Annotated in this window: 89 protein-coding genes and 16 pseudogenes (2 of these 105 only partly in view); 55 read left to right on the plus strand and 50 right to left on the minus strand. The window is 69.6% G+C overall.

The genetic code is table 11. From position 1 onward, the window contains the following. From OG520_RS01105 to OG520_RS01140, 8 genes and pseudogenes are all read left to right on the plus strand, one after another. Window positions 1–193: the 3' end of a carbohydrate ABC transporter permease gene (locus tag OG520_RS01105; protein WP_406011815.1), read on the plus strand. The gene continues 686 nt to the left of window position 1, outside the view; 193 of the gene's 879 nt are visible here — the last part of the coding sequence; its start codon lies beyond the left edge, outside the window; it ends in the stop codon at window positions 191–193. 103 nt (window positions 194–296) lie between these two features. Further along, window positions 297–2588 (plus strand): hypothetical protein, encoded by a 2292-nt coding sequence (locus OG520_RS01110; protein ID WP_406011816.1) that lies wholly within the window; start codon window positions 297–299, stop codon window positions 2586–2588. A gap of 12 nt (window positions 2589–2600) precedes the next feature. Beyond that, window positions 2601–4823: an FAD-dependent oxidoreductase gene (locus tag OG520_RS01115; protein WP_406011817.1), complete on the plus strand. Its 2223-nt coding sequence runs from the start codon at window positions 2601–2603 to the stop codon at window positions 4821–4823. Window positions 4824–4848: 25 nt separating this feature from the next. Next, window positions 4849–5715 carry an NAD-dependent epimerase/dehydratase family protein gene (locus OG520_RS01120; protein ID WP_399330640.1) on the plus strand — a complete coding sequence of 289 codons (867 nt, stop codon included), beginning with the start codon at window positions 4849–4851 and terminating at the stop codon, window positions 5713–5715. A gap of 280 nt (window positions 5716–5995) precedes the next feature. After that, window positions 5996–6158, plus strand: a pseudogene (locus OG520_RS01125) (IS5/IS1182 family transposase); the annotation flags it as partial. Between the two features lie 376 nt (window positions 6159–6534). Continuing rightward, complete coding sequence (locus OG520_RS01130) at window positions 6535–7278, plus strand: helix-turn-helix domain-containing protein (RefSeq protein ID WP_406011818.1); 744 nt, start codon at window positions 6535–6537, stop codon at window positions 7276–7278. A gap of 301 nt (window positions 7279–7579) precedes the next feature. Continuing rightward, window positions 7580–7936: a hypothetical protein gene (locus OG520_RS01135; protein ID WP_406011819.1), complete on the plus strand. Its 357-nt coding sequence runs from the start codon at window positions 7580–7582 to the stop codon at window positions 7934–7936. A 191-nt stretch (window positions 7937–8127) separates the two neighbouring features. Next, window positions 8128–8415, plus strand: a complete 288-nt coding sequence (locus tag OG520_RS01140; protein WP_406011820.1) for a hypothetical protein — start codon at window positions 8128–8130, stop codon at window positions 8413–8415. A gap of 584 nt (window positions 8416–8999) precedes the next feature. On the opposite strand, the gene OG520_RS01145 is transcribed toward OG520_RS01140, so the two are convergent. The 3 genes from OG520_RS01145 to OG520_RS01155 form a co-directional block, all read right to left on the minus strand. After that, on the minus strand, window positions 9000–9365 hold the full coding sequence (locus OG520_RS01145) for a hypothetical protein (protein ID WP_406011821.1): 366 nt from the start codon (window positions 9363–9365) through the stop codon (window positions 9000–9002). A 78-nt stretch (window positions 9366–9443) separates the two neighbouring features. Next, a complete protein-coding gene (locus tag OG520_RS01150; RefSeq protein ID WP_399330650.1) occupies window positions 9444–10166 on the minus strand; it encodes a restriction endonuclease in 723 nt (240 codons plus the stop codon). Next, complete coding sequence (locus tag OG520_RS01155) at window positions 10163–10372, minus strand: hypothetical protein (RefSeq protein ID WP_406011822.1); 210 nt, start codon at window positions 10370–10372, stop codon at window positions 10163–10165. The genes OG520_RS01150 and OG520_RS01155 overlap by 4 nt, the downstream gene beginning before the upstream one ends. A gap of 284 nt (window positions 10373–10656) precedes the next feature. On the opposite strand from OG520_RS01155, the gene OG520_RS01160 reads away from it, so the two are divergent. The 3 genes and pseudogenes from OG520_RS01160 to OG520_RS01170 all read left to right on the plus strand — a co-directional run. Then, window positions 10657–12195 (plus strand): hypothetical protein, encoded by a 1539-nt coding sequence (locus OG520_RS01160; RefSeq protein ID WP_406011823.1) that lies wholly within the window; start codon window positions 10657–10659, stop codon window positions 12193–12195. Between the two features lie 106 nt (window positions 12196–12301). Next, on the plus strand, window positions 12302–12691 hold the full coding sequence (locus tag OG520_RS01165; protein ID WP_406011824.1) for a hypothetical protein: 390 nt from the start codon (window positions 12302–12304) through the stop codon (window positions 12689–12691). Between the two features lie 111 nt (window positions 12692–12802). After that, window positions 12803–12940, plus strand: a pseudogene (locus OG520_RS01170) (hypothetical protein); the annotation flags it as partial. A 195-nt stretch (window positions 12941–13135) separates the two neighbouring features. On the opposite strand, the gene OG520_RS01175 reads toward OG520_RS01170, so the two are convergent. The 5 genes from OG520_RS01175 to OG520_RS01195 all read right to left on the minus strand — a co-directional run bounded on the left by OG520_RS01175 (window position 13136) and on the right by OG520_RS01195 (window position 17567). Continuing rightward, window positions 13136–13924: a phosphatase PAP2 family protein gene (locus OG520_RS01175; protein WP_406011825.1), complete on the minus strand. Its 789-nt coding sequence runs from the start codon at window positions 13922–13924 to the stop codon at window positions 13136–13138. Between the two features lie 223 nt (window positions 13925–14147). Beyond that, the gene (locus OG520_RS01180; protein WP_406011826.1) at window positions 14148–15107 is read right to left on the minus strand and encodes a hypothetical protein; all 960 of its coding nucleotides are present in this window, start codon (window positions 15105–15107) and stop codon (window positions 14148–14150) included. Next, window positions 15104–15445 (minus strand): PadR family transcriptional regulator, encoded by a 342-nt coding sequence (locus OG520_RS01185; protein ID WP_093895425.1) that lies wholly within the window; start codon window positions 15443–15445, stop codon window positions 15104–15106. Before OG520_RS01185 ends, OG520_RS01180 begins: the two co-directional genes overlap by 4 nt. Window positions 15446–15770: 325 nt before the next feature. Beyond that, window positions 15771–16343 carry a hypothetical protein gene (locus OG520_RS01190; RefSeq protein WP_406016678.1) on the minus strand — a complete coding sequence of 191 codons (573 nt, stop codon included), beginning with the start codon at window positions 16341–16343 and terminating at the stop codon, window positions 15771–15773. 273 nt (window positions 16344–16616) lie between these two features. After that, entirely contained in the window at window positions 16617–17567 is a 951-nt protein-coding gene (locus OG520_RS01195; protein ID WP_399330660.1) for an SDR family NAD(P)-dependent oxidoreductase, read from the minus strand. 698 nt (window positions 17568–18265) lie between these two features. On the opposite strand from OG520_RS01195, the gene OG520_RS01200 reads away from it, so the two are divergent. Next, entirely contained in the window at window positions 18266–18445 is a 180-nt protein-coding gene (locus OG520_RS01200; RefSeq protein WP_399330662.1) for a hypothetical protein, read from the plus strand. Between the two features lie 369 nt (window positions 18446–18814). On the opposite strand, the gene OG520_RS01205 is transcribed toward OG520_RS01200, so the two are convergent. Further along, on the minus strand, window positions 18815–19324 hold the full coding sequence (locus OG520_RS01205; RefSeq protein WP_406011827.1) for a MarR family winged helix-turn-helix transcriptional regulator: 510 nt from the start codon (window positions 19322–19324) through the stop codon (window positions 18815–18817). 171 nt (window positions 19325–19495) lie between these two features. On the opposite strand from OG520_RS01205, the gene OG520_RS01210 reads away from it, so the two are divergent. Continuing rightward, the gene (locus OG520_RS01210) at window positions 19496–20719 is read left to right on the plus strand and encodes an FAD-dependent monooxygenase (RefSeq protein ID WP_406011828.1); all 1224 of its coding nucleotides are present in this window, start codon (window positions 19496–19498) and stop codon (window positions 20717–20719) included. 33 nt (window positions 20720–20752) lie between these two features. Here OG520_RS01210 and OG520_RS01215 read toward each other — a convergent pair. The 3 genes and pseudogenes from OG520_RS01215 to OG520_RS01225 form a co-directional block, all read right to left on the minus strand. Continuing rightward, window positions 20753–21917: pseudogene (locus tag OG520_RS01215) on the minus strand (IS3 family transposase). A gap of 518 nt (window positions 21918–22435) precedes the next feature. Continuing rightward, the gene (locus tag OG520_RS01220; protein WP_406011829.1) at window positions 22436–23059 is read right to left on the minus strand and encodes a histidine phosphatase family protein; all 624 of its coding nucleotides are present in this window, start codon (window positions 23057–23059) and stop codon (window positions 22436–22438) included. A 549-nt stretch (window positions 23060–23608) separates the two neighbouring features. Next, window positions 23609–24269, minus strand: a pseudogene (locus tag OG520_RS01225) (transcriptional regulator). Window positions 24270–24586: 317 nt separating this feature from the next. Here OG520_RS01225 and OG520_RS01230 point away from each other — a divergent pair. Next, window positions 24587–25125, plus strand: a pseudogene (locus OG520_RS01230) (SDR family NAD(P)-dependent oxidoreductase). A 174-nt stretch (window positions 25126–25299) separates the two neighbouring features. Here OG520_RS01230 and OG520_RS01235 read toward each other — a convergent pair. After that, window positions 25300–26749 (minus strand): annotated as a pseudogene (locus OG520_RS01235) (amidase). 126 nt (window positions 26750–26875) lie between these two features. Here OG520_RS01235 and OG520_RS01240 point away from each other — a divergent pair. Next, a complete protein-coding gene (locus OG520_RS01240) occupies window positions 26876–27502 on the plus strand; it encodes a TetR/AcrR family transcriptional regulator (protein WP_406011830.1) in 627 nt (208 codons plus the stop codon). Between the two features lie 96 nt (window positions 27503–27598). Here OG520_RS01240 and OG520_RS01245 read toward each other — a convergent pair whose 3' ends face one another. From OG520_RS01245 to OG520_RS01255, 3 genes are all read right to left on the minus strand, one after another. Beyond that, window positions 27599–27907 (minus strand): hypothetical protein, encoded by a 309-nt coding sequence (locus OG520_RS01245; protein ID WP_406011831.1) that lies wholly within the window; start codon window positions 27905–27907, stop codon window positions 27599–27601. 148 nt (window positions 27908–28055) lie between these two features. Next, window positions 28056–28421 (minus strand): DUF4440 domain-containing protein, encoded by a 366-nt coding sequence (locus OG520_RS01250; protein ID WP_406011832.1) that lies wholly within the window; start codon window positions 28419–28421, stop codon window positions 28056–28058. Window positions 28422–28654: 233 nt separating this feature from the next. Next, window positions 28655–29602: an NAD(P)-dependent oxidoreductase gene (locus OG520_RS01255; RefSeq protein WP_399330682.1), complete on the minus strand. Its 948-nt coding sequence runs from the start codon at window positions 29600–29602 to the stop codon at window positions 28655–28657. Between the two features lie 588 nt (window positions 29603–30190). Here OG520_RS01255 and OG520_RS01260 point away from each other — a divergent pair. From OG520_RS01260 to OG520_RS01270, 3 genes are read left to right on the plus strand one after another with little or no spacing between them, the layout of a single operon-like run. Continuing rightward, complete coding sequence (locus OG520_RS01260) at window positions 30191–30844, plus strand: hypothetical protein (RefSeq protein ID WP_406011833.1); 654 nt, start codon at window positions 30191–30193, stop codon at window positions 30842–30844. A 25-nt stretch (window positions 30845–30869) separates the two neighbouring features. Then, window positions 30870–31628, plus strand: coding sequence for a site-specific integrase (locus OG520_RS01265; RefSeq protein WP_406011834.1), 759 nt, complete (start codon window positions 30870–30872; stop codon window positions 31626–31628). Window positions 31629–31664: 36 nt separating this feature from the next. Further along, a complete protein-coding gene (locus tag OG520_RS01270; RefSeq protein WP_406016391.1) occupies window positions 31665–31856 on the plus strand; it encodes an alpha-L-fucosidase in 192 nt (63 codons plus the stop codon). A gap of 184 nt (window positions 31857–32040) precedes the next feature. Here the strand turns inward: OG520_RS01270 and OG520_RS01275 are convergent, their stop codons facing one another. Beyond that, on the minus strand, window positions 32041–33321 hold the full coding sequence (locus OG520_RS01275) for a hypothetical protein (RefSeq protein WP_406011835.1): 1281 nt from the start codon (window positions 33319–33321) through the stop codon (window positions 32041–32043). A gap of 15 nt (window positions 33322–33336) precedes the next feature. Beyond that, window positions 33337–36702, minus strand: coding sequence for a PQQ-binding-like beta-propeller repeat protein (locus OG520_RS01280; protein ID WP_406011836.1), 3366 nt, complete (start codon window positions 36700–36702; stop codon window positions 33337–33339). 527 nt (window positions 36703–37229) lie between these two features. Between OG520_RS01280 and OG520_RS01285 the strand changes: the two genes are divergently transcribed. Then, window positions 37230–37661, plus strand: coding sequence for a hypothetical protein (locus OG520_RS01285; protein WP_406011837.1), 432 nt, complete (start codon window positions 37230–37232; stop codon window positions 37659–37661). On the opposite strand, the gene OG520_RS01290 is transcribed toward OG520_RS01285, so the two are convergent. Genes OG520_RS01290 through OG520_RS01305 form a run of 4 tightly spaced genes read right to left on the minus strand, consistent with a single transcriptional unit; the run spans window position 37631 to window position 40553 of the window. Further along, window positions 37631–38089: a hypothetical protein gene (locus OG520_RS01290; RefSeq protein ID WP_406011838.1), complete on the minus strand. Its 459-nt coding sequence runs from the start codon at window positions 38087–38089 to the stop codon at window positions 37631–37633. The genes OG520_RS01285 and OG520_RS01290 overlap by 31 nt on opposite strands. Before the next feature lie 24 nt (window positions 38090–38113). After that, a complete protein-coding gene (locus OG520_RS01295) occupies window positions 38114–38890 on the minus strand; it encodes an ABC transporter permease (RefSeq protein WP_406011839.1) in 777 nt (258 codons plus the stop codon). Beyond that, window positions 38887–39855, minus strand: coding sequence for an ATP-binding cassette domain-containing protein (locus tag OG520_RS01300; RefSeq protein ID WP_406011840.1), 969 nt, complete (start codon window positions 39853–39855; stop codon window positions 38887–38889). Before OG520_RS01300 ends, OG520_RS01295 begins: the two co-directional genes overlap by 4 nt. 29 nt (window positions 39856–39884) lie before the next feature. Continuing rightward, window positions 39885–40553, minus strand: a complete 669-nt coding sequence (locus tag OG520_RS01305) for a DUF4097 family beta strand repeat-containing protein (protein WP_406011841.1) — start codon at window positions 40551–40553, stop codon at window positions 39885–39887. Between the two features lie 262 nt (window positions 40554–40815). On the opposite strand from OG520_RS01305, the gene OG520_RS01310 reads away from it, so the two are divergent. Continuing rightward, on the plus strand, window positions 40816–41550 hold the full coding sequence (locus OG520_RS01310; protein ID WP_399330870.1) for a helix-turn-helix domain-containing protein: 735 nt from the start codon (window positions 40816–40818) through the stop codon (window positions 41548–41550). Between the two features lie 486 nt (window positions 41551–42036). Next, window positions 42037–42933, plus strand: a complete 897-nt coding sequence (locus OG520_RS01315) for an aminoglycoside phosphotransferase family protein (protein ID WP_399330704.1) — start codon at window positions 42037–42039, stop codon at window positions 42931–42933. Window positions 42934–43091: 158 nt separating this feature from the next. On the opposite strand, the pseudogene OG520_RS01320 reads toward OG520_RS01315, so the two are convergent. Further along, window positions 43092–43913 (minus strand): annotated as a pseudogene (locus tag OG520_RS01320) (transposase); the annotation flags it as partial. A 431-nt stretch (window positions 43914–44344) separates the two neighbouring features. Between OG520_RS01320 and OG520_RS01325 the strand changes: the two are divergent. Continuing rightward, window positions 44345–44905 (plus strand): cysteine hydrolase family protein, encoded by a 561-nt coding sequence (locus OG520_RS01325; protein ID WP_406016392.1) that lies wholly within the window; start codon window positions 44345–44347, stop codon window positions 44903–44905. A gap of 59 nt (window positions 44906–44964) precedes the next feature. Then, a pseudogene (locus OG520_RS01330) lies at window positions 44965–45210 on the plus strand (transposase); the annotation flags it as partial. 40 nt (window positions 45211–45250) lie between these two features. Here the strand turns inward: OG520_RS01330 and OG520_RS01335 are convergent. Next, a complete protein-coding gene (locus tag OG520_RS01335; RefSeq protein WP_406011842.1) occupies window positions 45251–45670 on the minus strand; it encodes a hypothetical protein in 420 nt (139 codons plus the stop codon). A 1011-nt stretch (window positions 45671–46681) separates the two neighbouring features. On the opposite strand from OG520_RS01335, the gene OG520_RS01340 reads away from it, so the two are divergent. From OG520_RS01340 to OG520_RS01350, 3 genes are all read left to right on the plus strand, one after another. After that, window positions 46682–47926 (plus strand): hypothetical protein, encoded by a 1245-nt coding sequence (locus OG520_RS01340; RefSeq protein ID WP_406011843.1) that lies wholly within the window; start codon window positions 46682–46684, stop codon window positions 47924–47926. A gap of 243 nt (window positions 47927–48169) precedes the next feature. Continuing rightward, window positions 48170–49399, plus strand: a complete 1230-nt coding sequence (locus tag OG520_RS01345; RefSeq protein WP_406011844.1) for an acetyl-CoA carboxylase biotin carboxylase subunit family protein — start codon at window positions 48170–48172, stop codon at window positions 49397–49399. Between the two features lie 296 nt (window positions 49400–49695). Next, window positions 49696–49983 (plus strand): hypothetical protein, encoded by a 288-nt coding sequence (locus tag OG520_RS01350; RefSeq protein WP_406011845.1) that lies wholly within the window; start codon window positions 49696–49698, stop codon window positions 49981–49983. A 305-nt stretch (window positions 49984–50288) separates the two neighbouring features. On the opposite strand, the gene OG520_RS01355 is transcribed toward OG520_RS01350, so the two are convergent. Next, a complete protein-coding gene (locus OG520_RS01355) occupies window positions 50289–50888 on the minus strand; it encodes a cupin domain-containing protein (RefSeq protein WP_266431254.1) in 600 nt (199 codons plus the stop codon). 9 nt (window positions 50889–50897) lie between these two features. Continuing rightward, window positions 50898–51965 (minus strand): response regulator transcription factor, encoded by a 1068-nt coding sequence (locus tag OG520_RS01360; protein WP_406011846.1) that lies wholly within the window; start codon window positions 51963–51965, stop codon window positions 50898–50900. Between the two features lie 321 nt (window positions 51966–52286). Here OG520_RS01360 and OG520_RS01365 point away from each other — a divergent pair, with 321 nt between their 5' ends. Then, complete coding sequence (locus OG520_RS01365) at window positions 52287–53210, plus strand: DMT family transporter (RefSeq protein WP_406011847.1); 924 nt, start codon at window positions 52287–52289, stop codon at window positions 53208–53210. A gap of 1970 nt (window positions 53211–55180) precedes the next feature. Here OG520_RS01365 and OG520_RS01370 read toward each other — a convergent pair. Further along, window positions 55181–55687: pseudogene (locus OG520_RS01370) on the minus strand (AAA family ATPase); the annotation flags it as partial. Window positions 55688–55814: 127 nt separating this feature from the next. Continuing rightward, window positions 55815–56738: a helix-turn-helix domain-containing protein gene (locus OG520_RS01375; protein WP_406011848.1), complete on the minus strand. Its 924-nt coding sequence runs from the start codon at window positions 56736–56738 to the stop codon at window positions 55815–55817. A 137-nt stretch (window positions 56739–56875) separates the two neighbouring features. Between OG520_RS01375 and OG520_RS01380 the strand changes: the two genes are divergently transcribed. From OG520_RS01380 to OG520_RS01390, 3 genes and pseudogenes are all read left to right on the plus strand, one after another. Next, window positions 56876–57793, plus strand: coding sequence for an MBL fold metallo-hydrolase (locus tag OG520_RS01380; protein WP_406011849.1), 918 nt, complete (start codon window positions 56876–56878; stop codon window positions 57791–57793). A gap of 29 nt (window positions 57794–57822) precedes the next feature. Next, the gene (locus OG520_RS01385) at window positions 57823–59262 is read left to right on the plus strand and encodes a carboxylesterase/lipase family protein (RefSeq protein ID WP_406011850.1); all 1440 of its coding nucleotides are present in this window, start codon (window positions 57823–57825) and stop codon (window positions 59260–59262) included. Window positions 59263–59525: 263 nt separating this feature from the next. Next, window positions 59526–59954: pseudogene (locus OG520_RS01390) on the plus strand (alpha/beta fold hydrolase); the annotation flags it as partial. 123 nt (window positions 59955–60077) lie between these two features. Here the strand turns inward: OG520_RS01390 and OG520_RS01395 are convergent. Beyond that, window positions 60078–60767, minus strand: coding sequence for a hypothetical protein (locus tag OG520_RS01395; protein WP_406011851.1), 690 nt, complete (start codon window positions 60765–60767; stop codon window positions 60078–60080). 609 nt (window positions 60768–61376) lie between these two features. Between OG520_RS01395 and OG520_RS01400 the strand changes: the two genes are divergently transcribed. Together OG520_RS01400 and OG520_RS01405 are read left to right on the plus strand one after the other, a co-directional pair. Next, a complete protein-coding gene (locus OG520_RS01400; protein ID WP_406011852.1) occupies window positions 61377–69788 on the plus strand; it encodes a type I polyketide synthase in 8412 nt (2803 codons plus the stop codon). A gap of 659 nt (window positions 69789–70447) precedes the next feature. Next, window positions 70448–70738, plus strand: a pseudogene (locus OG520_RS01405) (IS630 family transposase); the annotation flags it as partial. Between the two features lie 285 nt (window positions 70739–71023). On the opposite strand, the gene OG520_RS01410 reads toward OG520_RS01405, so the two are convergent. Then, a complete protein-coding gene (locus OG520_RS01410) occupies window positions 71024–71803 on the minus strand; it encodes a TetR family transcriptional regulator (RefSeq protein WP_406011853.1) in 780 nt (259 codons plus the stop codon). 119 nt (window positions 71804–71922) lie between these two features. On the opposite strand from OG520_RS01410, the gene OG520_RS01415 reads away from it, so the two are divergent. After that, window positions 71923–72807: an SDR family NAD(P)-dependent oxidoreductase gene (locus tag OG520_RS01415; protein ID WP_406011854.1), complete on the plus strand. Its 885-nt coding sequence runs from the start codon at window positions 71923–71925 to the stop codon at window positions 72805–72807. Window positions 72808–72977: 170 nt separating this feature from the next. Here OG520_RS01415 and OG520_RS01420 read toward each other — a convergent pair whose 3' ends face one another. Continuing rightward, entirely contained in the window at window positions 72978–73568 is a 591-nt protein-coding gene (locus OG520_RS01420; RefSeq protein WP_406011855.1) for an isochorismatase family protein, read from the minus strand. A gap of 970 nt (window positions 73569–74538) precedes the next feature. Between OG520_RS01420 and OG520_RS01425 the strand changes: the two genes are divergently transcribed. Both OG520_RS01425 and OG520_RS01430 read left to right on the plus strand, forming a co-directional pair. Further along, on the plus strand, window positions 74539–74841 hold the full coding sequence (locus OG520_RS01425; protein WP_406011856.1) for a hypothetical protein: 303 nt from the start codon (window positions 74539–74541) through the stop codon (window positions 74839–74841). Continuing rightward, window positions 74774–75247, plus strand: coding sequence for a GNAT family N-acetyltransferase (locus OG520_RS01430; protein ID WP_406011857.1), 474 nt, complete (start codon window positions 74774–74776; stop codon window positions 75245–75247). The genes OG520_RS01425 and OG520_RS01430 overlap by 68 nt, the downstream gene beginning before the upstream one ends. A 567-nt stretch (window positions 75248–75814) precedes the next feature. Here OG520_RS01430 and OG520_RS01435 read toward each other — a convergent pair. Next, a complete protein-coding gene (locus tag OG520_RS01435; protein ID WP_406011858.1) occupies window positions 75815–76033 on the minus strand; it encodes a transposase in 219 nt (72 codons plus the stop codon). Between the two features lie 359 nt (window positions 76034–76392). Here OG520_RS01435 and OG520_RS01440 point away from each other — a divergent pair, with 359 nt between their 5' ends. Together OG520_RS01440 and OG520_RS01445 are read left to right on the plus strand one after the other, a co-directional pair. Further along, complete coding sequence (locus OG520_RS01440; protein ID WP_406016393.1) at window positions 76393–77934, plus strand: SDR family oxidoreductase; 1542 nt, start codon at window positions 76393–76395, stop codon at window positions 77932–77934. Between the two features lie 204 nt (window positions 77935–78138). After that, window positions 78139–79512, plus strand: coding sequence for a cryptochrome/photolyase family protein (locus OG520_RS01445; RefSeq protein WP_406011859.1), 1374 nt, complete (start codon window positions 78139–78141; stop codon window positions 79510–79512). Between the two features lie 295 nt (window positions 79513–79807). Here OG520_RS01445 and OG520_RS01450 read toward each other — a convergent pair. Continuing rightward, a pseudogene (locus OG520_RS01450) lies at window positions 79808–80377 on the minus strand (oleate hydratase). A gap of 131 nt (window positions 80378–80508) precedes the next feature. After that, window positions 80509–81024 carry a hypothetical protein gene (locus OG520_RS01455; protein ID WP_406011860.1) on the minus strand — a complete coding sequence of 172 codons (516 nt, stop codon included), beginning with the start codon at window positions 81022–81024 and terminating at the stop codon, window positions 80509–80511. 561 nt (window positions 81025–81585) lie between these two features. Between OG520_RS01455 and OG520_RS01460 the strand changes: the two genes are divergently transcribed. From OG520_RS01460 to OG520_RS01470, 3 genes are all read left to right on the plus strand, one after another. After that, entirely contained in the window at window positions 81586–83028 is a 1443-nt protein-coding gene (locus OG520_RS01460) for a basic amino acid/polyamine antiporter (RefSeq protein WP_406011861.1), read from the plus strand. Between the two features lie 55 nt (window positions 83029–83083). Then, window positions 83084–84346 carry an arginine deiminase gene (locus tag OG520_RS01465; protein WP_406011862.1) on the plus strand — a complete coding sequence of 421 codons (1263 nt, stop codon included), beginning with the start codon at window positions 83084–83086 and terminating at the stop codon, window positions 84344–84346. A 603-nt stretch (window positions 84347–84949) separates the two neighbouring features. Further along, complete coding sequence (locus tag OG520_RS01470) at window positions 84950–85240, plus strand: hypothetical protein (protein WP_385335421.1); 291 nt, start codon at window positions 84950–84952, stop codon at window positions 85238–85240. Window positions 85241–85295: 55 nt separating this feature from the next. On the opposite strand, the gene OG520_RS01475 is transcribed toward OG520_RS01470, so the two are convergent. The 3 genes and pseudogenes from OG520_RS01475 to OG520_RS01485 all read right to left on the minus strand — a co-directional run. Beyond that, entirely contained in the window at window positions 85296–85499 is a 204-nt protein-coding gene (locus OG520_RS01475) for a hypothetical protein (protein ID WP_406011863.1), read from the minus strand. A 532-nt stretch (window positions 85500–86031) separates the two neighbouring features. Then, window positions 86032–88248 carry a WD40 repeat domain-containing protein gene (locus tag OG520_RS01480; protein WP_406011864.1) on the minus strand — a complete coding sequence of 739 codons (2217 nt, stop codon included), beginning with the start codon at window positions 88246–88248 and terminating at the stop codon, window positions 86032–86034. Between the two features lie 466 nt (window positions 88249–88714). Beyond that, window positions 88715–88879: pseudogene (locus tag OG520_RS01485) on the minus strand (kinase); the annotation flags it as partial. Window positions 88880–89165: 286 nt separating this feature from the next. Here OG520_RS01485 and OG520_RS01490 point away from each other — a divergent pair. From OG520_RS01490 to OG520_RS01510, 5 genes and pseudogenes are all read left to right on the plus strand, one after another. Continuing rightward, window positions 89166–89468, plus strand: a complete 303-nt coding sequence (locus tag OG520_RS01490) for an ArsR/SmtB family transcription factor (protein WP_406011865.1) — start codon at window positions 89166–89168, stop codon at window positions 89466–89468. Then, window positions 89465–89857 (plus strand): VOC family protein, encoded by a 393-nt coding sequence (locus OG520_RS01495; RefSeq protein ID WP_406011866.1) that lies wholly within the window; start codon window positions 89465–89467, stop codon window positions 89855–89857. Before OG520_RS01490 ends, OG520_RS01495 begins: the two co-directional genes overlap by 4 nt. Window positions 89858–89894: 37 nt before the next feature. After that, window positions 89895–90306 (plus strand): annotated as a pseudogene (locus tag OG520_RS01500) (transposase); the annotation flags it as partial. Between the two features lie 200 nt (window positions 90307–90506). After that, the gene (locus tag OG520_RS01505; RefSeq protein WP_406016394.1) at window positions 90507–90950 is read left to right on the plus strand and encodes a hypothetical protein; all 444 of its coding nucleotides are present in this window, start codon (window positions 90507–90509) and stop codon (window positions 90948–90950) included. Window positions 90951–91014: 64 nt separating this feature from the next. Next, window positions 91015–91302 (plus strand): hypothetical protein, encoded by a 288-nt coding sequence (locus tag OG520_RS01510; protein WP_406011867.1) that lies wholly within the window; start codon window positions 91015–91017, stop codon window positions 91300–91302. 94 nt (window positions 91303–91396) lie between these two features. Here the strand turns inward: OG520_RS01510 and OG520_RS01515 are convergent, their stop codons facing one another. Then, window positions 91397–92131 carry a GNAT family N-acetyltransferase gene (locus tag OG520_RS01515; protein WP_406011868.1) on the minus strand — a complete coding sequence of 245 codons (735 nt, stop codon included), beginning with the start codon at window positions 92129–92131 and terminating at the stop codon, window positions 91397–91399. Between the two features lie 286 nt (window positions 92132–92417). Beyond that, the gene (locus OG520_RS01520; protein ID WP_406011869.1) at window positions 92418–93128 is read right to left on the minus strand and encodes a lysophospholipid acyltransferase family protein; all 711 of its coding nucleotides are present in this window, start codon (window positions 93126–93128) and stop codon (window positions 92418–92420) included. A gap of 20 nt (window positions 93129–93148) precedes the next feature. Here OG520_RS01520 and OG520_RS01525 point away from each other — a divergent pair, with 20 nt between their 5' ends. The 3 genes from OG520_RS01525 (at window position 93149) to OG520_RS01535 (ending at window position 97443) form a co-directional block, all read left to right on the plus strand. Further along, window positions 93149–94729, plus strand: a complete 1581-nt coding sequence (locus OG520_RS01525) for an alpha/beta hydrolase (RefSeq protein ID WP_406011870.1) — start codon at window positions 93149–93151, stop codon at window positions 94727–94729. Between the two features lie 463 nt (window positions 94730–95192). After that, window positions 95193–96398 carry an NAD(P)/FAD-dependent oxidoreductase gene (locus OG520_RS01530; protein ID WP_406011871.1) on the plus strand — a complete coding sequence of 402 codons (1206 nt, stop codon included), beginning with the start codon at window positions 95193–95195 and terminating at the stop codon, window positions 96396–96398. A gap of 148 nt (window positions 96399–96546) precedes the next feature. Then, on the plus strand, window positions 96547–97443 hold the full coding sequence (locus tag OG520_RS01535; RefSeq protein WP_399330780.1) for an RNA polymerase sigma-70 factor: 897 nt from the start codon (window positions 96547–96549) through the stop codon (window positions 97441–97443). 137 nt (window positions 97444–97580) lie between these two features. On the opposite strand, the gene OG520_RS01540 is transcribed toward OG520_RS01535, so the two are convergent. Then, complete coding sequence (locus OG520_RS01540) at window positions 97581–97817, minus strand: hypothetical protein (protein ID WP_406011872.1); 237 nt, start codon at window positions 97815–97817, stop codon at window positions 97581–97583. After that, window positions 97814–98218 (minus strand): DUF6221 family protein, encoded by a 405-nt coding sequence (locus tag OG520_RS01545; RefSeq protein ID WP_406011873.1) that lies wholly within the window; start codon window positions 98216–98218, stop codon window positions 97814–97816. Before OG520_RS01545 ends, OG520_RS01540 begins: the two co-directional genes overlap by 4 nt. Before the next feature lie 84 nt (window positions 98219–98302). Between OG520_RS01545 and OG520_RS01550 the strand changes: the two are divergent. Beyond that, window positions 98303–98824, plus strand: a pseudogene (locus tag OG520_RS01550) (DUF6596 domain-containing protein); the annotation flags it as partial. Between the two features lie 211 nt (window positions 98825–99035). Here the strand turns inward: OG520_RS01550 and OG520_RS01555 are convergent. The 3 genes from OG520_RS01555 to OG520_RS01565 form a co-directional block, all read right to left on the minus strand. Beyond that, a complete protein-coding gene (locus tag OG520_RS01555) occupies window positions 99036–99566 on the minus strand; it encodes a DoxX family protein (RefSeq protein ID WP_406016395.1) in 531 nt (176 codons plus the stop codon). 486 nt (window positions 99567–100052) lie between these two features. Continuing rightward, window positions 100053–100907 carry an ABC transporter permease subunit gene (locus tag OG520_RS01560; protein WP_406011874.1) on the minus strand — a complete coding sequence of 285 codons (855 nt, stop codon included), beginning with the start codon at window positions 100905–100907 and terminating at the stop codon, window positions 100053–100055. Beyond that, window positions 100904–101824 (minus strand): ATP-binding cassette domain-containing protein, encoded by a 921-nt coding sequence (locus OG520_RS01565; protein WP_406011875.1) that lies wholly within the window; start codon window positions 101822–101824, stop codon window positions 100904–100906. The genes OG520_RS01560 and OG520_RS01565 overlap by 4 nt, the downstream gene beginning before the upstream one ends. Before the next feature lie 225 nt (window positions 101825–102049). Here OG520_RS01565 and OG520_RS01570 point away from each other — a divergent pair, with 225 nt between their 5' ends. Beyond that, the gene (locus OG520_RS01570; protein WP_406011876.1) at window positions 102050–103207 is read left to right on the plus strand and encodes a sensor histidine kinase; all 1158 of its coding nucleotides are present in this window, start codon (window positions 102050–102052) and stop codon (window positions 103205–103207) included. Then, entirely contained in the window at window positions 103204–103866 is a 663-nt protein-coding gene (locus tag OG520_RS01575; protein ID WP_406011877.1) for a response regulator, read from the plus strand. Before OG520_RS01570 ends, OG520_RS01575 begins: the two co-directional genes overlap by 4 nt. A 266-nt stretch (window positions 103867–104132) precedes the next feature. Here the strand turns inward: OG520_RS01575 and OG520_RS01580 are convergent, their stop codons facing one another. Next, entirely contained in the window at window positions 104133–105683 is a 1551-nt protein-coding gene (locus tag OG520_RS01580) for a hypothetical protein (RefSeq protein ID WP_406011878.1), read from the minus strand. A 50-nt stretch (window positions 105684–105733) separates the two neighbouring features. Further along, window positions 105734–107653 (minus strand): hypothetical protein, encoded by a 1920-nt coding sequence (locus OG520_RS01585; protein WP_406011879.1) that lies wholly within the window; start codon window positions 107651–107653, stop codon window positions 105734–105736. 285 nt (window positions 107654–107938) lie between these two features. Here OG520_RS01585 and OG520_RS01590 point away from each other — a divergent pair, with 285 nt between their 5' ends. Continuing rightward, complete coding sequence (locus OG520_RS01590; RefSeq protein ID WP_406011880.1) at window positions 107939–108742, plus strand: methyltransferase domain-containing protein; 804 nt, start codon at window positions 107939–107941, stop codon at window positions 108740–108742. Window positions 108743–109013: 271 nt separating this feature from the next. Here OG520_RS01590 and OG520_RS01595 read toward each other — a convergent pair whose 3' ends face one another. After that, the gene (locus OG520_RS01595; RefSeq protein ID WP_406016396.1) at window positions 109014–109769 is read right to left on the minus strand and encodes a TioE family transcriptional regulator; all 756 of its coding nucleotides are present in this window, start codon (window positions 109767–109769) and stop codon (window positions 109014–109016) included. 58 nt (window positions 109770–109827) lie between these two features. Between OG520_RS01595 and OG520_RS01600 the strand changes: the two genes are divergently transcribed. Then, window positions 109828–111030, plus strand: coding sequence for an erythromycin esterase family protein (locus OG520_RS01600; protein WP_406011881.1), 1203 nt, complete (start codon window positions 109828–109830; stop codon window positions 111028–111030). 165 nt (window positions 111031–111195) lie between these two features. Here OG520_RS01600 and OG520_RS01605 read toward each other — a convergent pair. The 3 genes and pseudogenes from OG520_RS01605 to OG520_RS01615 form a co-directional block, all read right to left on the minus strand. Next, a pseudogene (locus OG520_RS01605) lies at window positions 111196–111349 on the minus strand (GNAT family N-acetyltransferase); the annotation flags it as partial. Between the two features lie 114 nt (window positions 111350–111463). After that, window positions 111464–112282, minus strand: a complete 819-nt coding sequence (locus OG520_RS01610; protein ID WP_406011882.1) for an isocitrate lyase/phosphoenolpyruvate mutase family protein — start codon at window positions 112280–112282, stop codon at window positions 111464–111466. Window positions 112283–112590: 308 nt separating this feature from the next. After that, window positions 112591–113793 (minus strand): MFS transporter, encoded by a 1203-nt coding sequence (locus tag OG520_RS01615; RefSeq protein ID WP_406011883.1) that lies wholly within the window; start codon window positions 113791–113793, stop codon window positions 112591–112593. Between the two features lie 38 nt (window positions 113794–113831). Between OG520_RS01615 and OG520_RS01620 the strand changes: the two genes are divergently transcribed. Both OG520_RS01620 and OG520_RS01625 read left to right on the plus strand, forming a co-directional pair. Continuing rightward, the gene (locus OG520_RS01620) at window positions 113832–114428 is read left to right on the plus strand and encodes a CGNR zinc finger domain-containing protein (RefSeq protein WP_406011884.1); all 597 of its coding nucleotides are present in this window, start codon (window positions 113832–113834) and stop codon (window positions 114426–114428) included. Between the two features lie 277 nt (window positions 114429–114705). Then, window positions 114706–115343, plus strand: partial view of an alpha/beta hydrolase gene (locus OG520_RS01625; protein ID WP_406011885.1) — the 5' portion only. It continues 214 nt past the right edge of the window; 638 of the gene's 852 nt are visible here — the first part of the coding sequence; the start codon lies at window positions 114706–114708; its stop codon lies beyond the right edge, outside the window.

Here is a 115343-nt window from a genome sequence, read left to right on the forward strand (position 1 = left end):
CTGGCCGCTGGTGGCCATCACCGACCCCGAGAAGCAGCCGATCAGCGTCGCTCTCGCCCAGCTCGCCACGCAGGCGCCGCAGGACCAGCTGATCGCCGCGATGGTGCTCGCCGTCGCCCCGCCGGTGCTCGTCTTCGTCGTCTGCCAGAAGTACATCGTCGCCGGGCTCGGCTTCACCGGAGTCAAGGGCTGAGTCCCACCGGAGCCGACGGCCGAGCCCCGGCTCCCCCACCGCACGTTCCGCTTCGGAACATGCGCAGCATCCGGAACACCCCGAACAAGAGAAGGGCACCTCCATGTCAGTCGCCCGCCGCAGATTCATCCAGGGCACGGCCGTCGCCACCGGCGCCGCGCTGCTGCCGACCGTTCCCGCGTACGCCGCGGACCCGGTCACCATCGAGGCCGACGGCATCACCCTGGTCGGCCGGAGCGACGGCAGCGTCCTCGTGCAGGACGGTGCGGGCGCCGACCGCATCCTGCTCAGCCACTTCATGATCAAGGACACCGCGCTCGGCCAGCAGCGCACCTTCGGCGGTACGCCCGCCCGGATCACGCTCCCCGACGGGCGGCCCGCGATTCAGGTCACGTACACGATGGCGACCGGCACGTCCGGAGTCACGGTGCGCGGCACCTTCGACGTCACCCCTCGCAAGGCACACATGAAGTGGGAGGTCGGCGGCTCCAGCACGCTCACACCGGCCGGCTTCATGTTCTCCCGCACGGTGTACGGAGCGAGCGCGGCGGAGTCGTACGAAGCGCTGACCGTCTGGGAGCGGGACGCCCGAGGCGGCATTCCGTACGAGGTGAACGCGGGCGGCGCGTACGTGGAGACGTGGGCGGGATCGAAGGGCTTCTTCTGCCTCTCGTCGACCAACCCCGCGAGCACGAACGCCACGTGGGTCCATTCCCCCGGTACCTCGACCGGCGCGAGCACCGCGGTCACCGAGGCCGATCTGGTCCTCGGCGATCTGCGGCCGCGCGGGGCGGGAGCGCTCGCTGCCAAGAGGCCCCTCGGCGTGGAGGTGTGGACCGACCAGCCGTTCAACCTCTACAAGGCGGCCGGGCAGACGATGACGCTCAAGGCGCAGGTCGTCAACGGCTCCGCCGCGGCCAGGAAGGTGACCCTGACGTGGTGGGCGCGTGACTTCGGCGGCAAGAAGATCGCCGGTGGAAGGCTCTGCAGGAGCCTCGCGGCGGGCGCCGCCTGGAATGCCTCCTTTCCCGTGACCTCGCCGTCGCAGAACATCGTGTTCACCCAGGTGGAGGCGGTCAGCGGCAGTGACAAGGCGCTGGCCCGCACGAATCTGAGCGTGCTCCCGGAGTTCACGTACAAGGCGGGCAAGGAGTCGATGTTCGGCCTCGCCAACTACCCCTGGCTGCTCAAGCCCGGCAAGGACGCCGTACTCGGGCTGGTCAGGACACTCGGCATCAAGTGGATCCGCATCGCCTACGCGGGTGCCCCGGGCATCGACATCGCGACTCTGGACGCGAACGGCATCGGGCACAACGTGGAGCTGAGCGGTATCCCCGTGGGCGGTAGTCCGGAACAGATCGCGGCCTGGGCCGACACGAATGTCGCCAAGGCCCTGGACGCCGAGGCCGCATACTTCGAGGTGAGTAACGAGGTCAACCAGCCCTGGATGTCGGGCCGCGGCGCCGACGCCTACGTCCGGGACGGTCTGCGCCAGGTCACCACGCGCCTCGACGCGGCGGGCTCGCGGATGAAGGTCATGAACGCCGGCCTCGGCGGCATGGACTACGTATGGACCAAGAACTTCCATGACGCGGGCGGCTGGGACCTCATCGACGCCTTCGCCTTCCACCCCGGTCGCGGGAACTTCACCCCCGACTTCGCGCCGCCGCCCGAGGAGTGGACGCAGGGGCCGTCCGGCTCGTACTGGAACTTCCTCGGCGCACTGCGCAAGGCGAACCAGGTCCTGGAAGAGTACGGCGGCGACAAGGAGCTCTGGCTCACCGAGGCGTACGCACCGACCCGGCCCAACGCGTGGTGGAGCGACACCTACCGGCACGCCGCCGAGAACACGCTGCTCACGCTGGCTCTCGCCAAGTCCGAGAAGGTGCGCGCCGTCAACTGGTACCAGCTGCACGACTCGGTGCTCTACCACCCGCAGGAGGCCGACCCGGCCAACCCCGAGTACCACTACGGCCTGATGAACCGCGACACCAGCGCCAAGCCCTCGCTCCTCGCCTTCGCGACCGCAGCCCGGGTCCTGGACGAGGCCGAGTTCGTCCGGCACCTCGCCTTCGCGGACCAGGACATCAAGGGCCTCCTCTTCACCACGCCCGGCGGACCGGTGTCGATCCTCTGGAGCCGCAAGGACGGATACATCCTCAACCCCGAACACGGCGAGGATCCCTGGTACGCATCGCCGGAGCCCTGGATCGACACCTGGACGACCAGGACCGCGGTCGTCGCCCACTCGGGGACGTTCGACGGCACGGTGCGGGAGCTGAACTGCATCGGCCAGGAACGCACTCTGAAAGCCTCCGGCGGCAAGGTCGCCCTCACCCTCGACGGTGCCCCGCGCATCTACTACGGTCTCGCCGCCAATCCCGACTGGAAGTAAGTGACGTACGACATGAGGAATGAAACCGCAACTCACGACATCACCGTCGTCGGCGGCGGCCTGGCCGGGGTCTGCGCGGCGATCGCCGCGGCCCGGCTCGGCCGGAGCGTAGCGCTGATCAACAACAGGCCGGTGCTCGGCGGCAACGCGAGCAGCGAGGTCCGGGTCTGGGTGTGCGGCGCGACCGGCCACGGCAAGAATCACCATGCCCGTGAGGGCGGCATCATGGGCGAGTTGCTCGTGGAGAACCAGTTCCGCAACCCGGACGGGAACCCCTACTACTGGGACGCCGTGGTCCTGGACGCCGTACGCGCCGAGCCCGGCATCACGCTCTATCTCAACACCGACGTGCGCGAGGTCGACGCCGAAGGCCCGGACGAGGCCCGGCGGATCACCTCGGTGACCGGCTGGATGATGGGCTCGGAGCGACGGATACGTTTCGAGAGCTCCCTCTTCCTCGACTGCACAGGAGACGGCCTGATCGGCCACCTGGCGGGCGCCCACCACCGCATCGGCCGGGAATCGCGCACCGAGTACGACGAGGCATGGGCTCCGGAGACGGCCGACGACATCACCCTGGGCTCCACTCTCCTCTTCTATACGAAGGATGCCGGTCACCCGGTCAAGTTCGTGCCGCCGAACTTCGCCAAGGACATCACCCGGACCTCCATCCCGCAGCGCCGCATCATCAAGGCGGGCGACAACGGCTGCGCGTACTGGTGGATCGAGTTCGGCGGCGAGCTCGACACCGTCCACGACAACGAACGCATCCGCGACGAACTGTGGTCGGTGATCCACGGCATCTGGGACCACATCAAGAACTCCGGCGAGTTCGACGCGGCGAACATGACCCTGGAGTGGGTGGGCTCGGTCCCCGGCAAACGGGAGTACCGGCGCTTCCTCGGCGACTACGTCCTGCACCAGGGCGACATCCTCGGCCAGACCGAGTTCGCCGACCGGGTCGCTTTCGGCGGCTGGTCGATCGACCTGCATCCGCCGCAGGGCATGTACGCCACCGAGGCAGGTGCCAGACAGCTCTACGCGGACGGCATTTACCACATTCCGTACCGCAGCCTCTACTCGGTGAACACCGAGAACCTGCTCTTCGCCGGGCGCAACATCTCCGCCAGCCATGTCGCCTTCGGCTCGACCCGCGTCATGGCGACCTGCGCCACGATCGGCCAGGCGGCCGGCACGGCGGCGGCGCTCTGTGCCACCGGGGATGTCACCCCGCGCGAACTCCCCGTACCCGAGCTGCACCGGGCGCTGCTGAGCCAGGACGCCTCGCTCATCGGCCTCGCCTCGACGGACCCGGAGGACCTGGCCCTGCGGGCGACGGCCACGGCATCGTCCACCCTGAGCAGCCTGGCAGTCGAGGACTCCGACGAGCTATGGCCGCTCGCGGCGGACGCCGGACTCGTCCTCCCCGCGGACCCGGGCCTCTCCGGGGTGGAGCTGCTCGTCGACGCCGACCGCGACACCGAGATCGTGATCGATCTGTACGACCCCGAACTCGGCCAGAACTACGTCCCGCGGCGCCTCGTCACCTCCACCACCCTGCCCGTCGCCGCCGGGGCCCGGCAGTGGCTCAAAACGGGCCTGGACTGGTCTCCCGAAACCCCGCGCAACGCCTTCCTGGTCGTCCGCGCCAACGACGCCCTCGCCCTGCACCGCTCCGACCGCCCGGCCCCCGGCGTCCTGTGCTTCACACGAGTCCCGCTGCGCCCGACGGACGAATCGCCGCAGCCGCTGCGCGAGTGGACGGACACGGGCCTGCTGCGCCGCACCTTCTGCTTCCGTACGGGAGAGAACGCGGCCTACTCCCCCGCCAAGGCCATCGACGGCTATGCCCGCCCGTACGCGGGACCGCACATGTGGGTCTCCGCGCCACTGGCGGACGCCCCTTCCCCCTGGCTCGAGTTGGCCTGGCCCGAACCTGTCGCTCTGGGCCGGATCGAGGTCATCGCCGACGACGACGTCAACGAGGACCTGATCAACCTGCACCACCACCGCACGCCCTTCGACACCCTCCCCACCCTCCTTCGCGACTACCGCGTCGAGGCACTGGATACTGACGGCACCTGGCGCGTCATCGCCTGTGCGGCGCAGAATCGGCGGCGACGCGAGACGCACACGCCGGCGGAGCCGGTCACCACATCGGCGATCCGGGTCGTCGTCGAAGCCACCAACGGGGCGGCGTCGGCGCACGTCGTCGCCGTGCGCGCCTACGAGTAGAAGCACGACGCAGGAGAGTGACTGGATGGTCGGAAGAGCGATGGTCACCGGGGCCGCCGGGCGGATCGGGCGAGCGGTCCTCACGCTGCTGGCCGAGCGCGGGATCGAGGCGAACGCCCTGGTCCTCGATGATCCCGGTGATCTCGCGGCGCGCCTGGTCGTGACCGGTGACGCCGCCGATGCGAAGACCGTGCGGGCGGCTCTGGAGGGCGCCGACGCGGTCATCCACCTGGCGGCGATCCCGACTCCCGCGCGCAACACCGCATTCGAGGTCTTCGCGGGCAACAGCCTCTCGACCTTCACCGTCCTGGAGGAGGCCGGCCGGGCCGGGATCCGGCACGCGGCGGTGGCGAGCTCCTGGGGTGTCACGGGCCTGCCCTGGACGGACGCCGAGGATCCTCATCCACCGTACGCACCGGTCGATGAGGCGATGGCCTCCCAGGTGGCCGACCCCTACGGCCTGTCCAAACAGGTCGACGAGCTGACAGCGCAGATGATGGCGCGGCGGCACGGGATGAGCGTGGTGTGCCTGCGCTATCCGTACGTGGGCGGATTCGAGGAACGGCTGCACGCGCACGCCGCCCGGCTCACGGCCGACCCGGCCGCGGGGGCAAGGGACCTGTGGACGTACCTCGAGGTCCATGACGCGGCGAGGGCCGCGTTGCTGGCCTTGGACGTACCCGGCCGTGCGGCGCACACGGTACACCTCTGCGCCCCCGAGATCATCGTGCCGTACCCGACGGAGGAACTGCTGCGCCGCTACCACCCCAGCACCGTGCTGCGGCGCCCGCTGCCGGGTCGCACGGCGCCGGTCGACACCTCGGCCGCGCGCAGGCTGCTCGGGTTCACGGCACGGAATCTCCTCAGTCGCGGGGCGGTTACCCCGCAGTGAGATCACGACGGCCGCCGAACCGCCGCAGAACGGGAGAGAACAGGACGTGCCCCCGATCACGCGTGACGACCGCGCAGCCCCTCGGCTCACTTGGGGAGCACCGGCGTCTACCAACGTCGAGGCCCCATCCGGCGCCCCGCACGCCAGGACCACGCTCCGCCACCGCCCGTTCCTGCACCTCGGCCCCGCCCAGTGAACCCTGGAGACGGTCGAGGGTCCCTCTCCAGGGCTACTGGGGCTACTGGGGCTACGACATACCTGAACTGCGGAAATGGCTCCGCGGAAATGGCTCCGCGGACAACGTATCGGCGTACGCATCGCCCGCAAAAGGCGTCGAATCCAGCGAACGGCTCGGACGCCACGGATGGGTCATCGAGCGCACCATGCGTCGTGGCTCACTGGGCTACCGCAGACTCGACCACCGCTACGAACGCCACCCCCGAGCGGGCCGTCTCCGGCAACGGCTCGGCCATATTGCCCATGCGCATTGCATCGCGGTGATCTCGCTGGCCATGCTGGGCCGGCAAACGCGGGCTGTCCAGGTGGGGGTTCAATGGTGTTCACCGAGTTCAACACGGCGGTGCTACCGAGGGAGCAGCGCTTCGACTGGTGGTGCGAGGTGGTCGGCCGGAGTGTGGCTCCCACCCGGATCACCAGTGACGAGGCCTCGGACTTCACGGGGAGTATGGGGTCCCTTGGCTTCGGGCGGCTTCAGCTGACGACCATGGCCTTCCCCGCGTTGCGGTCGGAACGTACTGCGGAGCTCGTCCGCCGTGGGACCCGGAGACCTATGAGCTGACCTTGATCCTGGGTGGGGCCATGGAAGTGTCCCAAGACCGCAACGACACTGCTCTGTTCGCCGGCGACTTCGCCCTCTGGACGTCCTCGCGGCCCTATCGTGGCCGGACCGTGAGTGCGGCGGGGACCGGCGCCGCGCGGGCGATCATCCTGCATCTGCCGAGGACGCTGGTCCCCGTGCCCGAAGCCAAACTGGACCGGTTGTTCGCCTGCGCCCTGCCTGCCAGGTCCGGGATGGGTCGGATCCTCGCCGACCACCTGGTCTCGGTCGCCCGGGAGGCACCCGGATTGGACGAGCTGGAGAGCGAGCGGATCGGCCTGGCCAGTCTGGACCTGGCCACGGGGCTGCTCGCTGCCCGGGCCAACGTACAGGACCGCCTTCCCCCGGAGACCCGACACCAGGTGCTGCTTGCCCGTATCGACATCTTCATCCAGGACCACCTGGCCGATCCTCAACTCGGCCCCGGCGTCATCGCAGCCCACCATCACATCTCCGTGAGGCTCCTGCACCAACTCTTTCGCAACAGGGGTGAGACGGTGTCGGCCGCGATCCGCCGACGTCGCCTGGAACGCTGCCACGGGGACCTCACCAATCCGCGTCTGCTGACCGTCCCAGTGCACGCAATCGGCGCACGGTGGGGTCTGACCAGCCCCGACCGATTCAGCCGCTCGTTCCGCGCCGCCTACGGCGTTCCGCCCGGCGAGCATCGCCGTACAGCACTTGGCACACGTCGTGGGGAGCCCATGCATCCGTCCGCCGACTGACATCGGGCTTCCCGCTCATGCACTCAGGAACAAGTCTTCCTGCGTCGCAGGCCAATGACGAATGCACCAGTCGGCGGACAGACTCGTCGAGTGCGTGACGGGCCGGAAGCGCTCGTCGCCAACACGTCAGCAGCGGGGCTGCCGGAGAGGGAAAGGACTGTGGACAGTCCGCGGCGGTGATCCGCTGCGTCCGAGGCGTTCCCGCCGACTCTCCTTGAACCCGATGGGCACTCGTCCCGAGGAGTTGACGGTGCGCCACGTTCGGAAGCTTTATCACGACACGCTCACAAAGAGGGGAATCATGAATAAGAGCATCAGGTTCCGGACATTCGCCGCAGCGACGGTGATCGCTTTCTGTTCTCTCGGCCTGGTATCGGCCCCTTCCGCCCAGGCGTCCACGGCAGGGATATCCACCTGTCGGAACATCGAGGCGCCCCGCGTCGCCGAAGGGTACGGCAATGGCCGGGTGTGCGACGGGAACATCACAGGCACGGTGCACGACACCAAGGCCGACGGCCGCTGCCCCTACGTCCGTGTGTACTTCACCGACGGCTGGTGGGACTCTCCGTGGGCCGGGGGAAGTGGCAAGGCCGTCGACTTCAGCGGGTTCCACACGGGCGACTACACGGGGGCGGAGATGAAGTACATCTCCTGCTGAGAATGCGAGCTGCATCGTTTGTCTCTTCGTCGCGGCCTGCCGCCGCCTGGAGGCAACCACCTCCCGTACTGCGGGGCGACGCAAATGTTGCCCTCCGTCAGCAGGTGAAAGGGATATGAATGAAGAAGAAAATGATCGCGGTAGCTGGTGTGCTGGGGGCTCTCTGTTCCCTCGGCCTGACATCGGCCCCCATGGCTCAGGCGTCTACTGACGGAGTGCTCGGCTGCAAGGTTTTCGACACGGGCGGTCCGGGGTCACGCCCGGAGGGGTACGGCGACGGCCGGGTGTGCGACGGGAACATCACAGGCACGGTCCACGACACCAAGGCCGACGGCCGCTGCCCCTATGTGCGCATCTTCTTCACCGGCGGTGGTTGGTGGGAGTCGCCGTGGGCCGGGGGAAGTGGCAAGGCCGTCGACTTCAGCGGATTCCATGCCGGTGAACCGACGTCGGCAGTGCTCGACTACATCTCCTGCTAATAGCGCGGCCTGCAGTCCTGTTCCGCTCCTCCAGATCGGCTCGGGCCGAGCCTCCGCAGCCTCTTCGTAGGGACGACGTGAGCGGGCGCTCTGGTCATACCGGTTCAACGAGCGCCGCCCGGCCGGGCTGTACCTCCGGCGCCGGCCTCCGGCGCTGCACGGGCGCTGCCGGAGCGGCCGGTGCCGGGGGCAAAGGGTTCCGGTGCTGCATTCTTGATGGTGTGGTGCCGTGCAGGGTCTGGAACTTCCCTGCACGGCTTCGGGTACATGGCCAGTGTCGCGGGGCGACCGAGGATGGGCTACAGGTTGTTCTCGATCCACCAGAAGGCGAGGCCGGCGAAGGCGAGGGCGGCGAAGCCGTTTCCGGCGCCGTAACAGGAGCCGCGCAGGAGGCTGGTGGCCATGATGCGGCGCCACGTGAACCACTCCTGCACGGGGCGGGGTCGCGTCTTCTGGTGCGGTCGTGGGCGTTGCGCTTACTCCTCATGGGAGGTGTTCCTTTCTCGGAGGGGGACATCACGAGGAGCCCGCTGTCGACCTGTTGGCATAGGAACCGGGGTCGCCAGAGGGCTCCTTGCTGTTGGTCAGGTCCGGCCGGCGAGTTCGTGGAGGCGTTCGGCCAGCCGCTGGTCGGGGCGGCAGACGAGACCTCCGTCGTGGCCGGTGACGACCAGGCGCTCGATCTCGGCTTCGAGACCGCCGGTGGGGACGCCGGTGGTCGATCCGCGGCGGGCGACGTATCCCGCGAAGCGTTCCAGAGCCTTCACGAACTCGTCCGAGGGACCGTCGGGGCTGCGCTGCAGCTGGTGCAGCCTGTGCGCGGCTTCGTCGGGTTCGCCGAGGCTGAGGTGGTGCAGGCAGAGGCAGTAGGCGGCAGCCTGGTGTCCGGCGCCGGCGGCGAGCTGCCACCAGAACATGGCGCCTTCCGGGTGGTCGGCGAGGTAGAGCATGCAGGCGAACGCCTGGGCGCCGTCGACGTATCGAACGGTCAGGAAGGGCAGGGCGCACGAGGGCGCCGGCGCGCGGCTTCAGGAGAGCGAGGTCGGTTTGCGGGGCGGTGGGACGGCCCGGAGCAGTTCCCACAAAGGGCGTGAGCCGGCCGCCCACACACCGAGGGTGTGGCGGTCGACGACATGGAGGCGCTGCTGCTTGGCGAAGGCGACGGCCGGCGCCGTGACGCGGCCGTTGGTGACGATCACCGCGACGTCGGCGCCGTGAACCTGGCGGGCGGTGCCGTTGAGTACCTGAAGATCCGGGCTGCCCACGGCGGAGCCGGCGAGGCCATTGCGGCGGTGTTTGCACTGGATGACCCAGCGCCGTCCGTAGGGGTCGGTGGCCTTCACGTCGGCGCCCAGGTCGCCGCCGCCTCCGACCCGGACCGCGTCCTGGCAGCCGTCACGGTGCATCAGCTCCCGCACCGCGTCCTCGAACCGGGCGTGGTGCAGGTCATCCAGCTGCGTCAGCCCGTAGCGCAGGCCCTGCGTACGGACCGCTTCCCACCGGGCTCGCTGCTGCTTCTGGTGGAGCCAGACGCCGCCGGCCAGCACCGCAAGGACACCGATGGCAACCAGGACCCACCAGTGAACCAGCAGCCAGTTGACCACGGCCACCACCAGGGCGACGGCCAGAACCGCGGCCACGAGGAGCCCGACCAGCCGGTCATTTGCACGCTGCCGCCCGCCGCGCCCGCGGGTACGCCGCCGCGCCGCCGTGCGCCTGGTGGCCGCGGGCCCACGCCTGCGGGGGCTCACCGGCTGGCCTGTGTCACGCCGCTCGCGACCTGTCCCAGGAAGTTCAGGACGCTCTGGCCCACCGGGGTGGGAGCCAGGAGGATCCCGAGCGCCAGGACGATGACGACGGTCATCTTCTCGTCGAAGCGGCTGCGGGCCTCCGTACGCCGACGCAGCCGGAAGAAGACGACGACGGCAAGCAGCACAGCTACGTTGATAGTCAGCAACCGCCAGACCTCCCGCACGACCGGCCTACACACAGATGAGGCCGCTACGTGCCACCCCGCCTTCTTGTGTAGTCGGACCTCAGCGATGTTGGAGGCGGGTTGCCGACGAATGGCACAAAGCCATCGGACCTGGCCGAATACCACGCGCCGGATCAGTCATCGACATGCACGTCGCGGGCGCCCCTGACTGCTCGCTGAGCCGCATACGCTAGGCCCGCCGCGCGCCATCAACCATGGCAGGCAGCGGGTGGCAGTCGGGGACACGGAACGAGGAGGAACAACGGATGACACAGGCCGCGGGGAGCGAGCTGGACGAGCGGGTGCCGGGACGCCGGTGGACAGTGCGTCTGGACGCCGCCGGCCGGGGCAGTGCGGCGGTGCGCATCTCGTGCAGCCGCCCCGCATGTGCCGAGCAGCGTCTGCCGTCCGCGGCCGCCGGCCGTGCTGCCGCGGTCGCCCACCTCAAGGCCCACCTGCGCGCCGCCCCCGCCCCCAGGACTGGGGCGCACTGCGCGTGCAGGGCCGAGGGCTGCCAGACCCATCTGCCCGACACCGGCCGACATGCGCGTGCCGAACCCTGGCGGTGCGGCGGACCGGTCGTCCTGGCCGTGGTCGCCGACCGGGGAGGACGCTGGTGGCAGGCCATGGAGTGTTGCTCGCGGTGTGCGGCCGCCACACCCGGAGCGAGGACCGCGGCCACCTCCCAGGCCCCCGGGCCCCAGCTCTCCGAACGCCCGGACCCCGCAGCCCCGGGCGCGGGCACGCCACAGTTCTCCGACCACCAGGTCGCGGCCGGGACGGGGGTGCCGGCTCCGCGCTCCGCGCCCGTGCGGCGCCGCCCACCGCAGGTGAAGATCGCCCAGCGCGTCATCCCGCACAGTCTGCGCCCCGTCGCCCTGCGGGACGAACTCATGGAACTCGGTGGCCTCTTCCGCGCCTACCAACAGCGCGACCAACCCGACCTGGCTCTCCTGGCCGACCTCCACACCCGCAAGGCGAGCGCCTTCGCGGCCTGGGCCGAGGCCACCGGTGACACCCGCCTGAGACTGGACGCCCAGCGTGCCGAGCAGGCTGCCACCGCCGCCCGCTTCCAGCACCAGCAGCGCACCGGCGTGGCCACGAGCAGCACCGACCCAGACAGCAACACCGCGGCCGTGGCCCGCCTGTTGTCCGGCCCCGCCCAGTGGGCCCACGCACGGTCCGTCCTGGCCCACGTCACCGACACCTCCCCGCTGCCCGGCCCGGAGGCACGGCTGCTGGTGGTGATGCTGACTCTGCGCACCGCGCGCACCGGCACGGGCAACCTCGTCGGCCAGGACGTCACCGGCCTGGGCCTGAGCGAGCCGGAAGACCTGGTCGCACAGCTGGCCGACTCCGGCTGGCTGCGCCTTCCCGGTACCCCCGGTGACCTGCTCACTTCCCGGCCCGAGAACCCCACCCCCATCACCGTCCCCTCCCTGGTTCCTGACGACAAGCCGGGCCCGTTCACGTTCGGCAAGAAACTGCGGCCCAAGCTCTCCGGGTGGGCCCAGAAAGTCGTCTCGGACAAGAAACTCCGCAAGACCAAAACAGGCGCCGGCCCCCGGCTGCTCGCCCTGGTCCTGGCCACCCACAGCTCCCCTGACGGACGGCTGGGACCCGGCGGCCAGGGCATCGACCTGGACCACCTCGCCTCCTGGTGCGCCGTCGACCCCGGCGAACTGACTCCTCTGGCCGACCGGCTGGCCGCAGCAGACTGGCTCACCGAACCCGCCCTCACCACCACCCATCTCACTGGCCGGCTGACCGAACGGGTCCTCCCGCTCACCTGCCCCCTCACCTAGGGCCTGTCCGGCGGATCATGGCCGGGGCAGGCCAAGGCTCGAGATACAACACTCGTTCGAGTGAATCCGCGACGATGTCGTCCGTCTTGGCCCGCGGGTCCGCTGGATGTGGGAGTCCCGCAAACTCCGCTACTGGGCCGAGTGCAGCGGGCAGTCCCGCCGCGCCGGCCTTCGAACCAGCCACCCGGCACCCGCGGCCTTGTCGGCGCAGACGCGGCTGGAGAGTCGGGTCCTCGAGCAACCGGGCACCTCTCCGGATCTGTGCGCGCACCCCTTCGGCATCGCCTCACCGACCAGCTCCGGCACGTCCCTCGCCCTGCATCTCGACGCCTGCATGGGCCAGGAACAGCCCTCCTCTCCCGAGCACTGTCTGAGTCGCCTGTTGCCCGCGGCTCCCGCGCCGGGCAACGGTGACGATCTGCCCGGGACCCCCGCCCCGGCCTGCGGGTCAGCGGCATCGAGGCCCGCGGCCGACAGCTGCACCCGCACCTGGTGAAAAACCCTGCGCAAGAGACCTCCTTGCACCCGATCCGCCTGATCTCGTTCGGCTACCTGCACCGGCCCGCACGGCTCCTCCGTCCCGCCAGCCGCCGACCGCATCGAGGACATACGCGACCGGCTCCGCGACCCGGCCGCCGCCCGCGACATCCTTGACCTGGACGGTTTCCGCCCCCGCGTCCAGGACGTCGTCCTCAACACCCCCGGCGCCCGCGAACTGCTCGCCAACCTCGCCGACTATGCGGCTCTGCCCGCCGGACCCCGCAGCATCGCCGTCGGATGCACAGGCGGTCGACACAGGCCTGTTGACCGGACTGCGGGAGGACACGCCGGGCAGGAGCGCATCCCCGCTCGGGCGTCGACGGCTTCTACGACTGGGCGGTGGCGTCGGACCGCCGCTTCGCCAGGATGCGCCGGTTCCCGCCGGGAGCCGGCCGGGTGGTCACCCCAGTGCGGGGCGTGTGCGGCGTGCGGTGTGTGCGGGCCCCTCCGCTGTGGTGAACCAGAACAGGGCCGCGCACAGGAAGGCCGCTGCTGCGAAGACCAGCGATTGTGTGACGGAGTCGTCCCGCGCGCCGGCGACGAGCGCTCCGGCCGCTGACAGTGCCAGGGCGACCGCCGACAGCGCGCGAGGGCGCCGCGTGACGTCTGGTGCGGCGGCGGGTGGCAGCAGCCGGGCCGCGAGGCTGTAGCAGGCGCAGGCCAGCAGTGTGGAGCCCAGTACGTCGCTGGGCCGGTGGTGGTAGGTGGCCTGGACGGCACCGGCGGTGACGGCGAGCCACAGCATGCCGGCCGCGGTGGCGTAGGGGCGGATGCGGGGGGCAGCGATGAGGGCGGCGCCGAGGGCCAGCCCGGCGGGGATGGCCACGTGCCCACTGGGGAAGCTCGGCTCGATGAGGCTGACGTGCGCGCCAACCAGGTCGGGGCGGGGCAGGATCACCTTGCTGAGTGCCTCTGTGCCCCCGAGCGTGGCCATGACGACTCCGGCCGCCGCGCAGCCTTGCCACCAGCATCTCCGGACCAGGGTGACGGCCACGATGACCGCCATGCCCACGACCAGGGTGGGCATGGCAGCGTCGTCCAGCGGCGGCAGGGCCGGCGAATCGTAAGCCGTCCCCGACCAGTCGTAGATCCATGCCGGGTTGGCGCCGCTACTGTTGAACAGGGCATTCTCCGCCCGTTGCCCGAACGGTGTGCAGACGGCGATCAGGTAGACCGCCAGGAACCCCACGAGGCACAGCAGAGCTGAGATCCGTGGCCGTATCGTCCGCGAAGGGCTGCGTTCAGCCGTGGCTCCCGGGACCTGGCCGGGGGTGTCCGGGTGCGTGGACAGGGTCGAGGGGTCTTGCTGAGTCATCGTTTTCTCTCTATGTCCGTCGGCAGCAGTTCGGTCACGTGCCTCCTCTGGCACGCAATGGGCCGACAGGCTCGGCCGGCCCACCGGGGATCTGCTCCTATTCGAGGAGCGCCTGGCCCTGCCGGCGCTGGGCGGTGATCGCCAGGGCCGGGAGGGGCGCGATCAGGAGGAGGAGGACGACCAGGTCCGGCAGGGACTGCATGAACCAGTTCGGCTGGATGACGATCGCCTGCGTGCGGATGAACGCGAACGCCGCGACGGGGATCAGCCACCGGTAATCCCCGGTTGCGGCCGTCGCCGCCCACGCGGCGATCAGCGCAGCGACTTCGAGTGCGAACAGGCCGCGTTGGAACGCCGGACTGATGGAGATGATGTGCAGGCCCCCGGCCACGAACATGGCGAGCACGACGGGCACCAGCCAGCGGTACGAGTGGCGTCGCAGCCGGCCAGGACGACAGACCGCCAGCACGGCGCACGCGGTGCACAGTGTCCCCGACAGCACCAGGTCACGGGCCGATATCGGGGCGCCCAGCCCGTAGTAGCCCAGGCCCACCTTGCCCTCGTCGCCGAAGAGCGTATTGCTGTTGAGCGTGGCACCGACGTAGATCATCGCTGCTGCGGCCGGCAGTGCGATCCACGGCTTGCCGCGCAGCAGGGCGATCAGGCAGACCAGCGGAAGCAGCCCGTAGGGCAGAAGCCGTGTCCGCGTGCCGGGACCTTGCGCCCACGGGTACCAGCCGGAGAAGTGGAAGGCGATGGCGTGCCGGCCGGGATCGATGTGCAGCGCCCAGTGCCAAACATCCTGCAGGTACGGCACCAGCGCCAGCGCGGCAAGGACGAGAGCGGTCAGATGGATGCCGTCCAGCCACCATGGCCGGGCCGTGTCGTCGACGACGGCACGGGCGCGGGCCTGCGCCCCGGCACGCGCCAAGGCGACGACCTCCCGCGGCGGGGGCCAGGAACGGCCGGGATACGCCTCGGCCAGACAGGCCAGCAACTCCTCACCCTGCCGGGAACGGTAGGGCTCGGGATAGGCCGCAAGCAGCAAACGGTTCATGCCGGGGCCGCTCCGACATCCCGCGAGCGTCCGATGACGACGGCCGCTGCCTGCTGCATCCGCAGCGCCTCCCGGCCGAGCGCCTCGGTGCCGTCCTCCGTGAGCCGGTAGTAGCGCCGCGCCCGCCCGTCCACGATCTCCTCATGGCCGGCGGCCACCAGTCCGGCCCGCTCCAACCGCTCCAGCGCGCCATAGAGAGTGCCGACAGCGATCCGGAGCCGCCCGTCGGTGGCCTGTTCGGCAGCCTTGATGATGCCGTAACCGTGCAACGGTCCGTCCATGAGCGCAGCAAGGATGAAGTACTGCGGTTCCGTCAAGGACGGGTTCTGTCTTGTCATGCGTCGAGCATATATCGAGCTACGAAGTATAGCCGCCAGCCCTGGGTGATCACGGCAGCGCCTCCACGCCCGCAGCGAGCGTCACCTTCTCGCGACCGGCGGGCGTGACGGCGGTCTCCTCGACGCACCCGCGCGGCATTGGCGGATGCTCACCGCGACCTGGTCCGGGCCGAGCAGAACGTCATTCCACCGTGTCCGCCGGCCCCGTCTTGTTGGGCGACAGTGAAAATGCCTACGGTGCGGCACTGAGGATGTCGACGAACGAGGACGAGATGCCCCGCTGGCAGTGGTCCGCCGAGGTCGGCCATCATGGCGGGATCGCACCTCATCCTGACGTATGCATCGACGTCGCCAAATTGGACGTTGCGCAATTGCACTGGCTTCTCCTCGGCTCCCTTGACTCCTCAAATGATCCGACATGACGACCATCGGCGGTCTCGTGTCTCCTTTGCGCGGTCTGAAGCGGTCTTTCGCCGACTCCGCAACCAATCCGCCTGCAGAACCCGCGGTTCAGTCGAGGATCTCGGTGACGGCGGACTGAGCCGCTTCTGTCGTCGACGATGGACTTCCCGGTGGCGAATGTGGCGACCAGGGCTTGCAGGCAGAGGTTGTTGACCGCGCGGGGAAAGCCGCGGGCGGTGGTATGGCCGAGCGTGATGGCGTCCTCGGTGAACAGCTGGTCGGTCCGGCCGGCAAGTCCGAGGTGGTGCTTGATGCAGCTGGCGTGGGTCCAGGCGGTCGGCTGGCCGGCGAAGGCGCCGGGGAAGAGCCAGGGCGAGTCGGCGGACGTGTCGATCGTGGTGTGTCCGCGGCGCCGCGCGAGGAGCTTCCGGGTGAGTTTGTCCAGAGGATCAAGTTCCTCGTGGTCACCAACACCACCGCCCCCCAGTAGCCCCACCCCCGCAGCTCCGCGCGTGCCCCTCCCGGCCCGGCGCGGAGCTCCGCGCGTGCCCGCCTTTCACCACCGAGTAGGAGGCTCCTTCGCCCCCGATCCGTCTGATCTCCTTCGGCTACCTGCACTTGTCCACCGGCCCGGACGGCTCCCCCGTCCCGCCCGCCGCCGATCGGATCGAGGACGTCCGCGACCGGCTCCGTGACCGGCCGCCGCCCGCGACATCCTCGGCCCCAGGAACTGCTCGACAACCTGTTGGCCAACGCGCGCGTGCCTGAGCTATCCGGAGATGGTGCTGAGGTCGGCGCCGGTCAGATCACAGCTTGCGTCCCACAACCGTGCCGCGACGGAGGGGGCGGCGAGGTGGCTCCACACCGGTTCACGTCGGGGCTCGCCGCGCAGGCCGAAGACGCGCGGTCCCCACAATTGGCCTCCACGCACGGCCGGGTCGAGCACCGCCCGGACCGCGGGCCATGCGCCGGCGTGCTTGCCCTGGACTAGGAGGGCCGCAGGTGCCGCGCTCAGCCGTGCGCCGGTGGTTCGTACATGGACCGGTGGCCGTGACGGGGTGAGGGAGGCCAGCGCGCCGCCGGGATGGACCACCACGCTCGCCACCGTGCTGCCGGCAGCGCGCAGGCGGCGGTCGAGTTCGACGCCGAAGTACATCTGGGCCAACTTGGAGCGTCCGTAGGTGCGCTTGGACTGGTAGTCCTTCCGGGACTGCAGGTCGTCGAGGTCGAGCCGCTCGGACTTTGCCGCGAAGCTGCCCATGGTCACGACGCGGGCCGCCGGCGCAGCCGACAGCAGCGGCATCAGCCACTGGGTCAGGACGAAGTGCCCGAGGTGGTTCGTGCCGAACATGAGCTCGTGGCCGTCCCCGGTCTCCTTGCGCGGCGGGTCATCAAGTGCGACGCCAGCGTTGTGGACTACCGCGTCGAGGCGTTCCACCTCCAGTGATTCCACCGCTGTTTCGAGTGACGAGAGGTCGGCGAGGTCCAGCCGTACGGCCCGCACCCGTGCCCCGGGGACACTCGCACGTATCGAGGCCGTGGCGGCTTCGGCCTTGGCGGGATTCCGGCTGCCGAGTACGACGGTGGCTCCGGTTGACGACAACTGCTCCGCGACGAAGTACCCGATGCCGGCGTTGCCGCCGGTGACCAGGAAGACGCGGCCATCGGCCCCGGGCAGTCGTTGGACATTCCAGGGCGGGGTCGAGGATGTGGACGACATGGCGACAGGGGGTCCCTTACTGTTGGGGCGGCTGCGGCTGCTCCCTTGGGCAACTCGACACCCACGGTTCCAGCGGCCACCGATACATCGCCTACGGATCACCGACAGTCCCGCCGGACGGCCGACACCCCGGGGAAGCGGTGCTGGACCATCGCCGCCTCGCGCCGCTGAGTGTCACGTCGGCCAACCGGAGCGCGCAATGGCCGGCTGAGGCGCTCAGGCACAACGGGCCCTCACTCTTGATCAATTCCTTGGCTTGTTCTTCATCCTCGGGCTTTCGTGGTCCACCGTTGAGTTCGGATGGGCGCTTGTGTCCGGGCTCATCCTGTTGGGTAGTACCGATCCGTCCATGGCCGTTGATCAGGGATTCGTGGACGCCGCGATCGAGCTGGCATGTACCCGTTTCCCCGGACAGGACTGGTCCTGAGCCGCTGCGCTGCGTCTCGACGACGGCGTAATCCTCACAAGTACTGCCCCGGACCCGCCGAACAGCGCTGTCGGCCCTTGCCACGAGACGGTCGCCTTCTGTCAGGCCTTCAAGCGGGAACGGCGCATGGTGGCGTCGGTATGTGTGACCGCCGCCGATGAGGATCGGGGGTACTGGATCTTGGCGCCCTGCGGCGTCTGTCAGGAGCGGCTCTTCGCCTACGGCCCGACGTCGAGGTCGCGGTCCCGGAACCTGCCGACCCACGCCGCTGGTGGACTCCGACGATGCACCCTTCGACGTCGTCATCCACAACCAAGGTGTCAGCGTCTGGGTGAACACCGGCTACGAGGCAATCGCCTACGACCAGTCCGGCTCCGAAGTGGACTGCGGACACCAGCGCCCCCTCGAAGTCCTACCGAGGTGGACCGAGGCAGCCCGAAGGCGCAGGTGACTGATAGCGGCGGGACTGTCCATGACAGCAGTGCGGTATCCGGGGTCTTCCGTGTCGCTCCTCTTGCCGGGGAGACGACGACGTCGCTGATCGACCGCATCGTGGTCCGATGCCGTGCTGCTCGACGGACACCCGTACGTGCGCTGCGGCCAGGAGGGCGATGACCAGTGGCTGACCGAGATCGGCCGAGGGCGCTGCCGGGCTGCTCGGCAGCGCCCCTTACCGCCCCGAGTTCCGCATGCTCTCGCTCGACGGGAACGTCCTGTGCTTCGCGACGACAGGGAGCACGACATCAGCACTTCCGTGCCGACAGTGCCGCATCGTTCGCAAGTCTTGCCGAATGGGTGGCGAGCCGGTGGCAGCGGGTGCTCAGTTCTCCTCGTCGTCGAGTAGGGCGAGTCGGGTCGTCACGTCGTCGGCGAAGCGGGCGAGGAGGCGGACGAGGTCGTCGCGGTCCTGGCGGGGCCAGTCGGCGAGGGCGTCGGTGAACCAGCCGAACAGGAAGGCGAGATAGCGGCTGACGGCCTCGGTGCCGGCGTCGGTGGGTTCAATGAGGCGGGCCCGGCCGTCGTGCGGGTCGGGGATACGGCGGACGAGTTCGCGCTTCTCCAGGATCTGGACCTGGCGGGTGATGTGCGGGCCCACGACCTGCATGCGGTCGGCGATCTCGCCGATTCGCAAGGGATTGCCGGCTGTGCGCAGGGTGACGAGCACGCCCACTGCGGAGCGGTCACGTCCCAGGCCCGCTTCCTCGGCGGCGCGTTCGACAAGGCGGCCGCGGGTGATGGCGGCGCTGAGCCGGGTGATCCGGGGCAGCGTGGCGAGGAAGTCGGGGCGCGGATCCTCCGGTTCGCGGGCCTCGGGGAACTCGGCGGGCATGGCACCTCCATTTGCATACCTGAGTTAGGTATCTGTACCGTAAGGGGCGGCCGCCGCCCGCGAGGGCGACGCACAAGCTTTGCAAAGATACCTGAGGTACGTATCTTTTTGCTCGTCCGGTGCGTACCGCCGACGTGCCGGCGGGAATGCCCGCCGGGGAAGTGAGAGGCCATGAACACCGTGTCACGCCCCGCCCGTCGCGTACTGGTCTCCGGAGCGAGCATCGCGGGCCCCGCGCTCGCGTACTGGCTCGACCGGTACAGCTTCGAGGTGACCGTCGTCGAGAAGGGTGCCGCCGTGCGCGGAGGCGGCTACGCCATCGACATCCGCGGCAACGCCCGCACGGTCGTGGAGCGCATGGGGCTGCTGCCGCGCCTGCGCGACGCCCACGTCGACACCCGGCGGATCACCTTCGTCGACCGCGTCGGGCGGACCATCGGCTCGCTGCGCCCGGAGCAGATGACCGGCGGCGAGGCCGGTCTCGACCTGGAGGTCCAGCGTGGCGATCTGGCCGATGCCCTCCAGGCGCCGCTGCGCGACCGGGTCGAGTTCCTCTTCAAGGACTCCATCGCCGCGCTGGACGACGCCGGGGACACCGTCCACGTGGTGCTCGAAAGCGGCGCCCACCGCAGCTTCGACCTCGTGGTCGGCGCGGACGGGCTGCACTCGAACACGCGCCGGTTGGCCCTCGGCCCCGAGGAGCCCTTCCACCGCTATCTCGGGCACGTCTTCGCCGGCTTCACCCTCCCGAACGGGTTCGGCCTCGCCCACGAGGGCGTGATCTGGAACGACATCGGGCGCGGCGCGGTCCTCTATGCGCACGAGCCCGCCGATCGCGTCCACGGCTTCCTCACCTTCACCCGCGATGTCCCGCCCTTCGAGGCCTTCCGCGATCCACGGGCCCAGCGCGAGCTGGTCGCCGCGCGCTTCCCGGAGCGGGTCTGGCACGTGCCGCGTCTGGTGGAGGCGATGCGGGACGCCGACGACCTCTTCTTCGACATCGTCAGCCAGATCCATCTGCCGACCTGGTCGCGCGGACGCGTGGTGCTCGCGGGCGACGCCGCGCACGCCACCTCGTTCCTGTCGGGTCAGGGGTCGAGCGTGGCTCTGGTCGGCGCGTACGTCCTGGCCGGCGAGCTGGCCGCGCACTCCGACCACACCGCCGCCTTCGCGGCCTACGAGCGCCGGATGCGTCCCTTCGCCGAGCGCAACCAGGCGCTGGCCACCAGTGGCGGCACCGTGGTGACACCGACGACGCGGGAGCAACTGGAGTTCCGCAACGCCCTGTTGCGCAATCCGGGGTCCGTCGCGAAGGAGATGGCGACGGCGGGCGCCCAGGCGGGCCGGGCCGCGCATTCGGACCTGCTGCTGCCGGACTACGCCGGGGCGCTGTGACTGAGGTGACCCCCGGAGTGTGGACACAGGGGTTCATGCTGCGAGTGAGAGTTTAGCTGTCTTGTGGTGGTGCTGTTCGAATTCCATCGGGGAGAGGTAGGAGAGCGCGCTGTGTCGGCGTCGGGCGTTGTAGTAGGTGAGCCACCGGAATATCTCGGGCCTCGCCTGAGACATCGTCACGAACACTCTCCTGTGCATCGTTTCTCGCTTCAGTCCCTGCCAGAAACTCTCGGCCAGGGCGTTGTCGTAGCTGGAGCCGACCCTGCCCATGCTTCTGCGGATGCCGTGCAGGTCGCAGACCTGGGCGAACGCGGCCGAGGTGTAGTGCGATCCGTGGTCCGCGTGGAAGATCACTCCGGTCACGTTGCCGCCGCGGGCCGCGACCGCGGCCTGGAGTGCGTCGATGACGAGCTCGGCCCGCATGTGCGGGGCCGTCGACCAGCCGAGCACTCGGCGCGACCGGATATCGATGACGCAAGCGAGGTAGAGCCACGCGGCTCCGACCTGCACATATGTGATGTCGCCGCACCACTTCTCGTCCAGCGTACCGGCGGTGAAGTCCCGCTGGACCAGGTCCGCCACCGGCGGCGCGAGGCGGTCCGGGATCGCTTGCGCATCAGCCTGGCCACACGCGCTTGTGGTTGACCGTGTGGCCGAAGCCGCGCAGTTCGGCATGGACTCGAAGCGCGCCGTAGTTCCCGCGGTGTTCGGCATGGATTCCGCGGATCTCCTCGACCAGGGCGTCCTCCTCGAACTGCCGCCCCGCCCGCGCCTCGGCGCCGGTGCTCCACCGGTAGTAGCCCGAGCGGGAGACCTCCAGCACCCGGCATATCCGCTTGATGCCGAACATCTCGGCGTGGGTGGAGACGAAGTCCCAAGCGGCGGTCTTCACTTCATCTCCCGGGCGAAATAGGCCGCTGCCCGACGCAGGATCTCCCGCTCCAGCTGCCATTCCTTCCCCGCCTTGGCCAGCCGCGCGTTCTCCGCCCGCACCCCGGGCCAACTCGGCCTCGGTGTCCTACGACGCGCCTGCGGCGACTGGACGACCGTCGGCATCACGCACCCAGGTCCGCAGCGTCTCGGGGTCGACGTTCAGATCAGCCGCGCCATCCTTGAACGTCCGCCTGCCGGCCGAAGCCCGCCACAACGCGATCGCGTCGGACCGGAACTCCGCACTGAACTTCGAGGGCCGTGCCACGTAGATCTACACCTTCCAGGATCAGCAAGATCCATTGTCAGGTGTGTCCACACCACAGGGGTCACCTCAGCCCGAGCACCCGCCCATGCGGAATGCAAGGCAGGGCGTACGGCGGGCACGGGCTCCACCTCGTCATGGCCGACCGCAACGCCCGGCGCGGCACCGAGACCGCCGACGAGATCACCACAGTCGGCGTCACGCCCGATTCGTCGCGGCGGATCTGGAGGACCGGTCGGCATCGAGCAGTTCGCCCCGGAGGTCGGCGAGATCGCTGTCCTGGTCAACAACGCAACGCCGGACAGGCCACGGAAGCGTCGCAGTTCCAGCCAGCGATGCAAAGTCCAGGACCACCGTCAACCGCCCTCCGCCGTCTCGCATCGTTCAAGCAGCAGAGTGCCGAGCTGTCCTGTCTCAGACAGGTCAGCGCAGAAAGGCGCTCTGACCTGTGATGCCCGAACTTGAGTGAGACGGATTTCGTAGGGCTGTCTCACTCAAGTCCGGGTCAACGGCCTTCTTGATCAGATTTGGAGTTCGGGTGGGAAGCCGGTCCAGCGCAGTTCTGCGGGCAGGTGCCGCATGTCGTTGTAGAACAGCACGGAAGACGGCCTGCCGGGTGCGTAGCGGATGACCGTCAGAGCTGCGTTGGCGTGGTTGAGGCCCATCCAGCGCCACTCGGGCGCGTCAAGGGCAGCCCGGATCAGCCATCCGATGAGGAAATTGTGTGTGACAACCAGTTCATGGCGGGGGCGATCTCCGTCGACCGGACCTGCGAATTCTGCAAGTGCTTCCCGGGCCAGCGCTGGACCCCGGCTGCACTCCTCTTCCGGAACCTGAGCAAGGAAACTGAGCATGGCGTCGGCCGAATCCGGTGGCAGCTCCTCCTTCGTAGGCAGGTAGGGGACGTAGTCGCCGGCCAGTTCCGACTGGTGCAGTGGGACGGCGTCAAGTTGCGCGCCGATCAGCTGGGCCGTCTGCTGCGCCCGAGGCAGCGGCCCGTGGTGGATCACCGAAAGTGGGGTGCTCTGGAGCCGTTCACCGAGCAGCACGGCTTGGCGCCGGCCGCTTTCCGTCAGGGTCGTCTCATCTGCTGATGCTTCACCGTGCCGAGCGAGGTAGAGGTATCGAGTGGTTGCGTCTGTCATGTCCCGGGTCTCCGTCGTCATCCGTGATCTCGTATGTCAGGGATGGACGCCGAGCCCTTTCTGCATGGTTCCGTGGCGGCTGTCCTGTCTCAGTTCCGCCTTGCCGGAGGCAGGGGCAGGGGGCAGGAGGGCTTCGGTCTGTCCGGCTGTGGCCTCGATGCTGGTGCTGAGCCATGTGCGGCTGGTGTGCTGAGCCATGTGCGGCTGGTGCCTCGCAGGGGCGCCTGCATCGGGAAGCGACGGTGGAAGTCCGCGATGGCCTGCGCGACGGTTTGCGCGGGGAACCCTTGGGCTGGGCGATGATGTAGACGACCGGGATGCGGTCGCTTCCCGGACAGCGCTGCCGAACCCGCAGCTCCTGCAGGCGTCCGAGCTGCTTGAGAACGGTGGTCTTCCCGGTGGTCCATTCCCCGGCGACGATGAGTCCGTGCTCGCGCTCGCGGCGACCTCGCCGAGCCGGCCCTGTTCCTTGGTCTCCCGGAGGCGGTCGAGCAGGTTCGCGTAGTCTCCTCCAGCCAGGGCTCCGGTCGATCGCGATGCGCAGGTTGTTCAGTTGTGCGTGGTGGCCGGTGGGCCGAGGACGGCGGCGAGCCGGAACTTGGTCTCGTCCTCGCTGCCGGGCGCAGCGGTCATGATGACGATCTTGAGCTCGGATTCGCCGTCGGTCAGTACGTCGCAGTCCGCCGTGACCGGGCCCACCGACGGGTGGTCGATGGTCTTGTGGTCCTCGCGGTGCGCGGCCACCTCCGGTCGCCCATAGCTCGGCGAACCTTCTTCTGTTTCCCGCGTTCAGATCACGGATCAGCACGGCCAAGCGGCTGTCCTGGGGGAAGCGGCCGGTGGCGTGGCGCAGGCCGGAGACGACGGCGGCGTCAGTGGCGTCGAGGTTCGCCTCGGTCACTGGCCACAGCGCGAGGTGGGCGGGATCAACGTCCACCGGAAACCTGTCGCGGGCGAAGTTGCGCAGCCGCGGCGGCGATGCGGAGGAATCGCCCAACAGGGCGGCCCACCCGCGGTTCCACCGCACGAGTTGCCAGTCCGCCGCGAACACGGCGGCCGCCACGTCCCCGAGGCGGGCGAGCACCCGTTGCACGCCGGGCGGGAGATGGTCGGAGACCGTGCCGTCCGCCGGCGGTACGAGCCGGGCCAGCCGGTACAGGTGGCCCCGCTCGGCGATGGACAGTTGCAGGGCGCGTGCCAGGGAAGCCACCGACGCCGAGGGGGCCGTGGCCCGCCCCTGTCAAGGCGCACGATGTAGTCGACCGATACCCCGGCCAGATCAGCCAGTTCCTCGCGGCGCAGCCCGGCCGTCCGGCGCCCGTGGGTCACCGGCAGTCCGGCGGCTGACGCGGCAGCCGGTCCCGCCACGTGCGGATCATCAGGCCAAGTCCGGTTACGGGCGTCGCCGACATGACCTCCATCCTCCTGCATCCCGGGTCGTGCGTGTGTGCGCGAGGGTGGTACTGGTCTTCCTACCGTCGAAGCGTCCCTGGCCCGGCCCACCTCGTCGGGATCAGCATCGAGCGCATGACGATTACCTTCATCACCGGAGCCAACAAGGGTCTCGGCCATGAGACCGCCCGCCGCCTGATCGAGTGTGGCCACACCGTGCGCGTCGGAGCGCGCAACCGCGAGCAGGGCGAGGAGGCCGCCGTCGCGCTCGGCGCACGCTACGTTCCCATCGATGTGACCGACGACGCGTCCGTGACCGCCGCGGCCGCGAACGTCGCCGAACGCGAGGACAGGGATCGATGTCCTGATCAACGGTATGGGGCCCCCTCGCCCTCACCCACGATCCCGGCCGGCCCCAGTCGCACGTCGTCGCGCCGCTGTACACCTCGTCGAAGGCGGCGCTGACGATGTCGACCATGCAGTACGCCAAGGGGCTCAAGGGCATCCGCGTCAACGCCGCCGACCCCGGCTGCACCGCGACCGACCTCAACGGTCACAGCGGCCCCCAGACCGTCACCGAGGGCACGGACGCGATCGTCGCCTTCGCAACCGAGGAACCCGGTGCCGGCACCGGACGCTTCGTCTCCCGCCATGGTGAGATCGCCTGGTCCTGACACCGGCCGTGCCGGATCGGCCATTTCAACTGAACGAGTGGCAGGTGGAAGTACCGCGAAGTGGCTGTGCGGGTCCGGACCCGGGGACGCCGGGAGTACCGGACGACATGCACGACGTGATTCTCCCACTTGCTCAGTACATGACCCGTGGACTCCCGGCTCCAGGAGCACTCCTCAGTGGCCCGTGTGGTTCCCTGCCCACACCTTGGGAGTCCGGCCCGACCACGGGCTTGCGTGTTCGAGCTGTCCGGCGAGGCGGAAGAGGCGGTCTTCGAGCCCGTATCCGGCGGCGAACTGCATACCGATCGGGAGCCCCGTCTCCGCGTCGGCCGTCACAGGCACGGACATGGCGGGCGTGCCCGCCACATTGAACGGCATGGTGAAGGGCGAGCGGTCGTTGAGGCGGTCGATCCAGCCAAGGCCGTCCAGCGCCTCTGCGCCCTCGGCATAGGTGCCCAAGGGCATGGGAAGTTCCGGCAAGGTCGGGGTGAGCAGTATGTCGTGAGCGTCGAAGTACCGTGCCAGGCTTCGGGCAACGCGGTTGCGGATCGCGAGAGCGGCGACGAACTGGGCGCCACTGACCCGCTGTCCGTGGTGGTAGCCGGCAAGGGTCATCGGTTCGAGGGTTGAGGAGTCGATGGGCCGGTCGAAGGCGGCAGCCAGCCCGTCGACGGAGGCCGTGAGATTCGCCGTCATCAGACGGGCGTTGGCCAGGACGAACTCCTCCCAGTCGGCCCCGAGGCCGACCTTGACCTCCTCCACCTGGTGGTCGAGGGATTCGAGCAGACGCATGGTACGAGTGAGAACGTCGGCCACTGGCCTGGTGGTGCGCCGTCCGCCCCATGCCTGGGTGAGCACACCGATCCGCAGCGACCCCGGGGGGCGGGTGACTTCCTCCGCGTAGGGCCGGGACGGCTGCTGGGCGAAGTAGGGGTCACCCGGTTCCGGTCCACGGATGAGGTCGAGCAGTGCCGCACTGTCGCGTACCGTGCGGCTGACGCTGCCGTGCACGGCCAGCCCGTTGAAGACTTCGTCGACGCCGGGGCCCATCGAGACCCGGCCGCGGGTGGGTTTCAACCCGAACAGGCCGTTATAGGCGGCGGGGATGCGGAGCGAGCCTGCGGCGTCGGTGGCGTGCGCGATCGGGACCACCCCGGCAGCGACAGCCGCGCCCGCGCCCCCGCTGGATCCGCCCGCGCTCAGCTCCAGGTTCCACGGGTTGCGGGCCGGGCCGTACAGCTCTGGTTCCGTCGTGATGCTGTAGGCCATCTCCGGTGTCGCGGTACGACCGAACGTCACGAGGCCGGCGCGACGGAAGCGCAGCATCAGGGAGGAGTCGGCGCCGGCGACGTTGCCGACCGCGAGACGGCTGCCCAGCTCCATTCGCCTCCCGGCCATGGTGACTCCGATGTCCTTATCAGGAAAGGGACCCCGGCCAGCGGTGTGCTGCCACGGTGGGGCTCGTCGTCGGTCGGCCATGTCTCCACGATGGCGTTGATCTGCGGATCGACCGCCTGGGCGGCCTCGCGTGCGGTTGCTTCCAGTTCGGCGGGGGCACCTCGCCCCTGGCCACCAGCTCCGCGAGCCCGACCGCGTCGAAGCTCACGTACTCGGCAACTCCCACTGTCACCCCCAACAGAAAGGAACGATACCGTCGAGCACCTAACGATACCGAGCGGTATCTCATGGAACAGGCTGGTACCGTAGCAGGGAGTGTGGGTGCCGACCGACCGGACGTCACGGAGCAGTCATGACATCGACCACCAGAAGGCCGAGCAGGGTGGCGAAACTACCGCCCCGTGAGCGCATCCTCGATGCGGCGGAGGAGCTCTTCCAGAGCGAGGGGATCCGGCGGGTGGGCGTACAGACGATCGCCGAGAAGGCCGAGACCACCAAAATGGCGATCTACCGGCACTTCGAAACCAAGGACGCGCTGGTCGCGGAGTGGCTGCGGATTGTCGCCGCCGACTACCAGGCGGCCTTCGACCGGGTCGAGGACGAACACCCTGGTCGGCCCAGGGATCAGATTCTGGGCGTGGCCCGTTTCATCGCCGAGGGATTGCCGGCGATCTCGCATCGGGGCTGCCCGTTCATCAACTCCATCGCCGAGCTGCCCGACCACTCTCATCCTGCACGGCAAGTGATCGAGGAGCACAAGGCCCACCAGACCCGCAGGATGGTCGGCATGTGCGCCGAGGCCGGGCTGCCCGACCCCGAGCAGGCCGCGGCCGAGATCACCTTCGTACTCGAAGGCGCGCAGGTCAGCACGCAGAACGGAAGCATCGATCAGGCGGGGGATCGACTGATGAGGATCGTCGAGGGGATCGTGGATCGGCACCACTCCCCCCTCGGCGTATCCCGGGCAACCACCGACTGACCGCCCCACACCCGCGCCCCCAATACCGAGAACCAGCCGCCGGAACCAAGGCTGCCGTGCTGCACTTCGCCCGGCCGCCCAGGCCCCCGTACAACGCTAGGACAACCTCCCGTTTGTCCCACCTGCCGTGCCCCAGCGACCGATGGACTCCTCCAGGGCGCGGTGCTGCTGCCCCTCCCGGGTGATCTGCTGTGCGAGCGCGGCGCGGTCGACGTGGGGATCGACGGTGGCGCGGACCAGGCGCCGCGGTTCCACATGTTCCAGGGCTTCGACTTCCCCTTGCAAGGAGTGGTCGAAGTCGAAGCCGCAGCGGCGGGCGAAAGCGGGCGGGCGTGGGTCGCCGCGTTTGCCCTCGGTCGCGGGCAGCACGCACTCGTTGACGGCCCGGTCGTAGGTGAGCAGCACGCGCCGGGTTCGGGTCCAGCAGCCGGTTCATGTCACCCAGCGACGTCACTTGTCGACGGGTTTGGGAGGTACGGGGCCTTGCCGGGGCAGCATCCGGCCGCGCGGAAGGAACCGTCAAGGCCGGCTGAAACCGGCGGCGATCGATCGCTCAGCTCGTCAAAGTGCCCTGGTGGAAATACATGCGCCAGCCCACTTCCGTCAGACGCCACACGGAACTCCGCCATGCTCGGCGCCCGCTGTGGTCGGCGAAGTACGTCAGATGAACGATGCCGGGAGCGAGTACGGCCCCCGACATCTCGCTGACCTTCACCGGGGCTTCCGGGGCCACCGAACCGTCACTCGTCACCGTGAGGATCGACGTCGCATCCCAGCGCCGCCCCGACGCTCCGATCTCAAGGAACTCCGGGTCCAGGAGCTCGGAGACCAGGGCCGGCGAAGCACGCACGTCAGGGTCGAGAAGCCGCATCTCCGCCTCAATGGCCGCTTGAACGGCCCACTCACTCTCGTCTGCCATGCACGGACCCTACTGACGCTCCTCGTCACATCACAGCGAATAATTCACGCAACGCAGGCAGCGACACTGGCAATGACGTCGTTTCCGGTCAACATTTATGGCTGGGTTGATCACCGACTATCTCCGGAACCCATGCACACATGCAGTCGCAAGACGTGCACGAAGCCACACGATGTTGTCCTTTCTCACCGAAGCCGGTCGCCGTCTCATCCAACCCGGTTGAGCTACAGGCGTCAGGCGTGCGGCGACAGGCCGTCGTCCACGGGGACGTTCTCGGCTTCCAGCGTGATGCCGGAGTTCCTGGCCTGCTCAAGGAGCAAGGCGGCGAAGTCCTCCTCGACATGCCCTGCCCCGACGGCACCCGCGACGAGCTGAGCGGTGGCGGCGGCGAGTGGCATCGGGACCTCCAGCTCGCGGGCTGCGGACAGCCCCAGATCGAAGTCCTTGCGCAGCAGCGGCATGGTGAACGTCGGCTTGAAGTCCAGGTTGACCAGCGCAGGCGACTTGTAGCGGGTGTAGACCGAGCCCAGCACGGAGCCGTTGAGAAATTCCAGGAGAGCGGCACGGCTGACACCACCCTTCTCCGCGAGGACGGTGATCTCGGCGAGCGACTGGGTGAGGACACCGAGGAAGACGTTGTGCGCGATCTTGACGAGACGGGCGACCTCGCCCTCTCCGACGTAGGTCACCCCGTGCCCCAGCAGTGCCAGCAACGGCTCGACCTGGTCGAACACCGCGCGTGAGCCGGAGACGGCAACGGTCAACTTGCCTGCGGCGATCACCTGCGGGTTCCCGCTTACCGGGGCGGCCAGGAAGTCGGTCCCACGCTTGGCGGCTGCTTTGCGGGTCAGCGCAGACATCTGCGCGGACACCGTGGAATTGTCGACCAGCACCCCCGGTGCGGCATCCGGCGAGGTCAGCACGCCGCCAGGGCCAGTGGTGACCGCCTCCAGGTCGGGCGATGCGGAGACCGTGGTGAAAACGACGTCCCGGTCGGCCAGACCGGCCGCCCGGTCGACGATCTCGGCTCCCCGTTCAGCCAACGGTTCGGCCTTGGCGCGGGTCCTGTTGTAGACAGCTACGTCGTGCCCCGCGTCCAGCAGCCGGGCGGCGAGCTGGAAGCCCATTCGGCCGGTACCGATCCAGCCGATGCGCGGGCGGTCCTGGGCGGCATACGTCATTCTTTTGTACCTCGATCCTGGAGGACGGCTCGGCCTATGCGGCCCTGTTGCTCACCGACCGGACCGCCGCACGCGACCGGCAAGGTGCCGACACGCGACGGCCTCTGCGTCAGATTGCATGACCATCCCGCCCTGCCGGAGGCGGTCAGGATGGAGACCTGCTGGACCACACCCGCGTATGCGAGCGAAGATGAGTCTGCCTCCCCACACACTCGCTCGGCTTCAGGCGCAGCCGCAGGCACTCCAGGCGGGTGACGGTGTGCCTCGCCCGGACCCCACCGACCGGGTTGGATGGGACGGCGACTGACTTTGTTGAGAACGCCTTCGTCGCGGTCGTCATAGCGACGTCCCGCTCCTGGGTCGCGCCGGGTGGAAGGGATGCGGGCATCGGGCGCCGGCTCACCCGAGACGATACGCCGACGGATGCCACTGGCGATGCGAAGGCTCCATAGCCGTGATCGCACCGAATTAGGACACTTTGTTCGGGTCACTGAGCTGCCGTCAGAACCCGGCGTGGACCGATGCGTTTGATTGAGGACCGGCTTGATCCCCTGAACCGGCAGGGGGTGGTCGGGCAAGACTCACAGGATGATCTTCGTTGCCGAGGGGCCCAGCGCCGCAGGAAAGAGCCGCTACGTCAGCTCACTTCAGATTCCGAAGGCAGTTTGCGAACTTGCCGGGCATCTTCGATCGGATGATGCGGCGCCTCTTGAAGAGACGAGCGCCTTCTGGGTGCGCCGGAACGAAGAGAGGTGGGCAGAGGCCGTCCATGACGAGGGCGCGCAAGGTATCGCGGTCTGCGATTCCGATCCCCTGAAGCTGCGCTACGCATGGACCCTTGCGCGCGCAGGTCTGGATGTCACGGCTGACGCGTTCACCTGCCAGCTGAGGCTCGTCCGCGACTCTCTGAAACGCAAGGCACTCGGCATCGCAGACCTGGTCGCCTGTGCCGTCCCGTCCGAGTCGGTCCTTCGCACCCACCAGGCCGGGGACACCACCCGCACACGCCGAAACTTCGAGACGCATGTCCGTCTGGCTGCTCCCTTGAAGGAGTGGTACGCAGCCCTGAACGACGTGGATCCAGGACGCGTCGTGTGGAAGTGGCCCGAGGAACCGCTGCCGGGCAAAAGGCGCGAACGCTATGACTTGGACCTCTTCGACGCCTGGATGGACCGACTTCCCCCTGTCTTACGAGGGCTTCCGGGTCAACGGGCGGCCCATGGGCAGATGCCCGCAATATGAAGGCCGGCCAGGCGAACGAGTACCCGTGGGGAAGGCCGCGGACATCGACGAGTCGATGACCGATCTGGTGATGCGGCATGACCGGGCCAAGTCGACGCTTCGCGCCTACCAGGGAGCCGTGGGCATGTTCATGGACTACGTACTCAACCCGGTCTACGGGTGGGTGGAGATCTCCCTGGAACGGTTCGGTACACACCCGACGCCGATCCTCCATGACGGCAACCGCCGCGAACACCTCGTGGACTACGAGGGCGAGGCAGACCGCCGACCGATGACCCGGGAGGAGTGCCAGCTCTTCTTCGACCACATTGACGAGCGTGTTGAGCGGGCGGCGAAACGGGGCCGGAAGGGTGACTCGACCGCCTACCGGGACTCCACCCTATTTAAGACGATCTACGGGTGGGGCCTGCGGGCCCCCGAGGCGTCGGGCTTGGACGTCGTTGACCTCTACCGGAACTCGAAGGCTCCGCACTTCGGCCGGTACGGCGTGGTGCATGTCCGCAAGGCCAAGGGCACCGAGGGCTCGGGGCCCCGCCGGCGGAACGTCGCCAGCATCATGCCGTGGGCAGTTGAGTCTCTGGAGGACTACGTCGTCAACATCCGGCCCCGTTACGGCTTCCTCAGCCACCCGGCGTCGTGGCTGACCGAACGCGGCGGCCGGCTGCGGGTGCGCGGGATCGAGGACCGGTTCGCGCTCTACCGCGACGAGTTGGAGCTCCCGAAGGAGCTTACGCCGCACTGCCTGCGGCATTTTGTCTCTGCTCCGTTTCCGCGTGGTGATTGACTGCGGCTGAGCGGTTGACCAGGCAGCAGCGACACTCTGGACACGAACCGCACCTGGTTCCACACCACATCCACAGGGCAACCGCGTTCGTCCCAGGAGATCGTCGACAACCTCCACAAGGCCAATGCCGGCAACTCCCTCTTCCCGCTGAACGTCGGTCCTGACGTCAGCGGTCGGATACCCCAGAACTACGTCGACCGGCTGAAGGAGATCGGCAGTCTGCAGTAGCCGATGCCACCGGGGGCTCCCTCTGTGGTCTGTGGTCAATGCCCGGGAGAGTCTCCGAGGCCGTCCTGGTTACCGGTCTCGCGCCGTCCGGCCTGCGGGAGCAGGTCGTCCCCGCCCGGTTTCAGGCCGGACGGGGGCGCCCTTGTCGTACAGGGACGTCACGGAGCTCACAGAGCTACGGAGATCACGGAGCGAGGAGGTGGCCTGCGGCAACCGCCGACGCGACCGTCCCTCCGGCCACCACCGCCGAGGCCGCGAACAGCGGAACCCTCGGCGCCCACGTCCGCAGCGTCCTGGAGCGGGAGACGCGGTCCAGTAGGGCGTCCCGGCCGCGCAGCACGATCAGGCCGACGCCCGTGAGCGTCAGCGCCATGCCGAGGCCGAAGGCGACAACCATCGCAAGGGCGATGCCGACCTTGTCGGTCAGCAGGCCGGTGAGCAGGACGAGGAAGGCGGATGGTGAGGGGAGCAGGCCGCCCGACGCGCCGAGAAGCACCAGGCCTCGCCAGGTGAGGAGGGACGGGGCATCCGGGATGTGATGGCTGTGTCCGTGATCGTGCCCGTGGTCATGCCCGTGGCCATGCCCGTGATCGTGATCAGGCCCGTGATGGGAATGGCGGTGGCTTCGGTGGCGCAGATGCCGCCGCAACAGGCTCACCCCCACCCCGGCCACCACCAGCGCCGCGATCAGCTGGAGCCATCCCGTCAGCGCCGCGATGTCCGGCGTGCTGTTCGCCGCCAGCCACCAGCCGACCGCCAGGGCGGCGACCGAGAACGTGTGCATCACTGCGACGATCCCGCCCAGCCACACCGCGTCGCGCGGCCTTCCCTTGGCGCCCACCAGATACCCGGCGGCCAGCGACTTCCCGTGCCCCGGCGCGCAGGCGTGGAGCGCACCCACGGCCGCGGCCACGAGCAGAGCCAGCGGGAGGGCCGCGCCGTGGTCGAGCAGTGAGGTCAAGTCGGTTGTCCAGGCCCGCCGGTCCGAAGCGGCCGGTGAGGCCACGGCGGTCCCCGCGGCCGTCGGTTTCAGGGTCAGCGTCCGCGTCGGCTCCTGTGCCGTGTGCAGCCCGCCGGAGCCCGTGCCCGTCACCGACAGTGTCCGGTACGCCGGGTCGACGTCCGTCAGCGCCGTGACCGTCAGTTCGATGCGGTCCACCGGCCGCGGGCAGACGAAGTGGAGCTTCACGCCGTCCGCCCGGCTCACACGGCAGGGGCGGCCGTCCTGGCGTACGACGATGTGCGAGCGCAGATAGCCCGCCTCGTCACCGCCGGACTCGTTCTTCAGGACGGCGATGTCGTCCCGCTGCGCGGACCAGGTCGCGTCGACGGTGGCGCCCGCCGCCTCGATCTTCACGACGGGAGGGGTTCCGAAGGGGTGCGCCTGCGCCGTCCCCGCGCTGCCCAGGAGCAGCGCGAGGACGGCAGCCAGCAGGAGCAGCACCCCGCTGCGAGGTGATCGCACGGTGGTGCTTCCCCTCTACTTCCGGCGTGCGGCGAGCGCGTGGACTGTGCCGTCGTCCGTGAGGGCGAAGACCCAGTCACCGCTCACGGAGAGGGCCGAGGCCACTCCCGCGCCGAGGTTGTACGAGGCGACCTGCGTCCCGCTTGCCCGGTCCAGGACGAGCAGGCGACCGTCCCACGTCCCGACGTACACATGGGACTTCGTCACCAGCGGGTGCATGGTCGGCGAACCGGCACCGGCCGAACAGCCCATGGCGACCCGCCACTTGTCGTCCAGCGGGCTCTCCCCCGCCAGATAGCCGGACTTGGTCTCCCACACCGGCTTCGACGGATCGGTCGCGCCCGTGTCGTACGCGCGTACGACGCCGTCCCGGCCCGCGACATAGGCGTGGTCGCCCCACACGGCCGGACTGGTGAGCGGAGCGCGCCCCGGCTCGCAGGTGCTGCCGCCGCCCAGCTTGGACTCCCAGGTCACCGCGCCCGTCTTCGGGTCGTGTCCGCGGACGCCGTACGCCGTGAATGTCACCAGCTTCGCCTCGCCCGTGGCCGGGTCGGTCAGGACGGGCGAGGAGTGGCTGTCGATGTCGCCCGCGGTGTCCTTCACCCACAACTGAGTGCAGGTCGCAAGGTCCATGCCGATGACGGTGTTGCTCGACATCGACTGCAAGTAGGCGGTGTTGGAGCCGGGTTCGCGGATCACCGTGCTGTGGGCCTGACCCCAGGAGAACGCGGCGTCGAAACCGCCGGGCAGCATCCCGCCGGTCTCGGCGTCCCGGCAGCGGACCGTGTAGGCGTCCTGGTAGACGGCGACCGAGCGGCTCTCCGCGCCCGCCAGCGCGAAGACGCTGACAGGTCCGCCCGCGCGGCCGTAGCGGCGCACGGTGTCCCCGTGGGCTTCCTCTCGGTCGATCGACTGCCAGACTATGCGGCCACTCGCCGTGTCCAGCGCGTAGATCCGGCCGACGCCGGTGGTCAGATAGACCATGCCGCCGTGGAGCGTCGGCGCCGACTCGGCATCACCGTCCAGGTACGTACGCCACAGCTCACGCCCGGAGGCGATGTCGTACGCGAGCATCATGCTGTACGGCGAGTCGAAGGCGCGGGACGAGACAATGAGCTTGTCGTCCGCGACCACCGAGCCGTTGAGGTTGAACTGCTCGCCGGTGTGGCGGGCCCACCTGAGGTCGAGCTTCGCGCCGGGCTCGTCGCCGCTCGCGGACCGCCCGACCTCGTCGCCTCCCTGCCGCAGCCAGTCCTGCCCGGTCCTGGGCTTCGCGAGCTCGGAGTCGCGCACGATCTCGAAGGTGTTCTTCACGACGGGGAACCGCTTGCCCCGGGTGTCGTACGCGACCGACTCGACGGTGTACGTGCCGGGCCGCAGCCCGTGCAGTGTGCCGCTCGCCCGCGTCCAGGCCCCGCGTGCGTCGGGGCAGGGCTCCGGCGTGCCACCGGCCGGGGTGTAGCAGTTCTCGATGCCGGGTCGGGACGCCCCCTTGCCGAAGCGCACGTCCTGACGCTTCACCAGGTGCCCTCGGCTGTCGCGGACGGTGAGTACCGCCTTGACAGGCGTGCGGCCGTCGTCCTCCGCGTACACCTCGACGGGCACTGCGGCCTTGGCGCCGTGCACGCTGCCCTGCGCGGGGCTGACCAGCGCGGCGTCGTCGTCGATTTCGAACTGCCGGTGGATGCCGGTCACATGTCCGGTGTCCTCGTTGCGGTGCGTACGCGGATCATCCGTGATCGCGCTGAAGTCGAGCACCTTGTAGTCGGGGTGGGCACCGTCGATGCCGTACGTGCCCTGGTTGTTGATCTCGACGGACCGTTCGAAGGCGCCGCGCCGGAACTCGGCCTGCTGGTTGTGACCGGCGGCGACCATCCGTACGTCGTACTCGGCGAGCTCGTCGATCGTCGGCTGCATGCCGGCGCCCGGACCCCACTGGGTGAACAGAGAGCGGTGAGCGAAGACGAACACCTGCTTGCCGACCGCGTGCCGGGCGAGGTCCCGGCGCAGCCACTCCAGCTGCGGCTTCAGCCCGCTCGCGTCGTAGTTGTCCTCGAGGACGACGATGTGACGGCCGTCGCGATCGAAGCTGTACCACTCGGGGGCAATGTTGCGGCGGTAGTACTCCATGCTGCCGGCGTATCCCTGGGAGGTCGCCGTGCCGCCGAAGTCGTGGTTGCCCATCACCGGATAGAAGGGGTGACCGAGCCGCCCCTCCTCGAGGCCCTTGCTGAACATGTCGTACCCGCCCTGGCGGCGGGGCTCGTCGGCGTAGTCCGTGACGGTGAGGTCACCGGTCGCGATCTGCATCGTCGCGCCGTCGACTTCGGACATCGCCTGGACCTGGCCGGTCCACTGGGGCAGGGCGCCCCGGGCCTGGGCGTCGGAGGTGTTGCTGACCTCGGGGTCGGAGTTCATGACCCACTTCTCGGTGGGGTTCGAGGCGTTGCGGTCGGGTACGAGCGCGAAGTCGACGTCTCTGCCGCCGGTCTCGGGGACCTTGTGGAAGAACTGCGGGATGTAGTCCTTGCGCAGGGCGGGCGTGTATCCGTTGGGCGAGACGATGCTGACGAGGTCGGTCTCGCGCCGCTTCGGGTCGATCTGCAGGCTGTATGAGCCGTCCGCGCCGGTCGTGGTCCACACGGCGCCGTCGGTGACGTCGATGCCGGGCATGGGCTGCTCGCCCCTGTCCCGCTCGCCGTTGCCGTCACGGTCCTTGAAGACGGTGCCCTCAACGGTGACGGTGTCGACCGGATCCGCACTGTCGTCGGCGAAGGCCGCCTGGGGCGCGAGGAAGGACAGCGCGACGACTCCGGCGGTCGCCAGCTGCCGGCGCCGCCGGTTACGGCGCAGTCCGCGGACGAGGAACGGCAGTCGCCAGGCAACGAGCAGCAGTACGACACCGGCGGCCGTGACAAGCGCGACTGTGAGCCAGGGGAACGACGGCAGGGCGTGCGCGCCGCGGACGTCGACGAGCGGGGCGGCGGCAGAGGCGTCGACCGCCGTGCCGTCGAACTCGACGACGACCTGGGTCAGTTCGCCCTTGGCGATGAGCGGGCTCAGGTCGAGCGAGTCGACGTGGCAGCTCCACGCCAGCTCGATGACGACTCCGCCGGGCACGCCGCCGTTGTCACCGGGCACGCCTGAGCCGGTGGCCGGGCAGGGGGCCGAGAGCAGCCCGGCCGCCCACGCACCGGCCTGCTCGGGAGCCACGACGGCGTTGTGCACGATGAGGCGACCGCTGGTGACGTTGTCACCGGGCGCGACTACGAGCTCCGCATGCTCGCGCGTGACATGCGCGGACGCGGCCTGGGCGCCGATGCCCAGCACGAGGAACAGCAGCGCGAGGGCGAGCCCGGCTGTTCTGCATATGTGTTTCATAAAGCGGACGTTAATGATCCGCTGTTCGGTTACCGGTCGGTCCTGGGTGACTTCACGGAGCCGCCCGGAAACGTTCAGCGTCCCGTTCATGGCTGTTGGGTCACGCGGGGCGCTTGAGACGTGCCACCAGCGCTTTCATGTCCTCGATGACAGGGGGCCTTGAGAGCGGAGAAGCCGACGGGATCCTGCGCCTGCTGCGCGACTTCCCGCTCACCTCGATGTTTCGGTTGGGGTGAAGAGACGTTTCCGGTCATCGGCTGTCGGGTGGGCGAAGTGATTTCGCTGTTTGGGCACGGTGGAGCTCCAGCGCGGTGGTCAGGCTCTCCGGGGTCTTTCGGATCGTGGAGGGGCGACCACCGCTCGGCCCCCGACCGCACTGGTGCCGGCCTCCGCCGCGCCGGCCCACGCCGCTCCGCCACCGCTGCGGCCGGGCAACGTGGGCGCGAGGATGCTGACGTTCCAGCCGGCCTTCGACTACGACAGGGACGGCTGTTGCGCGAGCCCGGCAGTTGGCCACCGTCGGGCCGGTGAGCATGTCCGAGTTCGGCCGCAACGTCGGCATCTCGGCCGCTGTGGTCCACCGCCGCGGCGGTTTCCACGACGCGACGCAGGCCCTGTTCCCGCACCTGGAGGTGCTCATCGCCTACCGGCTGCTGTTCGGCATCTACTCCGGGACCATGCCGGTCGGCATCGAGGACCTGGCCACGCAGGACATCGACTGGGCCGGGGACTCCACGATCCTCCTCTCCTACGTCAAGGGTCGCACCGCGGCCGAGAGTCTGAATCTGCCGCGCAGGGTCGTGCGTCTGCTGGAGCAGTGGCTGGTCTACGGTGCCGGACCGGGTCGAGGCAGCCGAGTGGGTCACAGGGCCGCGGAGACTGGCGGGGCGGGACCCGATGGGTGCCGCCCCGCCAGCCGGAAAGGTTTCTACTCGCTGCCAGGGAGTCCGAGGAGGTAGTCGACGAAGCTCTTGTAGGCATCGGCCTTCCGGTAGTCCGATTTGAGCTTCTCTTCCTTGCTCCGCAGATCGGAGGCGAGCTCGGTCTTCATCAGGAAGTCGCGCAGGTGCTGCCCGCCGATCCAGCGGCCGAGGTCCTTGGTGGCGGAGGCCCGGTCGCTGAAAGCCCCCATCCTGCCTTCCTGCTGCATGTTCTGCAGAGCGGCCGCCGCGGCCTTGAACTGGGCCTGGCCGGGGGCCGGGGTTGTACCCCGCTGGTCGTAGTCCTGGCTGACGGCGGCGATGCTGTCGACATCCGGCTGCTTGACCCCGGCGCCGGCGTACAGCGATTGCCGGAACGCCTTGCTCTGCTCCATGCCGATGCTCTCGTACAGGATGGTCTTGCCGGCCGACAGTGCCTCGGAGGTGCTCTGGTTGCCGGTCGTCATCACGATCGGCTCGCTCGCTTTGAGCTACTTGGGGTCGCGGTTGAACTGTGCCTTGGACCAGCGGTGGCCCAGGACGGTCAGGCCCAGGCACCAGGCCAGCGCGATCCACCAGTTGTTGCCGATCTCGGTGCCGAGGAGGAGTCCGCGCAGGGTTTCGATGGCGGGGGTGAAGGGCTGGTACTCGGCGATCGGCTGGAACCAACCCGGCATCGAGTCGAGCGGGACGAAGGCGCTGGAGATGAGCGGCAGCAGGATCAACGGCATGGCATTGTTGCTGGCCGCTTCGGCATTGGGGCTGCTCAGACCCATGCCGACCGCGATCCAGGTGAAGGCCAAGGCTACCAACGCGAGGAGCCCGAATGCTGCGAGCCATTCCAGGATGGTGGCATCGGTGGAGCGGAAGCCCATGGCGACGCCGACGGCGCCGACGAGGACGACGCTGATGACGGTCTGCAGGACGCTGCCGACAACGTGGCCGAACAGTATGGAGCTGCGGTGGATGGCCATGGTGCGGAAGCGGGCGATGATGCCTTCGTTCATGTCGGTGGAGACCGAGACGGCGGTGCCGATGACCGTGGAACCGATAGTCATCAGCAGGATGCCGGGCACGATATAGGCGGTGTAGGCGGAGCGGCCCGCGCCTCCGCTCATGGTGTCGCCGAAGATGTAGACGAACAGCAGCAACATCATGACCGGGGTCAGCAGCAGGTTCAGGGTGAGCGACGGGTAGCGGCGGGCATGCAGGAGATTGCGGCGCAGCATCGTGGAGGAGTCGCGTACGGCGAGTGAGAGGGAGCTCATCGGACGCTCTCCTTGGGCTGGTTCGGCTGTGTGGGCACGGTGGTGGCGGTGAGGGCGAAGAAGACGTCGTCGAGGTCGGGTGTGTGCACGGTCAGCTCGTCGGCCTCGATGCCGGCGGAGTCCAGCCGGTCGAGGATGGAGCGGAGCTCGCGCTGGCTGCCGTCGCTGGGGAGCTGGAGGGTGAGGGACTCGTCGTTGCGGGTCGCCTTGGTGAGGGTGCCGGCTGCGTGCTGGTAGTCGGCGGGATCGGTGAAGCGAAGGCGGATGTGTCCGCCGGGGATGAGTCGCTTCAGTTCCTCGGCCGTGCCCTCGGCGGCGATCTTGCCGTCGTGGAGGACGGCGATGCGGTCCGCGAGTTCGTCGGCCTCTTCGAGGTACTGGGTGGTGAGGAAGACCGTCACCCCGTCGGTGACGAGCTCGCGGATGATGCCCCACATGTTGTGACGTGAGCGGGGGTCCAGGCCGGTGGTCGGTTCGTCGAGGAAGATGATCCCTGGGGTGCCGACCAGGGTCATGGCGATGTCGAGGCGGCGCTTCATGCCGCCGGAGTAGGTGGAGACGGGCTTCTTCGCGGCCTCGGTGAGGTCGAAGCGGTCAAGGAGTTCGGCGGTGACGCGTCGTCCCTCGGTTTTGGACAGGTGGTGCAGGTCCGCCATGAGGAGCATGTTCTCCTCACCGGTGATCAGCCCGTCCACGGCGGAGAACTGGCCGGTGACACCGATCGCCGCGCGGGCGGCCTGCGCCTGGGTGGCGAGGTCGTGGCCGCCGACATGGATCTGACCGGAGTCCGCATCGGGCGAGATGAGGGTGGAGAGGATCTTGACGGCGGTGGTCTTGCCGGCGCCGTTCGGGCCGAGCAGGGAGAAGATCGTGCCTTCCGGGACGGCCAGGTCGATGCCGTCGAGAACGGTCTCGTCGCCGTAGGACTTGCGCAACCCGTGCGCCGCGATGGCCAAGTTGGTCATGAGGAGAACTCCTTCAAAAGGTGCGCGGTTCAGAGACTGTGGGCGGTGATGTCGCCCTGGGAGGTGGTCGCCTTGATGGTCAGGCCGGGGGCGCCGCCGGTGTTCTTCAGCGCGTTGTTGATCCGGCCGTAGCCGGTGCCGGCGTCCAGGGCGGCGGAGACTCCGTGGGCCACACCGACGGTGATGTCACCCTGCTGGGTGTTCAGCGTGAGCGTGCCGCGCACAACCTCGGTGATGTTCACGTCGCCCCGCTGGGTGCTGATCTCGCCGGGACCGTTCAACCGGCCGACCGTGATGTGGGCGTCGAGGCCGGTGAGCCGCGCGCTCGCGGCCTCGTCGAGCTTGACCGAGCCGTAGCCGCCGTCGAAGGCGACATCGCCGAGACGTCCCACGCCGCGGAACTCTGCGGCGGCGGCCTTCGCTTCGACGTGGGAGCCGACGGGCAGCTGGATGGTGACGTCGACGGATCCGGAGTTGCCGAGGATCCGGTTCTTCGCTTCCGGGGCCTGGATCCGCAGGACGCCGTCGGCGTAGGTGACTTCGGTCTGTTCGGCCGTCTTCACGTCGCGGCTCTTGGCGGGGTTGGTGGGCCGGACTTCGACGGTGGTGTCGGTGCGGTCAGCGGCGATGAACTGGATACGTCCTGCGGGGACGTCGAGGACGGCCTGGACGGCGGCGGGGGTGGCGAACTTCTGCATCGTGCTCTCCTTCTCCGGTGTCGCGCGCCCCTTCGGCACACTGTTTCCGATGACAGAAACGCTACGTTGCATTCACGCATCCAGCAACAGCTTCGTTGCGCCAAAAACCTATCTTTGCAGGTAGATATATGAAAGTTGATGCAATGGCCTCGCGCATAACGCAACGCCTCAACTCGCAACATGTTGCAATGAACTGAGAGTGAACGCTATAGTCGGCACACCAGCCACCACAGGGCCGCCCCAGGCCACGAAGGAGACCGCGATGCCGGGAGGCAGGCTCACCCAGCAGGAACGCCAGCAGATCGCACTGGGACTGGCCGACGGCCTCGCCTACGCCGAGATCGCCCGACGCCTGGAGCGGCCGACCTCGACGATCACACGCGAGGTGATGCGCAACGGCGGTCCGACCAGCTACCGTGCCGAAGTAGCTCACCGCGCCACCGAACACCGCGCCCACCGCCGCAAGAAGGCCGCGCCCCGGGACTCGCAGACACCCCCGCAGCCCTACGGACGCGACGCCGAAGAAGTGCGCGCGTACGAGGAAGTGTTCACCACCGCCGTCATCGCTTCAGGCATGCCCACCATGATGTCCAGGGTGACGGCCTGCCTCATCCTCACCGACACCGGTAGCCTCACCGCGGCCGAACTCGCCCAACGCCTCCAGGTCAGCCCGGCGACTGTCTCGAAGGCGATCACGTTCCTGGAGAGCCAGGGCTTTGTCCGCCGGGAACGCGACGAAGGCCGACGTGAGCGCTACGTCGTCGACGACGACGTCTACTACCAGGCCATGATGGCCAGCGCCCGCTCCATCGCCCAGGTCGTCGACACGGCACGCCAGGGCATCCCCGTCCTCCGCCCCGGCACTCCCGCCGCCACCCGCCTCGAAAACATCGCCCGCTTCCTCGACTTCGTCTCCGAAAGCACCGCCCGCGCCGCCGAACAGGCCCGCGACATCCTCCACACAAAACCCGAAACAACCCCGGACACCACCACCTGAGCCACCGCCAGACCCTCAGGGCAGGCAGCCACATACACACCCACCGACCTCACCCGCCACCGGCCTTGCGGCCGACGCCGGCCGGTCACGCCGCACTCGCGGCGGCCTGGCTGCGCCTGGTCGCGTGACCGAGCAGGGAGTCGCGGATCGTGCTCCTGGTGACGGCCGGCTGGTCCGGGTCGAGTGCGGTGCGTCGGCTGACGAGCAGGGGGGTGGCCGAGGCCGGCCCTCCAGTCCTTGCGCCGGTCCGCAAAGAACAACTGCACCGTGACCTCGCGGCATCCACCACCGCCCTGACGGTCTACACCATCCTTCGCAACTCGTCACATATCAGGATGATCTCAAGGCATGCCGAAGTGTCACCCGATGAGACAGCTTTAAGTGTCTGGAGAAACTCGGGTGATGTGGTCCTGGCTGGATGAATGCCGGATGTTGTCTCAGCTGATCAGGTCCGGCTGCCCGAGCCATCAATGGTTGACTGAGGTCATGGACAGCTTCGAGATCGATGAGAACTTGGTGCGCGCTCTGGTGCGAGAGCAGCATCCGGACCTTGCAGAGTTGGACCTGCGTGAGGTGGTCGGCGGTTGGGACAACCAGCTATGGCGTCTCGGGGACGAGTTGGCCGTGCGCATGCCGCGCACGGAGCGAGCACCGTCCCTGCTGCGCAACGAGCACCGGTGGCTGCCCACCCTGGCCCCGTGCCTTCCGCTACCGGTCCCGACCCCCATGTGGATCGGTGAACCCTCCGCACACTTCCCGCGGCCATGGACCATCGCGACATGGGTTCCCGGCGAACCAGCCGACCGCGCCCCAATCAGCCAGGACCGCGCGGCCGACACTTTGGCGGGCTTCCTCAAGGCGCTCCATGTGAAGGCGCCCGCCGAGGCACCGGTCAGTCCGGATCGCGGCGTTCCCCTCAAAACACTCACGGACACTTTCGGAAAGGCACTCGAGGAAGTCGCCTCCGAAGGCGTTGCCGCTGATCTCCGGAATATCCAGGACGTCTGGGACGAGGCCCTTGCGGCTCCCGATTGGCAGGAGCCGCCGGTATGGCTGCACGGCGACCTTCACCCGGCGAATGTCGTCGTCTCGGACGGGACGCTCTCGGGCGTGATCGACTTCGGTGACATGTGCGCAGGCGATCCGGCGGTCGATCTCGCGGCTGCCTGGGTGCTCCTTCCCGCGGGGGCGGCTGCACGGTTCTTCGACGCGTACGCGCACGCGGACGAGGCGACGATCCGGCGCGCACGAGGGTTGGCTGCCCTGAAGAGCCTCGTCCTCATTCTCATCGGCCAGGCCGGGGAGCGGGGCCTGCCCGGCGGCAAACCGACATGGGGACCTGCGGGCCGGGCGGCGCTCGACCGTGTTCTGGCATCAATCTAGCCTCGCCGATTCGGTTGTGGTGGCGTGACGTCGGTGGTCGTCAACTTGTCGTTGCTGGTGACGTTTTCGGCCTCTGGGCATGGTGGAGTCCCGGCGCGGTGGTCGGGTTCTCCGGATTCCTCGGGTCGTGGGCGGGCGGGACGGGGTGGGGTGGGTTGTCAGCCGGCGGGGCGGGGCAGTGCGGCCAGGCGGTGGAAGGCCGTAGCCAGCTCGGGTTTCCAGGGCCAGGTGGAGCAGATCCGCAGGCGGAGGCGGCGGCCGCCGTGGGTGAGGCGGGCGGCGACGTGCAGGATGCGGTAGCGGAGTTTCTTGGGTTCGGCAGCCGCGAGTTCGCCGTCCAGCAGCAGGACGCGGGTCCAGGCCAGCAGGTCGATGGCGCCAGGGACAGCTCGAGCCAGGCGGCGTTGATCGCGAAATGGCGGGAGGATACCGGTCAGCTCGGCGACCTCGGCACCGTCGCGCAGGGTCCCGTTCTGGTCCAGTGCGGGGTGCCAAAGTTTGTCGGGGAGGGCCCCGATCGCTCGGCGGACCGGTTCGGTGACCGCGTGTCCGAAGGAGAAGCACAGGTCCAGACCGTTCTCCCGCAGGGTGTCGAGGTGGGCCAGGAAGGCTTTCGCGGATCCGGCGCTGTCGGCACGGACGAGGATCGCGGTGCCGTGCCGGTGAGCGTCAGGGATCTGTGCGAGGGCCTGGTCGAGGACAGTGATGTGATCGGCGGCGGTATTGGCTCCGGCACTGCCGGGCCGCAGCAGCCCGGACATGCCCTCGCCGGTGTTGGCCAGGAAACACAGCAGCGGGTGGTAACCGAATCCGTTCTTGTAAGTGGGGGCGGCTGCCTTCTTCTCGGAGTGGCACGTGATCAGTATGGCGTCGATGTCCAGGACCAGAGCGGACAGTTCGTGCCCTGCGGCAGTCACCGCGGGTATGCCCTCGCCGGCTTCGGCGCGCCAATTCCCCGGTCGGCACCAGCGAGCCCGTCTTCGAGGACCCGTGGGCGCTGGATGGCCTATCCGCCCAGGTGCGGGCGCTGGCCACGGGCGACGTGGCCGGCTGGGTCGACACGTTCCAGCGGTTCACCGCCTGCCCGCACCGCGAACTGGCCGACATCGATGCCGACCTGATGCGACGGGTGCGGGAGATGGCACTCGGCACGCTCGGCGAGTACGCACCCGGCGAGGCGGACCATCGGGTACCGGTCACGGCCACCTGGGAGCACGTGTCCGGTATCGCCGTCCCCGTGTGCGCGATCAACGGTGCCCGGGACGCACCGGACCGCCTCGCCATGGCAGACCCCCCTGGCGAAACTCGCCCCCGGCAGGCACACTGCCACGGTGTCGGCGGCCGCGCACTACCCGAACACGGAGCAACCGGCCCCCTTCAGCACCGAACTGACATCGTTCCTGGAGACCGTATGAGCAGCGCCCTTCTGGTGATGGACGTCCAGCGAGCCGTCGTGGACATTGCCGACGACGGCTCCGGATACCTGCCGCGCCTGCGCAGGGCGATCGATGGCGCCCGGACGGCAGACATTCCTGTCATCTACGTCGTCATCGCATTACGTCCGGGCTTTCCGGAAGTCGGCCCGCGCAACAGGGCACTCACCGCCGTCGCGCGTGCCGGGCTCCATGTCGAGGGCGACCCCGGCACCGAAATCCACCCCGATGTCGCGCCCCTGCCGGGCGAGGTGGTGGTCACCAAGAGACGGGCGAGCGCGTTCTCGGGCAGCGACCTCGACGTGGTGCTCAGGGCGAACGGCATCGACAGCCTCGTCCTCACCGGCATCGCCACCAGCGCCGTGGTGCTGCACACCCTGTGCCAGGCCAACGACCTGGACTTCGACCTCACCGTCCTCGCCGACGCCTGCCTGGACACCGACGCCGAGGTTCACCGGTTCCTCACCGAGAAGCTGTTCACGCAGTGGGCGGACGTCGTCACCGTCGACGACTGGCTCAAGGCCACCACGCCCCGTTAGCGGCAGACGGGGAGTGTTGCGCCGCCGTGCTTCTGTCGACGTGGTGAGCGTGGCCATGCGACGCGTTGTCGTGTACGGATGGGCCAGTGCGGACGCTGGTCGATCTCGCGCTCGCGCCTGAACACCGTCGCGGTCACGGAGTTCTGTAGGGCAGGCTCAACCAGGGGTGGATTGATGTCGCCCGGCCGCGTCGAGCTCTGGCTGGGATGCCGTTGCCGAGGCCGGCGAATGGTCGGCCCGTGTTGGCTGTGGATGCCTCGCCGTGGCTTCGACCGGACGCAAGAACCTGTGCTGACCGGTCCTTTTGACACACGCTCGGCCATAGGGCAGGGGGTGCCAGACAGGTCACGGGTCCGCCCTCGGTGGCGTCGAGCCCGGCGTCCAGCAGCGCGGAGAGAATACGGAGCGGACGCGCCGAACCGTGCCGTACCTGGACGGCGAAGAAGCCGAGGCCCTGGCAGAGCTCCCTGGTGGTCTCCGGCCGTGGGCGAGGATCGGGTAGCCGTCGAGCTCCACCCCGGTGCGCACCGCGCGGCGCGCGGCGGCCAGGGCGCCGACCCGGGTGCAGCTGTCCACGGTGAGGGTTCCGCCGGTGCTGGCCCGGTCGCGGCGGACGGCCGCAAGGCCGGACCGCGTGGCGGACGGTGGGCCGAACCCCGTCCTCGGCCGTTCCACCAGCTCGCCCGCCCGGTTCACCTCGGACACGGCACGGCCGAAGGAGAGCGGAGGGGCGGCGGAGCCGGTGGTGGCCTCCAGGCCGCTCACCGGCTGTCCGCCGCGAGTGAGACGTCCATCGCCACGGTGCCGACGTAGTGGCAGAAGTCTCGTAATCCCTGAGCCGTCCTCGGAAGACGGCGGTGAACCCGGCGGCGAGGAGCTCCGGCGCATACGTGCCCGTTGCCGCCGCCCCGGTGCCGGACGTGCCCCCGATGATCACCGGCAGCCGCTGCATGACCTCCTGCGCATCAGCCGCCGCCGTCCGCGACCCCGTGGCCATTGACGGTGCTGACGACGAGGTCAGGGCGAGCCGTCGGCACTCGGAGATCAGCAGCTCCTCCGGCACACAGGCCCCGATGTTGTGCACCTTGTGCCCCAACTCCTCCAGCAGCAGCTGGAGATAGACCAGATTCCAGGTGTGGGAATTGAAAACCCTTGTGGATTCCGGCACACAGACCCTAGGCGCGACCCGCTTCCCACCGCGCCCTCAGCTTCCTGCAATGCAGGTAGGTGATCGACGCATCCACTGGTGACCCGGATCAACAGCACCGCAGAATCAACGGAGTTCCACATCTCATCGCGGAGAACCTGTACCGGGAAGAGCACGGACAGGTTTCCCGAAAGGAGGAGCGACACCACCATGGAATCCATGCCCACCACCCATGCCCCCGCCGCTTTCCCGCTCGACGAGCGCGGAATGGGGCCGGTCGAAGTGCACTGCCACGGTTTCGGCGATGTGGACTTCTCCGATTTCACGCGCGTCGACCTGGACCGACTGGGCATGTGGTGCGCCGGCGAGGGCGTACCGGCGCTTCCCACGATGTGTCTGCACCGCGACCGGCTGAGGAAGTTCGAGAACTTCATGCGCCGTTACGCCGCCAAGCGCGCGGACGGCCTGCTCTCCCACATATCTGGAGGGTCCGCTGTTCTCCCACCGCGGCGGCACCCCGCAGTCCACGGTGTGGGCGCCCAGCCGCACGGAGTGGGAACGCCTGGCCTCACTCGGCGACCACGGACCGGTGTACACGGTGGTCCCCCGACGCCCATTCCCCCGAGTCGGTGCTCCAGGACGACCCGCACCCGCGGGAGAGCGACTTCGAGTGGATCGTGCCGACCCTGCTCGCCCACGGCGTCGGCTCCCAGCCGTCGGCCCTGCACATCGCCAACGCCAAGGCCCGCGGGCTCACCGACGAGGACATCTGCTTCCTCATCACCGGGACCGCGCAACGCTCCTCGCGAATCCCCCCGCACGTTCGAGCGGTCTCTTTCACAGAACAGGATGGTGCCGTGCTCGATCGCATCGCGGAGGCGATGAAAGAGCCTGATGTGCTCCGGCTGGACCGCAACGTCTACGTACTGCGCTTCGAAATGATGAAGCTCCATTCGGCGCTCGAAACAGTGCGGTGGCTTTGGGCGGACGGAGTTGTCGAACCAAGCGGCACCCTCATGGACAGCTCGAACGGTACGTCGCCTCCGTACCCGGCACCACACCCAACCCGTCGCACATCAAGGAGGTCCTGCTGTGAGCACTTCGCTTCCCGCGCCCCCCGGGCACATCTCATCGCACTCGAATGGCTCCAGTTCGGCCTGGGCCGGCTGGTGGCCGCCGCTGAGGAGGGACTCACCGTCCACCTCCTGACCGAAGACCGCCAGGAGTACGCGCACGAGCTCTCTCGCCTGTACAGCCCGCACCTGGTGGTGCACGACGTGAACACCCACAGCGTGCGGCAGGTCGTCGCAGCAGCGCGGCAGATCGGCGACCTGGCGGGACTGCTCAGCACCACCGACACCTGGAGCCTGGTCGCCCTCGCCGCCCGTGAGGAGCTCGGTCTGCCGGGACAGGCGCCCGAGGGCGTGCGTCTGGTCCGTGACAAGGCCCGGCTGCGCCGGCGGCTGTACCAGCACGGGCTCTCCCGCTCCCCGAGGGCCATCCGTACGCGGCACGCTGCCCGGTCGGCGCAGTGCGGAGCCGCTCGAACGGCAGGCCCGGACTTTCTCGTCCTCAGCTGCCTGCGCGGCGACCACGAAGGGGGCGCGGGCACGTACTACGCCGACGCCCGGGACGTCTGCCGCGCTCTGGACCCGGCGACCCTGGAGATCCCGCGCAGCCCGCTGTTCCGGACGAACGCCCCCGGCAGTTACGTGCGGGAGGCCGCAGGCTGCGGTCAGGTGTTCTCCGACCCGGTCCCGATGATCAGCAACCCCGAGTCCTGCCCCGAGGTCTCCGCGGCCGCCAACGGGATCCGCACGCGGGACGAGCGGGCCCGCGCCGCGCTCGACAGGCTGCAGGAGTTCTGCGGGTAGATCGCCCACGAGGTCTTCCGCCACCCCGGGCGGGCACCGCTCGTCAACAACCGCAAGGGCCTGCACGCCCGTTCCCCCCTTCATCGCACGCTACGACGGCCAGGACCGCTGGCTCCAGCGGACGTATGTACGGCGCAGTCAGTGGACCATCCGCCACCGTGCCACCCCCGGCTCCCGGCGCCTGCACTGAGTACGCGCCGGCCCCTCACGACCACCGCGGCACCGGAAGAGAGACACCCGACCATGACCACTACGACCCCCCTGAACGACGGCGCGGACCCGCAGATCGCCGTCATCAACTACGGCCCCACGCTGGACTATCCGGCGATGTTCCCCGAGTGCGCGGACCGGCTGCACGTCTTCAGCCACCATGACCTGGAGCACACGGAGGGGCTGGCCCACTACGAGTACGTGCCGGAGTGCGAGTCCGTCCCGTACGCGGAGCTCATGATCCGCAGGCTGGCGCGCGAGCGGCCCTTCACCCACGTCCTCACCAACAACGAGTACGACCTGGAGCGGACCGCCCGCATCCGGGAGGATCTCGGCCTCTCGGGCCAGTCCACCGCGAGCGCCCTCTCCTTCCGCGACAAGGCCGTCATGAAGGAGACTGCGAGCCGGACCGTGCCCGTACCGAACTTCGTACGCCTCGGCACGTTCACCGACCTGACGGACTTCGTCGAGAGGTACGGGTACCCCGTCGTCGTCAAGCCGGTGAAACAGGGCGGCTCCCGCGACATCACGGTGCTGCGTGGCGAGGACGACCTCCTCGGCTTCAGCCGGCTGCCCTGGCGGGAGGACCTGATGGCGGAGGAGTTCGTCGAGGGTCCGATGTACCACATCGACGCGGTGCTCTCCGACGCCTACCGCTTCGTGGCCTCCTCCCGCTATCTGCGCAGCTGCCTGGGGGTCTTCTCCGGACAGAACAACGGCTCGGTGCAGCTGCGCCCGGACAGCCCCTTCGCCCGCCGCCTCGAAAGCTACCTCGACCAGGTCCTGGCGGCCTTCGAAACACCTCCGGCGAGCGCGTTCCATCTGGAGGTCTTCCACACGCCCGACGACCAGCTCGTGCTGTGCGAGATCGCCTCACGGGTCGGCGGCGACCGGATCCCCGCACTCACCCGGGCCACCTACGGAGTGGACCTGCACGCCGCCGTGCTGCGCCTTTCCTGCGGGTTGCCCGTGGCTTCCCCGCCCCAGGACCCGCCGGCCCAGGTGCACGGCTCCGTCTCCGTACTGCCCCAGGGCCGCCCGGTGCGGGCGCCGGGGAGGCCGCCGTTCCCCTGGGTGCGGCACTACGAGGTGAACGAGAAGCTCGCGCCCGGCGAGACCACCCTGCACAGTGCCCACCACCTGTGCTTCGCCATCGTGTGCGGGGACGGGCCGGAGCAGGTGGAGGAGCGGCTGCTGGCGACCGAGAACTGGCTCATGGAGAACCTCGTCGAGGGCATCTCAGACATCGGGGAAGGCGACTGACGTGCCGTACAAGATCCTGGTCCTGGTGCCGGGAGCGGAGGAGTTCGAGCTCGACAACCCGTCGCTCGTCCCCAGCGCTGTGCTGCGCGAGGGCCACGAAGTGCGTATCGGGAACGTCCTTGCGGGCTCGTCTCCGACGAACCCGACCGCCCATGGATCCTCAAGCAGCCCAACGAGGGCTGCGGCGCCGATGTCTACGTCGTCGGCGACAAGGACCGCAACAGCGCGGCGCTGCTCAGCTCGGCCATTGGCCATTGGCCATTGGCCATTGGCCATTGGCCATTGGCCATGCCAGCATGGGCGCCCGCTACGAGAGGCTGCAACTCACCGCTGACGAGGAGACCTTCGTCCGGGACATCGGGAAGCAGTTGAGGAACCACGGTATCCACCACGCGGGGATCGACCTGGCGTACCCGCACGAGATCGAGGTCGATCTGGAGAACCCCGCCGGTCTCTGCCATCACAAGCGCGTAGCCGGCGAGGACCGGTCCACCGAGGCCGTACGTGCCGTGCTGAACTCTCTGCGCACCGCCGGGAAGCTCCCGAAACCCGATTCCGTACGTGCTTCCGCCCCCGGTGCCTGAGCGGCCAGGGGCGGAAGCACGACGCCGGGGGGCGTCGCAGTGCCGGCCGAAGTCCAGCAGCAGCTGGAGTGGCTCCAGGGGAGCTGTGCGAAGGTCTGGTGACAGCGGGGCGAGGTTCGGTCGATGTCCCCGAACGGATGGCGTGCGGGGGCGAGTTGCTTTCCGAGCCGCTCGCGGGCCTCGTCCGGCATACGGAGCTCGGCGAGGGTGACGGCGGGCGAACCGCCGTCACCGGCATGACATCGACGCCGGACACAGGTTCCCCTCTGTGTCCGTAGCGGGCGTGGCAGGCGCTCGGCGAGGCCTCAGTAGAGGCTGGAGAAGAGCACTCCGACGAACTGGGCGGGCTCCGCGCTGTCGTTGCGGAAGGTGTGCGGATAGCCGGCCGACCACTGGGCACAGTCCCCGGCACGCAGTTCGTGGTCCACACCGTTGTAGCGGGCCACCAGGATGCCCCGGGTCATGACGATCAGGTCCGTCCCCTCGTGCTGCAGCTCCTCCCGCAGACCGCTGCCCGGCTGGAAGTCGGCCGTGATCACCTGGTATCCGAGTTCGGGAGACCGCAGGACGTGGTACGTGACACCCGGCGCCCGCTCCAGCCGCTCCTGGGACTGGAGCGGGAAGACCGAGGGCGTGGCACGTCCCCGTGAGAACCCGAGGAAGGACCCCACGTCGTGGCCGAACACCCAGGCCAGGCGGCTGAGCCGCTCCAGGGCGATGTCGGTCTCGCCCCGCTCCAGTGCCGCCAGGAACGACACCGACAGCCCGCACTCCGCGGAGACCTGCCGCAACGACATGCCCCGCTGGTTACGGAGCCGGCGCAGGACCTCGCCCGGCCGTGGGTAGCCGTGCTCCGGGGGCCGGTCCGCCGCGGAGGGCGTGGAGGAGTGGTCGGGGGTGGCCATATGCACTTCCTAGGTTCCTGTGATGGAGAGCGCCGCGGAATCGGGCGGAGCCTGCGTACCGCTCTGGAACTGGTCCAGGAGACCCGACCTGGCGATCAGGACCCCCAGCTGGAAACGGCTGCGGGCGCCGAGCTCCTGGTAGATCTTGGCGATGTGGTTGCGGCAGGTACGGACACTGACGCCGATACGCCGCGCGATCACCTCGTCCGTCTGTCCTTCGGCGAGGAGTTGGACGATAGTGCCGCGGACGTCGGAGAGCACTCGGCTCACCTCGGTCGTACGGACCTGCCCCCCGAACTCCGTGGCCGCCCGCCAGGTCCGCTCGAAGACCTCCACCATGAAGCGTACGAGACCCGGCTCGTGGACGACGACAGCGAGATGGGCGTCCTCCAGCGGGACGATCGCGAGCTGCCGGTCGAAGATGATGACGCCCTCGAAGGGACCGGCCAGGGTGCGTGCCGAGCTCCGGCCTTCGGCGAGGGCCGCCACGTGCTGCCGGGTCGCGGGGTCGAAGCGCGCGGCGTGCTGGTGGATGACGCGCACCGCCACGTCGCGCTTCCGGAGCACCCCGGCCGCCTTCTCGGTGTGCAGCTGCGCGAGCCCTGCCCACCAGTCGGTGCCGGGCCGGGCAAGCATCACTTCGCCGGTGCACTGCTCCAGGGCGGAGGCGATCTCCTCATGGAGGTGCCTCTCCCCGACGAGAATCCGCAGCGCCTCACTGCTCGAGACGTCCCGCAGGGCCTCCTCGTGCGCCCGGTGGAAGCCGACGAGCTCGGCCTGGATCTCCTGCGAGCGCCGCTCCATGCGCTCGATCTGCTGTTGCAGGGGGGCGAGCCGGTGGAAGGCCGCCGCCCGGGGCGTGACCGGGAGGAACGTGTCCTCTGCTCCGGGCAGGGGCTGGAGCAGCATGGCCTCCAAGAGCAGCCGCACCGCCCGTGCCGTACGTTCGGCGCTCCAGCCGAGCTGGGCCGCGGCCGGCTCGGGCCGCAGCACTTGGGTACGCACCGCGAGCTGATAGAGCTCTTCCTGGTCCTCCAACTCTTCTGAGCAGTAGGGCTTGCGTTCAAGAAAGTTCACGTTCACCTGGCCCCCTCCTGTCTCTGGTGAAGATCCACCACCGCCCGACCTGCCCCGCCAAGCAAATACCCCCAGGGCGGCGTCGTACTAAATAGAGCACAGCCGTGCGGCATATCGTAAGATGCCTCAGGTTCACGGTCAACGACAGGGCAACCGGCCACGTTGGCAACGTCAGAGCAAGGCCGAACCATCCGAGCCGCCTTGCAGGTTCCTGCAGATCGCCCCCGCGCTCCCCTGCGGGACGATATCTCGCACTATCGTGCACTTTTAGATACACCCGCCAAGGGGCCAACCCCACTCCACGCGAGATCAGGAGGCGCCATGAACGTGGGCCTGAGGGAAACCCGGTCAGCGATGCCCCGGTCGGGCGGCGACGCCCGACCGGCGCGGGGCGGCATGTTCGCCCGTATCGCCCTCGTCGTGGTCTGGAGCTCCGGGTTCATCTCGGGAAAGCTCGGGCTCCGGCATGCCGCGCCATTCACCTTTGCCTGCCTGCGGTTCGCGATAGCGGGCGGCCTCCTGCTCGTGATCGCCCTGATCCTGCGCAAGGAGCTGCCACGAGGACGGCTGTTGGGCCGTCTCATGATCGCGGGTGTACTGATCCAGGGCGTGCAGTTCTCCAGCATCTACGCCGGCATGGACCTCGGCGTCCCGTCCGGGGTCGCGGCCCTGATCATCGCCCTCTACCCGCTGGCCGTCTCCCTGATCGCCGTGCCCGTACTGAACGAACGCGTCACCAAGGGACAGATGCTCGGCCTGGCACTCGGGCTCGGCGGCGTCGTCCTCGCCGTCTGGGACGGGCTCCACGTCGGCGAAGGCCATCTCGGCGGGCTCGCCTTCCTCTTCCTCGGCCTGCTCGGCATCTCCGTCGGCACGATCTGGCAGAAGCGCCACTGCCATGGGATGGACCCCGTCACCGGCAACGCCGTCCAACTGCTGTCCGCGGCCGCCGCAGCGCTCGTCCCCGCTCTCCTGCGGGAGGGCTTCGACGTCACCTTCACCGCCGGGTACTGGCCGGTGCTGCTCTGGGCAGCGTTCATCAACTCCATCGTCGGCGTGGGGCTGTTGTACCACCTGCTCCAGCACCACGGCACCAGCCAGGTCAGCAGCCTCTTCTATCTCGTCCCCATGGTCACGGCCGGGTTCGCGGCCCTGCTGCTCCACCAGCACCTCGGCCCGCTCACCCTGGGCGGTCTCGTCCTGGCGACCGGTGGCACCCTCCTGGCAAACCGGATCAAGGGCTGACGCCCGGTCTTCGGCGTACCCCGGCAGGGCCGGGGACCGAGGTTGAGGAGCAGACCCATCAGGCGTTCCCTGCCGTGTCGCGGGGCAGGAGGCGCCGGCACCGCTCGTCGACCAGTTCGCGCGACGAAACCCGCGAGGACGTCGGCACGGTGTGGTCGTCCACGATCAGGCCGTGCCTTCCACGAACCACGGCCAACGGCAGCGATCATCCGACCAGCCGTTCCGCCAACAGAACCACCTGATCGACCGCCGAGATCGAGGGCCGCCTGCCAGTCCCCCAACGAGGTCTCGGGAACAAGCACGTCCGGCAACGGCCCCGACAGATCAGGGTCAAAGAAACCACTGACGTCATCCCGCAGCAGATCAGCCACCCCGCCATCCTGCCCGCCACACCTTCACGAGGCAGACCGGGTTCCTTGACCAAACCCATGGAGGCCCCGTCAGGCCGCCATCGCCTATGAGTCGTCTTCGTCCTCGTACTTGTCCAGGTCGCGGATGCACTCCTCGGCGACCGCACCTGCGAACCGCGGGCAGGCCCAAGCCTCCGCACTGCGCTGCTCACCGGCCGGCGGAAACTCCGCCGGTGCGTAGAAGTGCGGCAGGCCGGAACGGAGTTCCGCGTACTCCGGCATCGCATGCCCGTCCTCGTGCCTGCACTTCGGCGGCCGGGGCGCGGCGGCAACGGCGCGCATGGTCGCGAGGACACCCCGAACCACGGACCGGGGCGGGGACGGGTACGAGATCTTCATCGCCCGGTGGGAGGCGAGTAGCAGCACGGGCCGCTCCCGCTCGTCCGCCTGCTCGTACCGACGCGCGGCCCACAGGCCCAGATCGTCGGCGTACTGCTCGTTCCAGCCCTTGTAGTCGAGCCGTTCCACGATCCTCTCGATCTCAAGCCGTCCGTCCGCGCGCAGATACTCGGCGTCGGCATGGGAGGTGTCCCGGTGCCCGAAGAGTTCCTCGCGCCGCTTCCGCAGCACACTCAGCGACTCCTCCGCGACCTCCGCCATGGAGACCGGGCACACCACCTTCTCCAGTGGAGGCACACGCCCTTCCCGGTGGCTCATTTCGTAGACCCCCCGCCCGCCGGGGCTGCTCAGCATGACCCCGAGTTCCGCGGCGTCCGGGCCGCTGTCGGGAAGGTTCGCATGCCACTCATGTCCGCAGGCCGCGTCGGCGAAGTGCGTCAGCGTCCTTTCCACCGCGTCGACCAGGTCGTCGAGAACCGACTTCGTCCGCACCATGCCGGACACGGCGTACCAGGTAACCGCCCTGACGATCAGCAGATGTCCGGGGCGGTCCTCGGGATCGGCGCTGGAGAGGTCCCACGCCTGGGAGGAGATCTCCTCGTCGATGTCGGTCCACGGCTTGGGGTAGCCGTGCAGCAGCGCCGTGAGGGTCTCCACGGTGCTCCTGGCCTCCATGGGCAGGCGCGGCGGAACGTCGGTGACCGAACCCGGCTCGACGATGTCCATCGCGATCCGGGCGAATCCGGCCGCATTGTGCGGGCATCGCCACTCGTCCCGGGGCCGGTCCTCGTTCCATTCCGCCGTGTCGTCGGCGAGCTGGGTCAGCTGCTCGGCGAGGTACATGTCGTCCCCGCTGTCATGGCTGGCGTACGGGTGGGATTCGTGGGCGCAGGGCCGCTCGCGCAGTGCCGTGTCGGCGGCCTTCAGAGCCGCCATGGCCTGCGGTACGACGCCTTCGCCCGGCAGCCAGGTGAGGTAGGGGGCCATCACGACCAGTCCGAGCGTCCAGACGAAGGCCGACCCGCCCCCGGGGTCGGTGGCAAGCCGGGCGGCGCAGTCACTCACGGCCTTGTCGTACTCGTCGTTGCGGGAGTCCTGATAGTCCTCCCGAATCTCGTCCCAGGAGCCGGCGAGTTCTTCCAGGAGTGTGATGTCGATGTCCGTCGTGATCTTTACGACGCGCGCGGCACCGTCCGGAGTTCCGCGGGGCCGGGCTGTACTTGCCTCTGCGATCTGCAGGGCGGCCTGGGCGGGCGTGAGGTGCGCGGTGTCGACGGCCTCGGCCTCGCCGCGCAGCCACGTGCGGGCCGCCTCGGCGTAGGGCGCGAGGTATTTGAGGCGGAACGGGAAGGGGACGGGAGAAGCCCCCTCGATGCGCCTGCGCAGGGTGTCCTGGTCAGCGTGGAGGACGAAGTGCCTTACCCGGATGGCATGTTGGGCGAGGCCCGTGTTGATCTCGCGCCAGTACTGCTCGACCAGGACAGTCATGGGCATCACCAGGGTGCCGCCGGTGCAGTCGAGTACGCGGCGGGCGGTCTCGACGACGAGCTGCCGCCATGGCGGCCAGTGCTGGAAGTTGTCCGTCCCGGGCAGCCCCGGCGTGATGTCCATGAGTCTCTCGCCGACCTTCTCCGCGTCGAACACCCGTGAATCCGGCATCAGTTGCTGCACGAGTGCACTGGTCGTCGTCTTGCCTGCGCCGTGGGTGCCATTGAGCCATACGATCACGGGACCCAACGCTGGCGCCGTACGGGCAGCGAAAACAGACACGACAGAAGTCCGGAACGGCTCCGCCGTCTCCCAGGGGTGTCAACCATCAAGATCAGGTGTCACCTGTCTCGAAATGTCACGTTGATCAACAATCCTGAGTACCGAGGCGGCCAACTGAACCTCTCAGTACGCCGACGCTGTCCGCGTGCGGCGCCCGGCTGCCGCTCGTCTGCCGGAGGAGCGCGAGGGCCTCCTCGGAAGAGGAGCCGGCGGGGGTTGTGCACACGACGAGCGCCTGCTCCGGTGAACGGGCGATCGACAGTGTCTGCTGTGTCACCGTCACCGCGCCGACGACGGGATGGTGCAGCTCGTAGGACGCGGCGTCGCACGGCGCCACGCGGTGGTCCCCCCACAGTGCGACGAACTCCGGGCTTTTCATCGTCAGCTCGCCGATCAGCTCCGCGAGCAGCGGGTCCTCCGGGTACCTGCCGACGGCGATGCGCAGGTTGCCGACCACAGCGCACGCCTTGCGCTTCCAGTCCGCGTACAGCTCCTGACAGTGCAGGTCCAAGAACAGCATCCGGCTCATATTCGGGCGTCGCTCCGGGTCATCCGGGCCGAGGAAGTCCAGGTGACCGGCCAGCAGGGCGTGCCCAAGGGTGTTCCAGGCCAGCACGTCCGTACGGCGGCCGAGCACGATCGCCGGGACGCCGTCGACGGCGCGGAGGAGGTCGCGTGTTTCGTCGGCGAGCTTCTCGGGCCGCGGGCGGCGAACGCGGGGCGCGTGGCGGGCAGCGCCGGCGAGCCGGTCGAGGTGTTCGCGCTCGTGCTCGTCGAGCAGGAGTGCGCGGGCGATCGCGTCGAGCACCTCGGCCGAGGCCCCGCGGGACAGGCCCTGTTCCAGCCGTGCGTAGTACGAAACGCTGACGCCCGCCAGCTGGGCCAGTTCCTCGCGCCGGAGCCCGGCCACCCGTCGGCGGGGCCCGACGTCTCGCAGACCGAGGTCCTCGGGTCGCAGCCGCGCCCGTCGGGCTTGGAGGAAGGCGCCGAGCGGGCCGGGTCCGTTCATTGCCCCAGTATCCGGTGCGCGGCCCGATCCCAGCCACACCCTGCGAGGGGTAGGACAACCCGGGACTGGTTCGTGCCCGTCCCCGTGTCCAGACTGGATCTCATTCGGCCACGTACCCCGGACCCGAGGACGGACACATGGATCAGAACCCGGAGCAGATCACCCTTGGCGACGTCACCGTCACCCGGATCAAAGAGTTCTACGGCTCGGTGGAGATGTCTCCGGGCCAGTTCTTCCCGGACAGCCCCCAAAGCTCGTGGGACGAGCACCGCGACTGGCTGGCACCCGATTTCTGGAACCCGGAGACGGACGAGTGTCATACGGCGATCCAGTCCTGGCTGTTGCGCAGCGAGGGGCGCACGATCCTCGTCGACACCGGCGTGGGCAACCACAAGGACCGGCCCTACGCGCCGGTGTGGAGCCGCCTGGACACGAACTACCTCGGCCACCTCGCCGCCGCCGGGGTGCGGCCCGAGGACGTCGACATCGTGGTCAACACCCATCTGCACATCGATCACGTCGGCTGGAACACCCGTCTCGACGGTCGGACCTGGGTGCCGATGTTCCCGAACGCCACGTACCTGATGACCCGCCGGGACTTCGACTTCTGGGACCCGGCCAACGAGAACAAGACCGTGCTTGGCCGCGGGAACCAGAACGTCTTCGAGGACAGCGTCACGCCGGTTCACCAGGCGGGACTCACTCACCTGTGGGAGGGGACGTACCGGATCGACAAGAACCTGCGTCTCGATCTCGCTCCTGGGCACACTCCCGGCTCGTCCGTGCTCACCCTGGAATCCGGCAGCGATCAGGCCTTGTTCGTCGGGGACCTGGTGCACACCGCGCTGCAGATCACGGAGCCGGACACCAATTCCTGCTTCTGCGAGGACCCGGCGGAGTCCCGCGCCACCCGACACAAGCTGCTCGGCCGCGCCGCCGAGAACAGCGCTCTCGTCTTCCCTGCGCACTTCGGCGGCCAGGGAGCCGCAGAGGTCGTGCACAGCGGCTCGAAGTTCGCGATCAAGGAGTGGGCGGGCTTCTCCCGCATCTCCTGATGTGCCCCTCCAGAAAGGAAGTGTGTTCCATGCCCCGACAGGAAGATCCGGTCGTCGAAACCCCGGCGGGCGCCGTGCGCGGCGTCCGTGACGGATCCGGCGAGCGCTACCGCGCCCTCCCCTACGCGGCGGCACCGACCGGCGCCGGCCGTTTCGCGCCACCCGTACCGCACCCGGGCTGGTCCGGTGTCCGCGACGGCACGCGGCCCTCGCCCACGGCTCCCCAGCCGGCCCGCGACTTCGGCCGACTCGACATGGTCCCCTACTTCGGGCCGGGCTGGGTGCCCGGCGCGGAGTACCTGACCGTCGATGTCCACACGCCCGCCGCCGACGGCGGCAGGCGTCCCGTCATGGTCTTCGTGCACGGCGGCGGGTTCGTCACCGGCTCGAACCGCGCCGCGCTCTACGACGGCGGCGCCTTCGCCCGTGACAACGTCGTCCTCGTGACGGTGAACTACCGCCTCGGCATCCCCGGGTTCCTCGATCTAGCGGGTGCTCCGGCCAACCGCGGACTGCTGGACGTGCTCGCCGCGCTCAGCTGGGTACACGACACCGTTGCGACATTCGGCGGCGACCCCGAGAACGTCACGGTCTTCGGCCAGTCCGCGGGCGCCACGCTCACCGGCGCGCTGCTCGCAACACCGGAGGCAGGCGGTCTGTTCCGGCGAGCGATCGTCCAGAGCGGCAACGGCACCGGCGCGTTCACTCCGGAGCAAGCGCAACGGGTCACCGCCACTGCGGCCGCCGCGCTGGGCGTCGAACCGACCGCCGAGGCGTTCGCCCCGATCCCGGACGAACGCTTCCTGGCGGTCCTGCCCGCACTGGCCGGCCTCGACCTCCGTACCAGCGCCGCCACGGACCCGCTGGCCGGGCTCAGCCCGTTCAGCCTGGTCCTGCCGGTCCAGCCCGCCGACACTCTCGCCGACGGCCCGGCCCGCGACATCGACCTGCTCATCGGCACCAACACCGAAGAGGCACACCTCTACCTCGTACCGCAGGGCGACCTGGAGCCCACCACGGAAGCCGACGTGCTCGCCGTCGCCACCCGGGTGCATGCAGACCCGGAGACCGCCCTCGCCGCGCACCGCGCGGCACGGCCGGACGACACACCGGGTGAGCTGCGCGCCACCGTGCTCGGGCAGGCCCTGTTCGGGGCCGGTACGACGCGCATGGCGCAGGCCCACGCGCGGATCTCGGGCGGCCGCACGCACGTCTACTCGTTCGGGTACCGCTCGACGGCCCTGGCCGGGCAACTCGGCGCTGCCCACACCGTCGAACTGCCCTTCGTGTTCGACATCGCCGACAAACCCTGGCTGCACGGGGACACCTGCCTACTCGGCCCCGACCCCGCCCCAGCAGGACTCGCAGCCCAGGTACACGGCGCCTGGGTCGCGTTCGCCGGCACCGGGAACCCGGGCTGGGCTCCCTACGCCCCGCAGCGGCCCGTGGTGGAGATCCTCGGCGGCTGAGCGTCCTCTCACCGGACGGGGCGGTCGCCGGTGGCCGAAGTCCGGGGCAACCGTTGGCGTCCGCAGGACCTCTCCGCCACTCGGCAATCAACCAGCGAGACCTTCCGCACCACTTGAGCAATGCTGACGCGGTGCTCATGGACACATGGAAGAGCTCAAATCGGTGCGGAAACCGCATGCCTGCTCCGACCAGATGTCCCGTCGCGGTGTAGGTGGCCTGTGCGACCCGTTCACCTGCATGAATGCCAGATGGTCGGCGAATGCCGATGGCCGACCCGCTTCTCTGGTCGATCCGGTCGGACGCGGTGCTCCGCAGGGGGGTGACCGCAGTATGCAACCGCCCGGTGGACGTCCCGGACGACCTGGTCGCCGAGGTCCGGGGCATCGGCTATCGCACGTTCAGGACGGTGCTGCGCCGAAATACCGCGTACATCGCCGAGCGGAGCGTGCCCGAGCGCCTCGCCGCCCTCGACGTCCCAGTCCTGGTGATCTTCGGCGCTGCCGACCGCCGCTGGGATCCGTCTTCGGCACACCACTACGACACGGTGCCGAAAGCGCGCGTCGAGCAGCTGCCCGCCGTCGGACACCTGGACCAGGCCTACTTCGTAGCGAGTGACGGGATGACGATGCTTCGAGCCGGGCGAGCGTCCGGGGCAGGGTGTGGATGGTTTCAGCACTCCGGCCGGAGTTGAGGTCTTCACGCGCAGGCCCAACCCCTCGCCCCCTCTCTCGAAGTGCATCTGCCAGATGGCGAAGCGTGTGGGCTGCGAGACGGCCCGGCCCGGTGTGAGGCCGCCGCGCAGCCGGGCAGGCTCTTACAGGTGGGAGCTGATCACACCGCCGTTGCTGAGCACGATGTATACGCCGTTGGCGTCGAGCCCGGTGTCGTGCTGGTTCGCCTCCATCGTGGCCTCCACCGCGCCCTCGTTGCCGAGGATCTGCGCGCGGTACCGCAGCTCGCCGATCTTCGTGACCTTGGCCGTCCAACCGCCCGCGAGCTTGAAGGTGCCCGGTCCGGTGTGTCCGCCGCCCATCCAGGAATGCACCTCGCCGCTCAGCGTGAGCACGACGAACATGTCGTTGGCGTCGAGCCCGGCGTCCTGCCCCTTCGTCTCCAGTGCGGCCAGAACCGAACCGCGGCTGACGATCTCGGCGCGGTAGTGCTGGTCACCGAGCTCGTAGATCTCGGCCTTGCTGCCGTCCGCCAAGGTCTGCGTGCGGACGGGGGATGCCGCCTTGGCCGCGGCGGCCGGTGCGGTGGCACGGTGCGCGGCGGACGTCCCGGTCTGCACGCTGATCTGGGCCTTGTCGGCGCTGGTCTTGGCGCCGTCGGGCGCACCACCGTTCCCGGTCGAGCGGGAGGCGGAGCTGGAGATCTTCTTCTCCGAGCCGGCGGCAGCGTCGTTGCCCCCGCTCTGGCAGGCGGTCAGCGAGAATGCCGCAGCGGCGGCCACGGCCACCAGGCCGGCGGAACGGACAGTACGGCGAGCACGGCGAGTGGTCATTGTTGAAGCCCCCATGGGATATCAGGATGCGGCGCCTGCGCCTGCTCCCGCAGGGCGGCCGGCCGGATCTGCTGTTCGTTACACCCCGTGAGATGGCACCCGGGCAGGAGTCGTTCAGCGAGTTCTTGTCCGCGCTTGGTAACAACGGAACTGGGCGCCACCGTGCGAGTCCTCAAGTCCCTGAGCCGCGCCATTGCTTGAGGCGATGGAAGCAGCAGTCGACGCGTGCCTCGCCGCGGACGAGCAAACGATCGAGCGGGACATCAGCCCCGAGCCGGTCCTCGGCGGCTCGCCCCCGCCTGGACGGGGACCCGTGGTCGAACCACACTCGCCGGCCTGTTCCACGTCGCCGCGATCGACGAGTGCCCCCTTCGAGAAGGCGCCGGGCGCGGCCGGAGCGCGGCGCCGACCGGGCGGACCGGCTGCCCGGCCGGCCGTGGCGGGACTGAGCCCGCAGAGCTGAACACCGCACACGACCACCCTGTTCGACGGAATTCGATGAAACCGGAAGGTGAGTCGTACCCCGTCGGCGTCGACCCGTCGCCGGGAGGCAACCTGGTACACCGTGCCGTCGTCCTCAACGGCGGGTCATCTCAAGGAGGTCATGCGGTGAGTAGGCACGCCGACATCGTCAAACCACTGTCGGAACTGCTCGGGCACCACGCCCGGCGCCTCGGGGACAAGATCTGTTTCGAGGACCGGCTCAGGCGTGTGACCTACCGGGAGCTGGAACGGAGGACCGCGCGGCTGGCCGGTCACCTGGCTGGACTCGGTCTGGCGCGCGGTGACCGGGTGGCCGTACTGCTCGGCAACCGTGTCGAGGCGGTCGAGAGCCTGCTCGCCGTCACCCGGGCGAGCGGTGTGGGCGTACCTCTGGACCCGGGGAACTCGGAGGATGAGCTGACCCGATTGCTGGACGACAGCGGGGCACGGGTGCTCATCACCGATGACGCCTGCCTGACGCGGCGGCGAACGCTGCCGTTGCGACCCGGGTTGACCGTGGTGGTGGCCGAAGGCGGCGCCGAGGACGGGGCCGGGAACTCTCCTTCGTGCGCGGACCGCGTGGAGCCGGCGGACGGGGCCGGCGGAACCGGGGGCCGGCCCGCCGGGGTCGCGGGCGGCGTTCTGCGGTTCGAGGAGTTGGCGGTTACGGAGCCGCGGACGCCGGCCCGGGACGATCTGGCACTGGACGAAGTGGCGTGGCTGCTCTACACCTCGGGCTCCTCCGGCACGCCCAAGGGCGTCCTGTCCACCCAGCGCAACCGCCTCGCGCCGGTCGCAACGGGCCTTGTCGGGGTCCTGGGCCTGTCCGAACGGGACCACGTGCTGTGGCCGTTGCCCCTCCATCACGCGATGAGCCAGATTGTGTGTTTCCTCGGGGTGACCGCAGTGGGGGCGAGCGCGGTGCTGCTGCCCCGGTTCTCGGTGGCGGGGGTACTCGGCGAACTGCGGCGTGGGGACGCCTCGTTCACCTTGCTCGGCGGAGTTCCGACCACGTATTCGGCGCTGCTCGACGCGGTCCGGGGCGAGGAGAGCGGTCCGGACGGCGGCGGTCTCGGCGCCCCCGCGCTGCGGGGTTGTGTCAGTGGTGGCGCCGCGGCGGGGCCCGGGTTCCGCGAGTCCTTCGGGGCGATCTGCCGTGTGCCTTATCTGGAGCACTACGGCAGCACGGAGGCGGGCGCGGTCACCATGCCGGCGCCGGGCGAGGAGCCGATGTCCGGGGCGTGCGGCCGGGTGCTGCCCGGCGTCCGGGTCCGGGTCGGCGGGGGCCCCGACGGCCGGGACACGGGCGAGGGCGAGTTGTGGGTCAGCGGGCCGGGGGTGATGGCCGGCTACCACGGCAGGCCGGAAGCCACCGCGGAGGTCCTGCGCGACGGCTGGTTCCGCACGGGTGACCTGGCCAGGATCGATGCCTCCGGTGGACTGGCCATCACCGGCCGGGCGAGTGATCTGATCATCCGGGGCGGGGTGAACATCCATCCTTCGGAAGTGGAGGCGGTGCTGCGGCGGCTGCCGGGGGTGGCGGACGCCGCCGTGGCCGGACGTCCGCACCCCGTCTTCGGCGAGGTGCCGGTCGGCTATCTGGTAGCCGAGCCCGGCGGCGTACTGGACAGGGGGCGCATCCTCGCCGCCTGCCGTGCGGAACTGTCCGGCTTCAAGGTGCCCGCCGAGCTGTTCGTGGTGGAGGACCTTCCCCGTACCGCCTCCGGGAAGACCCTGCGGCGGGACCTCGCCGGCCTGCCGGCACGGGCGCTGGGCGCGGAGGCCGCCGGGAAGCCGTCGGAGGACCTGCTGGCCCTGGTGCGGGGCGAGGTGGCGGCCGTGCTCGGCTGTACGGCTCAGGCGGTGGAGCCGAGCACGGCGCTGCGGGACCTGGGCATGGACTCCCTGACGGCGACGGTGCTGCGGGAGCGGTTGTCGGCGGTGACCGGCCTGCCGCTCTCCGAGGCCGTCGCCTTCGACTTTCCCACGGCCGCGGCGCTCGCCGCCCACCTCGGGGAGCGGAACGCCGCCGCGCCGGCCGTCGCCGGGTCCGTGGACCGGAGTGCGGCCCGGTCGGACGACGATCCCGTGGTGATCGTGGGGATGGCTTGCCGCTATCCCGGAGAGGTGACCTCTCCCGAGGAGCTGTGGCGGCTGGTGGCCGACGGGAAGGACGCCATCAGCCCCTTCCCCACCGACCGGGGCTGGGACGTCCGGGCGCTGTACGACCCGGACCCCGGACGGCCCGGACGGACGTATGTGCGCGAGGGAGGTTTCCTCTCCGGTGTGGACCGCTTCGACCCCGGCTTCTTCGGTATCTCGCCCCGCGAGGCGTTGGCCATGGACCCGCAGCACCGGCTGCTGCTCGAAGTGGCGTGGGAGGCGTTCGAGTACGCCGGTCTCGTCCCCGGCACTCTGCGCGGCTCGGCGACCGGGGTGTACGTCGGGCTGATGTACAGCGACTACGCGCGCCGCCTGGCAAGGACTCCCGAGCATGTCGAGGGGTACCTCGGCCTCGGCAACGCCGGAAGCGTCGCCTCGGGTCGTATCGCGTACGCCTTCGGCCTCGAAGGCCCGGCCATCACCGTGGACACGGCGTGTTCCTCGTCCCTGGTGGCCATGCATCTGGCGGCCCAGGCGCTGCGCCGGGGTGAGTGCGCTTTCGCGTTGGCCGGTGGTGCCACGGTGATGTCGGGGCCCTCGTCGTTCGTGGAGTTCAGTCGCCAGCGGGCGCTGGCGCCGGACGGCCGCTGCAAGGCGTTCGGTGCGTCCGCCGACGGCACGGGGTGGGCCGAGGGTGCTGGAATGCTGCTGTTGAGCCGGTTGTCCGAGGCGCGCAGCGCCGGGCTTCCGGTACTGGCCGTGGTGCGCGGGTCGGCGGTGAACCAGGACGGGGCGAGCAATGGGCTGACCGCACCGCACGGGCCGGCGCAGCAGCGGGTGATCCGGCAGGCGCTCGCGGACGCGGGGCTGAATCCTGGGGATATCGACGCCGTGGAGGCGCACGGCACCGGCACCCGGCTGGGGGACGTCATCGAGGCGGAGGCCTTCTTCGCGACGTACGGGCGGCAGGCGCGGCAGAGTCCCCTCCGGTTGGGCTCGGTGAAGTCGAACATCGGTCATACCCAGGCAGCTGCCGGAGTGGCCGGTGTGATCAAAATGGTGCAGGCGATGCGGCATGGTGTGCTGCCGCGTACGTTGCACGCCGACGAGCCGACCCCCCGTGTCGACTGGTCGTCGGGGCGGATCTCGCTGCTGACCCGGGCGGTGGGGTGGCCTGCGACGGATCGCCCGCGCCGGGTGGGGGTGTCGTCGTTCGGGATCAGTGGCACCAACGCCCATGTGGTGCTCCAAGAGGCTCCGGACGGCGCGGAGGCCGCCTCGCTGTGTGCCGTGGCGGACGGCGGGACCGCGAGGGGCCGTGTCGGACCCGGGGTGGTGCTGGAGGGCGCGGCGCGTCCCGGGCCGACCGCGGTGGCCTTTCCGGTGTCGGCGAGGAGCGTGCCGGGGCTGCGGGCCCAGGCCCGACGGCTCTACGACCATGTGGTCGCCGCTCCTGATGCGTCCCTGATGGATATCGGATACTCGCTCGCCACCACGCGTGCGGCCTTGGAGCACCGGGCCGTGGTGGTGGCCCGGGACCGTGCCGGGCTGCTCGGCTCCCTGCGGGCTGTGGCGGAGGGCGACGGCCGGTCCGGAGTGCACACGGGCACGTCCCGCCATCACGGCCCGCCGGCCTTTCTGTTCACCGGTCAGGGCAGTCAACGTGTCGGCATGGGCCGTGAATTGTACGAGTCGCGGGATCTGCATCCGGCCTTCGCCGGTTCGTTGGACGAGTGCTGTGCCCTGCTCGACCCGCTGCTGCCGGTGCCTCTGCGGGACGTCATGTTCGCCGCGCCAGGTACGGAGACGGGCGCGTTGCTGGATACGACCCGGTTCGCGCAGCCGGCGCTCTTCGCTCTGGAGACTGCGTTGTTCCGGCAGTTCGAGGCGTGGGGGGTACGTCCCGGTCTGGTGGCCGGGCACTCGGTGGGCGAGGTGGCTGCGGCGCATGTCGCCGGGGTGTTGTCCCTCGCGGACGCGTGCACGTTGGTGGCGGCCCGGGGCCGGATGATGGACGCGCTGCCTTCGGGCGGCGCGATGGCGGCCGTGGCCGCCGGCGCGGACGAGGTGGCTGCCCACCTCTCCGGGACCGGGTGTGCAGTGGAGATCGCCGCGATCAACGGGCCTGCCTCGGTGGTTGTCTCCGGCGACGATTCGGCGGTGCGGGAGGTGGCCGCGTACTTCCGGGAACGGGGCCGTTCGGTGACGCCGCTGCGGGTCGGTCATGCCTTCCACTCCGCTCGGATGGAGCCCGTGCTGGCCGAGTTCGCGGACGTGGTCCGGCGGCTGTCCTTCGCCGCACCGCAGTTGCCTCTGATCACCGCTGTGCCGGGCCGGGCGGCCACCGCCGAGGAGGTGTGCACGCCGGAGTTCTGGGTGGACCATGTCCGCCGTCCGGTTCGCTTCGCCGATTCGGTGGCGTACCTGGGTGAGCAGGGCGCGGCACACTACGTCGAACTGGGGCCGGACGGGGTGCTCACCGGCCTGGTACGTGATTGCCTTGCCGTGTCCGGGCCGACCCCGGCCGACCCGGACACGGGCGAGGCGGGCGGCGGCGAGCGGGGCCCGGTGCCACTGGTTCTGCCGACACTGCGCGGGAGGCGGCCGGAGGCGGATGCCTTGCTCGACACGCTGGCCGCGCTGCATTCCCATGGCGTTCCCGTCGACTGGCGGGCTGTCCACGCCGGGTGCGGCGGGCGGCGCGTCGCGCTGCCCACGTATGCCTTCCAGCGCCGCCGGTACTGGCTGGAGACCGACCCGGAGCATCCGCCCGTGTCCCCGACCGCCGAGCCCGCCCATCCGTTCCTGCGGTCGGGCACCCGTACGGCCGACGACGACGGGCTGCTGCTGAGCGGGTTGCTGTCGGTGCAGGACCAGCCGTGGCTTGCCGACCACGTGGTGGCTGGGGAGATCCTGCTTCCGGCGACTGCTTTCGTCGAAATGGCCCTGCATGCCGGTGAGTTGGCTGGCGCGGACATCCTGGACGAGCTCGTTCTGACCGCGCCGCTGCCGTTGCCCTCGGACGGTGCAGTCGCCTTGCAGGTGAGGGTGGCGGGGGCGGACGACGCGGGGCGGCGGGCTGTGCTCTTCCACTCCCGGCCGCATACTCCGGCGGGTGATGAGCCCTGGCTCCGGAACGCCGTCGGCACTCTTTCGCCGGCGCAGCCGCCTGCGGACCGGGGAGCAACCGCAGGAGAGACCGGCGGTGTGCCCCGGCCGGACGCGTCCTGGCCACCGGAGGCGGCCATGCCACTGCATGCCGACCGTCCGGGGACCGGACCGTATGAGCAACTGGCCGCCGACGGGCTGCGTTACGGCCCCGCTTTCCGGGGCATGCGCGCCGCCTGGAGGCACGGGGAGGAGTTGTACGCGGACATCGCGCTGCCCGAGGCGGCCCGGACTCCGCGCCGGGAGGCGGACGGCCCGGAGTTCGTCCTGCATCCCGCACTGCTCGACGCCGCGCTGCACGCCCTGGCCCTGGACAGCCTTGTCGCGAACGGTTCCGGGGCAGCCGATCCGGCGGCCGGCGGGTTGTCCCTGCCGTTCGCCTTCAGCGGGGTGCGCGTGCACACCGCAGGTGTGCAGCGCTTGCGGGTACGGGTGGCCCCCGGGCCGGACGGTCGGACCGGAGTGGAGCTGGCCGACGAGACGGGCGCACCGGTGGCGACGGTCCGTTCGCTGGCGCTCCGCCCTCTTCCGCGTACCGGCTCAACGACGGCGGACGCAGTCACCGGTGCTCTCCACCGGACGGACTGGGTGGCGTCGGCCGAGCCGTCCACACCTGTGGTAATGCCCCGTTGGGGGGTTCTGGGCTCGGCGGGCACACGGCTGGTGGATGCGCTCGCGCCGCCGGGTTCCGGCGTCCCGGTGTACCCCGGCGCGGCGGCGTGCGACGCGTCGTCGGCCGTCGTCGTGGCACCTTGCCTGCCGCCGGGCACGACCGACGACGGGCACGACCAGGTTGCCGCTCTGCTGCGGGCAGCGGACTGGGCACTGAGGCTCGTGCAGGAGTGGCTCGCCGAGCCCCGCCTGTCCCACTCCCGTCTCGTCCTCGTGACGTCCGGTGCCGTCGCTTCGACCGATGACGGATTCCCTGCGGATGGTGCCGGTCGCGGGAGTGACGGCCGATCCGGCGAGACGGCGTCCGTACCGTTGCACACGCCGGTGTGGGGACTGGTCCGTTCGGCCCTGCGGGAAAATCCCGGCCGCTTCGCTCTGATCGATGTGGACGAGCACCCCGACTCCTGGAGTGCCCTGCCCGCCCTGCTGGCCGCCCCGGTGCCGGAGGCAGCCGTACACCGGGGAACGGTGTATGTGCCGAAGCTGGTGCCACTGGCCGAGGCGGCACCGAAGCCACGGAAGAGGCGGACGCTCGATCCGAAGGGCACCGTCCTGGTCACCGGCGGCACCGGTTCCCTGGGCATGCTGGTGGCACGGCATCTGGTCGCCGCTCACGGCGTCCGGCATCTGCTGCTCGCCGGCCGGCGCGGGCCGGACGCTCCGGGGGCGCGGGAACTCGTCGCGGAGCTGTCCGAGGCGGGCGCCCAGGTGACCGTTCACGCCTGTGATGTCGCGGACCGGACCGCGCTCGCGGCCCTCCTCGACGCGGTACCGGCGCCCCACCCGCTGACCGGCGTCGTGCACACTGCGGGGGTGCTGGACGACGGCGTCGTCGCGGCGCTCACCACCGACCGGATGAGGCGGGTGCTGCGCCCGAAGGTGGACGCCGCTCTCGCTCTGCATGAACTGACCCGGGGTCACGACTTGGCCGTGTTCGCGCTGTTCTCCTCGGTAGCGGGTACCTTCGGCTCCGCGGGTCAGGCCAACTACGCCGCGGCCAATTGTGTGCTGGATGCCTTGGCGCGGCACCGCGGGCGGCTCGGACTGCCCGGTACGTCGATCGTCTGGGGCCCCTGGCAGCAGCCCGACGGCATGATGGCGCACCTCGGCGACGCGGATCGGCAGCGGATGGCCCGCTCCGGGTTCAGCCCGCTCGGGCCGGAAGAAGGCCTGGCCCTCTTCGACACGGCCGTGGCCGGTGACGAACCCGTGGTGGTGGCGGCCCGCCTGGCCCCGGCCGCTCTCCGTGGCGGTGGCACGGCGGCGAACCGGCTCCGAAACACTGCCGCCGCCGGGGACGACGCAGGCGACGGAGGCCGGGGACGACTCGGCCCGTCGCTGGCTGCTGATTCCCCGGGCGGGATGGGCGGGGTGCTGCTCACGAAGGTCCGGACCCTGGCGGCCCGCGTCCTGGGCCATCGGGAGGAGGCAAGCGAGATCGACGAGGACGCCCTGCTGGCGGACCTGGGGCTGGATTCCCTGGCCGCGGTCGATCTGCGCAATGAGCTCGCGGCGTGGACGGGGCTGGCGCTGCCGTCCACGCTGCTGTTCGACTTCCCGACGCCGCGCGCGCTCGCCGTCGAGCTAACGCGGCGGTATGCCGCCGAGGCACCTGCTGCGGGTGCCGCGTCCGACGGCCGGGCACGGCCTGAGGCCGACGGCTCTCCGGGCTTCCCGGGCCGGCCGGCGGACGACGGTCCGGGGAGCGGTCCCGGAAGCGGTCCGGGGGCGGGCGCTCCGCCGGATGCCCGGGTGCAGGTCGCCGAAGCCCCGCATGCCGGGGAATCTCCGGACTCCCTGGGCGCGCTCTTTCGTACCGCATGCGCCCGGGGGCGGAGCTGGGACGGCATGGTGCTCCTCACCATTGCCGCGCGCCTCCGCCCGGTCTTCGACAGGGCCGGGGCGTCCGGTGCGACGCACGAACCCGTCATGCTCGCGGCGGGCGGCACGGGGGCCCGGCTGGTGTGCTCCCCCGCGCTCAGCGCGCTGTCCGGACCGCAGGAGTACGCCCGCTTCGGTGCCCGGCTGCGAGGGCTGCGGCCGGTTTCCGCGGTCCGGCACCCGGGGTTCGAGCCCCGAGAGGCTCTGCCCGCCACACTGGACGCTCTCGTCACCGCCCAGGCCGCTGCCGTCCGCGCAGCCGCGGCCGAAGGCCCCCTGGTACTGCTGGGGCGGTCGGCCGGTGGCTGGGTGGCCCACGCTGTGGCCGAGCGTCTGGAGTCCGAGGGTGCCGCCCCGGTGGCCGTCGTCCTGGTGGACACCTATCCCCCCGCTCACGGTGACCAGGGGCAGGCACTCTCCACAATGACGTCGGACATGCTGCGCCGGGCGGCGCAGTTCGCCTCTGCCAGTCCCGATCGGCTCACCGCCATGGCCGGATACTTCGAGCTCTTCCGTGGCTGGAAACCCGCGCCGCTCGCCTGCCCCACCCTGTACGTACGAGCCCGGGATCCACTGCCCGGCACCGACCCCGCCCCGGACTGGAGCCTGCCACACGCCGAGGTCACTGTGCCGGGGGACCACTTCACCATGCTGGAGGAACACGCCCGTACCACCGCACTCGCCATCCACCAGTGGCTCGGCAGCCGGTTCTGAGGACGTCCCGGGAGGGGCGCGGGTGCGGGCGTGAACGACTCCGCCCCACGCGCCCCCACGCCTTTCCCCCGTCCTCGCGGTCAGTGCCGTTCTCTGTCCGGGCCACGACAGTCGCCGGCGGACATACGGCCGGAACGGGCGTCGGCGCCAGTCGTCCTGCTCCTCTGCTTCGGGCCGAGGAGCCGCGGCAGGGCCGAGGAGCCGCGTGCTTCGGGCTGAGGAGCCGCGGCAGGGCCTGTCATGGCACCCGACGAGACAAGCTCAGTCACGCCCGACCGCGCCTGACCGTTCGGTCGTCGGTCGGCTGGAGCTCTCGCCCCTGTGCCCGTAGGGCCGGCGGACTCCGGCCTCGTTCGCCCGGCCTGTACACCGCACAGGAACTGCGGATCAAGGGCTGTCGCCAACGGCTGTGCGGCATGTACGGCCCCCGCCGAGCTCATCGCCCTGTTCGGATCCGGCCAAGGTGCGCACGACGCGCTACCGATTCCGGGGAGCAGTGATTCCTTCGCCCTGGCCCGCCAAGGGACAAGGACCCCGAGGCCTTCGAAGGGGACGTGTGGAGAGCCCCGGTGCTCGGAATCGGGCACGCCGGATTCGGGAGGCAGTTCGGGGAATGCCACCAGCAGCAATGCTGGCAGGGCGCCCCGAACCGATCTCACATCAGCCACGAGGGCCTGCGCATCCTGCTCTGCGAGGAAGGCGTCGGCTTTCAACGCGTGAAGACCTGGAAGACCTCCTGCGATCCGGACTACGCCGCCAAGAAGGCCCGCGTCGAGCACCTCTGCGCGATTGCCGACGGTGAGGTCATACCCGGGGCCGACGAGCCCGAGGTGGTGATCTGCCTGGACGGGTTCGGACCGCTCAACCTGATGCCCCATCCCGGGCGGCAGTGGGCCGAGCGCGGTGGCGGGCACAAGGACCCCGACCGCGAACCGCGCCGGCGGCGCCGGTTCCGACCGACGCCTGCGGTCGTTGTTCATGTGTGCCGCTGGCTGACGCGCAGTGGGTGCGGATCGAGCCGTTGCTCCCAGGTCGGACACCGCGGCGGGGTGGCCGGTGGAGAGAACACAAATGGTGACCAGGTCGCCGACGATGGAGTCGACGTTGCGTCAGTACCGCAGGGCGCGGTTGGCCTCGTCGACGACCATGCCGTCCCTGGTTCCCTGGGCGGGCAGGACGGTGAGCGGGCCAGCCAACAGGGCAGCCGTAGCGACGCCCGAGACCGGACCATTCCGTTATTGCGTTCGGCCGTCGAGGTCCTCCCCAGGGTGATCCGTTTCGTCCGTTCCCCCATGAGGGGGCGCGTCCGCTGCTCCGGCGGCTCGGCAAACGGCGCCGGTGGCGTAGCCGGTGAGCAGGGCGGTCAGGATGTCGGTCAGCCTGGGTTCGACGTCGATGACGGAGTGGGACAGTTCGGGATCGGTCTCGTAGAAGGCGCGCAGCTGGGTGCCGGGGGCGGCCATCTGCCAGAGGGCTCCGGCCATCGAGGTGGCGGTCGTCACGACACTGCGTGCCTGGTCGGCGTCGAGCGGTGTGATCGCGCTGATGGTGGCGCCGATGCTCGCGACCTCCGCGATGGCGCCCTTCTTGAACGTTCGGACAGTGTCGGTGGAGACGTTGCGTTCCAGATTCAGCGGGGTGTGGGCCAACAGGTCGCAGAACAGCGGGCGGGCCACCAGTGACTGAGCCAGCGTGCCGGCGATCGATCGGGCGGTTTCGGCCCACTGCTCGCCGTCGGCGGGGGGGCAGGGTGTGATGGCCTCGATCTGTTCGCGCACCGCGGCCGACCAGTCGTACCAGGCGGTGCCCGCCAGACGCAGGAAGATGTCCTCGCGCGTCTCGAAGTAGCGCAGCATCGCGGACTTGTGCATGCCGACCTCGTCGGCGATGGCGGTCACGGTCACCTCCCGTACTCCCTTCGTCGTGGCGAGGCGTGTCGCCGCCGCGACGATCGCCTTCTCCCGGGCCAGCTTGGCCTCGGGGCTGCGAGCGCGCAGGAAATCAGCCTTGGTCATGACCCCATTATAACGAAACCAGGTTTCAGTAATGCCGTGACGGCGGCGAGCGGCGGCGAACCACCGAGAGTTATCACAACCACGTTGCACTAATAACGCAACCGTGTTTTGGTAGAGGCATGAACGCACACACCCACACCTGGTTCATCACTGGCTCGTCCCGCGGCTTCGGCCGCGCCCTCGCGATCGCCGCCCTCGAAGTCGGCGACAACGTCGTCGCCACGGCACGCAAGCCGCAGCAGCTGGACGAGCTCCTGCAGCAGTACGGAGACCGCGTCCTGCCCGTCGCGCTCGACGTCACCGACCGGTCGGCAGCCGTGGCCGGCCTGCAGGCGGCGGTCGACCGGTTCGGCAGGGTCGACGTGGTGGTCAACAACGCCGGATACGCCAACACCTCGGCCGTCGAGACCACGCCCGAGGACGACTTCCGCCGCCAGTTCGACACCAACTTCTGGGGCGTCTACAACGTCTCGACAGCGGCGGTCCCGGTCCTCAGGGCGCAGGGAGGCGGCACGATCGTGCAGTTCTCCTCCATCGGCGGCCGCGTGGGCGGTACGCCGGGGCTCGGGTCCTACCAGGCGGCCAAGTTCGCCGTGGACGGCTTCACCCGGGTGCTCGCGGCCGAGACCGCCCCGTTCGGCATCAAGTACCTGGTCGTGGAGCCGGGCGGGTTCGCCACGGACTGGGCCGGAGCCTCGATGCAGACCCCGGACGTCGCATCGGAGTACGACGCGACGGTCGGCGAGATGGTGCGCCTGTTCAGCGGCGCGAACGCCCCGGGCGACCCGAAGCGGGCCGGCGACATCCTGGTCCGCGTGGTCAAGCACCCGGCCCCGCCCTCTCACCTAGTCATCGGGGCCGGTGCCGTCCAGATGGCACAGGACTACTCACGCGGCCAGTTGGAGGAAGCAGCCCGGTGGGAAGCGGTGAGCCGTGCGGCCGACTTCGACCAGGAACCGGTCGACCTGCCCGCCCCCACGCCGCAGACGGGGGCACGGTCATGACACAGTTCACGGACAGGGAAGCACCTCGTCCCGCGGTGCCCCCGCACTGCCCCGCACGACGAGCCCGCCGATTCGACGGCCGCCGCCCAGGGGTGATCTCCCCCGCAGGCGCCCCGGTCGGTACCGAGGCACCGGCATCGTTCCCGGCCAGCCGCTTGCGACCGACGTATTCAGGCAGCGACCACAGGTTCGCCGCTGAGCGCGACGCCGGCCCGGCGCAGTTCGTCGAGTGCGGTGCGCGTGGTGTCGGCGGCGACACCAGCGGTGTAGTCGAGCAGGACTTGCACCGTGAAGCCCGCGCGCGCTCCGTCCAGTGCAGTCGCCTTCACACAGTGGTCGGTCGCGATGCCGACGACGTCGATGTCGGTGACATCGCGGGCTCTCAGCCAGTCGGACAACGTCGTACCGTCCTGCGTGAAGCCTTCGAAACCGCTCTTCGAGGCGGAGTGCGCGCCTTTGAAGACGACCTCGTCGACGTGCCCGGAGTCCACGGCGGGCGCGAAGTCCGGATGGAACTCGCCTCCCTCACTGCCGACGACGCAATGCACGGGGAACGAGTCATGGAAGTCGGGGTTCTCGGAGAAGTGGGCGCCCGGGTCGACGTGGTGGTCACGGGTGGCCACGACGAAGGCGTACTGCTCGTCGGGGCGTCGGACCAGTTCGGCGATGGCGGCGGCCCGGCCCGCGCCGCCCTTCACCGGAACGCTGCCGCCCTCGCAGAAGTCCTTCTGCACATCAACGATGATCAGTGCACGACTCACGGAAAAGCCCCTTCCTTCGGATATGGCCTCTCCCCGATGGTCGCCCTTCCGCCGGCGGGCGGGCGCGCCACTCGCCGGTCATTCACCCGACCGGCGCGGCCCGCACAGCAACGAGGCGCAGCGCTCTCTCCCCCGCAGGAGCCCCGGGGCAGAGAAGTCTCGCGCTGTGTTGTGCTCGGTACCCAGCTTGTCCTTGGTCGCGGAAGGGCCCCACGGGCCTTGCCGCGGCTGCCGAATCCGTGACCAGGCCCCCTGCCTGCCCCTCCCCGTGGCTTCGATCGGGATGAGCAGCGTTGAAATGGCGAATGCCATAGTCGGCTTCGTCGCCCTGGTGCACCATGTGAAGGACACCGGCGAGTGCCTGACCGTCACCGCGGGCGGCGCGCTGTTCTGGACCCCATGTCAGCCGCGTACGGCCGGTTCGAGCTCGGCATGGACGGCCCATCTAGATCCGGGGCCGACGACTGCGAAGGTGCCCGGCACGCTGCCACTCGACCGGGGAAGGGTCGCAGTCCCTCGGTGTCCTGGGGCGGCCGGCCCTCACGAGGGACGAACCGAACCAGACCTTGACCTGTTCGGCCGCGTTCCCCACGACGGCCATCATGCGTCGACCGTCAGCAGCGCTTCACAGCGGGGCCTGAGCTGGGCGATCAACCGTCACTGTCACGGGCAGCCAGTCGTCAGTCTTCGATGGCACACACTCAAGGTCCAATGGCAAAGGACACCCGCCGCCACTGCCTCGATCCGCACATGTTGATGTGTGGACTCGCACCGCAATTCGAAGGCCTCCCAATGGACATCGCCCCATGCGGGTGCGTCGCCGCGGCGGCACTCGATTCCGGCAGGCGCTGCCTGTGGGTCGCGACCTGGGCAGCCTGCTCCTCGATGCAGTCGGGGCTGTCCGGTTTCCCGGACCGGTAGGCGAGGTGGAACTGCGTCTCGCCCTCCCCGCGAACCGGATCCCCTCGACATGGAGCTCATACAGGAACTCCTGGCCCCGTACATTGCCGCCGCCGACGAGGACCTCACAAACGGCGTACTGATCCGCACCACCGACGGCTACGAGGTCGACGTGGACATCAACGAGGTCTGTATCGTCGTCAGCCGCTTCCCGCCCGGCCAGTTCTTCGATGTCCTGGCCGAGCTGGTGGACCGGCTCAGGGCGAGTGTGACCCCGACGGACCGGCCACGGATATGGCACTGCCATGATCGTCGTCATGGGGATACACATCGCACCGGCCCAGGTGGACGACTTCCGCCAGGTCCTGACTGACCACCCCCGTTACTGGGGCGAACGCGACCTTCGGTCGCTGCACCTTCTTGCACTGGTGCAGGAGTTCGGTTCGACCTGCCTGGTTGCCCGAGCCGGGGACGGCATCCGTGGGTACATCTTCGGATTCGTCACCCCAGAGGGCACCGGGTACGCACATCTGATCGCTACGCGGGACGACGCCCGCGGCACCGGTCTCGGGCGTCGTCTGTACGCAGCGTTCGCCGAGGCAGCGGAACGTCATGGTGCACGGCAGTTGAAAGCGATCACATCGATCGAGAACACTGGCTCGATCGCCTTCCACCGCAGCCTCGACTTCGACACGGAGATCGTCGACGACTACAACGGCCCCGGCAGGGCTATGGCCGTCTTCCGCCGAGATCTGCCGTTCAACGTCTCGCGTTCCTGACCAACCAGCCGTCACTCGTCATTGCTCCCCAGGTCGTAAGACCCGGACGGCGAGAAAGCCGATGGAAGTGGCACAAGAGCGGTTGGAGAAGATACGCGCCCGCCACAGTGCCGATCTCAATTTCCCACGGGCACGAGCGGCTCGCGACAGCGCCCAAAAAAGGCGGGACCTGACCGGACGCCGCCCGCTCCAGCGGGCCGCCCTGCGATTGGCTCGATGCAGCTGCTCGGCTGGGTCGACGAAGCTGATGCGCCGCCGCCCGGGGCCTCTGAACGGTGTTGCCCTCCGGAGACGGGTTATTCGTCCGTGGAAGAACGCCCGCTCCGCTTGTTCCAGGGGATGTGGGTGGCGAGCACGTCACCCACCGTGCCGACCACGTTGAATGCGAGCCAGCCCACGCCCTTCAGGACTCGCACGACCGCAGAAGCCGCAGCCTCTTCCATGTTCTGATCCCCTCGTGTCCGTCCCCGTCGCTTACTTCGATCTTGGAGACGCGTTCTGTCGCCACTCGGTTGCCCGGGGAGACAATTCACGGGTCGCCCTACAGTTGATCTTGACTGCGGGTGGTCACCGCCTGCTCGGGGGCCAGGTCGCGGCATCGCCGAAGACGAACCAGCCACCGCGCTCCGGGGGTCGGCCGCCCTTCGGGTCGTAGACACGCGGCGGTGTCGGTCGTCGCATGACTCGGTCCGCGCGCAGACGGCTCAGGATCTGTACCGGGAGGCCGGCGAGGAAGTGGGCGATGCGGGGCCTGCGGCCCCGACGTGATGCTGGCGCAAGCGCCACAGGGGCGGTTGGTGATCGTCCCGCGCGCGCCCGGTCACCCGCCCCTGCTCCCCGGCTGACCGGCCCGGCTGCCCGCCCGGCGGTGCTGGAAGCGGGACGGCAGGCAGGCGTGGTGAACTAGGTCGTGACGGCCGTCACAGTAGCCGCGCACCGTGCGGACCTGCGTGCGCCCGGTGCCGCCGCGCGGGACTGTAATCGAGGTGGCGGCGGAGCCGGTCGGGGCCGCTTCCACGTCACGGCCGCCGGCCCGTTCGCTGTGACGGGCGCGGTCACGCCGTGGAGGCCATGATCGGGCGACATGGGGACAGTCGGAGCGAGCACCTGGAGGGACGATCGTGGGCACGAATGAACAGGGGGACATGGAACAGTTGCACTGCCTGGTCACCGGAGCGTCCGGGTACATCGGCGGGCGTCTCGTACCGGAACTGCTGCGAGCGGGCCACCGGGTGCGCTGTCTGGCCCGCTCCCCCCGCAAACTCCGTGACCACCCCTGGGCGGGTGACGCCGAGACGGTACAGGGCGACGTGACAGATGCGGGCTCGGTCGCCGCGGCCATGCGCGGGATCGACGTCGCGTACTACCTGGTGCACGCCCTCGGTACCGGCTCCGCATTCGAGGACACCGACCGCCGTGCGGCCCGTGTCTTCGCCGAACAGGCGCACTCCGCCGGCGTGCGACGGATCGTCTACCTGGGCGGACTCACGCCACCGAATGTGCCCGAAAGGTCGCTCTCCCCGCATCTGCGCTCCCGGGCCGAGGTCGGGCGAATCCTCCTCGACGCGCCGGTGCCCGCCACCGTGCTGCGAGCAGCGGTCGTCATCGGCTCGGGGTCGGCCTCCTTCGAGATGCTGCGCTATCTGACCGAGCGACTGCCGGTCATGGTCACCCCCAGCTGGGTGCACACCCGGACCCAGCCCATCGGGGTACGCGATGTCCTGCGCTATCTCGTCGGCTCGGCCACCATGCCGGACGATGTCGACCGGGCGTTCGACATCGGCGGGCCCGATGTCCTCACGTACCGGGAGATGATGTGCCGTTACGCCGCCGTCGCCAAACTGCGCCGGCGGCTCATCGTGCCGGTTCCGGTGCTCACGCCGAGGCTGTCCAGCCACTGGGTCGGCCTCGTCACCCCGGTGCCCGCCTCCCTGGCCCGCCCGTTGACGGAGTCACTGCGTCACGAAGTCGTCTGCCGGGAGCACGACATCGCCCGGTACGTGCCCGACCCTCCGGGCCTGCCGCTGCCGTTCGACGAGGCGTTGGCCCTGGCACTGCGGCGGGTGCGTGAAGCCCAGGTCGCCACCCGCTGGTCGTCCGCCGCCGTACCGGGGATGCCCAGCGATCCGCTGCCCACGGACCCGGACTGGGCCGGAGGCAGCCTCTACCAGGACGAACGGCAGCTGTCGGTCGATGCATCCCGAAAGGCCCTGTGGAAGGTGATCGAGGGGATCGGCGGCGACAACGGCTGGTACTCCTTTCCGCTTGCCTGGGCGGTCAGGGGATGGCTGGACCGGTTCGTCGGCGGCGTCGGACTCCGCCGCGGACGGCGCGACGCCGAGCACTTGCGGGTCGGGGACTCACTGGACTTCTGGCGGGTCGAGGAGATCGAGCCCGGACGGCTGCTGCGGCTGCGCGCGGAAATGCGGCTGCCGGGCCTGGCATGGCTGGAAATGTACGCCGAGACGGACTCCGAGGGCCGTACCCGCTACCGGCAACGAGCGCTGTTCCACCCCCGCGGTCTGCTGGGCCACGCCTACTGGTGGTCCGTCTCCCCGTTCCATGCCGTGGTCTTCGGCGGCATGGCCCACAACATCACCCAAGCCGCCGCCAAGGGCATGAGCGCGCACGGAACCTCGTCGCACGGCGACCACGCCCGGAGCTCCCGGCGACGGGTCGGCCGCTAGGGCCTGTCCGGCGGATCAGGGCCGGACAGGGCGCGGCGTCTGGTGCGGTGCATCGCAAGGCGCCGGAGCGTCCTGATAGCGGAGCTGTCCGGGCGTTTCGGCAACGCCTCGAGGTGCCGTGCCAGACGCCACGCCCCCGGCCCTGATCCGCCGGACAGGCCCTAGCGCCCATCAGCACCACCTCATGACACCAGGAGTGACGCCATGACCGTCGCGGTCGTCCTGTTCACCTCGGATCTGCGTCTGCACGACCATCCCCCACTGCGCGCCGCACTCGCGGCGGCAGACGAAGTGGTGCCGCTGTTCGTACTCGATCCGGGTGTCCACGCAGTCGGCTTCGACGCGCCCAACCGCAGCGCCTTCCTCTCGGAATGCCTGGCCGACCTCGACGCCTCGCTGCGCCGACGCAATGGCCGGCTGGTGGTGCGCACGGGGCCGGTCGTCCGGGAGGTCTGTGCGCTCGCCGCGGAGTGCCAGGCCTCCGAGGTGCACATGGCCGCCGGCGTCACCGGATACGGCCGGCGCCGGGAGGAGCGGCTGCGCGACGGTCTCGGCGATCACGGCGTGACGCTGCGCGTGCACGACGGCGTGGTCACCGCCGTCGACGCGGGGACGCTCACTCCGGCCGGCTCCGACCACTACGCCGTGTTCACCCCCTACTTCCGCCGCTGGTCACAGGAGCGGCTGAGGGCCCCCTGGCCGGCGCCACGCACCGTGCGCGTCCCCGACGCGGTGCGCGGCGAGCCGTTACCGTCCCGTGACGGGCTGTCAGGTGTCTCCCCCGGTCTTCCGGCCGGAGGGGAGACGCGGGGGCGTGAGCGGTTCTCCCGATGGGCGCGCAAGGATCTGTCCGGGTACGAAAACCGCCACGACGACCTGGCGGGCGACGCGACCTCGCGGCTGTCACCGTACCTGCACTTCGGGTCCCTCTCGCCGGTGGAACTCATCCAGCGGGCCCGCACGCACGGCGGGCCAGGGGCGGACGCGTTCGTGCGCCAGCTGTGCTGGCGCGACTTCCACCATCAGGTACTGGCGGCACGCCCGGCGGCGTCCGTCGAGGACTACCGCACGCGGCACGACCGGTGGCGGACCGAGGACGAGGCAGCCGAAGACATCACCGCATGGCGTGAGGGCCGCACCGGATATCCGGTCGTCGACGCGGCGATGCGCCAACTCCTGTACGAGGGCTGGATGCACAACCGGGCGCGCCTGCTGGCGGCCAGCTTCCTGGCCAAGACCCTCTACGTGGACTGGCGGATCGGCGCCCGGCACTTCCTCGACCTTCTCGTGGACGGCGACATCGTCAACAATCAGCTCAACTGGCAGTGGGTCGCCGGAACCGGCACCGATACCCGCCCCCACCGCGTGCTCAACCCGGTCGTCCAGGGCAAACGCTTCGACCCGCAAGGAGCGTACGTACGCCGATGGGTGCCGGAACTGCGAGACGTGGCACGCAATCGCATCCATGAGCCGTGGCGGCTGCCCGAGCGTGAACGGGCGCACCTGGACTACCCGGAGCCGCTGATCGACCTCGCGGACGGCCTGGCACGGTTCAAGCACGCCCGCGGCCGGGGCTGAGAGAGAAACGCCGCCGGCCGCCAGCGGCCTGCCGCCAGCCATCCGTGTCACCGACGGACGGCTCGGTCGACCGCCGATGCGCCGGGCCGTGTCCGTTCCGGACACGGCCCCCGGCATCCTCGGAATCATTCAAGTGGTTCGCTGTGTGCTTCTGTCTCAGGCGGAAGCGGTTCTCAGCGCGGACCAGGCGATCTTCGGATCGGAGAGACCGTGGTACATCGCCGGGATCTCCTTGTCGACGCCGAAGTGGTGGTAGACAGCGACTGAGCGTCGATGTAGGGCATCTGGACGGTGGTCACCTTGGTGGTGGCCCGGACCTCGTCGGCGATGTCGTCGAAGCCGAGGTGGCCGAGGAGTTCGTCATGTCGATGCGATCGCGGGCGTCCAGACCGAGCTGGGAGGCGTCGGCGATGGTGCGGTCGCCGTTGATGATCCGGGCCTTGGCGTTCGTTGGGTGCTCGATGTTGAAAGCGAGCATTTCCTGCCGTACCGAGATCGCCGGATCGTCCAGGGTCGGGATCGTCTACAGCAGGTTCCACAGGCACACGTGGTGTGCTTCCTCGAACATCCGGCCACCACGGGTGACGTATCCGCCCTCGGCGGTCGGGGCCGGGGCTCCGTCCATCGGGCCTCCGGCGATCGGCAGCTGCTCCAGGATGTGGACGTTCTCACCGGACACGCCGGCGTCTCGTACGAGGAAGGCGGCTGCGGCCAGCGAGGCGATGCCGCCGCCGCCGAGATAGGCATGGGAGTTCTTCGATGCCGGCACGAGTTGACCTCCGGTACGGCGGGAACGGGCACGGAGCGGTCGCGGCGGGCTATGTGACCCGCCGGCCCCCACCGGGCCTCTCCCACCTCCGCACATCGCGCGAACGGAGCAGGCCCCGTTTGCTCATCCAGTGGTTGGGCGGCCCTTCGGAGCCGGACTGCGCACCGCGTCCCCGCCCCGGGGCCCGCCCCAGGAACGGCTGTGTTCGCGAAGGTGCGGTGAGCGGTTCATTGCTCGTCGTCGAGGCCCTGGATGTCAACAGGCAGTGTTCCCTCGAAAGTGACGAGGATTCCGTAGGGGTCCGCCAGTCGGAACCTGCTCTCGGCGAAGCGGATTGCCCAGGTCTGGTCGGCCCACACCGTTGCTTCGGGAAGCGCCAGTGGCAACTCCGGAAGGTCCAGCCAGCTCAGTTCCTCGGTTGTAAGTTCAAAGTCTCGTTCCCGGAGTCGGGTGCGGCAGTACTCCGAGGCTTGGTCGACGAAGACGTCGAAACGACTCACAACATCGTGAGCGAGTCGGAGGGTGGAGTCTTCCGGCGGGGCGGCCGGCTCAATCACCAGAGTCATCCCGGCCGGGTCCGCGCCTGCCGGCACCGGGAAGCAGCCGGTCCAGCAGGCCAGCGACGGCGGGCTGTCCGTCCGTATCAACGCAAGCCCGGCGATATGCAGGGTTGCGGGCAGTTCCGCGTCGACGTCAGGCGCTTCAGTGCTCCTGCCGCTCGGTGATGCGCCGTTGTCGGACATTGGCTCAGCCTAGGCGCCGCCTGGTCACGACGGTGACCCGACAGCCGGGGCACACGGCGATCCGCGTGACCGCTTCCGCCCCCGCGCCGAATCGATCGCGCACCAGCGCCGGGCGCCGGCCGGTACCACCCGGGCATGGGTTCTGCCCGGGTAACGCCGACGATCGAGTGGACAGCGGATATTTGCCGGGTTACGAGCGATTCAACCGTCGAATTGATAATGTCCGTAATGCGAATTTTCAACTGATGTATTCGGGCTGAGGAACGTAGGACGTGGGACGCGGCACCACGGTCACCGGATGCAGGTCGGCGAATCCTGCGCCCCCTGCCCGGACACCCCATCCCTCTCCGAACCTTCCCCGGCACGGTACTGACGTGGACTCACCGGGTCCTCCGGATCCCTCTCCCCGGGTCGCTCCCGCGCGTGCGGCGGCCTGGTGTCCGCAGGCACCGCGCCGGGCACCTCGCATCGTGCCGGTCCCAGGGCCGAGGCACCCCCTGCGGGAAGGCCGGGACAACCTCTCTGCGTGAACCTCCACTCCACTCGCACCCTAGGAGTCCCATGAGCACGACGGACGAGGCACCGACCGCCGGACAGGCCGCCAAGCTGACCGTTCCGACACTCACCGCGATGGTGGTCGGCTCCATGGTCGGGGCCGGTGTGTTCTCCCTGCCGCGCCGGTTCTCCGAGGAGACCGGAGTTGCCGGAGCCCTCATCGCCTGGGGGGTCGCGGGGACCGGCATGCTGATGCTCGCCTTCGTCTTCCAGGCACTCGCGGTCCGCAGACCGGACCTCGACGCCGGGGTGTACGCGTACGCCAAGGCCGGGTTCGGCGAGTACCTCGGATTCTTCTCGGCCGTCGGCTACTGGGCCAGCGCCTGCGTCGGAAACGTCACCTACTGGGTGCTCATCATGTCGACGATCGGCTCCGTCGCGCCCGCTCTCGGAGAGGGTGACACTGCGCCGGCGATCGTGCTGTCGGCGGTCGGCCTGTGGGCGTTCTTCTTCCTCATCCGACGTGGGGTCAAGGAGGCCACGGCGATCAACAGGATCGTCACTGTCGCGAAGATCGTCCCGATCCTCGTCTTCATCGTCCTTGCTCTCTTCTTCCTCAAGCCCCACGTCTTCGCCGAGAACTTCGCGGGCGCCGACTACGCCGGATCCCTCTTCCACCAGGTCCGCGGCACCATGCTGGCGACCGTCTTCGTCTTCCTCGGCGTGGAAGGCGCCAGCGTCTACTCCCGCCACGCCAAACGCCGCGAGGATGTCGGGCGCGCCACCCTGCTCGGCTTCATCAGCGTCTTCTGCGTCTTCGCCTCCGTCACCGTCGTCTCCTACGGCATCCTGCCCATGCACGAGATCGCCGAACTCCGACAGCCGTCGATGGCCGGCGTCCTCGAAGCAGCCGTCGGCACCTGGGGCCGGGTCTTCGTCAGCGTCGGGCTCATCGTCTCCGTGCTCGGCGCCTATCTCGCCTGGACTCTCATGGCCGCCGAAGTGCTGTTCGTCTCCGCCAAGGACAACGACATGCCGCGCTTCCTGCGCCGGTCCAACCACGCCGATGTGCCGGTTCCTGCCCTGCTGATGACCACGATCCTGTCCCAGGTCGTCCTGGTGGTCACGGCCTTCTCCGAGGACGCCTTCAACTTCGCCCTCGACCTGACCAGCGCGCTCAGCCTCGTCCCGTTCCTTCTCGCCGCCGGCTACGCGGTCAAGGTGGCGGTCGGCCGGGGCGGCGCGGACCGATCGCCCCGCCCCGGCCGCGAACTGACCATCAGCATCCTCGCCACCGTCTACACCGCATTCCTGATCTACGCCGCCGGCCTGAAGTACCTCCTGGTGTCGCTCATCATCTACGCCCCGTCCTCCGCGCTGTTCGTGATGGCCCGCCGCGAGCAGAGCCGCAGGCCCTTCTCTCCGGGAGAGGCCATCATCCTCGCCGTCTCCGCAGCCGGCGCCGTCGTCGGCATCATCGCCCTGGCGGCGGGATGGATCAGCATCTGACCCCAACTCTTCGTGTCCGGAACCACCTTGAAGCGCCGTCACCGAAAGGGCTGCCATGACCAATCCCAGCGTCCACCCCGCCACCGCGTACGGCGTCCACTCCGAGGTCGGCCGACTGCGCAAGGTCCTGGTCTGCCGGCCCGGACTCGCCCATCGCCGCCTGACCCCCACCAATGCCGACGACCTGCTCTTCGACGACGTGATGTGGGTGGAGAACGCCCAGCGCGATCACGCCGACTTCGTCGACAAACTGCGCGGACGCGGCGTGGAGGTCGTCGAGCTGCACGACCTCCTGGCCGAGACCATGGCGCTGCCCGACGCGCGGTCATGGCTCCTGGACCGCAAAGTGATCCCCAACGAAGTCGGCCTGGGCCTCATCGACGGCACACGCGCCTTCCTGGAGTCCCGCACCCCCCAGCGGCTCGCGGAGTACCTGATCGGCGGCCTGGCCACCGACGACCTGCCTGAGGAGTACCGCTCCGGGTACCTGGCCCTGGCCCGATCCTCCGCCGACGCCCGCGAGTACCTCATGCCGCCGCTGCCCAACACTCTCTACACACGGGACACCACATGCTGGCTGTACGGCGGACTCACCCTCAACCCGCTGTACTGGCCCGCCCGGCACGACGAGACACTGCTGATGAAAGCCCTCTACACCTTCCACCCGGACTACAAGGGATCGGACGTGTGGTGGGGTGATCCCGAACAGGACTGGGGACAGGCCACGTTCGAGGGCGGCGACATCATGCCGATCGGCAATGGCGTCGTCCTGATGGGCATGAGTGAGCGGACGTCCCGGCAGGCCATCACCCAGGTCGCGGCAGCTCTGTTCGCCGCGGGCGCGGCCCAGCACGTCATCGTCGCCGGGATGCCCAGGCTGCGGTCCGCGATGCACCTCGACACCGTCTTCACCTTCGCCGACCGTGACATCGTCACGCTCTACCCGGCCATTGTCGATGCCATCCACACCTTCTCCCTCCACCCGGCCGACAAAGCACCCGGAATGGAGGTCGACGACGAGGGGAAGGGCACTTTCGTCAAGGTGGTGGCCAAGGCACTGGGACTGCCCGGCCTCCAGGTCGTCGAGACCGGGGGCGACGCATACGCCTCGGAGCGCCAGCAGTGGGACAGCGGCAACAACGCCGTCGCCGTCGAACCCGGCGTGGTCTTCACCTACGACCGCAACACCCAGACCAACACCCAACTGCGCAAGGCGGGCGTGGAGGTCATCACCATCGTCGGCGCCGAGCTGGGCCGCGGTCGCGGCGGCGGCCACTGCATGACCTGCCCGATCATCCGCGAACCCGTGCAGTACTGAACCCGGGCAGCGGGCGGGAGATGTTCCGGAGGCCAGGCCTCCGCAGAAGGTTCCGGGCCCGCGGTCGCCCATGTGTACGCCCCGGCGCGGGCCCGGCTGCCGGCACGGCGAGCACGGCGTGCACAGCCTGGAACTGCTCGCGTGCCTCGTGGAGGCGGGCCGCCGTGGAATGGGTCTTGTCCAGCCGGCAGCGCATGTCCATCTCCCGCCGGTCGTGCTGCGGTTCCGTGAGCGGGTCGAGAAGCCCGTGCCGGGAGGAACGCCTCATGGTGCAGGACGGCTTGTGTCGGCGTACTCGCCACCGACCTGGCCCTCAACGCACCGAAGGACGCCCCCGTCCGGTCGGGAAGGGCCAGGTGGCCACCGGGGTTCCGTTCGTAGCGGTGATTGAGGCGGAGCCGAGGCCGCACGGGTCGGGCGGGCGCATGCAGCTGCACCTGGTGGTGGGACAGCGGTTGGGACATGTCCGGGACGGGCCGAACCCCTGGTCGCTCCCGCCGGTGAACGTCCAGAGTGGGCGGCAGCCAAAAGGTCGCACCAGTACAACCGACGTTCCCTGGCGTGTTCAGGATTGTTCCGTACTGTCAGAAGGAGACTTTCGCCATGCGCAAACGCACTGCCGTTCTTGGTGCCTTCGGCGCCGCCGCTCTCGCGCTGTCCGTCTCGACGAGCGCCCAGGCCGCCACATGGACGCCCACAGAAGCCACCAAATACGCCAACATCCGAGAGTGCTATCGCGCTACCTGCGCGCCGACTGGCGTCATCTTCCCGGAGATGCCCGTCTGGTGGTCGCACTATGCGTACAACGATGCGGGCAACAGGTGGTACTACGTCAAGAACGACAACGGCAATACGGGCTGGGTGTACTGCGAGAACGTCACCGCAGGCTGCTGAGGGCCCGCCGATGCCCTGGCGACGACGCGCATCGGTCCAACTGGCCGGCTGTCACTCAGACATCGGTGAGAGACGCTCGCCGCGCGTCGCATGGCGGGACCAGGGCACCGGCGGCTTCGGTGCCGGGCAGGTGGGGCGGGGCGACTTCGGGCATCAGCTCCCCGAGCCGGCGGGTGTGGGCGGCGAGGCCGTCGACGATGCGGTGGGGAGCGGCCGGTGCCCTTCGTCCCAGTGATTGGACCAGCTGTACAGTCCGCACGCGGAAACCGGCGAACCCCACACAAGGGGGCGTCCGGTCCGGACACCGCACGATGAATCCCCGCCGCGTCGTGACATCCGGTGCGCCCACGCTCTTCACGTACATAGACCTCATCGGCGTACCGCAGGCCCGTGACGGCTGGTCCGTGTTCTGCCCGCCCGAGGCCATCGGCGGCGTCGGCCAGGGACAGGGCGCTGAGTACGCGACGGCCACGAGAATTGAGATCCGCCCAATCCAATTGGTGATCACGAGAGCAGACGAATCACTTGCTTATCCGGATGTCTCCGCATTTTCCCGTCCGCGAACCACACACGCCCTCCAGCCGACGACGAGGAAGTGATCACCTGCACGGCAGACGTCGGCGCGCTCCTGGCGGCGTCGGCTGCGACCGGACTTCCTCGCCACGAGTGTGCGCGCTGATGATCCTGGGTCGTCACCAGCAGCCGGCCGCCCGCAACCGGCCGCCCCTCACTGATCGTCACCAGGCCCACCACATACAAGAAGGACCGCCCCACTGATTCGGGTGGCCGGGTCACGTTGCCGTGACGGTCCGGGGCAGCAGGGCCAGTTCGTCGGCGAAGCCGACCAGCAGTGCGCCACCGTCGACGGGAGTCACGCTGTGCACCTGGTAGGGGAAGCGCAAGGCGCGGTGAACCCGGGTGTGGGTATGCAGGTCCCAGGCGCGCACGGTGGCGTCGTCGCCGCCGGTGACGGCGATGGTCCGGTCGTCGAGCGTGGTGAGGGCCAAGTCGGCGATCCGGCGGTGGTGGCCGTACAGCGGCTCGCCGCGCTCCCGGCCCGTCGTGAGGTCCCAGACCCTCGGGTGGGGGTCGTACCCGGCGGTGGTGACAGCGACGGGCGTACCGTCCACGAGGGCCGTCGCGACACGCTCCACCGCGCGGGAATGGCCGTGCAGCGGCCGACCTAGCGAGGCGCGGTCGGTCAGGCGCCAGATCCGGACGGTGCGGTCGGCGTGACCGGTGACGAGGGTGGTGTCGCCGTCGACCGAGATGGCACCGACCGCTCGTACACCCTGGTCGTCACCGGTGGCCAGGGGCGGTCCGATCTCCTGCCGTCCGGCCAGGTCCCAGATCCGGACCGTTCCAGTCCGGGTACCGACCAGGACGAGGGTCCGATCGTCGACGACGGCCGTCGCGAGGGCGGCCGGCTCCGTGTCCCGGCAGTCGAGCGGTGCCCCGAACGTCTCACGGGTCTCCAGGTCGGCGATCCGCACGAGCCCGTCCCGGCCCACGGTGAGCAGCAGGGTGCGCCCCTCCACGACTGCCGTGGCCATGCCCGCGGCCAGGACCGCGTCGGTGTGGCCGGGCAGGGGCTGGGTGGTGCGGGGACGCGCGAGGTCCCAGAGGTCGACCGTCCCGTCGTACCGGCCCGTGGCCACGAGCTGGCGGCAGCCCGAGGTCGCCGTGGTCAGAGCCGCGGTCTCCCGGCCCGGACCGTCGACGGCATCGCCGCCGTGGCGGTGTCCGGTGAGATGCCAGGTGCGCAACAGGCCGTCGGAGGCGCGGGCGACCACGACCGGCCCCGTGTCCGAAGCAGTGACCCCCACCTCGCGCACCGGCTGGTCGTGGCCGGTGAATGCGTCGGCAAGCTGCGCGCCGGTGAGCAGGTCCCATACCCGGACGGTGTCGTCCCAGCCGCCGGTGACGGCGAGAGTACGGCCGTCCACGCGGGCGGTGGTGACCGCGCTGACACGGTGGCCGTGGCCGGTGAGCGGGGCGCCGAGTTGCTCGCCGGTGGCCAGGTCCCAGACGCGGGCCGTGTGGTCCTCGCTCGCGGTGACGGCCAGGGCCCGGCCGCCCGCGTGGGTGGTGGCCACGGCCAGGACTGGTGCGGTGTGACCTGTCAGCGGCCGACCGACGGGGCGGCCACTGAGCAGGTCCCGGACCAGGACGTGATGGTCGTGCTCCCCCGCGGTGACGGCGACCGGGCGGCCCGCCACCCTCGCCGTCGCGACGGCGGTCACCCAGCCCTGATGTCCTCCGACGGGCTCGGCGACTTCCCGGCCGGTGGCCGGATCCCAGACCCGGACCAGCCCGTCCCAGCCACCGCCGACCAGGAGCGCCCGGCCGTCCATCTGCACGGCCGCCACCGTGGCGAGGCGGCCATGGGCCACGGAGAGCGGCTCGCCCACCGGCTCGCCGGTGCTCAGGTCCCAGGCCCGTACGGTGTCGTCGGGCCCCTGCCGGTCGGTGTTCCAGTGCGGGTCGCGTGCCTCGTGGCCGGTGAGGAGGAGTATCCGTCCGCCCGCCTCGACCGACCCCACCAACCGGGCGTCCTGCGGGGCCTTGAAAAGGTCCGTCGAGGTGCCGTCGAGCACGTCCAGGGATTTCACCTCGCCGAACGGACCGGCGTCCACGGCAACCATGCGCCCGTTCCGCTCGGCGAGCACCGCGTGCACGCCGTCGCAGCGCATCACCCGCACGGTCCGCTCGTCGGCCCGCCGTCCCGTGGCCCAGCCCACCCGCCAAGGCGCGGTCGGCTCCCCGGACGGTGCGGCCGCGGCGAACCGTTCCGCCAGGCCGGGCCATCCGAACCGGGCCGCCTCCAGGGACAACAGCTGGGCCCGGCCCACGCCGTCGGCCCCGCTGAGCCGCAGGGAAACCGAGCGGTACACGGCCGCGGTGCGCCGCTCGGCCTCGTCGGCCGGTGGCGGTGCCGTACGCAGTACCTCGCCCGGATCTGCGTGGACCAGGAAGACCGTGTCGGTCCACATCAAACCGCTGTCCATCCGTCCCCTCGGATCCGCAGGTGGCCCCGCGCTCGGGGACGGGGCCGCGAACGGTCCCGGCGTCCACCGCGAGCATGGTATCGGCCGGTGCGCGTGCCGACGCGGACGATTCCGTCGGTGCAGGCGGGATCGGTGCCGGGCCGTCCAGCCTGTGCCACCACAGGACCACACTGGTGCCCGGACTGATCTTGAAAAGGCCGCGCCCGTACTGGGTGCTGACGAGCCATCCGAGCAGGCCGCAGATCACCGGGGCCGAAACGGCGATGTGGTTCGGCAGGCACCGCACGAGCCGTCCGTCGTTGCCATCCGCCCCCCGCGTACACGCCACCATGGCTGTCACAAACGGGGGTCCGGGGCTCGGCAATGGGCTTCGCCTACCCGGCCGGCACAACAGTGCAGCCGTAGGCGCGGCGCATATACGGATATACGGGCCTCCGGAATGTCAGCGGTCCGGCTCGGGAGGCGGGCCAGGCCGGTCGCGTTCCCGCACGACGACCCGGCGCAGGTCGTCCTGGCCGATCAGCGCCGGCCGTCGACCGATCCGCTCGCGGAGGCCGGCCGCGACGGACGACATTCCCGAGGCGCTGTCGCCTCGCAGCACGACCAATTGCGTCTCTTCGGTGCCCACCATCAGCTGCGGCAAGGGGTGTGCTGTCGAACTTCCCGAGCGGCCGATCTCACGGCCGAGGGTAGTTCGAGTGCCGCAAGCTTCCAGAGCGAGCCAGCGGCCGGCGGGGGCGCGTGCTCGCGGCCGCGGTCCGCTGGCGGATGCCCCCGATCGTTGTCTTCGCACGGATCGGGCTTGGCGTTGCGGACGATCACCACACGGCTGGGTTCAGCACTCATGCGGCACATCCAGGCAATCGCGGCGCACCTCGACTTGATAGGCAAGTGAACGGTTGCCTATCCTGTTCTTCGTGGCCGACGACCTTTTCAAAGCCTTGGCCGACCCCACCCGCCGCACCATCCTCGACGAGCTCACGGAGAGGTCCGGACAGACACTGTTCGAGATCTGCGCGCGACTGAGCATGAAGCATCAGCTCGGCATCTCGCGCCAGGCTGTCTCCCAGCACCTCGCCGTACTGGAGGCCGCGGGACTCGTCGAGACCAGGCGGGAGGGCCGCTACAAGTTCCACGACCTGAACACAGCCCCACTGCGGCAGATCGCCGAACGATGGCTCATGCCCGACACATCCGGACCAACGGGGAGCACCCCATGAAGATCGATCTGACCAGCATCTTCGTCGACGACCAGGCCAAGGCCCTGCGCTTCTACACCGAGATCCTCGGCTTCGTGAAGAAGCACGATGTCCCGGTGGGTGAGAAAGACCGGTGGCTGACCGTCGTCTCGCCCGACGAGCCCGGCGGCACCGAACTCCTCCTGGAGCCCGCCGGCCACCCGGTCGTCAAGCCCTACCGCGACGCGCTCGTCAAGGACGGCATCCCACTCGCCCAGTTCGCCGTCGACGACGTGGAGACGGAGTACGAGCGCCTGCGCGACCTCGGCGTCCGCTTCACCCAGGAGCCCCTGGAGATGGGCCCCGTCACCACCGCAGTCTTCGACGACACCTGCGGCAACCTGATCCAGATCGCGACACAGCCGAAGTAGCGCGTGTCTCTTTGACAGACAGGTCAGTTGACCGGATGTGCCTGTCCGGTTGGTGATCACTGGTGCGATGTGGGACCGGATCGAACCGCCAATGCCGTCGGCCGATCCGGTCCGTGGACGACGGTGGGCTGACCATCGCCGGACTCTTGAGCCGATCGCGTGGACGTACCGCGCCCGCTCCCTCTGGCGGGATCTGCCGAGCGAGCTGGGATCGTTCCAGACCGCGCGCAAACACTTGGTCTGCCGGGCTCACCAGCGTGCTGCCGGAGCCAGAAAAAGGGGCGCCCGGCCGGCCCGAACCCGAAAATCACGCGCTCGGACGCTCACCTGGAAGCTTGAGCATGAAGGTCCATCTGACTGGCGACAGTCCGGCGCACCTCTTGGCCCTCCATGTCACCGCAGGCCGGGCAGGTGACGCGTCAGCATCCGAGGCGGCCATGGCCAGGATCGACTCAAACAGCGGCGCGGTCTGGCCATGCGAACCGATAAGCTCGCCATCTCCGGCCAAGCCGCACTCCACTTCGCCGCCCCACTCATCTGGGCTCGGCGACAGCGCCGATTTGTCGCCAGCCGGCCATGCCATGCCATGCCATGCCAGCATGAGGCTGTGCCTGCTCCGCATCCTCATGGCGACTACGTGATCACCACGATGTACTCCGTACCCGATGACGCCTGGTACCTGGAACTGGACCTCGTTGCCGAACAACGCACCCTTGTGACCGCGATCGTCCCCGACGAGGACCCGGCACGGGAGCCGACGGTGTGTTTCACCCCCGACGGACGGCACCTGGACGTCCCGTACGAGGTCATGCGTTGGTTCATGGACCAGGTCGAGGAGGAGATTCGAACGTCCCGCTCCTGGATGCGGCTGCGGCCTGAGCTCGTCGAGGTCATTTACCAGTTGCGTCAGGAGCACTTGGGTGGCATCGATGATGACGACTTTCCTCATGTTCTGGCGAAGGTGCGTGTCTCAGTCCCCTCGGGAGACCTCCCCGCCGTTCTTGCAGCCGCCGTCGGGCGGAAGCCTGACGGAACCACCGTGGACCACCAACAAGGGGTCCCGCTCACCGACGACCGAGGAGACAAGCCGTAGCGGGACGCGGGTGCGCCAGTTCGTGGCTGAGGGCCGGGACAGGACCTGGAGCAGCACACTGACTGTGCTGATTCAGGGCGCGGGCAGCGGCGACGTATGCGGCAGGACCGTCCAGCAGCGCCAGGCACACGACGTCGGCGTCTTCGTTCGCCCCGAGTACCGCGGAAGCGGTGTGATCGACGCACTCTTCGAGACGGCCGTCGGGTGGGCATGGTCGGTGGTGGAAGTGGCGCGGGTGCGCTTGTACTTCCACGAGCCGCTGCTGAGGCGGCCGCCGCGGATGCGTTCCATGACCGGAATGAGCTGCGGGGCGTCGCCCAGCGTAGTCGGCAAGCGCACGCTACTCACCTGAGCTGTTGCCGCGCTGCTGGAAAGCGTTGGGCTCGCTGCTCTCATACGACATGGCATTCGCGGAGGAGGCGTACAGAGGTCCTTCCTTACCGGCTTCAATCGACGAGGGAATCGCCGAGCCGAACGCTTAGCTGGGCACCCAGCTCCCGGAACCCCAGCGCCACAGCCACACGTCGCGATGAATAGGGCCGTGCTCTCCACTGCGGCAGCAACGCGGCGTCAAGGGCATGTGCCACTGCAGCGGACGCCACGGCCCGCGCCAGGCGTCGGCCTCGACAGTCCGGGGCAACCAGCACACTCAGTTGGGCCACCGACCGCGGCCAGGACCGGTACCCGGCCGCGGCCACCACTTCGTCACCCCGCCGAATACAGAAGGCAGGAGAGGATATGTCCTCCAGACCACTCTCACCGGCCTCCTCCTCCCCGGCCAGGGCCAGCAGCGCGGCCAGGCTGCCGTCACCGACCGGCAACTGCTCGACCCCGGCGCCTTCATACGCAGGAAGAAAGCCCTCCCGGTCCAGATAGAAGAGCGAAGCCGGTCCGAGGACATCGAGCACAGGTAGCACCGCTCGCAGACAGGCAATGTCGAAAAGCTCTTCCTGGGACATCGTCCGCACTGCGTCGGCCACCATCCCTGCGGCCCGCACGCTCGGAGCAGTGACGATGGCTGCGCCACCGATCCGCACGACCGCGGTCCACGACGGCGGACACAACCGAGATCCGGGCGCGACCACAACTTGCGCCCCTCCCGACGGACAGAACTCGACCGGTGTGCCCGCCAGCTCCACCCACAACTCCCTGGCACGAAAGAGCAAGAGATCGTCAGCCATGAGCCGCATCCTTTCGGCTCCGCGCCCGGAGCGCGACAGGATTCCGTGGAATCCTGTTCCGAGGCAGCGAGGGCGACCACGGTCTGGTAGTGGCGGGATCGCTTGTCGTAGCGAGAACGGGGCCTGTGCCGGTGCGCGGCTACTACTCCGGCCTCGCCCGGGGCAGAGCTCGCCTCCCGCTACGACCAGCACGCCGACAACGTGTGGCGGAGCGGCGACGGCGGGCTGGACCGGTCGCGCACAGGCTCCGGGTCGACGACAGGGACCTGATAGCGACCACCAGGAACTATGCGGTGAGCGCGGCGGGCTCGCGCAGGTGGGCAGCCGCCGTCCGCCACGCGTTGGTCACCGCGGTACGGGCCTGCGCCGTCCGAACGGCGCGGTCGCCGGTCAGCTCCAGTGGCGTGCCCACGTGCACGTGGAGGTCCGGTCGGCGCAGAGGCGCTGTGACCAGGCCGACGAGCTGCTTGGCGGTGCTGCCCGAGGTAATCCGACGGGCGCCGGCCTGGCCCACGGGTATGACGGGGGCGCCGGTGCGCTCGGAGAGCCGGGCCAGACCGCTGCGGAAGGTGCCGGGTGCCGCTTCCGCAGCGTCCCTGCGGCGGGGCAGGCCCCCCTCGGCGTAGATGAGGACCAGTCGTCCCTGTTCGAGCGCTTCTGCCGCGATGTCCAGCGCGGCCGCGGCGCGCCGATCTCCGCGGACGACGGGGATGTGTCCTTCGCGGGCGAGCGCGCGACCGAGGAGCGGTACGCGCCACAGCCCTGCGGCCGCCATGATGACCGGACGGGCGCCGAAGCGGTGCAGTGCGGCAACCACGATCGCGGGATCGGCCAACGACGTGTGGTTTTGAAAGGCTGGCCCGCATGACGAGAACAGCCGGGGCAGCGGGCGGCTGAGGACGCGCTCCGTGTTCCCTGACCCCCTTGTGCGGCCCCGGACAGGTCGGACCGAGCCGCCACGCTCTGCTCGCCACCACCTTCTGTCCCGCTGCCTCACGCACCACTCAAGGAGACCGTGTGACCACCATCAGCGCAGCCGTGCGCCGCGCCTCGGCCGTGGGCCTCGCCCTCACCGCCTGCTTCACCGCGCTGCCCGGCGCGACGGCGACAGCAGCGGGCCGCGACGGCGCTGCGGTGACGGCCGGGACGGGCCTCGACCGCTTTTACCACCAGCGCCTCGACTGGCACAGTTGCGTCCTGGGCCCGGACGATGCCACGGGTCGTGATCTGGAGAAGGCCGGTGCACGCTGCGCCGACGTGACCGTCCCGCTCGACTACGCCGATCCCCGGGGCCGTACCCTCAAGGTCGCGATTTCGCGGCTCGCTGCCACCGAAACCCGTCACCGGGTCGGCTCGCTGTTGTTCAACCCCGGAGGGCCGGGCGGGCCCGCCCTCGGCTACGCCCCGCTCGTTCGCCAGATGATGAAGGAGACCGGTGCGCGCTACGACGTCATCGGCTTCGACCCGCGTTTCGTCGGCCGCAGCGCCCCGCTCGACTGCGACTGGCCCGTCGGTTCCTCCGTGTTCTCGGCCGGTCAAGGCCGGGCGGGCTTCGAGCGCCAGGTCGCCCTGCAGAAGGGCCTGGCCGACAAGTGCCGGGCCACCAGCGCGTCCGTGCTGCCGTACGTCACCACCCGCAACACGGCCCGCGACATGGACGTCATCCGGGGCACGCTCGGCGAGCGCAAGGTCTCCTATCTGGGCTGGTCCTACGGCACCTACCTGGGCACGGTCTACACCCAGATGTTCCCCCGTCGCTACGACCGGGTGGTCCTCGACGGGGCACTGGATCCGCGCCGCTACAACCCGCGGCTGATGCGCGGCGTGGAGCGCGAGAACGATCAGGCCCTCGCCGACTGGGCCACCTGGGCGGCGCAGCGACACGGCGTCTACGGTCTCGGTCGCACGCGCGGACAGGTGCTCGCCACGATCGACCGCGTCGTCGCGGCCTCCGCGCGCCACCCTCTGACCATCGGCACCGGCGCGGATACGTTCCGGCTCGACGACACCCAGGTGCCCTTCGTGGTCTTCTCCGGGACCGCTGACGACACCGATGAGGCACGGGCTGCGGCCGGGGATCAGATGTCCGTGCTCGCAAGGGCTGCAGCAGGTCAACCCACCCAGCTTTCGCCGCAGTTCGCCGCGATGCTGCGGGGCGCGCTCACCGACCAGGGATCACGCAACGGCAGTGTGCAGTCCGCGATCCTCTGCGGCGATGTCTCCGTGCCTCGCAACCCCGAAAAATATTGGCGGGACATCGGACGCAGCCGGGCCACGCACGCGCTGTTCGGCCCTCTCACCAACAACATAGGGCCGTGCGCCTTCTGGGACCGGCCCCGCGAGAGGCCCACCCAGGTGCGTCACGACACCCCTGCGCTGATCGTGGCCGCCACCGGCGACCCGCGCACCCCGTACACGGGCAGCGTGGCACTGCACAACCTGCTGCCGAGCTCCAAGCTGCTCACTCTCAAGGGTGCCAACCGGCACGCGATCTACGGCCAGTACGGCAACGCCTGCGTGGACAACGAGGTCAACCGGTACCTGGCCACAGGAAAGCTGTCCGCACGGGACCGGACCTGCCTCAAGCAGAGCCGCTGACCGGCCATCGCCGCTCCGTCCCGGTCCCCGAGCGCACGCCGGTGGGCCGGGGCTTCAACGGGGCGGCGACCTCGTACTGCACTCCGGCTACGGTGCAGTCCGTGTCGAATACCTCCAGGACGGTTCGTGTCCCAGCGCCGCGACGACGGTCCACCGCTTCGTCCGCGAGGCGATAGAGGTCCAGGCGCACGCCACCGCGTGGAGGGTGATCCTGACGCTGCGGTCCGGGTACCGGCCGAGCGGCGCCGCCGGGCCCTCGCTTCTGTTATGGCCGACCTCTGGTCGTCGCCGGCTTCGCGACGGTGACACCGGCCGAGCAGATGAGGGCGCCGGTGACGCCCCGGCGGTCGGGCCGGAATCCATCGAGACTGCCACACCCGTGAAGTGATCTGCCTCACATGCCGTCACAGGGGTCGATCAGGTGGTGTCTTGAGGCCGAACACCTGGAACCGGAGGAGACACCATGACTGAGTACACCGATGTGGTCGTGATCGGCGGCGGATACGCCGGCGTCATGGCGGCCAATCGTCTGACGCAGCGCGGCGACGTGACCGTGACGCTGATCAACCCCCGCCCGTCCTTTGTCCATCGGGTCCGCCTGCACCAACTGGTGGGAGGGTCCGACGACGCGGTCGTCGACTACCGAGAGGTCCTGGGCGAGCGTGTCCGTCTGATGGTCGACACCGTGACCCGGATCGGCGCGGCCGAAGGCAACGTGACGTTGGCGAGTGGCGGCACGGTCGGCTACGACTATCTGGTTTACGCGGTGGGCAGTGGCAGCGCCGAACCGCGCGTGCCCGGGGCGGACGAGTTCGCCTACCCGATCGCCACCCTGGAGGACGCGAGGCTGCTGCGGCCGGTACTCGACGCCGCGCCCGCGACGGCCGCGGTGACAGTGGTCGGAGCCGGTCCGACCGGCATCGAGACCGCTGCCGAGCTGGCGGAGGCGGGCCGCACCGTGACCCTGCTCTGCGGAGGGATGCTCGGCCCGTACCTGCACCCGCGGGGTCGACGCTCGGTCGCCAGGCGGCTGACCAAACTCGGTGTGACCGTGCTCGACGGCCCCGACACGAAGGTGACGGCGGTGACCCGCGATGCTGTGCAGCTCAGCGGCGGCCGCAAGCTGCCGAGCGCGGTGACCATCTGGACCGCAGGGTTCGGCGTGCCGGACCTGGCCGTGCGCAGCGGGCTGAGCACCGACGCCCTGGGCCGCCTGCTCACGGACGAGACGTTGACCAGCGTGGACGATGTACGCATCGTCGCGGCCGGCGACTCGGCGGCGCCGTCGGACCTGCCGCTGCGGATGAGCTGCCAGGCCGCGATGCCTCTGGGCGCGCGGGCCGCCGACACAGTGCTCAGCCGGATCGCGGGTGAGCAGCCCACGCCCCTCAATCAGGCGTTCGCCGCCCAGTGCATCAGCCTGGGCCGACGCGACGGTATCTTCCAGTTCGCCCACAGCTACGACGTCGCGTTGTGGTTCCACATCGATGGTCGCCCTGGCGCGAAACTCAAGGAGCTCGTGTGCAAGGGCATCGTCAAGCACATGGCCGACGAGGCAGGCAAGCCCGGTTCGTACAGCTTGCACCGCGTCTCAGGAAGTGGCAGGAGCCGTCAGCTGCTGCAGGCCGGTCGCGGCGAGGCGCCCGCCACCGCTGAACGGACTGCCTAGCGTCGTGCGCCGGGTGACGTCCCGCTCTCGATCGCACAAACCAGGTGAGTCAGAATCCAACAGCACCGATAGGGAAGGACCTTGCTGTGGATGCACGCTTCAAGGCGGTCGGCAACCAGGGTCGGCCGCGAGGGAAGGAGGTCGGGATATGAGCGACCACGTCACCGACCCGGCTACCGAGACTTTCGTCGCCCACCACAACCTGCTCTTCACCGTCGCCTACGAGATGCTCGGATCGGCGGCCGACGCCGAGGACGTCCTCCAGGAAACCTGGCTGCGGTGGGTCAAGGTCGACCTGGCGCAGGTGCTCGACCACCGTGCGTACCTGGTACGGATCACGACCCGGCAGGCACTCAACCGGCTGCGCACCATGAAACGCCGCAAGGAGGCGTACGTCGGCCCCTGGTTGCCCGAGCCGCTGCTCACCGCGCCGGACGTGGCCCAGGACGCCGAGCTCGCCGAGAGTGTGTCGATGGCCATGATGCTCGTCCTCGAAACGCTGTCGCCGACCGAGCGCGCCGTCTTCGTGCTGCGCGAGGTGTTCGACGTCGGCTACGACGACATCGCGGCCGCCGTCGACAAGAGCCCTGCGGCCGTTCGCCAGATCGCGCGCCGCGCCCGCCTGCACGTAGAGGCCCGTCGTCCCCGCAAGGTGGTCTCCCCGCGTGAGACCCGGGCGGCCCTGGAGTCGTTCCAGCGCGTACTCGAGACCGGGGACCTGCAGGGCCTCCTTGACGTGCTCGCCCCCGATGTCGTCTTTGTGGGCGACGGCGGCGGCATCAAACAGGCCGCACTGCGGCCGACCATCGGCGCCAACAAGGTGGCCCGCTACATGGTCGGTGCTCTCGGCAAGAACAACCGCCCGATCACCGTCGCTCCCACCGTGGTCAACGGCAACCCGGCTCTCCTCGTACGCCTGGCCGGAGAGGTCGACGGCGTCATGACGGTTCATGTCGAGAACGACCGCATCACCGGCATCTACTACGTCCGCAACCCCGAGAAGCTGAACCGCGTCGACTCCGAGACCTCACTCACCGTGCGATGAACACAGACGGCGGAACAGCCACTCGGGCTGACGTGCTCGGGCTCACCCGGCTGCGTTGTTCTGGAGCGGCGCCGCCGTCATGGAGCGCGAGCGGGGACGCTGTCCATGGGTACGGGCCGGGCCGACACCGGATGCGGTCAGTGGCTGCGCAAGGCCTCGTCGAGTCTGTCGCGCAGTGCGCGTGCGGCCTCGGGCGACAGGATCGCCTCCATCTCGCCGTCGTCGTAAAGCGCAAGGCGGATGTGGTCGTGGTGGCCCGTGGTGGCGACATCGATGCTGATCGACGGATCGCCCTCGGCTCGGAAGCGAGCGGCCTCATCGAAGCCGTTCAGGGCCTGGATGTCGGGGCCGGGCACGCTGGACCAGATGCTCATGGCCGCCAGTCCTCGCGGTGGTCGGGGTGGTCGGCGTAGGGCAGGGTCAGGTGGCGGAAGACCTCAAGGAGGACCGTGCGTTCCACACCGGCCGTGAACGTGTTGACGGAGTCCGACAGCGCCGCACTCGTCTCCGGCTCCTCGTACCGCTTGAGCAGACCGCGCTTGGCCTCGACCTCACGCAGGGTGCGGGCCGGGTCATGGAGTGCGATGTCGGCGGCGTGCGGGTCGCCCGCGCCAGTCCTGAACGTGACCACCATGCCGGCATCGTCACTCACCACACCGTTCCCCGAGCCGTGGTCCAACCAGCGGAGCCCGTCGGCCTCTTGGCCCCCAGCGGTGCGTGCCACGGTTTCGTCCTCGTCGAGCCTGTCACGAAGGAACTGCACCAAGTCGTCCATGGGGCCATCATCTCGGGTCGGTGGAGGTGGGATCGGTGGATCGGGGGATCGGTGGATCGGGGGTGGATGCCGGTCCGTGTTGAACTGCTCCACCATGCCCGGCGCGCCGCCCGGACCGCGCCCGACGGCAGCCTGGTGCCGCTGGCCGAGCAGGACCGCGGCCGGTGGGACACGGAGTCGATCGCCGAAGGCGTCGAGATCCTGCAGGCGGCCTTCGCCCGCGACCGGCTGGGCGAGTTCCAGGCCCAGGCCGCCATCGCGGCACTCCACGCCGACGCGGGCACCGTCGAGGAGACCGACTGGGTGCAGATCGTCGAGTGGTACGACGAGCTCGCGCGCCTGACCGACAGCCCGGTCGTCCGGCTCAACCGCGCGGTGGCCGTCGGCGAGGCCGACGGACCGCGCGCCGGTCTGGCGGCGCTCGTGGCACTGGACGACTCACTGCCCCGCTACGCCGCGGTGTCGGCGTACCTCCACGAGCGCGACGGCGACCTGACGACGGCGGCACGGCTGTACGTCGAGGCGGCCCAGAAGGCGCCCAACCTCGCCGAGCGCGACCACCTGACGCGCCAGGCCGCCCGGCTCAACGCCCGCGGGCGTCACTGACGGGCGTGGCTGACAACTGTTGCTGACGGGGGTCGCCTCCCCTCCCCCGTCCTCTGTGGCCCCTTGCCGTACGGGGTGGACGGCGTCCGGGCGTTCGCCCGGAAGCACAGCGCGGACGGGGGAACCGTCCGCGGTGCCCTTTCAGCGACAGGATCAGACAGCGGCTTGATTTCGCCGCAGCCTGATCGGCGTCGGTCTCCTCCGCCCGCATTCATAGGCTCAGCACGATCGCGGCGCCGAGGCCGCCGACACCCAGGGCGAAGGCGGCCTCTGGCCAGCCGCCCTTCCCCCAGCGGAACGGTCTGTCGAGTGCGAACCGCCCGGGACCGATGGCCGCGACGGCCAGCGCCACGACCGCGATGCACACGTTGTACTCGACGCCGCCTTCTGTCTCCCACAGGCCATGTGCCGCGGTGACCGTCACCATGGCATTGATCATCACGCCGATCAGGGCGGCCGATGCCAGTGGGGTGAACAGTCCCAGAGCCAGGCCGAGGCCCCCGAGGAGCTCGGAGCCGCCACCGATGGCGGCATAGACCTCTCCGGGGTGGAAGCCGAGACCGGCGAAACCCTTGCCCGTTGCGGCGAGACCCTCACCGCCGAATATTGCGAAGAGTTTTTGGCATCCGTGTCCTGCCATGAGGAGGCCGATGGTGATCCTGACAAGGAGCAGGCCGCAGTCACCGGCGGAGACCGAAGTCCTTTCCGGTACGCGGGCCGCCGACTGGGGCGGGGCACGCAACTTCTCGTTGATGATGTATTTCACCGGAGGCTCCTTCTGCTCCGATGCCCCTGGGCGGTGTCGACTGACCACGCGGGACACGGAAGGATCGGCCGCACGGCGACGCCTGTGAGCACACGCCGGGCACGGAATATCGCGGCGCTGCCGGGAGGAAATCCGGACCACAGAGAAACAACTGGGCTGCCGACCCCCGGTCGGGCCGCCGGTCGTTTTCGCATTGAATTGCGTGACGTCGGCTGGTCATTCCCATCGTTCCCCCTCCCCCGGCCGGGATCGACCCTGGAGCGGTGGAGTGCGCGCGGTATCAGCAGATACAAGGAAGCGTGACCGCTCGTGGCGCAGAGCCTCAGGTGACGCATTTCCTCGCGGGACGAGGGCCTGGGTGCTGCTGGTCCAGGGCCGGCCGCGGATGCGCGGGGGCTGAGCCGGTCCTGGGCGGGCTTGGTCCGTGCGGGGGAGGCTGGTTGTCTGCTTCCTGTCGCGGGTTCACACGTCGCGGCGCCGTACGACGACCACCGCGAGTACGACCGCGACGAGCGGCCACACCGTGTACACGATCCAGGAGCCGGGGACGGTGGCGGTGTACGCGAGGGAATCGGGATCCGGCGGCCAGTTCTGGACCAGGCGTTTCCAGGCGGTGACCGGCATCGCGTGGTTGATGTCGGCGGACCAGAGCTCACTCTGTGAGAAGAGTGTGGGGAACATCAGTAGCGTGAAGACACTGGTGATCATGGTGGTGGCACTGTGCCGGATCAGGACACCGAGGCCGAGGCCGATCAGCGCGCAGACCGGGGCCAGCAGGGCGGACGCCACCATGGCCCGTGCCACGCCCGGGTGGGTGATCGGGACCCCGGCGTGCCGCCCGTCCAGGATGGCCTGGGAAACCAGGAAAGAACCGAAGGAGATGACCGTACCGACCGCGGTCCAGAGCGTGGCCGTGACGACCGCCTTGGCCAGCACCACTCCACCACGGGCCGGGACGGCCGCGGTGGTGGTGCGGATCAGTCCGCTGCTGTACTCGCTCACGACGGTGCCGGCGCCGATGGCGCCGGCGACGAGCATCAGCAGCCAGTAGCCGGCCGGCGGGAAGGCGGTGAAGGCGAGGAAGTCGTGCGGCTGACGCGGGCTCGGGGCGGAGTCCGCGATGTCGTCGTATTCCGCCAGCGCCGCCGCCGCGGCGGACCCGATGACGAACACGGTGGTGAGCGCGAGCGTCCATGGGGTGGAGCGCAGGGACCGCATCTTGATCCACTCGGCGGCGATCAGGTCGCGGAAGCGGGCGGGCGGTCCGGCGGCGGGCGCGTACGAGGTGGTCGGGGGGACGGAGGTGGATGTGGTCATCGGTGCTGCCCTGCCAGGTATTCGACGCTGTCGGCGGTGAGTTCCATGAAGGCCTCTTCCAGTGAGGCGGTCCGGGTGGTCAGCTCGTGCAGCATGATCCGGTTCTCGAAGGCGAGTGCTCCGATCCGGTCCGCCGGGAGCCCGGTCACGGCCAGCCTCTCGGCGCGCTCCGGGCTCTCCGGCTGGACGGACGCGCCTGCGGCTGTCAGCACCACTGTCAGCTCGGCGGCCTGCGGAGTGCCCACCAGGACACTGAGGCGGGTGCTGCGGGCCGCGAAATCCCGTACCGGCTCCGCGGCGATGAGCCGCCCCCGGCCGATGACGACGAGTTGGTCGGCCGTGTTCTCCATCTCCGACATCAGATGGCTGGAGAGGAAGACCGTGCGGCCCTCGGCCGCCAGGCGCCGGAAGAGGCGGCGCATCCAGAGCACGCCCTCCGGGTCCATGCCGTTGACCGGCTCGTCGAACATCAGCACGGGTGGGTCGCCGAGGAGGGCGGTGGCGACACCGAGCCGCTGTTTCATGCCGAGCGAGAACCCACCGATGCGGCGGGTCGCCGGATCGGCCAGCCCCACCTCCTGCAGCACCTCGTCCACCCTTCGCAGCGGGATGCCGTTGCTACGGGCCAGGGCGGACAGATGGGCGGCGGCGCTGCGTCCGCCGTGGACCTGGGTGGCGTCGAGGAGGGCGCCGACGTGCCGCAGTCCGCGCGGGTGGCTGCGGAAGGGGACACCGCTGACGGTGGCAGTGCCCCCGGTGGGCGCGTCCAGGCCGAGGATCATGCGCAGGGCGGTGGTCTTGCCGGCGCCGTTGGGGCCGAGGAATCCGGTGACCCGGCCCGGCCGCACGGTGAAGGACAGATGGTCGACGGCGGTCTTGCTGCCGTAGCGCTTGGTGAGCTCGTTGACTTCGATCACAGGAACAACGCTGCCGGGAAGCCCCGGCCCGGACATCGGGCCGGGGACGGCAATCGCGCGGCCGGGTTGGCCCGTGGGCGTACGTCCCCGGGCCGATGCCGCGCGGACGGCACCTGGCTAGGCTCGCGGCATGGACGTCACACCGACCACTCCGTTGCCTGCGTGCGTCGCGCATCGCCGCCTTCCTCAAGAGACCGCATGCCGCCGATGACCAGGACAGGGGTCATGGCCTGGGTCGGGGGTGTCCTGTACCTCTTCATGCTGGTTCTGCTGCTGGGGGGCGCGCCGCGGGCTTCGGGCACAGTGCACGCTGTCGGGTCGCTGCTGGCCGTGAGTCTGCTCGTCGGTGTGCTGCGAAGGGCACCGTTGTCGGCTCTGGCCCTGACGCTCTTCGGATCCACTGCCGTGGTGGTGTTCACGCCCGCTTCCGCCCATGCGGACCTGACGGGGTCGTACCAGGGCCAGTTTCTGTCGTATCTGGCGGTGGACCTTGTCCTGGGCTTCATCGTGGCAACCCGCACACGACGCGTTTCGGTCATCGCCGTGTCCGTGTCCCTGGTCGTGCAGCTCCTGCTGATCGGCGGCTTCGCCCACGGGGACAACGTGGCCGTCAACGCCGTGATCGCCATCCTGGCGATGAGCGCGTCCTGCATGATCGGGCTGCTGAGTCGCGAGCGACGCGAGCACGCGTCGGCGTTGCGTGCGCAGGAAGTGGCCGAGGCGGTGACCGCCGAACGGCTGCGGATCGCGCGGGAGCTGCACGACATGATCGCGCACAGTATCGGCATCATCGCCATCCAGGCCGGAATGGGCAGCCGGGTCATCCAGACGCAGCCCGCGGAGGCCCGCGAGGCACTGCGAGCCATCGAGGCCACCAGCAGAGAGACCCTGTCGGGCCTTCGGCGCACTCTGGTGGCGCTCCGCCAGGCCGACCCCGGGGCGGCAACCTCGGGGCAGGCATCTCTCGCGCCCGCGCCGGGGCTGGCGGACATCGAACGGCTCGCGACGGCGACCGCGGATGCGGGAGTACGTGTCGACGTGCATTTCAGCGGGAAGCAGCGGCCCTTGCCGGCCGAGATCGATCTGTCCGTCTACCGTATCGTGCAGGAGGCGCTGACCAACGTGGTCCGCCACGCGGGCACCGGGCACTGCCGGGTGACCGTCGGCTACGGGGACGAGGAGCTGTCCGTGGAAGTCGTCGACAACGGGCGCGGCGCCACCGAGAACCGCTCGGCCCATGGTTTCGGCCTCGTCGGCATGCGGGAGCGGGTCGGCCTGCTGCACGGCCACCTCAGCACCGGACCGTGTCCCGAGGGCGGCTTCCGGGTGGCGGCGCGCCTGCCACTGCCCAAGCCCGTCGACGCTCCGGTGGAGGCCCGGTGACGATCCGAGTCGTGCTCGCCGACGACCAGCCATTGGTGCGGTCCGGTCTGCGTGTGATCATGGCCGACCATCCCGACCTGGAGGTCGTCGGTGAGGCCGCCACCGGCACCGAGGCGATCCAGCTGGTCGGGGAGGTCAGCCCCGACGTCGTGGTGATGGACATCCGGATGCCCGGCATGGACGGGATCGAGGCCACGCGCCGGATCATGGCCGGTCCGGCGACGGCCCGCGTTCTCATGCTGACCACCTTCGACGAGGACGACTACGTGTACGGTGCGCTCCGGGCCGGTGCAAGCGGCTTCGTGGTCAAGGACATGGCGCTGGACGACATCCTCGCGGCGGTCCGTGTGGTCGCCGCCGGCGACGCACTGATCGCGCCGGGTGTCACACGGCGTCTGATCGCGGACTTCGTGCAGCGCCCCGGAGCTGTTCCGGAGCGCTCCCCCCGGCCGGTCGACGGCATCACCGAGCGGGAACGGGAAGTCCTGACCCTGATCGGGCGCGGCCGGTCGAACACCGAGATCGCGGAGGACCTCTTCATCACGGTGGCCACCGCCAAGTCGCACGTGTCACGTCTGCTGACCAAACTGGGCGCCCGGGACCGGGTCCAGCTCGTGATCACCGCCTACGAGATGGGGCTCGTCACACCGCCTCGCTGAGCGCGTCCCCGGGCCCGGAAGGGCGCAGGAGGCGTCGAGCCGCCCGGCAACACCACGGCTTCGCCAAGTCCGGCATCGACGCCTTGAACCCCTCCGCACTGCAATGCCGCTGGGACCACCTGTTCCGAGGTGCACGGCTGCCGCCCGCTCCCGCCCGCTCCCGCTCGGAACCAGAGGCTCCAGCCTGCTGTCATGCACGACCAACAGCAGGCCGAAGCCCGTCAGCACCCATCAGCCAAGGCCGTGGAGCGGGGAGGAGCCGGGCTTCAGCTGCAGCTCACGTAGACCGCGTCCGCCGCGTGGTGTGCGTCCGTCGAGCCGTGGGAGTTCCAGTCCTTGCCGCGGTCGTGCAGCACGACCGCCAGCCTCCCGGCGCTGATCTTCACGTTCGGGGCCGCGACCCACTGCCCGTTGTGGTCGACCTGGTCGATCGTGAAGCTCGCGAGCTGCGACCCGGAGGAGCTGCTCCCGGCGTGGACGGTGTAGTAGGACGGGGCGCCGCCGACGTGCCGGATGTCGCCGGAGCCGGGGATGTGCACGCTGATGCGGCAGGTGCCCGAGGTGACGGAGCCGGTGGTGAAGGACCAGGTCGCGTAGTTGCCGGCGTCGCTGCCGTCCCCGGACATCGGGATCGAGCGGAACCGGCCGCTGCAGCCGTTGGACGAGTAGCCGCCGGTCGCGGTCGTCCACTGGTCGTCGTCGTTGGCGACCCTGGACGAGCCATGCTCGCTGTAGGAGACACCGGAGCCCGAGCAGTGCGGGCCCGCGTAGGCGGAGAACTGCTGGACGGCAGTGGATTTGACGGTGGCTCCCGACGCCGCTCCTCCGGTGGCGGCCTTGGAGCCGGATCCCGACTTGGCGGGTGCCTTGTGGCTCCCGGCGGGTGACGGTTCGTCGGCCGCCTTGCCCTTTCCGGCGGAGTCGGCGACGGAGTTGTTCTCCGGCGCGGGGGGCACCTTCGAAGCCGGTCCGCCCTTGCCGACCGGTGCCTTGGCGCCGGGGGCCTTGCCGCCGTCCTGCTCTGCCTTGGGCACGTATCCGGACGGGGAGGTGCTCGGACCGTCGTATCCGGCGGCGGCGTTGTGGTTCTTGCTGTCCTTCGGGTCGTCGCCCCAGTTGGCGCTGATGATGAAGGGAGCGGCGAGGAGGACCACTCCGCCGATCGCGGCGGCGGCGACCATGGGACGGGATATCCGGTTCGGGTTCCCTGAGGCACCGCCGGCCTCGGCGTCCGGCCCGCCGTCGCCCGAGCCGCCGCCGGACGCGACGGCAGTGGCGGTCCGTCCGGCGCGCAGCCAGGCGAACCGGGCGTTGGGGGCCGCGGCCGGGGCGGCGGCCGTGCCGGCGGCGGCTGCGGTGGCCGCGGGCGTGGACACAGCCGCTTCCTCGGACGACGAGGTCTCGGCCGCCTCCGGCCTCGCCTCGCCCTCGGCCCTCGGGGGCTCGGGCTCACTGCTCCCCCGCAGCGCGAAGGCGACGCCCGCCGCTGTCTCGGGCCCGGCCGCGACCTTGCCCTCCGGGGCCGTCCCGGGCTCGATTTCGGCCTCGGCCACCCCTACGGCCGCGACCGCGGCCTCCGACTCGACCTCGACCTCAGCCTCAGCCTCAGCCTCGACCTCAGCCTCGGGGTCAGCATCTGGCTTCGCTCCGGGCTTCTTCTCCGACGCGGCTTCCGACTCGTCCGGGTCCGCACCGATCACGCCGTTGCTGACGGACGCCGTGGCGCGCGCCGGACTCACCGTCGGCGCCCCGGCCTCCTCCGGCCCGGTCCCGCCGGCGCCGCCGGGGGTACCGCTCTGCGTCTCCGTGACTGCCACTGGTGCCACTCCTCTTCTTCGTCATCCGTGGTGCTGATGGTTTGTGCCGGTCATTCGTCCAGCCCGAGCGCTTCCATGAGGCGCTCGATCTCCTCGGCGAGGGTCTCGTCCCCGTCCTCCGGAGCGCGCCGCTGCGCCACCGTGTCCAGGAAGCCTGTCTTTCCCCCGGGACGGATGAGTTTGACCGCCCGTTCGATCTCCTGGCGCTCCGACCACACGTCGTAATCGGCCTCCGACTCGTTGAGCAGCTCGCCCAGGAAGTCTTCGAGGCGGTCCTCCTCCGGGTCCGACGGATGTCTGCGGACGTAGTCGCGCCAATACCCCACGATCCGCTGGAGGGCGGCGTCCGCCGCTGCCAACTGCCCCGCCATGGTATTGATCTGTTCGAGGTCCGCCACGGACGGGACCACCGCAGGCCCGTCCTTGTCCTTCCGGCGCTCGCGGAGCCACTTGGCGAGGTCGAAGTCCCCGTTCACCTCGGCCTCGCCGATCGCCGCGAACACCTCCAGCGCTGTGGCCTCGAGGCCGGCGCCGACCGCGGCGTAGGTGGCGAAGACGGCAGAGGTCGCCGTCCGGGTGTTGCCGTCGGTGAAGTACTGGCTCGACTTGATGTCCGAGGCGATGCGGGCGGCCCGCTCATCGACGTCGGTGGTGGCCGCGGCCGAGGTTACGGCGTTACGGAAAGCGGTCAGCCGGGAGTTGCGTGCGATCGGGCTGTCGCCCTGGAACAGGTCGGCGTCGGCCAGTCCGGTCCGGTCCTCGGCGCTGGCGGACCGCAGTTGCTTGGCCAGGGCCAGCAGGGTGCCGGGCAGCGAATCGCCATGTCCGGGGAGCGGTGCGGCCTCGGGCGGGCCGCTCACGGTGGACGAGGGGTGCGCCCGGTCCTGCGTCTGCCCGAACGGAGGCACGGACGAGGACTTGAGGGGCGCGGGCGCGGATTCGGAGGGCGCGGACAGGGAGGTCGCTTCCGCCTCGTGCTCGGCCCACTTCCGCACCGCCACCGGGCCCGCTTGCGGATCGCCGGTGAGCAGCGCGTCCAGGTCCTTGTCGGTCGCCCGGTGGTCCTCGACGTACTGCCAGAACCGCCCGATGTCCTCGGCCGTCACCGTGTGGCCCTGGAACCAGGCCAGTTCATGGGGTTCGAGGTCGAGTTCCTTGAGGCTGTCGTACACCGAGCCCGCGTAGTCGGCAGGGTCGTAGCCCTCCAGGAGCAGGGCGGAGACGGTCCATCTGCTGCCCGTGACGAGGTTCGGGATGGTACTCAGCAGCGTGGGGTCGATTCCTAGGTGGTCAGCGAGTGCGAGCACCGCGATGGCGGCGGGCGCCGTGTTGGAGGCGGGGTCGGTGAACAGTATGGAGGTCCGGAACGAGTCCAGGTACCGCAGCTCCAGATGGGTTGTCAGCGGGAGGGACCCGGTGTCCCGGCCGGGGCCGTCGAGGTAGACCCGGGCGTGGTCGGTCCGCATTCCGATGCGTTGGGCGAGGAGTGCGAGCGGGCGGGGGTCCGAGCCGTCGGGGAGTGTGGCTGTCGGGTCGCTCCGGCCGAGCCGCCACAGCGCCAGGGCGTGCGTCAGTTCCTCCAGTGTGAGCTGGTCCAACGGGAGGCCCCGGGCGGCGAATTCCTCGGGAACCCCCGACCACCGGGCGAAGGCTGCCAGCGCCCCGTCGGTCTCCGGCACGACGCCGAGCTGCTCGGCCATCTGGCCGAAGTGGCCACGCCACCGCTGTCCGACCAGTCCCTCGGCCAGTTGCTCGGGGGTGAGCCCGGACGACCAGAGCGGCCGGGTGTGCTCGCCGAACACTGTCGGGTCGTGGATCAGTGCCGCTTCCATCACCAGCTCAAGTCGGCGCGGGTGGACTCCGATCGTGAGGGCGTGCAGGGTGACGTCCTCGGGGACAGCCTTTAGCGTCGTGCGCTCCCAGGACGCGGCCAGGTCACCGCCGGGTCCCTCGATGAGCAGCTCGGCCATCGTGTGCCCGGTGCCGTGCAGATGCGCGGCGAGGTCCCACCAGTGTTCGACGCCGATGCAAGAGTCGAGAACGGGCCGCCGTCCCCCGGGACAGCACCAGGTCCCCTGCGCGGCTGCTCCTCCGCCGCGGCTGCGAACACTCCCGCGGCGGAAGACAAACGGGTCGGGTGACGCCATCCTGACCCTCGGCAGCCCCGGAGTCTCTACTGGTCCGCCCGTAAGACCGGCGGACGGGGCACAACCCTGCGAACGGGGTGCGGCTGCCCCCTCTGCCAGAATCGCCACATGGCTGAACACAACACGGATCACGGCTACCTGCTGGACAACCAGCAATCAGAAGCAGGAGTCCGCTTCGGCGCCCTCGGTGAGTTGTTCGATCCGGTGACGTTCCGGCATGTCGACCAGCTCGGAATCGCTGCCGGCATGCGGTGCTGGGAAGTTGGCGCCGGCGCTCCGTCCGTACCCCTCGGGCTGGCCGAGCGGGTCGGCCCGACGGGAACCGTGGTCGCCACCGACATCGACGTGTCATGGACCCGAGGCGTCGACGGAGGCGTGATCGAGGTGCTGCGGCACGACGTGGCGGCCGACCCGCCGCCGCCCGGCAGCTTCGACCTCGTCCACGCCCGACTGGTCCTGGTACACGTCACCGATCGCGCCGAGGCGCTGCGCCGGATGGTCCAGGCGCTACGGCCAGGCGGCTGGCTTCTCCTGGAGGATGCCGACCCGGGGTTGCAGCCGTTGCTGTGCCCGGACGAGTCCGGGCCCGAACAACGGCTCGCGAACCGACTGCGATCCGGCTTCCGCGCCTTGATGGCGGCACGCGGCGCGGACCTCGCCTACGGGCGAACCCTCCCCCGGCTGCTGCGCGAAGCCGGTCTTGCGGACGTTCAGGCCGACGCCTACTTCCCGATCACCTCACCGGCCTGTGACGTCCTCGAGGCCGCCACCGTGCGGCAGATCCGCCGCCTCCTGGTGGCGGAAGGGCTTGCGACCGACGAGGAGATCGACCGCCACTTGGCGAACGTCGCCACCGGACGCCTCGACCTCGCTACCGCCCCTATGATCTCCGCGTGGGGACGCCGCCCGTAGCCCTCCCCGATCGGCTCTCACACACTTATGCCTTCCAACTGAACTGTCTTCCCAGCCCTGTTGGCGGTTTCCTTCCCACCTTTCGTACGATCGGGGCGCCCCATGGGCCTGCCCATCGGCCTGACGGTGATCACCGGGTCACGTACGGAGCCGCTGAGCGTCCCGCGGCCCTCCGGCGAGGGGCACGTCCCGACCCCGGTCCGCTGCCTTCGTCGAATTCGTGGAGCGGCATCTGCCGACGGTTTCCGCAGCTCGGACGGCGGCCGAAATCTCATCCGCGCTCGCGGAGGTACGCCTCGAGCTCCGCGGCCCCGGTCAGCATCGCGCGCCCGCGGGCGGACAGCCGGCCACGCCAGTCGTGCAGGGCGGACTCCAGCGGCTCCAGCCCGCCGGCCGCCCGCACCTGGGCGATCAGCGGGGCGATCCGCTCCAGCAGGTAGCCGCCCCGCCTGAGCTGATGGGCCAGTTGGGCATCGCGTACGTCGGCCTCGTCGTAGACGCGGTATCCGGTCCGCGAGTCGCGGCGCGGGCTCACCAGCCCGGCGCGCTCCCATTTGCGGAGCGTCGCGGGACGGATCCCGAGCTTCCTTGCCAACGGTCCGATGAACGTTCCGCCGGGCCCGAGGACAGCTGTGTCGGGTTCGGACACCGCCGCGTCGGGTTCGAACGCCGCGGTGGGCGCCAGGTCGCGGAGGGCGCTCTCCACGGCTTGGAGGGTCCGGCGGTCGTCGAGGAGTTGGGCGTGGCTCTCGTCGATGAGACGGAACGCCTCATCGACCGCTTCCTCGTTCACCGCCCGCATGATCGACGTCGCAGTGTGGTGGCCGTGGCCGGGCACCAGGGCGAGGAACGCGCGCAGGGCCTGTGCGTGGAGCGCGGTGTAGGTGCGGTAGCCGTGAGGTGTGCGACCGGCGGCCGGCAGGATTCCGGCCGCCTCGTAGTTCCTGATCGCCTGCGTGGACAGACCGTGCCCACGGGCCAGGTCGACCGGCCTGAGCCGTTCACCGTTTTGAAGGTTTCGCGCCATGACCCCGTCGATGTCATCGGAAAGTTTCAACCGAAGGTTCAACGATACCGTTGAATGCATGGCTACTGACATCAGAGGCACCGCCCATGCCGTCGAGGCTGCCGCCGTCATGAGGCTGCTCCCGGCCCGGCCCCGGCTGCTCGCCCTGGGCGAACCCACCCACGGGCAGGACACTCTGCTCGGCCTGCGCAACGAGCTCTTCCGACAGCTCGTCGAGCAGGAGGGCTACCGGACGATCACGATCGAGAGCGACTGCATGATGGGCCTGGCCGTGGACGACTACGTCACTTCGGGCACGGGCACCCTCGACGAGGTGATGGAACGCGGATTCAGCCACGGCTGGGGCGCGTCCGCCGCCAACCGCGAACTCGTGCGCTGGATACGGGCGTACAACGACGGCCGGCCCGCGTTCGAGCGGCTCCGCTTCGCCGGTTTCGACGGCCCGCTGGAGATCACCGGCGCCGCGAGCCCCCGGCAGGCCCTCACGGCACTCCACGACTGCCTCGCGGCCCGGGTGGACACTGGCCTGCTCCCCTGCGCCGCGGAAACGCTCGACCGTCTCCTCGGCACCGACGAACGGTGGACCAATCCCGCCGCGATGCTGGACCCGGCCCAGTCCGTGGGGCAGTCGGCCGAGGCCAGGGAGCTGCGGCTGCTCGCCGACGACCTGGTGGCGCTGCTCGACGCGCAGACGCCACAGCTGATCGCGACGACGTCGCGGGACGGCTGGGACCGGGCACGCCTGTACGGGCGCACCGCCACCGGCCTGCTGCGTTACCACTACTGGATGGCCGACACTTCACCGAGCCGCATGACGCGGCTGGTGGGCCTGCGGGACCAGATGATGGCCGACAACCTCCTGGCCCTCGCCGCCCGGGGCCCGGCACTCGTCCACGCCCACAACGCCCATCTCCAGCGGGAGAAGAGCACCATGCGGATGGGTGGGATGCCGCTGGAGTGGTGGAGCGCCGGTGCGCTGGTGAGCGCCCGGCTCGGCGAGGGGTACGCCTTCGTGGCCACGGCCCTCGGCACGATCCGGCACCAGGGAGTGGACACGCCGCCGCCGGACACCGTCGAAGGACTCCTGTACGCGCTCCCCGAGGACCGCTGCGTCATCGACGTCCCGCAGCTGGCCACCGCCCTCGGCGACACGCGGCCCGCGCCGCGCGTGTCCCCCTGGTTCGGCTACTCCCCTCTGGACCCGGCCCACCTGGCGGACAGCGACGGCATCGTGTTCGTCAAGGATGTCCCGCAGAGCTAGGGCCTGTCGTCAGCGGCACGGCCCGTCCACCATGCACAGGCTGCGGAAGCGGATCACCCAGCTGATCGCCCAGGCGCGGGCGAGTGCGGGCGGGTGGGCGCGGCCGACGGGCCGGAGGCATTGTCACATCCTGCGGGCTGACTGGACAGCCCGATGACCGGTCGGTCAAGCAAGCGGCTTGCGGTATCGGACGTACTCGTTCTGCCGCCGGTACCCCACGCTCTCGCAAAGATCGTAGGACCGGTGCGGATTTGCCGTGCCCGTGAAAAGCCGGGCGGGCGGTCGTTGCCCCTTGCTCGCGAAGGCTCCGCAGCCCATCAGCACGAGCATGCACGCCTCCACCTCCGCCTCCGCCTCCGCCTCCTGCAGGCGTATGCGGAGGTGGATGCCGTCGGCCCAAGCGTAGACGTAGCGGAGTCGGCTGGTGAACCGGTCAGTGGGGCTCGGAGAGCAGTGCGTTGAGCTCGGGGAAGGCGATGCCTTCGGCGAGGGAGTCGTAGGCGCCGGTACCGAAGAGCTCCTGCGCGGCGCGGCGCGCGGCGGCGTAGGCGGCTTGTGCCACGCCCGAGCCGAGACTGACGCGTGCCACACCGAGGGCGCCGAGATCGGCAACGGTCGGGGTGCCGGGGCCGGCCATGACGTTCAGCGGTACGGAGATCTCCCTGGCCAACGCCGTGATGGTGGCGGTGTCGGTGACGCCGGGGACAAAGATTCCGTCCGCGCCCGCGTCAACGTACATGTGGGCCCGGGTCAGGGTCTCCTTCAGTCGGGTGTCCGGATCACCGAGCCCGAACAGGAACGTGTCGATACGGGCGTTGAGGAACAGGTCCGCTCCTGCGCGGTCCGCGATCTGCCGGGCCGCAGCCAGCCGCGACGCGAGCTCTGTCGGGGGCCGGGTGCCGTCCTCGATGTTGACGCCGACGGCGCCCGCCGCGAGCACCCCGGTGACGGTCTCGGCAACTCCGGCGGCGTCCTTCCCGTATCCGCCCTCGATATCAGCGGTGACCGGAACCGCGACGGCGGCGACGATCCGGGCGATCAGCTTCAGCGCTCGGTCGCGGGTAAGGACGTCGCCGTCCGGAGAACCGAGCGACCAGGCGACCCCGGCGCTGGTGGTGGCGATCGCGGGAGCGCCCGCGGCCTCGATGACGCGGGCGCTCGCAACATCCCAGGCGTTGGCAAGCGCGAGGGGTACGGATGGAGTGTGCAGAGAGCGGAAGAGGTGGGCGTTGTTCAGCCGTGTGATGGTCATGGGCGCAATCAAACATCGACTGCCACCCGCCGTCCGGCAAGAATCCGACATGGTCGTCGCCCTCGATTCGGACGGGCAAATGACTCAAGGAGCGGCACGACAGCCGTCCCAACACTCCTGACCGGACGCAGCTCATCAGTCAGCTCATCACTCCGCCGCCGGCGATTTCGCCGGAGACCTACGCGTACGCGGCCCCATCGGCGCCTGCACCGGCTCCCCCGGGGTGCAACCGCCATCGGACTGCTGTGCTGGGAGATTCGACGTGGCCGCTCGAATTTCCACGGCACACGCTCAAAATTCGGCCCTGTTCAATGCGACGTCGCCCGGTCCTCGGCCGAGTCGACCGTTGTCGACGGGATGACGAAGTAGGCCAATGCCGCGAGGACCGCCACACTCGCTGCGAGTATCAGAGTGCCGGGAAGGGACCAGGCCGCAATCGGGCCGGCAACGGACGCTCCCATGGCGAATCCGGTGATCTTCAAGCTGGCGCCGGTGGTGAAGATCTGGCCGCGCAGGTGTTCCGGGGCCTCCCGGTGGCGTACTGCGAACAAGGCGGCCAGTTGGGGCCCTTCGCCGATCCCGGCCATCAGTGCGGCCGCGATCAGCATGACTGGCCGACCCGAAGCGGCCAAGGCCAACGCGGCAGCCTGGACAAGGGCACCGGCCCAGATGATTGTGTCGGGCGCGACCGGGCTCGGAAACCGCGCGAGCACGGCGTTGGCCATCAAGGCGGAAATCGCCGCGCAGGAGAGCAGCATCGCGCCACGGCCGGCTCCGCCCAGAACACGCTCGCCGAGCAGCGCGATGCAGGCCGTCAGCATGCCCTGGGCCGCACAGGAGACGACCGAGCTGAGGGTCGCTCGGGCAAGGGACGGTCTCCTGACGATGACCCGCATTCCGGCAGCAAGGTCGCCGATCACCGAGGTTGCCCGAGGGACCCGCCTCCAACCGGGGTGGCCGGGCAGCATCCACGCGGCGGGCAGCGCCAAGCAGATGAGCCCCGCGGAGACCACCACGGCCGTCGGAGCTCCCAGCACCTCCGCCATGCCGCCGGCGAGGGCCGGACCGGCCAGACTCGCCGCACTGAACGTCATGGCATCGAGCGCGTTCGCCCGGGGCAGGCCGTCGCCCGATACCACCCGGGACAGTTGAGCCGTCCATCCGCCCGACAGGGCCGGCCCCAGCAGCCCCGTGAACACGGCGATCAGGATCGTGACGGCGAACGGCAAGCGGCCGAGCCCTACGAGGATCACCCCCAGACCAGCCGCGTACATGACGAGGGCCACTGCCAGCAGGCGGCCCGGCCGTCCCGCTCTGTCGAGAAGCGCCCCGAGCACCGGCCCTCCTACCACGGCGGAGATCGTGATGCCCGCGAGCAGCGACGACGCGTCGGTGGACGATCCGGCCAGTGTGAATCCTGCGAGCATCAGTGCCGGTCCTGACATCTCGTCCCCGGCACGAGCTGCCACTGCTCCGGTGAGATACAGGCGGAGTGAGTAACGCATTTTCATGCACAAGACGTTACGGAGGTAACTCAAAACTCAGCAAGATGCGTTACATTGCCTGCGTGCCCTCCACCATCGACGGCTGGTCCACCCGGCACTCCGTGCTGACCATGGCTCGGCGGACCGCCGCTCTGATCAACGTTCTCGACGACGACTGCCCCGACCCGGCCGAAGTCGCCGAGGTGCTTCGCGCATACGGTGAGACAGACCCCATCGACCTCACCACTCGCGATGTCGCCGGGATGCGTGCGTCTGCCGCCCTGCTGCGGGAAGCCTTCGCCGCCGAGACCACCGACGGTGCCGCCGCCGCCCTCAATCGCCTCCTGCAGGAACACACCGGACCGCTCCGCCTGACTTCGCACGGGGGCAGTACCCCCTGGCATCCCCATCTCGACCCCGACGACGACGCTCCCTGGGACGAGTGGCTCCTCGCCTCGTCCTGTACGGCCCTGACCGTCCTCGTCTGGGACCGCCAGCGTCCGCCCGGGAGGATCTGCTCCTCACTCAGCTGCCGGAACGTCTTCATCACCCAAGGCAGCGGCCCGGAACGCCACTACTGCTCCCGCCGATGCGCAACCCGCGAACGGGTCGCGGCCCATCGACGCGCCCGCTCCGCCGAGCAGTCGGGCCGGACCGAGTAGGGCATCCGGAGCCGATGCGGTATTCGCTCGGACTTCGGTGGCGCGTGCTCCGGATCAGCCGTCACAGGACACGCTTCGGTTGGCCACGTTGAGCAGCGCAGCCGACCACAGGCCCTGACCGGGGTGACCGCCTGTCGTGCGCGGAGCAGTCACTGAGCGCGCAAGCCTGCGCACTGGATGCGCGGACGGCACGGCGGCCGTACAGCCAGCTCCTCCTTGCCAGGAGGAGGGGCGCCGTTCGGTGCGTGATCGGTGCTGGATGCGCGACGGATGGCGGATGAGCGCAGGGGCGGCGGCCGGGTGGATGGCCGACATGGATCCCGAACTCGAAGCATTCATCCCGTTGTTCCCCCGGGCCGACCTGACCGATCCGGTTGCCGAGCGCAAGAAGTTCGCCGAATTGGCCCCCGCGGTGCCGGCACCGGACACCGCGGGCATGGAGATCGAGGACCGTACGATGCCCGCCGATCCGGACGTGAAGGTACGGATCCATCGCCCGCACCTTGCGCGGTGTGCCATCGTCTGGCTGCACGGCGGCGGATGGGTCATGGGTGACCTGGAGACCGAGCGCCCGTGGGCTGCCCGGGTCGCGGAGAGTTCCGGCGCGGTGGTGATCTCGGTGGGCTACCGCCTGGCCCCCGAACATCGGTTCCCGGCCGCGCTGGACAACGCCCATGCCGTACTGACCTGGACGGCCGAGCACGCAGCCGAACTCGGCATCGCCCCGAAGCGGATCGCGGTCGGTGGGCACAGTGCCGGCGCGGGAATCGCGGCCGCGGTGGCGCTGCGGGCGCGTGACGAGCAGGGGCCGCCGATCCGCTTACAACTGCTCAACCAGCCGGGGCTCGACGATCGGCAGGAGACGTGGTCGGCGCGGAACTTCACGGCTACCCCCTGGTTCAACCGCGACAAGGC

Origin of the sequence: Streptomyces sp. NBC_00984 (assembly GCF_045162475.1) — a bacterium.
Classification (GTDB): Bacteria; Actinomycetota; Actinomycetes; order Streptomycetales; family Streptomycetaceae; genus Streptomyces.

Excerpts from the sequence above, each read along its gene's own strand:
- OG520_RS01110 (WP_406011816.1), top strand. The coding sequence starts at position 297 with ATGTCAGTCGCCCGCCGCAGATTCATCCAGGGCACGGCCGTCGCCACC.
- OG520_RS01560 (WP_406011874.1), bottom strand. The coding sequence starts at position 100,907 with ATGACCACATCCACCTCCGTCCCCCCGACCACCTCGTACGCGCCCGCC.
- OG520_RS01305 (WP_406011841.1), bottom strand. The coding sequence starts at position 40,553 with ATGCAGAAGTTCGCCACCCCCGCCGCCGTCCAGGCCGTCCTCGACGTC.
- OG520_RS01355 (WP_266431254.1), bottom strand. The coding sequence starts at position 50,888 with ATGGCCACCCCCGACCACTCCTCCACGCCCTCCGCGGCGGACCGGCCC.
- OG520_RS01515 (WP_406011868.1), bottom strand. The coding sequence starts at position 92,131 with ATGGCTGACGATCTCTTGCTCTTTCGTGCCAGGGAGTTGTGGGTGGAG.
- OG520_RS01585 (WP_406011879.1), bottom strand. The coding sequence starts at position 107,653 with ATGGCCGAGCTGCTCATCGAGGGACCCGGCGGTGACCTGGCCGCGTCC.
- OG520_RS01610 (WP_406011882.1), bottom strand. The coding sequence starts at position 112,282 with ATGACCATCACACGGCTGAACAACGCCCACCTCTTCCGCTCTCTGCAC.
- OG520_RS01530 (WP_406011871.1), top strand. The coding sequence starts at position 95,193 with ATGACTGAGTACACCGATGTGGTCGTGATCGGCGGCGGATACGCCGGC.
- OG520_RS01290 (WP_406011838.1), bottom strand. The coding sequence starts at position 38,089 with ATGACGACCGGCAACCAGAGCACCTCCGAGGCACTGTCGGCCGGCAAG.
- OG520_RS01455 (WP_406011860.1), bottom strand. The coding sequence starts at position 81,024 with ATGTCCGACAACGGCGCATCACCGAGCGGCAGGAGCACTGAAGCGCCT.
- OG520_RS01315 (WP_399330704.1), top strand. The coding sequence starts at position 42,037 with ATGGACAGCTTCGAGATCGATGAGAACTTGGTGCGCGCTCTGGTGCGA.
- OG520_RS01210 (WP_406011828.1), top strand. The coding sequence starts at position 19,496 with ATGAACACCGTGTCACGCCCCGCCCGTCGCGTACTGGTCTCCGGAGCG.
- OG520_RS01135 (WP_406011819.1), top strand. The coding sequence starts at position 7,580 with ATGAATAAGAGCATCAGGTTCCGGACATTCGCCGCAGCGACGGTGATC.
- OG520_RS01470 (WP_385335421.1), top strand. The coding sequence starts at position 84,950 with ATGCGCAAACGCACTGCCGTTCTTGGTGCCTTCGGCGCCGCCGCTCTC.
- OG520_RS01425 (WP_406011856.1), top strand. The coding sequence starts at position 74,539 with ATGGAGCTCATACAGGAACTCCTGGCCCCGTACATTGCCGCCGCCGAC.
- OG520_RS01195 (WP_399330660.1), bottom strand. The coding sequence starts at position 17,567 with ATGTCGTCCACATCCTCGACCCCGCCCTGGAATGTCCAACGACTGCCC.
- OG520_RS01185 (WP_093895425.1), bottom strand. The coding sequence starts at position 15,445 with ATGACAAGACAGAACCCGTCCTTGACGGAACCGCAGTACTTCATCCTT.
- OG520_RS01540 (WP_406011872.1), bottom strand. The coding sequence starts at position 97,817 with ATGAGCATCTGGTCCAGCGTGCCCGGCCCCGACATCCAGGCCCTGAAC.
- OG520_RS01300 (WP_406011840.1), bottom strand. The coding sequence starts at position 39,855 with ATGACCAACTTGGCCATCGCGGCGCACGGGTTGCGCAAGTCCTACGGC.
- OG520_RS01590 (WP_406011880.1), top strand. The coding sequence starts at position 107,939 with ATGGCTGAACACAACACGGATCACGGCTACCTGCTGGACAACCAGCAA.
- OG520_RS01120 (WP_399330640.1), top strand. The coding sequence starts at position 4,849 with ATGGTCGGAAGAGCGATGGTCACCGGGGCCGCCGGGCGGATCGGGCGA.
- OG520_RS01145 (WP_406011821.1), bottom strand. The coding sequence starts at position 9,365 with ATGCTCTACCTCGCCGACCACCCGGAAGGCGCCATGTTCTGGTGGCAG.
- OG520_RS01440 (WP_406016393.1), top strand. The coding sequence starts at position 76,393 with ATGGAACAGTTGCACTGCCTGGTCACCGGAGCGTCCGGGTACATCGGC.
- OG520_RS01600 (WP_406011881.1), top strand. The coding sequence starts at position 109,828 with ATGGCTACTGACATCAGAGGCACCGCCCATGCCGTCGAGGCTGCCGCC.
- OG520_RS01480 (WP_406011864.1), bottom strand. The coding sequence starts at position 88,248 with ATGGACAGCGGTTTGATGTGGACCGACACGGTCTTCCTGGTCCACGCA.
- OG520_RS01595 (WP_406016396.1), bottom strand. The coding sequence starts at position 109,769 with ATGGCGCGAAACCTTCAAAACGGTGAACGGCTCAGGCCGGTCGACCTG.
- OG520_RS01350 (WP_406011845.1), top strand. The coding sequence starts at position 49,696 with ATGGGCGCCCGCTACGAGAGGCTGCAACTCACCGCTGACGAGGAGACC.
- OG520_RS01280 (WP_406011836.1), bottom strand. The coding sequence starts at position 36,702 with ATGAAACACATATGCAGAACAGCCGGGCTCGCCCTCGCGCTGCTGTTC.
- OG520_RS01505 (WP_406016394.1), top strand. The coding sequence starts at position 90,507 with ATGTACTCCGTACCCGATGACGCCTGGTACCTGGAACTGGACCTCGTT.
- OG520_RS01460 (WP_406011861.1), top strand. The coding sequence starts at position 81,586 with ATGAGCACGACGGACGAGGCACCGACCGCCGGACAGGCCGCCAAGCTG.
- OG520_RS01180 (WP_406011826.1), bottom strand. The coding sequence starts at position 15,107 with ATGAACCGTTTGCTGCTTGCGGCCTATCCCGAGCCCTACCGTTCCCGG.
- OG520_RS01160 (WP_406011823.1), top strand. The coding sequence starts at position 10,657 with ATGACACAGGCCGCGGGGAGCGAGCTGGACGAGCGGGTGCCGGGACGC.
- OG520_RS01615 (WP_406011883.1), bottom strand. The coding sequence starts at position 113,793 with ATGAAAATGCGTTACTCACTCCGCCTGTATCTCACCGGAGCAGTGGCA.
- OG520_RS01365 (WP_406011847.1), top strand. The coding sequence starts at position 52,287 with ATGAACGTGGGCCTGAGGGAAACCCGGTCAGCGATGCCCCGGTCGGGC.
- OG520_RS01240 (WP_406011830.1), top strand. The coding sequence starts at position 26,876 with ATGACATCGACCACCAGAAGGCCGAGCAGGGTGGCGAAACTACCGCCC.
- OG520_RS01140 (WP_406011820.1), top strand. The coding sequence starts at position 8,128 with ATGGCTCAGGCGTCTACTGACGGAGTGCTCGGCTGCAAGGTTTTCGAC.
- OG520_RS01445 (WP_406011859.1), top strand. The coding sequence starts at position 78,139 with ATGACCGTCGCGGTCGTCCTGTTCACCTCGGATCTGCGTCTGCACGAC.
- OG520_RS01375 (WP_406011848.1), bottom strand. The coding sequence starts at position 56,738 with ATGAACGGACCCGGCCCGCTCGGCGCCTTCCTCCAAGCCCGACGGGCG.
- OG520_RS01465 (WP_406011862.1), top strand. The coding sequence starts at position 83,084 with ATGACCAATCCCAGCGTCCACCCCGCCACCGCGTACGGCGTCCACTCC.
- OG520_RS01310 (WP_399330870.1), top strand. The coding sequence starts at position 40,816 with ATGCCGGGAGGCAGGCTCACCCAGCAGGAACGCCAGCAGATCGCACTG.
- OG520_RS01115 (WP_406011817.1), top strand. The coding sequence starts at position 2,601 with ATGAGGAATGAAACCGCAACTCACGACATCACCGTCGTCGGCGGCGGC.
- OG520_RS01410 (WP_406011853.1), bottom strand. The coding sequence starts at position 71,803 with ATGACCAAGGCTGATTTCCTGCGCGCTCGCAGCCCCGAGGCCAAGCTG.
- OG520_RS01395 (WP_406011851.1), bottom strand. The coding sequence starts at position 60,767 with ATGACCACTCGCCGTGCTCGCCGTACTGTCCGTTCCGCCGGCCTGGTG.
- OG520_RS01205 (WP_406011827.1), bottom strand. The coding sequence starts at position 19,324 with ATGCCCGCCGAGTTCCCCGAGGCCCGCGAACCGGAGGATCCGCGCCCC.
- OG520_RS01385 (WP_406011850.1), top strand. The coding sequence starts at position 57,823 with ATGCCCCGACAGGAAGATCCGGTCGTCGAAACCCCGGCGGGCGCCGTG.
- OG520_RS01415 (WP_406011854.1), top strand. The coding sequence starts at position 71,923 with ATGAACGCACACACCCACACCTGGTTCATCACTGGCTCGTCCCGCGGC.
- OG520_RS01535 (WP_399330780.1), top strand. The coding sequence starts at position 96,547 with ATGAGCGACCACGTCACCGACCCGGCTACCGAGACTTTCGTCGCCCAC.
- OG520_RS01165 (WP_406011824.1), top strand. The coding sequence starts at position 12,302 with ATGTGGGAGTCCCGCAAACTCCGCTACTGGGCCGAGTGCAGCGGGCAG.
- OG520_RS01570 (WP_406011876.1), top strand. The coding sequence starts at position 102,050 with ATGGCCTGGGTCGGGGGTGTCCTGTACCTCTTCATGCTGGTTCTGCTG.
- OG520_RS01430 (WP_406011857.1), top strand. The coding sequence starts at position 74,774 with ATGATCGTCGTCATGGGGATACACATCGCACCGGCCCAGGTGGACGAC.
- OG520_RS01255 (WP_399330682.1), bottom strand. The coding sequence starts at position 29,602 with ATGACGTATGCCGCCCAGGACCGCCCGCGCATCGGCTGGATCGGTACC.
- OG520_RS01545 (WP_406011873.1), bottom strand. The coding sequence starts at position 98,218 with ATGGACGACTTGGTGCAGTTCCTTCGTGACAGGCTCGACGAGGACGAA.
- OG520_RS01325 (WP_406016392.1), top strand. The coding sequence starts at position 44,345 with ATGAGCAGCGCCCTTCTGGTGATGGACGTCCAGCGAGCCGTCGTGGAC.
- OG520_RS01250 (WP_406011832.1), bottom strand. The coding sequence starts at position 28,421 with ATGGCAGACGAGAGTGAGTGGGCCGTTCAAGCGGCCATTGAGGCGGAG.
- OG520_RS01295 (WP_406011839.1), bottom strand. The coding sequence starts at position 38,890 with ATGAGCTCCCTCTCACTCGCCGTACGCGACTCCTCCACGATGCTGCGC.
- OG520_RS01345 (WP_406011844.1), top strand. The coding sequence starts at position 48,170 with ATGACCACTACGACCCCCCTGAACGACGGCGCGGACCCGCAGATCGCC.
- OG520_RS01380 (WP_406011849.1), top strand. The coding sequence starts at position 56,876 with ATGGATCAGAACCCGGAGCAGATCACCCTTGGCGACGTCACCGTCACC.
- OG520_RS01130 (WP_406011818.1), top strand. The coding sequence starts at position 6,535 with ATGGAAGTGTCCCAAGACCGCAACGACACTGCTCTGTTCGCCGGCGAC.
- OG520_RS01620 (WP_406011884.1), top strand. The coding sequence starts at position 113,832 with ATGCGTTACATTGCCTGCGTGCCCTCCACCATCGACGGCTGGTCCACC.
- OG520_RS01220 (WP_406011829.1), bottom strand. The coding sequence starts at position 23,059 with ATGACAGACGCAACCACTCGATACCTCTACCTCGCTCGGCACGGTGAA.
- OG520_RS01495 (WP_406011866.1), top strand. The coding sequence starts at position 89,465 with ATGAAGATCGATCTGACCAGCATCTTCGTCGACGACCAGGCCAAGGCC.
- OG520_RS01260 (WP_406011833.1), top strand. The coding sequence starts at position 30,191 with ATGATCTTCGTTGCCGAGGGGCCCAGCGCCGCAGGAAAGAGCCGCTAC.